At 49.9% G+C, this 99,206-nt stretch carries 82 protein-coding genes, 1 rRNA gene and 2 pseudogenes; 12 read left to right on the forward strand and 73 right to left on the reverse strand.

Annotation, left to right across the window (positions count from 1 at the left end):
- The first annotated feature begins 233 nt into the window (after positions 1 to 233).
- Positions 234 to 641, forward strand: coding sequence for a hypothetical protein (locus tag BM412_RS20755; protein WP_091222613.1), 408 nt, complete (start codon positions 234 to 236; stop codon positions 639 to 641).
- A 13-nt stretch (positions 642 to 654) separates the two neighbouring features.
- On the opposite strand, the gene BM412_RS20760 is transcribed toward BM412_RS20755, so the two are convergent.
- Complete coding sequence (locus BM412_RS20760; RefSeq protein ID WP_091222616.1) at positions 655 to 1,164, reverse strand: hypothetical protein; 510 nt, start codon at positions 1,162 to 1,164, stop codon at positions 655 to 657.
- A 47-nt stretch (positions 1,165 to 1,211) separates the two neighbouring features.
- Here BM412_RS20760 and BM412_RS20765 point away from each other — a divergent pair, with 47 nt between their 5' ends.
- A complete protein-coding gene (locus tag BM412_RS20765) occupies positions 1,212 to 1,685 on the forward strand; it encodes a hypothetical protein (RefSeq protein WP_091222619.1) in 474 nt (157 codons plus the stop codon).
- 152 nt (positions 1,686 to 1,837) lie between these two features.
- On the opposite strand, the gene BM412_RS20770 is transcribed toward BM412_RS20765, so the two are convergent.
- The 4 genes from BM412_RS20770 to BM412_RS20785 all read right to left on the reverse strand — a co-directional run bounded on the left by BM412_RS20770 (position 1,838) and on the right by BM412_RS20785 (position 4,496).
- Entirely contained in the window at positions 1,838 to 2,119 is a 282-nt protein-coding gene (locus tag BM412_RS20770; protein WP_091222622.1) for a hypothetical protein, read from the reverse strand.
- Between the two features lie 115 nt (positions 2,120 to 2,234).
- Complete coding sequence (locus tag BM412_RS20775) at positions 2,235 to 2,477, reverse strand: hypothetical protein (protein WP_091222625.1); 243 nt, start codon at positions 2,475 to 2,477, stop codon at positions 2,235 to 2,237.
- A 519-nt stretch (positions 2,478 to 2,996) separates the two neighbouring features.
- On the reverse strand, positions 2,997 to 3,491 hold the full coding sequence (locus BM412_RS20780; RefSeq protein WP_091222628.1) for a hypothetical protein: 495 nt from the start codon (positions 3,489 to 3,491) through the stop codon (positions 2,997 to 2,999).
- Between the two features lie 357 nt (positions 3,492 to 3,848).
- On the reverse strand, positions 3,849 to 4,496 hold the full coding sequence (locus BM412_RS20785; RefSeq protein ID WP_091222631.1) for a hypothetical protein: 648 nt from the start codon (positions 4,494 to 4,496) through the stop codon (positions 3,849 to 3,851).
- 141 nt (positions 4,497 to 4,637) lie between these two features.
- Between BM412_RS20785 and BM412_RS20790 the strand changes: the two genes are divergently transcribed.
- On the forward strand, positions 4,638 to 5,342 hold the full coding sequence (locus BM412_RS20790) for a protein-glutamine gamma-glutamyltransferase (RefSeq protein WP_091222635.1): 705 nt from the start codon (positions 4,638 to 4,640) through the stop codon (positions 5,340 to 5,342).
- Between the two features lie 43 nt (positions 5,343 to 5,385).
- Here BM412_RS20790 and BM412_RS20795 read toward each other — a convergent pair whose 3' ends face one another.
- From BM412_RS20795 to BM412_RS20830, 8 genes are all read right to left on the reverse strand, one after another.
- On the reverse strand, positions 5,386 to 6,168 hold the full coding sequence (locus tag BM412_RS20795) for a DUF817 domain-containing protein (RefSeq protein WP_091222638.1): 783 nt from the start codon (positions 6,166 to 6,168) through the stop codon (positions 5,386 to 5,388).
- Positions 6,168 to 6,377, reverse strand: coding sequence for a helix-turn-helix domain-containing protein (locus tag BM412_RS20800; RefSeq protein ID WP_091222640.1), 210 nt, complete (start codon positions 6,375 to 6,377; stop codon positions 6,168 to 6,170). The genes BM412_RS20795 and BM412_RS20800 overlap by 1 nt, the downstream gene beginning before the upstream one ends.
- A gap of 10 nt (positions 6,378 to 6,387) precedes the next feature.
- Complete coding sequence (locus BM412_RS20805; protein ID WP_091222643.1) at positions 6,388 to 6,870, reverse strand: DUF2975 domain-containing protein; 483 nt, start codon at positions 6,868 to 6,870, stop codon at positions 6,388 to 6,390.
- 167 nt (positions 6,871 to 7,037) lie between these two features.
- Complete coding sequence (locus BM412_RS20810; protein ID WP_091222645.1) at positions 7,038 to 7,565, reverse strand: GNAT family N-acetyltransferase; 528 nt, start codon at positions 7,563 to 7,565, stop codon at positions 7,038 to 7,040.
- Positions 7,566 to 7,592: 27 nt separating this feature from the next.
- Positions 7,593 to 8,420, reverse strand: a complete 828-nt coding sequence (locus BM412_RS20815) for a methyltransferase domain-containing protein (protein WP_091222648.1) — start codon at positions 8,418 to 8,420, stop codon at positions 7,593 to 7,595.
- Positions 8,421 to 9,123: 703 nt separating this feature from the next.
- Positions 9,124 to 10,629: a malate:quinone oxidoreductase gene (locus tag BM412_RS20820; protein WP_091222651.1), complete on the reverse strand. Its 1,506-nt coding sequence runs from the start codon at positions 10,627 to 10,629 to the stop codon at positions 9,124 to 9,126.
- 310 nt (positions 10,630 to 10,939) lie between these two features.
- Positions 10,940 to 11,593 (reverse strand): MBL fold metallo-hydrolase, encoded by a 654-nt coding sequence (locus BM412_RS20825; protein ID WP_091222653.1) that lies wholly within the window; start codon positions 11,591 to 11,593, stop codon positions 10,940 to 10,942.
- Positions 11,594 to 11,614: 21 nt separating this feature from the next.
- Positions 11,615 to 12,817, reverse strand: a complete 1,203-nt coding sequence (locus BM412_RS20830; RefSeq protein WP_091222656.1) for a multidrug efflux MFS transporter — start codon at positions 12,815 to 12,817, stop codon at positions 11,615 to 11,617.
- 119 nt (positions 12,818 to 12,936) lie between these two features.
- Here BM412_RS20830 and BM412_RS20835 point away from each other — a divergent pair, with 119 nt between their 5' ends.
- A complete protein-coding gene (locus tag BM412_RS20835; RefSeq protein WP_256256477.1) occupies positions 12,937 to 13,563 on the forward strand; it encodes a TetR/AcrR family transcriptional regulator in 627 nt (208 codons plus the stop codon).
- Between the two features lie 496 nt (positions 13,564 to 14,059).
- Here BM412_RS20835 and BM412_RS20840 read toward each other — a convergent pair whose 3' ends face one another.
- The 6 genes from BM412_RS20840 to BM412_RS20865 form a co-directional block, all read right to left on the reverse strand.
- Positions 14,060 to 14,614, reverse strand: a complete 555-nt coding sequence (locus tag BM412_RS20840; RefSeq protein WP_091222659.1) for a DJ-1/PfpI family protein — start codon at positions 14,612 to 14,614, stop codon at positions 14,060 to 14,062.
- Between the two features lie 116 nt (positions 14,615 to 14,730).
- The gene (locus BM412_RS20845; RefSeq protein WP_091222662.1) at positions 14,731 to 15,111 is read right to left on the reverse strand and encodes a MerR family transcriptional regulator; all 381 of its coding nucleotides are present in this window, start codon (positions 15,109 to 15,111) and stop codon (positions 14,731 to 14,733) included.
- Positions 15,112 to 15,177: 66 nt separating this feature from the next.
- Positions 15,178 to 16,158 (reverse strand): aldo/keto reductase, encoded by a 981-nt coding sequence (locus tag BM412_RS20850; protein WP_091222664.1) that lies wholly within the window; start codon positions 16,156 to 16,158, stop codon positions 15,178 to 15,180.
- Between the two features lie 126 nt (positions 16,159 to 16,284).
- A complete protein-coding gene (locus BM412_RS20855) occupies positions 16,285 to 16,815 on the reverse strand; it encodes a GNAT family N-acetyltransferase (RefSeq protein ID WP_177245968.1) in 531 nt (176 codons plus the stop codon).
- A gap of 78 nt (positions 16,816 to 16,893) precedes the next feature.
- Entirely contained in the window at positions 16,894 to 18,072 is a 1,179-nt protein-coding gene (locus BM412_RS20860) for a sugar efflux transporter (RefSeq protein ID WP_091222669.1), read from the reverse strand.
- 168 nt (positions 18,073 to 18,240) lie between these two features.
- Complete coding sequence (locus BM412_RS20865) at positions 18,241 to 19,134, reverse strand: AraC family transcriptional regulator (protein WP_091222671.1); 894 nt, start codon at positions 19,132 to 19,134, stop codon at positions 18,241 to 18,243.
- 167 nt (positions 19,135 to 19,301) lie between these two features.
- On the opposite strand from BM412_RS20865, the gene BM412_RS20870 reads away from it, so the two are divergent.
- The gene (locus tag BM412_RS20870; protein ID WP_091222673.1) at positions 19,302 to 20,153 is read left to right on the forward strand and encodes an aldo/keto reductase; all 852 of its coding nucleotides are present in this window, start codon (positions 19,302 to 19,304) and stop codon (positions 20,151 to 20,153) included.
- Between the two features lie 48 nt (positions 20,154 to 20,201).
- Here BM412_RS20870 and BM412_RS20875 read toward each other — a convergent pair.
- Positions 20,202 to 20,516, reverse strand: a pseudogene (locus BM412_RS20875) (GNAT family N-acetyltransferase); the annotation flags it as partial.
- A 176-nt stretch (positions 20,517 to 20,692) separates the two neighbouring features.
- Here BM412_RS20875 and BM412_RS20880 point away from each other — a divergent pair.
- A complete protein-coding gene (locus BM412_RS20880; protein ID WP_091222676.1) occupies positions 20,693 to 21,160 on the forward strand; it encodes a DinB family protein in 468 nt (155 codons plus the stop codon).
- A gap of 56 nt (positions 21,161 to 21,216) precedes the next feature.
- Here the strand turns inward: BM412_RS20880 and BM412_RS20885 are convergent, their stop codons facing one another.
- From BM412_RS20885 to BM412_RS20930, 10 genes are all read right to left on the reverse strand, one after another.
- Positions 21,217 to 21,417, reverse strand: coding sequence for a hypothetical protein (locus tag BM412_RS20885; protein ID WP_091222679.1), 201 nt, complete (start codon positions 21,415 to 21,417; stop codon positions 21,217 to 21,219).
- Entirely contained in the window at positions 21,414 to 22,517 is a 1,104-nt protein-coding gene (locus tag BM412_RS20890) for a GerAB/ArcD/ProY family transporter (RefSeq protein ID WP_177245969.1), read from the reverse strand. Before BM412_RS20890 ends, BM412_RS20885 begins: the two co-directional genes overlap by 4 nt.
- Positions 22,518 to 22,529: 12 nt before the next feature.
- Complete coding sequence (locus BM412_RS20895) at positions 22,530 to 23,648, reverse strand: Ger(x)C family spore germination protein (protein ID WP_091222686.1); 1,119 nt, start codon at positions 23,646 to 23,648, stop codon at positions 22,530 to 22,532.
- Positions 23,649 to 23,652: 4 nt separating this feature from the next.
- On the reverse strand, positions 23,653 to 25,104 hold the full coding sequence (locus BM412_RS20900; protein ID WP_091222688.1) for a spore germination protein: 1,452 nt from the start codon (positions 25,102 to 25,104) through the stop codon (positions 23,653 to 23,655).
- Positions 25,105 to 25,538: 434 nt separating this feature from the next.
- Positions 25,539 to 26,009: a GNAT family N-acetyltransferase gene (locus BM412_RS20905; RefSeq protein ID WP_091222690.1), complete on the reverse strand. Its 471-nt coding sequence runs from the start codon at positions 26,007 to 26,009 to the stop codon at positions 25,539 to 25,541.
- 37 nt (positions 26,010 to 26,046) lie between these two features.
- Complete coding sequence (locus BM412_RS20910; RefSeq protein ID WP_091222693.1) at positions 26,047 to 26,559, reverse strand: P-loop nucleotide/nucleoside kinase family protein; 513 nt, start codon at positions 26,557 to 26,559, stop codon at positions 26,047 to 26,049.
- 132 nt (positions 26,560 to 26,691) lie between these two features.
- Positions 26,692 to 27,513, reverse strand: a complete 822-nt coding sequence (locus tag BM412_RS20915; RefSeq protein ID WP_091222697.1) for a GNAT family N-acetyltransferase — start codon at positions 27,511 to 27,513, stop codon at positions 26,692 to 26,694.
- A gap of 36 nt (positions 27,514 to 27,549) precedes the next feature.
- Entirely contained in the window at positions 27,550 to 28,476 is a 927-nt protein-coding gene (locus BM412_RS20920; RefSeq protein WP_091222700.1) for a phosphotransferase family protein, read from the reverse strand.
- Positions 28,477 to 28,540: 64 nt separating this feature from the next.
- Entirely contained in the window at positions 28,541 to 33,511 is a 4,971-nt protein-coding gene (locus tag BM412_RS20925; protein WP_091222704.1) for a DUF4132 domain-containing protein, read from the reverse strand.
- A gap of 18 nt (positions 33,512 to 33,529) precedes the next feature.
- Positions 33,530 to 33,895, reverse strand: a complete 366-nt coding sequence (locus BM412_RS20930; protein ID WP_143111671.1) for a ubiquitin family protein — start codon at positions 33,893 to 33,895, stop codon at positions 33,530 to 33,532.
- A 348-nt stretch (positions 33,896 to 34,243) separates the two neighbouring features.
- Here BM412_RS20930 and BM412_RS20935 point away from each other — a divergent pair, with 348 nt between their 5' ends.
- Complete coding sequence (locus tag BM412_RS20935) at positions 34,244 to 35,254, forward strand: LysM peptidoglycan-binding domain-containing protein (RefSeq protein WP_091222709.1); 1,011 nt, start codon at positions 34,244 to 34,246, stop codon at positions 35,252 to 35,254.
- Positions 35,255 to 35,309: 55 nt separating this feature from the next.
- On the opposite strand, the gene BM412_RS20940 is transcribed toward BM412_RS20935, so the two are convergent.
- The 18 genes from BM412_RS20940 to BM412_RS21020 form a co-directional block, all read right to left on the reverse strand.
- Positions 35,310 to 36,047 (reverse strand): AAA family ATPase, encoded by a 738-nt coding sequence (locus tag BM412_RS20940; protein ID WP_091222712.1) that lies wholly within the window; start codon positions 36,045 to 36,047, stop codon positions 35,310 to 35,312.
- A gap of 37 nt (positions 36,048 to 36,084) precedes the next feature.
- A complete protein-coding gene (locus tag BM412_RS20945; RefSeq protein ID WP_091222714.1) occupies positions 36,085 to 36,615 on the reverse strand; it encodes a DNA topology modulation protein in 531 nt (176 codons plus the stop codon).
- A 30-nt stretch (positions 36,616 to 36,645) separates the two neighbouring features.
- On the reverse strand, positions 36,646 to 37,308 hold the full coding sequence (locus BM412_RS20950) for a hypothetical protein (RefSeq protein WP_091222717.1): 663 nt from the start codon (positions 37,306 to 37,308) through the stop codon (positions 36,646 to 36,648).
- Between the two features lie 33 nt (positions 37,309 to 37,341).
- Positions 37,342 to 37,611 (reverse strand): hypothetical protein, encoded by a 270-nt coding sequence (locus BM412_RS20955; protein ID WP_091222720.1) that lies wholly within the window; start codon positions 37,609 to 37,611, stop codon positions 37,342 to 37,344.
- Positions 37,612 to 37,648: 37 nt separating this feature from the next.
- Positions 37,649 to 38,482 (reverse strand): VanW family protein, encoded by an 834-nt coding sequence (locus tag BM412_RS20960; RefSeq protein WP_091222723.1) that lies wholly within the window; start codon positions 38,480 to 38,482, stop codon positions 37,649 to 37,651.
- A gap of 497 nt (positions 38,483 to 38,979) precedes the next feature.
- On the reverse strand, positions 38,980 to 40,584 hold the full coding sequence (locus BM412_RS20965) for a copper amine oxidase N-terminal domain-containing protein (RefSeq protein WP_091222725.1): 1,605 nt from the start codon (positions 40,582 to 40,584) through the stop codon (positions 38,980 to 38,982).
- 450 nt (positions 40,585 to 41,034) lie between these two features.
- Entirely contained in the window at positions 41,035 to 42,069 is a 1,035-nt protein-coding gene (locus tag BM412_RS20970) for a phosphotransferase enzyme family protein (protein WP_091222728.1), read from the reverse strand.
- Between the two features lie 49 nt (positions 42,070 to 42,118).
- Entirely contained in the window at positions 42,119 to 43,036 is a 918-nt protein-coding gene (locus BM412_RS20975; protein ID WP_091222731.1) for an aminoglycoside phosphotransferase family protein, read from the reverse strand.
- 30 nt (positions 43,037 to 43,066) lie between these two features.
- A complete protein-coding gene (locus tag BM412_RS20980) occupies positions 43,067 to 44,602 on the reverse strand; it encodes a stalk domain-containing protein (protein WP_177245970.1) in 1,536 nt (511 codons plus the stop codon).
- A 175-nt stretch (positions 44,603 to 44,777) separates the two neighbouring features.
- Positions 44,778 to 46,121, reverse strand: a complete 1,344-nt coding sequence (locus BM412_RS20985; protein ID WP_091222736.1) for a DUF4179 domain-containing protein — start codon at positions 46,119 to 46,121, stop codon at positions 44,778 to 44,780.
- Positions 46,114 to 46,653 carry a sigma-70 family RNA polymerase sigma factor gene (locus tag BM412_RS20990; protein WP_091222738.1) on the reverse strand — a complete coding sequence of 180 codons (540 nt, stop codon included), beginning with the start codon at positions 46,651 to 46,653 and terminating at the stop codon, positions 46,114 to 46,116. Before BM412_RS20990 ends, BM412_RS20985 begins: the two co-directional genes overlap by 8 nt.
- Positions 46,654 to 46,790: 137 nt before the next feature.
- The gene (locus tag BM412_RS20995) at positions 46,791 to 47,606 is read right to left on the reverse strand and encodes a class I SAM-dependent methyltransferase (protein ID WP_177245972.1); all 816 of its coding nucleotides are present in this window, start codon (positions 47,604 to 47,606) and stop codon (positions 46,791 to 46,793) included.
- Positions 47,599 to 48,516, reverse strand: a complete 918-nt coding sequence (locus tag BM412_RS21000) for an SPL family radical SAM protein (protein WP_218163167.1) — start codon at positions 48,514 to 48,516, stop codon at positions 47,599 to 47,601. The genes BM412_RS20995 and BM412_RS21000 overlap by 8 nt, the downstream gene beginning before the upstream one ends.
- Before the next feature lie 88 nt (positions 48,517 to 48,604).
- Positions 48,605 to 49,321 (reverse strand): hypothetical protein, encoded by a 717-nt coding sequence (locus BM412_RS21005; protein WP_091222746.1) that lies wholly within the window; start codon positions 49,319 to 49,321, stop codon positions 48,605 to 48,607.
- A gap of 13 nt (positions 49,322 to 49,334) precedes the next feature.
- A complete protein-coding gene (locus BM412_RS21010) occupies positions 49,335 to 49,805 on the reverse strand; it encodes a GNAT family N-acetyltransferase (protein ID WP_256256481.1) in 471 nt (156 codons plus the stop codon).
- 34 nt (positions 49,806 to 49,839) lie between these two features.
- The gene (locus BM412_RS32580) at positions 49,840 to 50,070 is read right to left on the reverse strand and encodes a hypothetical protein (RefSeq protein WP_256256482.1); all 231 of its coding nucleotides are present in this window, start codon (positions 50,068 to 50,070) and stop codon (positions 49,840 to 49,842) included.
- Positions 50,046 to 50,735, reverse strand: a complete 690-nt coding sequence (locus BM412_RS21015; RefSeq protein ID WP_256256483.1) for a phosphotransferase — start codon at positions 50,733 to 50,735, stop codon at positions 50,046 to 50,048. Before BM412_RS21015 ends, BM412_RS32580 begins: the two co-directional genes overlap by 25 nt.
- A 257-nt stretch (positions 50,736 to 50,992) precedes the next feature.
- A complete protein-coding gene (locus BM412_RS21020; RefSeq protein WP_177245992.1) occupies positions 50,993 to 51,646 on the reverse strand; it encodes a formylglycine-generating enzyme family protein in 654 nt (217 codons plus the stop codon).
- Between the two features lie 173 nt (positions 51,647 to 51,819).
- On the opposite strand from BM412_RS21020, the gene BM412_RS21025 reads away from it, so the two are divergent.
- Positions 51,820 to 53,331, forward strand: coding sequence for a peptidase G2 autoproteolytic cleavage domain-containing protein (locus tag BM412_RS21025; RefSeq protein ID WP_091222757.1), 1,512 nt, complete (start codon positions 51,820 to 51,822; stop codon positions 53,329 to 53,331).
- Positions 53,332 to 53,399: 68 nt separating this feature from the next.
- Here the strand turns inward: BM412_RS21025 and BM412_RS32585 are convergent, their stop codons facing one another.
- The 3 genes and pseudogenes from BM412_RS32585 to BM412_RS21035 all read right to left on the reverse strand — a co-directional run bounded on the left by BM412_RS32585 (position 53,400) and on the right by BM412_RS21035 (position 56,505).
- Positions 53,400 to 53,786 carry a nuclear transport factor 2 family protein gene (locus BM412_RS32585; protein WP_256256501.1) on the reverse strand — a complete coding sequence of 129 codons (387 nt, stop codon included), beginning with the start codon at positions 53,784 to 53,786 and terminating at the stop codon, positions 53,400 to 53,402.
- Between the two features lie 99 nt (positions 53,787 to 53,885).
- Positions 53,886 to 54,866 (reverse strand): annotated as a pseudogene (locus BM412_RS32590) (ROK family protein); the annotation flags it as partial.
- Positions 54,757 to 56,505, reverse strand: a complete 1,749-nt coding sequence (locus BM412_RS21035) for a class I mannose-6-phosphate isomerase (RefSeq protein ID WP_091222762.1) — start codon at positions 56,503 to 56,505, stop codon at positions 54,757 to 54,759. The gene BM412_RS21035 and the pseudogene BM412_RS32590, both read right to left, overlap by 110 nt.
- 206 nt (positions 56,506 to 56,711) lie before the next feature.
- On the opposite strand from BM412_RS21035, the gene BM412_RS21040 reads away from it, so the two are divergent.
- Positions 56,712 to 58,787, forward strand: a complete 2,076-nt coding sequence (locus tag BM412_RS21040; protein ID WP_091222765.1) for a copper amine oxidase N-terminal domain-containing protein — start codon at positions 56,712 to 56,714, stop codon at positions 58,785 to 58,787.
- A gap of 452 nt (positions 58,788 to 59,239) precedes the next feature.
- Here the strand turns inward: BM412_RS21040 and BM412_RS21045 are convergent, their stop codons facing one another.
- The 17 genes from BM412_RS21045 to BM412_RS21125 all read right to left on the reverse strand — a co-directional run bounded on the left by BM412_RS21045 (position 59,240) and on the right by BM412_RS21125 (position 90,969).
- Entirely contained in the window at positions 59,240 to 60,388 is a 1,149-nt protein-coding gene (locus tag BM412_RS21045) for an acyltransferase domain-containing protein (protein ID WP_091222766.1), read from the reverse strand.
- Between the two features lie 502 nt (positions 60,389 to 60,890).
- Positions 60,891 to 62,405, reverse strand: a complete 1,515-nt coding sequence (locus tag BM412_RS21050; protein WP_091222769.1) for an arylsulfatase — start codon at positions 62,403 to 62,405, stop codon at positions 60,891 to 60,893.
- Positions 62,406 to 62,420: 15 nt separating this feature from the next.
- The gene (locus BM412_RS21055) at positions 62,421 to 63,683 is read right to left on the reverse strand and encodes an alpha-L-fucosidase (protein ID WP_091222772.1); all 1,263 of its coding nucleotides are present in this window, start codon (positions 63,681 to 63,683) and stop codon (positions 62,421 to 62,423) included.
- An 85-nt stretch (positions 63,684 to 63,768) separates the two neighbouring features.
- Positions 63,769 to 64,641: a sugar phosphate isomerase/epimerase family protein gene (locus BM412_RS21060; protein ID WP_091222774.1), complete on the reverse strand. Its 873-nt coding sequence runs from the start codon at positions 64,639 to 64,641 to the stop codon at positions 63,769 to 63,771.
- A gap of 27 nt (positions 64,642 to 64,668) precedes the next feature.
- Complete coding sequence (locus BM412_RS21065; RefSeq protein WP_091222777.1) at positions 64,669 to 65,676, reverse strand: asparaginase; 1,008 nt, start codon at positions 65,674 to 65,676, stop codon at positions 64,669 to 64,671.
- 35 nt (positions 65,677 to 65,711) lie between these two features.
- The gene (locus BM412_RS21070) at positions 65,712 to 66,407 is read right to left on the reverse strand and encodes a copper homeostasis protein CutC (protein WP_218163168.1); all 696 of its coding nucleotides are present in this window, start codon (positions 66,405 to 66,407) and stop codon (positions 65,712 to 65,714) included.
- A 188-nt stretch (positions 66,408 to 66,595) separates the two neighbouring features.
- Positions 66,596 to 69,175, reverse strand: a complete 2,580-nt coding sequence (locus tag BM412_RS21075; protein WP_091222782.1) for a GH116 family glycosyl-hydrolase — start codon at positions 69,173 to 69,175, stop codon at positions 66,596 to 66,598.
- Positions 69,176 to 69,201: 26 nt separating this feature from the next.
- A complete protein-coding gene (locus BM412_RS21080) occupies positions 69,202 to 72,624 on the reverse strand; it encodes an endo-alpha-N-acetylgalactosaminidase family protein (protein ID WP_091222784.1) in 3,423 nt (1,140 codons plus the stop codon).
- Positions 72,621 to 74,981: a hypothetical protein gene (locus BM412_RS21085; RefSeq protein ID WP_091222786.1), complete on the reverse strand. Its 2,361-nt coding sequence runs from the start codon at positions 74,979 to 74,981 to the stop codon at positions 72,621 to 72,623. Before BM412_RS21085 ends, BM412_RS21080 begins: the two co-directional genes overlap by 4 nt.
- A 75-nt stretch (positions 74,982 to 75,056) precedes the next feature.
- Positions 75,057 to 76,709 carry an extracellular solute-binding protein gene (locus BM412_RS21090; RefSeq protein WP_143111672.1) on the reverse strand — a complete coding sequence of 551 codons (1,653 nt, stop codon included), beginning with the start codon at positions 76,707 to 76,709 and terminating at the stop codon, positions 75,057 to 75,059.
- Between the two features lie 70 nt (positions 76,710 to 76,779).
- Positions 76,780 to 77,676 carry a carbohydrate ABC transporter permease gene (locus tag BM412_RS21095; protein ID WP_091222792.1) on the reverse strand — a complete coding sequence of 299 codons (897 nt, stop codon included), beginning with the start codon at positions 77,674 to 77,676 and terminating at the stop codon, positions 76,780 to 76,782.
- A gap of 28 nt (positions 77,677 to 77,704) precedes the next feature.
- A complete protein-coding gene (locus BM412_RS21100; protein WP_091222794.1) occupies positions 77,705 to 78,646 on the reverse strand; it encodes an ABC transporter permease in 942 nt (313 codons plus the stop codon).
- 181 nt (positions 78,647 to 78,827) lie between these two features.
- On the reverse strand, positions 78,828 to 80,549 hold the full coding sequence (locus BM412_RS21105; RefSeq protein WP_091222797.1) for a sensor histidine kinase: 1,722 nt from the start codon (positions 80,547 to 80,549) through the stop codon (positions 78,828 to 78,830).
- Positions 80,546 to 82,093, reverse strand: coding sequence for a response regulator transcription factor (locus BM412_RS21110; protein ID WP_256256502.1), 1,548 nt, complete (start codon positions 82,091 to 82,093; stop codon positions 80,546 to 80,548). The genes BM412_RS21105 and BM412_RS21110 overlap by 4 nt, the downstream gene beginning before the upstream one ends.
- 672 nt (positions 82,094 to 82,765) lie before the next feature.
- Positions 82,766 to 83,329 carry a TetR/AcrR family transcriptional regulator gene (locus BM412_RS21115; RefSeq protein WP_091222802.1) on the reverse strand — a complete coding sequence of 188 codons (564 nt, stop codon included), beginning with the start codon at positions 83,327 to 83,329 and terminating at the stop codon, positions 82,766 to 82,768.
- An 89-nt stretch (positions 83,330 to 83,418) separates the two neighbouring features.
- A complete protein-coding gene (locus BM412_RS32790; RefSeq protein WP_177245976.1) occupies positions 83,419 to 87,594 on the reverse strand; it encodes a S8 family serine peptidase in 4,176 nt (1,391 codons plus the stop codon).
- A 45-nt stretch (positions 87,595 to 87,639) separates the two neighbouring features.
- Complete coding sequence (locus BM412_RS21125; protein ID WP_143111673.1) at positions 87,640 to 90,969, reverse strand: S8 family serine peptidase; 3,330 nt, start codon at positions 90,967 to 90,969, stop codon at positions 87,640 to 87,642.
- 645 nt (positions 90,970 to 91,614) lie between these two features.
- On the opposite strand from BM412_RS21125, the gene BM412_RS21130 reads away from it, so the two are divergent.
- Positions 91,615 to 92,613 (forward strand): GntR family transcriptional regulator, encoded by a 999-nt coding sequence (locus BM412_RS21130; protein ID WP_091222809.1) that lies wholly within the window; start codon positions 91,615 to 91,617, stop codon positions 92,611 to 92,613.
- Positions 92,614 to 92,671: 58 nt separating this feature from the next.
- On the opposite strand, the gene BM412_RS21135 is transcribed toward BM412_RS21130, so the two are convergent.
- Together BM412_RS21135 and BM412_RS21140 are read right to left on the reverse strand one after the other, a co-directional pair.
- Positions 92,672 to 93,178 (reverse strand): DUF1854 domain-containing protein, encoded by a 507-nt coding sequence (locus BM412_RS21135; protein WP_091222811.1) that lies wholly within the window; start codon positions 93,176 to 93,178, stop codon positions 92,672 to 92,674.
- A complete protein-coding gene (locus BM412_RS21140) occupies positions 93,178 to 95,370 on the reverse strand; it encodes an ABC transporter ATP-binding protein (protein WP_091222814.1) in 2,193 nt (730 codons plus the stop codon). The genes BM412_RS21135 and BM412_RS21140 overlap by 1 nt, the downstream gene beginning before the upstream one ends.
- Positions 95,371 to 95,658: 288 nt before the next feature.
- Between BM412_RS21140 and BM412_RS21145 the strand changes: the two genes are divergently transcribed.
- Positions 95,659 to 96,534 (forward strand): NAD-dependent epimerase/dehydratase family protein, encoded by an 876-nt coding sequence (locus tag BM412_RS21145; protein ID WP_091222817.1) that lies wholly within the window; start codon positions 95,659 to 95,661, stop codon positions 96,532 to 96,534.
- Positions 96,535 to 96,628: 94 nt separating this feature from the next.
- Positions 96,629 to 97,108, forward strand: a complete 480-nt coding sequence (locus tag BM412_RS21150; RefSeq protein ID WP_091222820.1) for an NUDIX domain-containing protein — start codon at positions 96,629 to 96,631, stop codon at positions 97,106 to 97,108.
- Between the two features lie 14 nt (positions 97,109 to 97,122).
- Here the strand turns inward: BM412_RS21150 and BM412_RS21155 are convergent, their stop codons facing one another.
- The 3 genes from BM412_RS21155 to BM412_RS21165 all read right to left on the reverse strand — a co-directional run.
- A complete protein-coding gene (locus tag BM412_RS21155; RefSeq protein ID WP_091222822.1) occupies positions 97,123 to 97,599 on the reverse strand; it encodes a DinB family protein in 477 nt (158 codons plus the stop codon).
- Positions 97,600 to 97,618: 19 nt separating this feature from the next.
- On the reverse strand, positions 97,619 to 98,875 hold the full coding sequence (locus BM412_RS21160; RefSeq protein WP_091222825.1) for a hypothetical protein: 1,257 nt from the start codon (positions 98,873 to 98,875) through the stop codon (positions 97,619 to 97,621).
- Positions 98,876 to 99,120: 245 nt separating this feature from the next.
- Positions 99,121 to 99,206 (reverse strand): 23S ribosomal RNA (locus BM412_RS21165); the annotation flags it as partial.

The following is a 99,206-nucleotide window of genomic DNA, read 5'->3' on the forward strand; positions in this document are numbered from 1 at the left end:
CCTAACTCGGAGTAGATTGTTTTTATCAGAAACCCAAAAATCGCTCCAAGAACCGCAATAAGCAAAATAATTCGAAGTAACTCCAGCACCACTCTACTAATAGTAACCACTTCCTTAACAGAAAATAGAGGCTCATCTCAGAAGTAATGTAACAAATAATTACAAAATTTTCTTGATTAGAAGGAAATTCCTCCCTTATCATAGAAGATATAGGACTAAAGGAGGAGTGCTAAATGACCACAAAAACCCAACGTAATTTTCAGCGGCAGATGAGGAAAGTTCAAAGGGATGCCTCAAAAGTTCAAACTGCTGCTTTTTACAGTTACATCGCAGATGATGTCATAAAGACTTACTATGATGAGAAGAAAATTAGGAATAGCTTTAATCTGTTCCGTATCATTAGAGTTGCTATGTTTATTCTCATTGCTGCTGCAGTTCTGTTTGGTGTTATAGGTTACCTTGCGTCGGAGAAGAAACTTATCTCGATTCCCATCACAACATTGTTTATCAGCATGATCTTATTGTTCTTCGGAATCCTACATCCGAAGTTGGTTTTCTTCGTTAAAACAAGACTTGAAGTAATCGGGCTATATGGCATTTCAATAATTGTTTCGATGTTTGCGGTCGGATTCTGCGCTTAGATAATTGGCCAAATTATTGTAATGGAACCTCTATCTTTTCTACTAATTCCGCTGCCTGAGATATGAAATTGTTGAATCCCACGCTAACTTGCATATTTAAACCTAAGCCAACTTCACGAAGCTTCTTTTGCAATTCTTCATAATTCACTTTATCCTCTTCGGTTAAATCGGCAAATTTATATAACTCATCATGAGGAAAATAACTCAATTTGTTATACAATTTACTAAGGATATTCTTATCTCGTTTGGATAGCGTCCCCAATTGACCCCCGGATGTGATACCAAGCCATATACCGTTCAATACGTCTCCCAGTTCAACAGTAACCAAGTTCGGTTCAGACCAATGATGGGCAACTTGGTTTGAAATTAATCCTTCCAATTCGACTAAATTCGTTTGTACCTCGGTAACGAGTATCTGTTCTTTAACAAAATTAATCCTCATATATCCCCATGCAACTAATGCGATTAAGGCGATATTCAACCCAACTGAAATCTTTACGATTACCTTTTGTTTTTTGCTCAATCGTACTACCCCTTTCTCTTTGAACATCACCGTAGTGGGAGGCTAAGATGAGACAGAAAACAACCACCCTCGTTATCTTACTTGCGCTAAGTGCATTGTTTTTCTATGGAGTAGATTTGTTCACTATGGATGGAACAAGGCATAGTTCGGGAAACGGAAATCCGGGGCTGATTGCAGTTGCATTAGCTGCCTCCGTCTATATCCCCTTGCTGCTGCTCACAGTCACTCTCACCTATACCTGGTTTCGCCAACGCAAAGCCGCCATACGATGGCTGATCGTATTATGTAGCTGTTGTATTGTTTCTGCTTCAATTTATGGGGAGATTCGTTTTATTAATCAACAACTGAATATACTAGGTGACTGGGATGACCCTGAATCCAAGCTGTATCGCTTCTCGTTCCTGAACCAGTATACAAATACTTTCTTTTTGAATGGATATACTTTCGTTGGCGGTTTGGCTTTTGCCGTATTGGTTGGCGTTTTGTTTAGTTTCCGCTTTGGAACAAAAAGGAGCGAATAATCTCCTGCTGTAATTTTTGTCTGTATGATTTTACCAAAAGAACATTGCCTGGCACAATGGTTAATTAAGTCTGTTTTGCCGGTTTAATAAAGGCGAGGCAACCGGTTAATGCCGGCTGCCTCGTCGTGTTTTTTCTAATTATCGTGTTCCGATTAGCTTAATGAACGGTATACATATAACGCGAACGCTTTTACCAGCACAATGATTATTACAGCAAACCACCCGAAAAAGAACAACCCCACACAAACACCGGCAAATTGTTTACCGAAGCTTCGATTCGCATCCGATACCCTGAGAGTAACTAACAGACTACTCAGTAATAGAAAAAATAAGAACCAAATCAAACTTTGCTGCAAGCTATGTAATATATAAATTGCCGCACCATATACAAACGCACCTAAACTAAAATAAAGCACAACTTCCTTCTTCTTCATTATTGCTCTCCACTTCTTTGCAGCCTTCTGTACCCTATATATTAAACACGAAAATAATTCCTTGGCATATTAGCAAATTGTTCCACTTCCTTTGCATTTAACCACTTACTCACCGTTAACGCCACTTCTTCCTCAACAGCTTAATCGTCGTACTTATAATCATGTATAAGATCAAAATACATACCACGGTAAATAAGTAAGATGTCACCGAGAAGCTTACCCAAGTGGCCGTTTGCGTAACGGAACCATCCGAATTTTCCACAACCGACGTCGAGTTGAACTTTAAGAATAGGAGCAGCAACATGGGCATCAACGCTGAAACGATTAAACCTACGATAATCTCTTTTAACTTGAACAATGCTGTATTTCCTCCTCGTTTGGCTAGTTTGAATATACCACGTACTGGATCTGTTCCGCCCGCCGAAAGCGAGTTCTCACTTGCGAAATCCCTGCGTATGGGAGCTGAGAGTTCCAAAAGACGACTCTCAACTCTGAATCCACCACCACTCGGGGTTCGAAGGCAGCTGAGAGTTCCAAAATGCGACTCTTAGCTATGAATCCACCATCGCTCGGATTTCGAAGGCAGGTGAGAGTTCCAAAATCAAACTCTCACCTGCGAAATCCCCGCGAAAAGAAACTGAGAGTTCCAAAATGTGACTCTCAGCTCCCAGCCCGCCTGGATCTGATGTATATTCCTCCAATCCTGTTTGGCTTAACCCGGGGCTAGCCGTTAGCCCAACGCCTACTTCTTGCTTTTTCGCACATGATAAACAACTGACGCAACACATAGGAAGCAAAAACTATGGTTGATAGGAGTAAGCGACGCTTCTTCAATTTAACTATCACTCCATATCCAAATTCACTTTACTCAATGAAGTTAATAGCAAGCCGAAATTGTTTCCCATGCATTATCATCATCGTACTCGCATTTAAGAATAAAATTCGATTGAGGTAAATAGGTTATCCTGAATTTGTGGTTACTTGGATTACTGGGGAGATAGGGGGATCCGAAAGTTGCGGTTACTCCTTGCAACTTAATGTCCGCGCCTCCTCTTCTTGAATATTCAACATCCAAAGGATACCCTTCAGAAATACGCCAATCACTAGAGTAGTAGGCCGGAACATCTCTTAAATACTTACTTCCCACAATCAGAAACAGTAGAGAGAAGATAATAAATAATACTCTCTGCCCTATTTTCAATCTCTTTCGCCCTTTTCTACTCATAACTAACCAAGAAAATGAAACAAATGATATAAAACAATTGATTAAGAAGTAGACATACAAACCATTCACTAAAAACAATACAGGACCAGCTACTAATGCAGCATAAAGCGCTAGCATACAAACTATTAGAATTGACTTCTGTAACAAGACCATACCTCCAACTACGCTTCAATCACTGTGGCAGTCCAATTTCTAATTGCATTCATGCCCAGCAAGAAATTAATATATTATTTCTCATGATTCTATTTAAATTCTTGAATAATCGTCATAACAACAGTAGTTAGTAACCAGATACATATTATAGTATAAGTGAAATATATATTTTTAATTAGGTATGCCAAAGGAAGAATAATATTGATAAATAGGATCGCGAAGACCCTTTCTTTCTTGGAACCTTCATGATATACCGCAGCTGTACCCAGAACCCAAAGTTACATGCTAAGTACAGACATAGACAAATTAAAATAAAAAAGATAAAGTTGCCTCCTCTTCCTTGCGCCTCACCTATTCAGCAAAGAATCGCGCAATATCCGCAGGCAGCTTGCTCTCGCGATGGGCCAACCCATACGCTCCGTCCTTCTCTGTAATCCCATAGTTATATCCCAGCGTGTTAGCTGTAATAAACAAGACGGTTAGCCTAGCCGCTGCATCGGTTCGAAATTCGTTATCCGGCCCCTTCTGGTCCAGGAGGCGTTGGATCGTGCGTACATCTTCCCCTTCATAGGTATGGAGCAACCTGGTCCCTCGATATATATTTACTTTCTCGACCGGCAAATCCAATAAATTCGGGTCATGACTGGGCTGATCTGCCCCCTCGAACAAAACATAAATGCTATACCCGGTTCTATTCTCGATAGTAGCAATAGCTGCACTGTCATCTTGAACAGCGACCACATCCCGATCAGGGTATCCCTCGATTTCATACACAGCATTGTTGCCGGAAATTCTCGAGCCACGTTCAACTACACCGATTTTATCGATCTTCGTGGATTCAAGTAAGGATAATTCCCAGGCGTTAAGATAACGCTTATCTCCAAAATCAATGTAATCCGCGACAGATTCATTGCTTGCATGTACGCCCGAATTCCCCCCATTCCCACATCCCGTAATCATCACCAATCCTATAGCCAGCAATAAGCGCCATCTAATCACTACAACACCTCCATTAATGACAAAAACATCCATACTCTTCAGACGAAAATAAACATCTATAGTTGCGCTTACGCACAAGCATTCTTCTTTGCCCATACAATGGAATAGGCATATGGAGATTGATAAGGAGGCAGAGCCGACATGCAGTTCGAACCGACCTTAAGGTCGAATATTATCGCGGCAGCCAGGGACTTGAACAGCAGCCCCGCGGGATTCGCTACGTTTAAGAAGTCGTTTTGCAATGAGAAGTACTGGACGTTGACGAGTGAAGGTGGATTTCAGCTCAGGGACAGCGTTATGCCGGCTGAAGCCATTCAGGATATTTTTTCGAATGGGAAAAAATACGGCTTCGAGTGCGCGACAGCCATCATCATCGTGTTGTACAAAGCCGTTCTCGATACGCTCGGAGAAACTCCGTTTAATCGGTTGTTTCAGAATCTGTACCTGCACTCCTGGCAAGCAGACAGTGACCTCGGACTAATTACGGAAGACGCGCCAAGCGAAAAATCGCAGCCCGGTGACGTGTTGTACTTCAAGAACCCGGATGTCAATCCAGATAAAATGGAGTGGCAAGGCGAAAATGTCGTTAAGCTGGGTGACGACCTTTATTTCGGGCATGGGATTGGCATCAAGAGCGGAGAAGGCATCATAGCCTCGCTAAACAAACGCCGCATTGAAGATGCAACAAAATCCGCCTACCTGGAGGATCGGTTCGTGTATCCGGATTTCTATCATTTGTCCCAATACGCTCCCGCCGATATCCGCCTGTACTACAATACGAAATGGCCGAACCCGTACGCGGCAGTAGGTGCGAGCATCGGCGTAAGAAGATATATCCGGCATTAACGCACAAAGGCCGGGAAGAGCAAATGCTCTTCCCGGCCTTCTTTTATTTGGTCCCACTAGGGACTTGCCGGTCCTTCACCAGCTTCAAAGTCGCTACAATCAGAAAACTAACAATGACGAGCAGCAGCCATGAGCTCACTTTTCCAAAATGTACGAACCGCCATGATTCGGCTTGATCCGGATATTCCCACGCGCCAAAGAACGTTGCGACGTTCTCTGCGATCCAGATAAAGAACCCTATTAACACGAACGATGGCGCGAGCGGCATCCGGTATCGTGTACCGCCAACCATATAGGTGACCCAAGTCCGCCAAAATACGAGTAGAACAAGTGCTGACAACCACCAGCGAGCATCGATCCAATAATGATGAGTGAAGAAGTTCAAATAAATCATAGCAGCAAGTGTAACCACCACCGGGAACGGCGGCCATCTTACCAATTCGACGTCCATCCGCCGCCAGGCTTGGCAGAGATAACTTGCAACACTCGCGTACATAAAGCCACTGTATAACGGAACGCCGAACACCTTCGTATACCCCTCCCCGGGGTACGACCATGAACCCATGTGCACCTTGAAGATTTCAAGTGCCAAGCCAATTAGGTGAAACAAAGTGATGACTTTAACTTCATCGCGCGATTCAAGACCGGAACGAACCATCCACCACTGCATCGTAAGGCAAATGAGCAGCAGCAAGTCGTACCTCGGGAGCCAAGGAATCTGAACAAGCTGCGTTAAAGCCAGCGAAGCGAAAATCACAACGGGGAACAGACAAGACCATGCCTGCTCCCAGCCGAAACGAACGAGCTGAAGCAATGCCCTTCTCATTATTCGTCCATTTTGTATTCTAAGACGTCTCCCGGCTGACAATCTAAAGCTTTACAAATGGCCTCTAAAGTGGAAATCCGAATCGCTTTAGCCTTCCCATTCTTCAATATGGACAGGTTCGCCATCGTAATTCCGACCCTCTCCGAAAGCTCCGTTACGCTCATTTTCCGTTTCGCCAACATCACATCAATATTAATTATGATCGCCATGTTATTCACCTCAGACCGTTAGGTCGTTTTCTGATTTGATATCTATGGCATTTTTCAACAGCTTCTGAAGAACAGCCGCGAAGACGGCAATGACCACCGAAGCAAATATAAACACCATCCCGATTACAATGACACCGGGGGAATCATCCCTCTCAGCAAAGAGGTAGAAGAGCGGCATTCCTAAGACAAACAAGGCACTGATTACGAGCGCGCAAGTTTTGATATGCTTCAAAGCAGTAACAGCTAAATCCGAGAAAGCTTGGTTCTTATCAATATAGCCTAACAGTTTGAAAGCATGATACAGAGCAATGTAGTAAGGAATCACCGTTGCGTAGAGATCAATACATACAAAATATTTCAGATACGTATGATCCGGATATAATTCTACAATATAATTCGCGATCTCGGGAATGACAAATATGCAAATCGCCAGAACCGGAATGCCGATCAGAAAAACAGTTACCTTTAAGAAGAGGGTTGAGCCTCGTTCCATGACATGCACCTCATTTCGTTGTTCCCACATTGAATTTACCATACAATTTATCGTTTTGCAATAAATTTAAATCGTTATATGATCTATTTATATTGTTTAAATCAAATACAAAGGCCGCCAAAATCCGGCAGCCTTTGTGAATCGGGATCCCCTCGCAATTAGGAGTGCTAAAGCTTCTTTACCATATGGATATCATGCGGTTCTTTTTCAAACAGTTCCTTATCCACCTCTAACGTATTCATCGAGCCGCAGCTGGAATAGAACTTGACCGCGGACTCCGTTTCCGTTGAGGAGATGTAGAGATATTCAGCCCCTCTTATGATGGCTTCATTGCTTAACTCCTCCAAGATACGTCGGCCAATTCCTTGTCTCCGGTAGTTTCGTGTAACATACATCAGATCGACTTGCAGCTGATTGTTCGCCTGGCCTCTGAACTGATGAGCCAAGACACCGAATCCAACGAGTTTATTCTGATCGTAAGCGCCAAATGCGGTCCCACCGTTTTGAAGTTCATATTCAAAGCGAGAAAGGATTGCTGCATAATCGTCTTCTCCCCAATTGGGACATTCATGCTCCGATTTGATCGCGTTTAGAACGCCGTCCCTGCATGTATAGACCAAATTGATGGTTTCCGAACGGTCAATATCGCGTATCGAAGCTGAATCTTCGAACTTCATTTGCTTGAACGTAATCATTGCAGCACTCCCCCTCCTAAGTTTGCATTAAGTACGTGGTTTCGTGCCGCAAGCCATGACAAAGTTCATCATCGCATAAGCCTCGGACGAATTGTTCAGCTTCTCCGATGCTTGCTTCATCTGATCCAGCTCCTCCTGAGTAATCACGCCTTTCTGGCATAACCCCATGAATCGTCTGATATCAAACTGGTATCGGAAACCTTCAATGCCAAGTAAATCGCTATGCTGCAGAATCGAATCCATATCGACATCGGTAAAACCCGCTTGCCTCAACAGCCTTGGCAGACTTCTGCCAATCAATCGGTTGCCACCATTCCAAGCTACATAATCTGCAACCTTTCGTAATACGGACGGCAGCACAGGTAAGTCCGGATGCAGCGCACCAAATATCCCATCATCGACATCAATGATAACCAGCTTCCCTCCCGGCTTTAACACACGAGAGAGTTCTCCGGCCGCTGCCAGCGGATCTTTCAAATGAAGGAAGAGCAGTCTTGCAATAACAAAATCATAGGAATGGTCCGGCAGCCCGCTATCATAGACAGAGGCATGGACAAACTCCAATTGCGACGCGAATCGTGGAACTAATCGATTACGGGCTTCGTTCAAGAGGGTGGAATCAACCTCCAGCGCGGTAATTGTACTCTGGGGTACCTGCCCAACCAGTTGTTCCGTGAAGAACCCGGGGCCACTGCCCACTTCCAGAATACGCATCCCGTCCTGTAATCCAAACCACTGCAGGTTACGGAACTCTTTCTCCCATCCCATCAACACCTGAACCTGCAAGCGCGCCATTTCACCTGTGTAACCCAATACGGCCTTCTCGATATCGTAAGTTGAATTCCGCTCGATCATATGTACCTCCGGGAGCACCATTGTGATAGTGGAAGGGAATGACCTTTCCTACCAGCCATCATACTTTACATGTATATCCTAAAAAAGAGAAAGTTGTTTGTTTATAATTTCCTATTTACATCTATCATCCACCGCCGGCTGCAGGTTCATATACGTATCGCGGCCGCCGAGTGTGCTGGCTGCAAGTTCATGTACTTATCACGGCCACCAATGTGCTAGCTGCAAGTTCATGTACTTATCGCGACCACCTAATGTGGCCACGTACAACTTGGATCTCACTTTCCCCGGAAAAGGCAAAGAATCGGAGTAGGAGTTGGTTAGAGTTGGGCGGAGTTGAGCTCAATGTTGAGTCTCTGAGATTCTAACGAATCGTAGAAGCCTTATTCGGCTGAATTTGGAGGTACAGAAAATCTAACGAATCGTAGGAGCCTTATTTCAGGAAAATCGGCCCTAAGATACATAAAAAACGTCCAATAAGACCTGTACGATTCGTTAAAATTTTTTCGAGGCTATTTGGAGGCAATAAGGCCTCCACGATTCGTTAGAGCATTCCACCTTTTCCAAGCACAACCGCACAACGAGATACCGCTCCCCCTTGTCCTAACCAACGCAAAAAAAGCAGCCGAACCCTCTCGGCTGCTTCTATATTGGGTGTTGTCCGATACTGGCAGCCGATCTATCTCGGCTGCTTCATTATAGGATCTTAGTGCGATGCCTGCAGCGATACTTTCTCGCTTAGACCAAGCGCCCGCGCGGTTGAAAGCTGATGTTGACGGATCAACTCAGGGTTCTTCAGCAGGGACACGCCGTAAGACGGAATCATTTCTTTGATCTTCGGCTCCCACTCTTTGATATGACCAGGGAAGCATTTCTTGATGACTTCAAGCATAACGGATACGGCAGTGGAAGCACCCGGAGATGCGCCAAGCAATGCTGCAATGGAGCCGTCAGCGGCACTGATAACTTCCGTACCGAATTGAAGCGTTCCTTTGCCGGCCGCGGTGTCCTTAATAATTTGAACACGCTGACCTGCTACTAGTAATTCCCAATCCTCGCTGTTTGCATTCGGAACGAATTCCCGCAACGCTTCCATGCGTTTTTCCTTGGATAACATGACTTGCTTAATTAGATAAGTGGTCAAGGAAACGTTCTTCACGCCAGCTGCCATCATCGTAACGAGGTTATGCCCTTTCACGGAAGACGACAAATCGAACATGGAACCGAATTTCAAGAACTTCGGCGAGAAACCGGCGAACGGTCCGAAGAACAGAGACTCTTTCTTGTCGATAACGCGTGTGTCCAGATGCGGAACGGACATTGGCGGCGCACCGACCGGAGCTTGTCCGTATACTTTGGCACGATGCTTCGCGACCACTTCCGGATTCTGACACACCATGAACAGACCGCTTACTGGGAAGCCGCCGATTCCTTTTCCTTCAGGAATGCCGGATTTCTGCAGCAAATGCAGGCTTCCGCCGCCGCCGCCGATGAAGACAAACTTCGCCGTTTGGCGTTCTACCGCGCCTGTCTCGACATTACGGACTTTCAATTCCCACGAACCGTCTCTTGCACGCTTAATATCATCAACGTTATGGTTGAATTTAACATCCACGTTCTCGCTCTTCAGGTGATCAAACAAGATGCGAGTTAGAGAGCCGAAGTTAACATCCGTACCCGATTCGATTCTCGTAGCTGCAATAGGTTGATCCAGCTTCCGATCCTTCATCATCAGCGGAATCCATTCCTTCAGCTTCGCCGGATCCTCGGAATACTCCATGCCGTCAAACAACGGATTGTGCTCCAATGCTTTATACCGTTTCCTCAAAAAGTTAACATCTTGTTCCCCTTGAACAAAACTCATATGAGGGACTGGAACGATAAAGTCCTGTGGATTGCGAATCAAGTTGCTGTTCACCAGATAAGACCAGAACTGCCTGGAAACCTGGTATTCTTCATTCACTTTAATAGCTTTGCTGATATCTATGGAACCGTCCGGTTTCTCAACCGTGTAGTTAAGCTCGCAAAGTGAAGAATGTCCTGTTCCTGCATTATTCCATTCGTTTGAGCTTTCCTCACCAGCGGTTGCACGCCGCTCGAGTACGGTAATGTTCCAGTCCGGCACTAATTCTTTAAGCAGCGAACCTAAGGTAGCACTCATGATTCCGGCACCAATTAAGATAACGTCTGTATTCGTTTGTCTGTTGCTCATGTTTACCGTCCTTCTACTCTACGATTTGCAGAAAGGATGTGAGCGTTCCTGCTAAAGCGCCACAGCAAGCCAGGGTAAAACCTTATCACACATCTTTTCCGGTCATTTTTCTCTCTCCTAGTGTATCACTATTATTTAGAGATTAAAATAATTGGGTTCAATAATCCTTTACAAATTCGTGTACCAATTACACCTAACATATCCTTAATTCCACTATGCTGGCCGATAGAGGTAAAAACTAACAGGCCCCATACCTTTATTAGTGTAACCACTTCTTCCTAGCAAATAACAAAGCCAAATCTTGCCGAATCTATTCGTACTGCATCGTGACCGTGCCGGCATAATCAGCAACATGTTGTGGCGTTACATGCAATGCTTTCACGTCCAATGTCGACCGCGTCCCAGCAGCCGTAAGGAATTTATCTGCCTTTGCAAATACGAGTCGCCCGAGGAAGCCCAATGCTTTCGTCCGATAATGCATCGGAATCGCAACAGTCGCCTGCAATTGACGCATCACATGGGCGGCTTCCGTCCCATCAAGCGTCATTCTTCCACCAACGGGAATCATAAGGACGTCCACTTTGCCGATTGCCTGAACTTGCTCCTCGCTAAGCAGATGTCCCAAATCCCCGCAATGACAGATCGTCAGACCATCCATTTCGAAGCGAAAAATAATATTGGGACCTCTTTTCTTCCCTTCAACCTTATCGTGGAATGTCTTGAACCCGGTTATACGCACATCCCCGCAGCTATATGACTTGGGTTCATTCACAAGCACATAGTTCCCTGAGGCTGCCTCAATTTTATTGTGATCACCATGATTATGGGTAACGACAACGATATCCGATTCAATCGGAACCGGCATGCGGTAGCCAAGAAATTTATAATAGGGATCGATGAGAGTTCTCGTGCCTACATCTGACGTCAGAAGAAAGGATGAATGACCGAACCATTTGATTTGCATAGGGGAGAGCTCCTTTTCTAACTAGGTTTGGATTGGTTTCAAATGAAGCTTCTTGTATACGTTAAAATAAACCCACACCGCATTCATCAACAACAGCGCGCTGGTAACAATAAATACGTAGCGGCTTCCGAACCAGGCTGCCACTTGGCCGCCAAGGACCGCGCCCCCAAATACGCCCAAATAGCCCGCTGACATCGTAAAACCAAACACTCTGCCCGTTATCGCCGCAGGTGTAATTTTTTTGATCAAAATATTCACTGTAGGCGTCAACCCGGCAGCGGTAAGCCCCAATAAGAATCGCAGAATCATTAACTCCCACGGATTACGGACGAAAGCTTGCGGGATGAAAATAACTCCGGCTGCAATCAGCGAAAACAACATTACTTTATGTGCTCCGATGCGATCAGATAACTTGCCCAGCCGCGGCGCCGCAAAAATATTGGCAAGTCCCGATGCGGAAAATGTAATCCCGGCAATCAATGCAACATGACTGAGATTGTAGGTTAACTGGGTAATATAAACGGTAAGAATCGGTTCCACCGAATATAGGGCAACCGTTAACACGAAGAAGGTCACGAACATCGTGATCGTCAAGCTTTTCTCCGGAATGAGAGCCCACACTTCTTTGGCCTTCTTTACCTGTTTATGCTCGCGTGTAAAGGTTTCTTTTACGAAAAATGCCGTTGTAAGAAAGGCGACAAACATCAGCGCACCTGTGATGAAGAATACATCCTGCATGCCGAAGTTTTCCACCAAGAAACCGCCAATCATAGGTCCAAGCAAAGAGCCGGCAATGTTGGCTGTCGACAGCGTGCCTAAGGCATACCCCGCATGATCTCGGTCGGTCTGCGTTGCAATCAACGTCGTACATGCAGTGCCGTATCCGGTAATAATTCCTTGCAATAATCGTAGTCCTATAAGTACATAAACGTTAGGCGCGAAGCCCATACAGAAGATCACAATCGCCATACCAAGACTCGCTCGCAGCAGCATCGGCTTTCGCCCGAATTTATCCGCAGCTGCTCCCCATATGGGAGAAAATATCGCGGAGATGATGAACGTAACGCCGAAAGCGAAGCCGGAGAATTGTGCGATTTCACTTGCATCATGGACGCCAAGATGCTTGATAAACAGCGGCAATACAGGTGCAATCTGACTCATGCCCACCCCTGTCACAAACATTCCGAACCAGCAGACAATGAGGTTTCTTTTCCATATCGGCATGGGAATTGAACACTTCCATTCTTTATGATAGCATGAAGCGGAGACCTCTCCATTTGATGTTAAACGGAGACCGCTCCGCTTGTCAAGACAGCCTATTTATACGCCGGGAAGTGAACATTATGATGCAAGATTCTCCTATACCAACGCCTCCACCGCGTTCCGAACGCCGCGATGCTGCCGAGAATCGTCAGCGCATCTTGGATGCGGCCATTCGCCTCTTCGACCAGCATGGCGTAGAACAAGTCAGTATGAACCAAATCGCCTCAGAAGCGCAGATCGGTCCGGGCACGCTGTATCGCCGTTATCGCAACAAAGGCGAGCTGTGCCACGATTTGATGAAAGAGAATATAATCCTTCTCTTCGAGAATATCGAAGCGCATTTACTGGATCATCGGACAGCACCGCCGAGCGAACGACTGCAAGGACTGCTGAGCTTATTTATCGGATTCAGGGAGAAGAAATCCCAATTGCTTAAAGGGGTCGAGGACTCCGCTTCCACCAACCGATTCAGATCGCGAACGCAAAGCCCCCTATATGTTGAACTGCATCAGCTGCTTGTCGAACTATTCGACGAAATGGCGGTAACCGATCCATCCCGGCAGCCGAACAGCGTGTTCAAAGCGGACATGCTCCTCATGGCGCTTAGCAGTGAATCGTACTCCTACCAGAAGGAAGAGCGAGGCTACTCGTCAGAGCAGTTTCTGGAACAGATTCGTTTGACCTTCTTACCTCAATCCCGAGCCTGAGCTCAAATTCAAAACGGCAGTCCCAGACGAATGATCGTCTCGGACTGCCGTTTGATGTAGAAAATCGGTTATCCCTGCTCAACCTTCTCGTGCCTCTCCTCGCATGATCGTTTCATCACGCCCCGGAAGCCGACTACCATACGTTCTCGACAGCCGTTTTTGTGTCCATGCTTCATAAACAAACTCTAACGGTTGTCAGCGTGGCTATTTGCTGAAAACAAGCTTGTTTGAAAGTCTAACGGTTGTAACAGACGTTAATTACAGCAGATTGGCTAATTCTCAGTGGAAACCGTTCAAATAAGCGCTGTGGCAACCGTTAGCCTATAAATAGGGTCTATTAAGGCCAAATAAGCACTGTCACAACCGTTAGAGTTGGAATGCGACAAAGCATGCGCTTATTGCGGCAGTACTGCACATTTTTGCTCTCGTGCCGCCGTGCCGAAGCTAATTTCTCGACAAACGAAAGGAGCCCGCTGGGGCTCCTTCTTAAAATGTGCTATTTCACTTGCTTCAAGAATTCCCGCATGAAGCCCGGCAGATCCGGCCAAGCGTGACCCGAAATGATATTGCCGTCTACACAAAGCGTTTCCTTCGCGTAGGTCGCGCCAAGCACCTCCACATCCGGACGACATGCGGAGTAAGCCGTCATGGAGCGGCCTTCGAAATGGCTGCGGTTGTTCACAACGGCCAGAATAAGCGCCGCATGGCAGATCGCCCCAACAGGCTTATTCGCTTCGAAGAAATGGCTCACGATACGAGGCACATTGTCGTCTAAGCGAATATATTCAGGAGCCCTGCCGCCTGGGATAATAAGGCCCGCATATTCAGAAGGATCGACCTCGGAGAATGCGATATGCGAATTCAGCTGATAACCCGGCTTTTCCGTATACGTATCCCAGCCTTCGAAATCGTGGACGACCGTCCGCAGCGTCTTCACGCTTGGAGCAGCGATAACCGCTTCAAACCCTTCCTCCAATACGCGGAAATAAGGATAATACACTTCCAACGACTCAGCGGCATCACCGGTAAGGATAAGAATCTTCTTCGACAACTCGATCACGCTCCATGGACATATTAGAACCCTTATTCATTGTCCATGAAGAGGAAATATCTGTAAAGGGACGTAAATTGCCCTATTTTGTCGAGAGAGGATAAGCATTGGTATGCTCATCCTCTGCTTAGCGTCTTTTCCTTTTCGACTATGGTCTGCTCATATCTCGCTATTTTATCATCCATGCGCTCCAGTACCCGCTTCATCTCTTCCATCTTGGCGCAGAGCTGCTCGCGCTGCTCCATTAGAATTTCTTTTCTGGCACCGACGGTTTCATCGCCTTGCTGAAACAGATTCACATACGCCGTCAAAACCTCAACAGGAAGACCTACCCCTCGCATACATTTGATGTAGTCAACCCACCTGCAGTCTTCCTCGGTATAATCTCGGATACCGCTTTTGTTTCGATTCACGCGCGGGATCAGACCAATGCGTTCGTAATAGCGCAGTGTATCCTGGGACAGAGCGAACTTCTCACTGACTTCTGCAATTAACAAGCTGCTGTCATCTCCTCTTTTAACCACAAAGAACGCCTCATTGAAGAAGAGAAGGCGTTCTTGTGATTAGATTGCGCCAACCACCCGATGAGGAACATAGGGTTCTTCCAGCGACGCAATTTCTTCGGCTGTTAATCGAATCGACAGCGCAGCTACCGGATCCTCAAGATGAGCTAATTTCGTTGCCCCGATAATCGGTGCCGCTACGGGCTGTTTCTGCAATAACCAGGCAAGCGCGATCTGAGCGCGAGGGACGCCGCTTTGTTCGGCGATTGCCGCAACCCGATCGACAATCAAACGGTCTGTGCTTGCAGTCGCATCGTATTTGGATCTCTGAACCTGATCGGTTTCAGAGCGTCGCGTCGTTTCCGACCAATCGCGCGTCAATCTTCCGGATGCAAGCGGACTATAGGGAATCACGCCGATTTTCTCTTCTCTGCAAAGCGGCAGCATCTCCCGCTCTTCTTCACGATACAGAAGGTTCAAATGGTTCTGCATCGATACAAACCGAGTCCACCGATTGGTTTCCGCTACATGTAACGCCTTAAGAAATTGCCAGGCATACATCGCAGAAGCGCCGATATATCTTGCTTTTCCCGCTTTCACAACGTCATGCAGAGCTTCCATCGTCTCTTCAATAGGCGTATTGTAATCCCAGCGGTGAATTTGATACAGGTCCACATAATCCGTTCCCAATCGTTTCAGACTCTTATCGATTTCACTCATAATGGCTTTACGTGAAAGTCCGGCACCATTTGGCCCCTCATGCATGCGAAAATGAACCTTCGTCGCCAGCACAATTTCATCTCGATTGGCATAATCCTTAAGTGCCCGTCCCACAATTTCCTCGCTTGTTCCGTCCGCATATACATTCGCCGTATCGAAAAAATTAATGCCAAGCTCGAGCGCTTTCTTTATAATGGGACGACTGTTCGCTTCATCCAGAATCCACGGATGCGTCCACCGCTCAGCCACCCCAAAGCTCATACAGCCAAGACAAAGCCTCGATATATCCAAACCCGTATGGCCAAGTTTCACATATTCCATTTGATCCACCACTCCCCTAAAATTTGGAGCTCATCGCATGTAGGTTACTCCAGTTGCGCTCCGCCTGTTTTCATCCGATATTATTACACTTGGAGTTAACTCCAAGTCAAGCGATATTTGGCTGTTCTATGTCAGATCGCTTTCAAGAACGGAATAAATCACTTCATTGCACCACTTCTCGTTACACAATCTGGTCTCCCTCAGTAAACCGTCCTTTATCATGCCGGCTCTAATCATGACTTGTTCGGAGAGCTCGTTCTCCGCGTTGGCATAGGCGACTACGCGATGAACATGCAGTTCGTCAAAAGCAAAACCAATGAGCGTTTTTGCCGCATCGGTTGCATAGCCTTTCTTCCAATGATCGGGATGCAGTGCCCACCCGATCTCCCATTCCTGTATTTCTGCCCAGTTTAAGCGAATTCTGACTCTGCCGATAGGACGCAAATCGAATTTATCGCAGAGCAGAAATGCATATACGACACGCGGACTGGCATCCATATCGGCCAAGATCGTTTGAAAATTAGTTTTGATTTGATCAAGCTCCAGACGGTTGCTTTCGTATTTATAAGTAAGACTGTGTTGTTCCAATTCACTGTAAAAAGCAAAATCGTCCGCCGTGTACTCTCTAAGCAACACTTTCTCACCTGTGATTTCCATGATCGTTCCTCCGGGTCCATTGCTGATATAAGGTATTCCACCCTTAAACTGTAACATTATTACAATTTATTGTCAGCGTTACACCAAACTTCTCCGGCTTCTCATTAAGATAAAGAGCGAGACAATCAATACGGCCAGGCAGACCAAATAAACATCGCGTAACCCCGCATACTGAGCAATGATCCCGCCGCCCAAATTGCCCAATAATCTTCCTAGTATGGACCCGTTGTAATACATCGTAGTAGACATGCCCGGTGAATTCGGAAGCAGTTCCGAGAAAAAACTTAGTCCATTGCCCATCACAATGGCCACGAATGACGCTTGTAAAAGCTGTGCCGCAAGGAGCTGCCAGGCATCGTTAGAAAGGCTCAATATGATGTAATACAGGATTGCAATAAAGCAGGCGCTTATCATTAATGAATGGTTCGAAATCTTAGCGCCTAATGCGCCAAGCACGAGCATGATGGGAATCTCCAAGCCGGCACAAATACTCACAACCAGTCCCACGTTTGCATGAGAGCCATGAAGCTCGTTTACAATAAACAAGGGCGTAACGATCCCGTTTATGGCATTAACCGCAAATAATAAAATGAATGCAAGGAGCGGAAGCCATAACTGTCTACGGTTGAGCGAAGCTGCGCCTATATTGGATTTCTTTTTTTGAAGGACGCTTCTGTTAGGCAGAAAGAACCCCACCAGAGAAGCGATTATAAGGAAAATAGCGGAAGTCCCCAGAAAAAGTCCTTTGTATCCGACAACTCCTAAAATTACGGTTCCCACTAACGGTCCGATCAGGAATCCGAGTGATACAAGCGAACGTAAAGTAGACATCGCAAACGTCTTGTCTTCGAAGCTGCTCTCATTCGCCGATTCTTGAGCGTAAGCATAAATTTGCGGCATGGCAGCGGCCCCTAAGCCGCTAAAGAAACTAACGATGATAAGTAAAAGAATGAAGTTATCCAACCATAAATAAGAGAGATACCCCAATGCGGAAGAAACCGCGGCTAGGATGATAATGCCTTTCCGGTCCAGCTTATGGTCCGAGTATTTACCAATGAACGAGTTTGCTGCAACGCCGCTTAACGAACTCACGCCCGTCAATACGCCGAAGAAACCTGCACTCATTCCCAATTCTTCTGTACAATACAGAGCTAAGTATGGCAGTGTAATCGATATTCCGATGCCGACCATCAGCACACAAATGACAAATAATCCATATCCCTTGATTGCATGTAAACTTTTAAGTCGCGTGTACAAGCCTTATCCTCCTTATCAATCCCTCTGACCTCTAAATTATTATGAAGCATTGAGATTCGGGCCGTTATCCCATTCATCTCGAATCATTGCCTATTCCTTTCACCATGGCGTCAACTCACCACAAAAAAACCTTCCATTATCACATGGAAGGTTTCGATTAATGCCCATTTATGTTTTCAAACGTTTTATATCTTGCCTTGGAGGAAAACCAAACATGCGGGAGTATTCGCGACTGAATTGCGAAGGGCTTTCATAACCTACTCGAAATGCCACATCCGTGGCATCAGCCGATTCCGTTAATAGCAGTCGCCTGGCTTCTTGAAGTCTCACATGTTTTTGAAATTGAATCGGGCTCATGGCCGTTACGTCTTTAAAATGCCGATGAAACGAAGACACACTCATATTCGCGATTTCGGCAAGCTCCTCAATTCGGAAGGCACGATCATATTGAACCATAATTTGATCAATCGCATCTTTGATTTGGACAGTCGAGCTTCCTTCCATGGCGATTTGCCCGAGGACAACTCCATTCTCACCTTGCAGAACTTTATAGATAATTTCCTTCGTAAATAATGGGGCCAGAACGGGAATATCTTTGGGTTGATCTAACAAACGAGCTAATCTGGTGATGGCATCCAACAGTGATGTTTCCATCTGACTGACAAACATAGCTCTCTTTGCATGCTCGATGGAGTTAACTTGAATATCGGATTCACGTAAAACCTCTAAGATTTGACTCGGCGTAAACTCAAGCTTGAAACCCAAATAGGGAGCATCCGGAGTGGCTTCTGTAACTTGCGTAGTAACCGGCAAGTGAACGGATACAACCAGATAATCGGATGGAGAATACCTATAGCGGTCTTGTCCAAGATATACTTCCTTCGCACCTTGTACCACCATGCATAAGGAGGGTTTATAAACGCCATGCTTCGACTCAAATGCATGCGAGAGACGCATGAAATACAATGAAGGAACAGCAGTCGGGTGAACACCATCCGTCACAGCGTAGCGTTCAATAATTTGGGTGAGTTCTTGCTGTTGTATAGTCATATGTTGAGACATTGAATCCCCCCGTTCGAACATTTCTATAGCTCGATTATAATCCATCTTCAATTGCTGCATAAGTGGTGGCGAGAGGATTAGGCAATGATTCGAGACGATTGGGATAACGGCTCCTTAACAACTGCTGCATAATAAGGGAAACGAGCTTTTAAACAGGAGGAGCATCCATGCAAAATGTTATTTTAAATAATGGCGTTAAGATGCCTATACTTGGTTTCGGCGTTTTTCAGATCGCAGATCCGAATGTGTGCGAACAAAGCGTTTATGACGCTATTATGGCAGGCTATCGGTTGATTGATACAGCTGCCTCTTACTTAAATGAAGAAGCGGTAGGCAGAGGGATTAGGCGGAGCGGCACGGCCAGAGAAGATTTATTCATCACTACGAAGCTTTGGGTTCAGGATACCGGTTACGAGCGCACGATCCAAGCCTTCGACAAATCGTTGAAACGATTGCAGCTAGAGTACTTGGATTTGTATTTAATTCATCAGCCGTACGGCGATGTGTATGGATCTTGGCGTGCAATGGAGCAACTCTATCGTGAAGGAAAAGTACGTGCGATCGGCGTCAGCAATTTCCACATGGACCGTCTGATCGATCTGATCCTTCATAATGAAGTCGTTCCTGCCGTAAACCAAGTCGAAACGCATCCATTCCATCAACAGCTGGACAGCGCGAAGTTCATGGCAGAGAACCATGTTCAGATTCAATCTTGGGCGCCTTTTGCCGAAGGAAAAAACAACTTGTTCCAGCATGCGGAACTGGCAGCCATAGCTGAGAAGTATGATAAATCCGTCGCTCAGGTGGTTTTACGTTGGCTGATTCAAAGAGAAGTCGTTGTCATTCCAAAGTCTGTTCGTCCAGATAGAATGGTCGAGAACATCAGCATCTTTGATTTTGAGTTAAGTCAGGAGGATATGGAGTCGATTGCTGCGCTAGATACGAAGCAGAGCCTGTTCTTCTCTCATCGCGATCCCGAAATGGTGAAATGGCTCGGTACGAGAAAACTCGATATCTAACCCGCTTTCGTCTCATGTTGCTTGACTTTGCTGCTTTCCAAAAAGTCCAAGTTCGGTAAGGAAGGCTTCCTTCGCTCGCTGGTTATACCCTTGTCCAAAATAAGGGGCTCCAATCCAAGTGGCTAAGAAGCCTGTTTGGTTAACAATATCATAGAGATCAATCGTGCCAATGGGATGCCCCACCTCATCAAGGATCGTTCTGGAGATACAAGTCCCCCGTTCTTCTTCACCGATCAATTGTTTGGTTACGAATAAATATTCTTCATAACATTGGCATTTATAGCGAACGTAAGGGAAAACGGCAGGGTCCATCATGAGGTTATACAGGGAATGGCATTCGTGCAAATCGCGTTTTTTTAACATCGTATCTCTACCACCCAGTCCTAGTTGTTCGCCATATCAGACAAACTAAGTATATATAAGGACTTCGGGGATTTTATTAAATCTACATTTTGTTTATGTGAAAATTATGCGCCGCGTTTGTTATACAATAGAAGCAGAATGAGGCACGATACCCAGGCACTACGGAGGTCGATTTCATGCAAACGATTCGAACGATGTTCGCGCATATGGATTGGGCGAACCGCCAGCTGCTCGAGGCGCTGCAAGCCGCGCCGAAGGATGAAGCTAGTAAAGCAACGCTTCTGTTTCTGCATGTGCTCCAAGCGGAGCGCATCTGGCTGACTCGGCTGCGAGGCGAGAGCAGCGAAGTTATCCGGCTGTGGGTAGACGATACGGATTCGCTCGACTGCGCAGCGTTGATCGAAGCGAACGGAAGTGGATTTCAGGCTTGGCTTAATGCCTTGCCCGAAGAGGAACTAGACCAACCGGTCGCTTACCGCAGCCAAGCCGGGGCACCGTTCGAGACGTCGACTCGGGATATTTTGATCCACGTCGCCTTGCACGGTCAGTACCACCGCGGCCAGATCAACACGCTGCTCCGCCAGAGCGGGGCTGAACCGAAGCCTCTGGATTACATCCTATACGCGCGACTTGGCGGGGGCTGATAGTCAGCTCCGGTTAGCATAAGAAGGGCTGCCGAATGGCAGCCCTTCTTAGTTGCTCAAAACATGAAATCGATGGCCATGCCGATCCATTTGTTCAAATCAAGAGGCCGATGCACAATCACGCTCCCCCATAAGATGCAGCCGATTGTCGTAATCGCGACGAACACCGTCTTTTCTTTCCGGCCGATATGCTCTGCTTTCATAATGATGAACCCGGCGATTAGGAACGCGATATACAGTAAAATCAGCCAGGTCATATGGCCGCCTCCTTCGTAATTGCGTTCCCTTTGCGAAGCCAAGCGGCGACGAGGAACAATAAGGGAAAACCGACTCCAAACGGAACGTAATAGACAAACAAATAGTTCTGGACCCATTCCGCATTCTCGACGATATTCGCGAAAAACAAAGCGTAGGCCGAGATGACCCATACGAGCGGGTAAGCGACAATAGCTCTGTTCTCTATTGTAAACAGCTGGCAGATCGCCGTAACGGCGAAATAGAATAACACGCTGAGCTTCAGAAACACGAGCAGAAGAGCATTCACGGATATGATCGCTTCGAGATGCTCGACGAAATTAGAGAATTGCATTTCGCGGAAGATGATATAGATGGGGTATGCCAAGTGTGACCCCCGGTAAACGCCGAGAATCCCGACGGTAAAGAAAATGCCAAGTGCAAGCTGGAAACCCATGAAGGCGATCCCTCCAAGAAAGGCGATATTGAGCCTTTTGCGTACCAACGGGAATGCCATCATAAACGCGACGGTCTCCATGAAAGGAAAGCCGAGCGCGTATTTCGTCTCTGCTAAGGTCGGCAAAAATTCAAAAGTGCCCGGATAGTCAAAGTTTCGCCAGTCCCACTCTCTAAGCATGACGGTAAATGGCGTCCAGTACGCGATCATTAGAATGGGGAGAATGACTACGCTCACCATAGAGATCGTATCGATTCCTTTGATCACCGCATAGGCACATACAAGCAGCGCCAGGATGTTAAACACACTGATCGGGGTTCTTGGCATCAGGTTAACCTGCATGTAGTCGCTCATATTTCGCGTCACCCAAGCCGCCATTTGAACGAAGAACACGATATAACATAGGGCTACGAAGCCTCCCACGTATTTACCGAGCGCCTTTTGGGAGATTTGGACAAGGGACAACCCGGGGTATCGGCTTGCCACATACAGCCAGAACGCTCCTGCGACAACGCCAAACAGCGTGCTCCACAGTTGAACGAGCCATCCGAGCTGCCGAGCTGCGGAAATAAGTCCGACGGGCAGCAAGATGAACGACGTCCCCGCGACGAACGCGGCAGTCATTGCGAATAGTTGCCACCCGCCCAGTTGTAGTGGTTTTTCCAATGCCATCTCTCCTTATTGGTAAGGGGTTCTCGTGTTGCCGAACACGGCTGCTTTGGAGCTCACCTCGAACGAAACGTCGAAATCGCGCCACTTACCGCGTCCTTGTTTCGTATCCCCGATGCCAAGCAGATCCCAGTCTTTTTCTCGCGCGAGCCGGACGAATTGGTCCGACTGCTCCTTTAAGGTCCTGTTGAAAGCCTGCTCGATTTCGTGCGTATTCTGAAGAGTGAGGGGGCTCATTTGCTGATTGTATAAGATCCGAAGGTTAACGTGGATGGTGATATGAAGCCTGGACGGTCCCCATTTTCGTTTGACTTGGATGTTCCTCGTCTCCAAATCTACATGGACGCCGTTTACTTTGATGCTTTCCAAGCACCTGCGGGCGTCGCCGTTCAGAACGTAATACATTTTTTTCGTGTGCTGATCGATTTCTCCCACCATTTTTGCTCGAACGAACACCGCGCCACCCAAGATTTGATAGCCTGTTTCCGTCGCCTTTATGGTCTCCACGCGATCCGATTCGGCGACCGGACTGCTTCCGTAGTAATGAAGGATCGGAATGATCGTCGGACGGCTCAACGGAATCCCCTTCACGATATCCTCCAATTGAGTCAGTTTCTTGGTCATCCCGAATGTACTCGCTTGCCAATCCATCAACAACCGGAGATTACGCCCAGGCACCCGGTCAAGAGGCGTGAAATTTTCCATCACATTCTGAATGGGCGCATCCGTTACGACGGCATATACATTGGTTCGACGCTCCGTATTCAGTTCCAAATAATTGATTAATTCGAGCAGCCCCTCCCTTGCGAACCGTTCGGTGAATACATAGCATTGCATGTGGGCGGTGAATAGCATCCGAGACATGATCGTGCCTGTCTTCTCGGTTAACAGGCCGGGGTTTTGTTCCGACACTACATAGGTATAGACGGACGCTTTGGCAGGCCCGGATTGCCGGGGGGAGATGCCGGTCGGATTGATGACTTGGTAATAAGCCGTAATCCGTTTGGTTTTGGGATCGATGTCCGCAGCGGTCATATCCACCAAGGCCAGATGATTGATCTCCCTCATATCCCAACAACCCGTGCACATTAGCAGCAGAGCGGCAACCTGTAAGCATTTGATTATCATAAGATCACCTTCTGGTCTTTCCCTGTTGAAACATTTTCGGACGACTCTTCAGAAGCGGCCGGGGAACCCGTACGAACGTATCCTTCCAATCGGGCAGGTACATAGGCGCGAATGGCGCGAAATACCGGACGCCGAACGAACGAAGGGAAGCAAGATGAACCAGCAGAAAAAATACGCCGCACATAAGCCCGAACAGCCCCATCGTACCGGCAAGGATCATGAATGCAAATTGAATGATCCGCTGCGTGATCCCAAAGCTGTACATGGGCGATACGAAATTGGATATCGCGGTGATCGAGACGACAATGACCATGGCCGCGGAGACAATACCCGCTTCCACTGCCGCTTGTCCAAGCACAAGCGCTCCGACAATGGAGATCGCCTGACCGGCAATCCGCGGCATCCTTAGCCCCGCCTCCCGCAACACTTCGAACGTGACCATCATCATGATCGCTTCGATGAAAGCCGGAAAAGGCACCCCTTCCCGTTGGGCGGCTAAGTTGACCAAGAGCGGGTCCGGTAACAATTCCTGATGATAGCTGACGACCGAAATATACAGTGCGGGAACGAAAATGGCGAGGAAAAAGGCCGCAAACCGAAGCCAGCGCAGCAGTGTCGCGATATCGGCGCGCTGATAATAGTCTTCCGGCGCGGAGAACAGCTGGAAGAAAGTCAAAGGTCCCGCCAGCACGATCGGCGTACCGTCGGTTAAGACCGCCACTTGACCCTCCAGCAATTTCGCGGAGATCGCATCCGGTCGTTCCGTTGCAATTAATTGCGGGAATGGTGTCAGCGCCTTGTCTTGGATCCACTCCTCGATATAGGCGCTCTCCAAAATGCTGTCTGTATGAATAGCCTGCAGCCGCGTGCGGAATTCATCCACTAATTTCACCGAGGCTATCCCTCTCATATAGGCCAGACAAACCATCGTTTTCGTTTCCGTTCCAATGACCATGGATTCGAATACGAGTTTATCGCTTTTCACCCTCTTACGGATAAGGGACAGATTGCGGATCAAATCCTCCACGAACCCTTCTCTCGGCCCGCGGATCGTCGATTCCGTGCTGGGTTCCTCAACGCTGCGTTGTTCCCGTTTGCAAACATCCATTGCAAGTGCTTGATTCTTCCCTGGGACAAGAATGAGGCAATGTCCGCCCAGTAGCGCTTCCACGCACTCTTCCAGTCCGTCCGTTTCCTTCATTTGACCATGGGAAATGCTCATCTTCAACCAGGCAACAGGCTCTATCTCGAGATGTTCGTTATCCATCGCCTGCGTAGCGTGAAGGAGCGGACGAATAATCGCTTCGTCTACCTGATTTTGATCAGCCAGCGAGGTAAGAAAAAGACAGGATACCTCGAACCCCGCCTTTGTCCGCAGATGGCGGCGCACAACGTCCGGAGAGATTCCCAGCCGTTCCGTTATCCGATCCGCAAGATCCTGATTTTGCTCCGTCATGGAAACGTTCCCCTCCTGCAATTGCTCCAGTCAGGTTGTCCAGAAAGCGGGATATTCATTCCTTATTTTGGAGAGTCGGCGTTTTGCCGGACAGCAGTCTTGGTCAATCATTGCACGCGATTAACCTTTTAGGAATGCAACAGGCCACCAATATGAATTGGTGGCCTGTTGCATGTTTCGAGAAACTTGGCATTCCACTCTAACGGTTGTGACAGTGGTTATTTTGCATAATTTCACCCATTTTATAGGCAAACGGTTGCCACAGCGCTTATTTGAACGATTCCCACTGGAATCGACCAATCTGCTGCAAATAACGTCTGTCACAACCGTTAGAATTTCAAAAAGACATATTGTCAACAAATAGCCACGCTGACAACCGTTAAAGTTCGGGCAGCCTATAAAGCCCACCAAAATTAATCGGTGGGCTTTTATTTCTATAGCTTTTTCTGAATCATAGTAATAAATGATGTTGAGCCTTTTATGAATTCGGATTCCCGGCAGAATCCGAATTTTTCATATAGATGTATGGCTCGTTTATTAAACGTTGCCACCGTCAGTCGTTTGGGGAGACTTCCGTAGGATTTCTCCATAGAGCTAAGAACAAAACTTAGAAACGAAGTTCCTTTTCCCTGCCCCGTATAATCAGGTCTCATTCCTATTCCTAAGTCTGTAAACGCAGGCGAATAAGTATAGCTATCATTTGGAACTTGTGCGGAGATTCCAACACAAAAGAATCCGATTAATCCTTGGTTACGATCACATACAGCAAAATAGGAACCGGATAGAAATTCATCCAGCGACTCAGAGCTCAGCTCATTATTGTAGAAATCATATGGAGGACCATACTTCCAATCTAATATATCTCTGGCGACATCCGCATTTATTTCGCCAATGTAAAGCAACATGATGCCCCCAGTCCATATTCATCTGCCTCTAACATAATCAATTCAATTCGCTACTCACTCGACTCAATCGTTCATATAAAGTCTTCAAGCTTTCGTCTACAGTCTGATGAGCCGTGTCAATCACGATGTGATCCCGATCCCAAACCTCGTACTGTCGATTCTTGACCTGCTCCCACTTCGGTTGAACAAAGCCGGGAATATCCACTGAACGCGTTTCGATTCGATGCTTGTGTTCACGTTCATCGGAGCAGATCACTTCAATGTCCAGAAACGGAGTTTCAATAGACTCCGCGACATTGCGCCAAGCATCGCGCGTGATTTGGATGGGATTAACTGTATCTGCGATCACGTCTAGGCCCAATCGGAGATTCTGCAACGCAATCGCATAACACACCATGTAACCCTCAGGTCCGTCTACCCTCATTCCAGTATCCCGCATAGCCTGCTCCACCACATCAACCCGGAGATACGTAGCCCGTAGTTCTCTAGCAAGCGCTGATGATAACGCGGATTTTCCGGTACCTGGCAACCCGCTAAATATATAAAGCATAAACTCAAACTCCTTCGAAATCATGAAATGCGTGCATACCTCGATATTAACTAATAGAACAGCTCCTGAATTGCGCAAGGAAATAAACGACCATTCCCCAAGTGACTACCTCCGAATCCATTCCCTAATTAGCTAACCGCCGTGGTAGCTATAGTAATCCTGTGCATGCACCGCTTGGAACCCGACCGATTCATACAGCCTTAGCGCATGGTCATTCTTCGTTTCGACTTCTAAGTGTATCGAGCAGCCGGCAGCGCTTTGCTCTTGAATGACTCGACGCAGCACTTTCCTGCCAATCCCTCTACCTTGGTGCTCAGGCAAAATGGCAAATCCATAAATCCACGCTTGCCCTTCTTCGCGACTCACCCGGATCTTTCCTACCGTCTCTTCGTTCACGTCAATCATGAACACATCGGTGTTCCCCGCATAAACGTGACTTGCCATCGCTCGGGCATCCGCTTCGTCATCTCCGAACGCCAGAACGGATATGCGTACGCGCATTTCGTAATCTTCCTGCGTTGCCGGCCTCAGCATGATGCCGTCCGTTTCGCCAAGGGGGCTTTCCTGCCACTCCATTTGATGCTCCGAGAATGCATACTCGGCGCCTTGTTTCCTCACGAAAGCTTTGGCCGCCTCTGATCCCGCAGGCGCATTCAACAAGATTCTCTTGAATCCATTCTGCCTGACTTTCTCCATCGCCTGCCGGAATAAGCGGCGGAAATGCCCTTTCCGTCGTTCACCGGGTTTCACCATGCCGCATACTTCGACCGTTGAGCCAAAAGCATACAAGCCTATAAAAGCTATAAGTTGTTCATTTTCATAATGAAACAAGCTGAGTTGGTCGGCATCGCGTTCTCTAAGCATTTCCCAGTTGAGCTTCAGCTGTACATGATCATGGGCTTCACACTCGATCTGCAATTGTTCGATAGCCAGTAATTGTCCGGTCGTTAACATGTTGTCTCCTTTATCTATCCGCAGGTTTGCTCGATATCACTTACTCAAGTTTAGAAGAAAGTCTCGCGTCGATTGATAGGCATCGTTCCATCCCATTTTTGCATAGAACCGAAGTCCATCCATGCCTTTAAAATAATACGCCCCCATCAATCTCTCCTTGAAATCCGGAATCAGGATCCCGGCTTGCTCTTGGTAAGCTTGATAAGCTTCTACCACTTCCAGACCCGACATGTGTCTGTCTAGAATTGCGAGATCTACCAGAAAATCGCCATATGCGCAGTTGCCGTCTATGATCCCGGTGATGCGCTTGCCGTCCGATAAAATATTCCACTGGTGAACATCCCCATGGATAAAATGCCGATGAGGCTCATTGTAGACCGAATACGTCATCAACCTGCTGTAGCATTCGTTGAACACATCTTTCTCCAAGCAGGTCGTTTGAAAGAGGTCATACCAGTTCTCCCAGAAGTTCCCCGTTTGATCCTCCGCGAACACATGGACCAGATAGTCCTTCCACGTGTTATAAGTACCATCTCCGGTCGGTTTGATCCACCCATAGCCGGTTGTTAAGCCTAGCTCGACATGGTTAATGCGAGTCAAAATCCGTGTCAGCTCCGGAAGCTGGAAGAGCTGTTGCTCTCTGGTGCAATCCGCGAGATTGCCGCCTTCGATCTGCTCAATGATCACGTATCCCAGATGCCTAACCTTCCCTTGCCCAAGAAACCTTGGGAAAGGGATTCCCTGGCTGGTTAGCAAGTTCGAAATATAGCGGTCCGTTTCATAAGCCCCTGCCATGTCGCTGAATTTAATGACATGTCCCTTTCCTTCATGAATGAAAGAGTATACACTGCTCAAGTTGCCGCCTGACATAGGCGTGATCTCCCTCACGCCTGATCCCATCTGCCCTCGCAATACTTCCTCTATCTCGGCGGTAGCCAGAGTTGGCTTTTCGTATGCAGTCACGTTACAACCCCCTCTAAAGTAAAGGTAGCAAATCCCTCCGATCTGCTGCCTCTTCTACCTCTCACTATCTCTTAATCTGCTCCAAAATAGTCGGATCCTTCAGCTTGCGGTCCTCGGCAAGCAGCAGCACCTTCGACATGATCTCCGCTGTCCTCGGATCCTCATCGACGAAGGGCAAGAAGATCCTGCCGCGATGCTGTGCATGCACCGGTAAGATATGCAAGCTTCCGCTCGCCATTTGATGCACCATGCCACTGCCCAGATGAACGGTATATTCGCCCAAGCTTCCTTTGATATGCGCATGGGAGCCCTTGATCTCGACATTGTCCAGCTTCAGAATCGGAATCAGCTCGCGTACCATAGCCGCCCGCATTTCCACGGTAGATAGGCTCGCTTCCGGATCCACGCCGCCGATGTGAGCCACACTCACAACCAGATCAACGTCGCGCATCACCTCAGAGAAAATGACCTTCGGAATTTCAGCCAGCTGCATGGGCTCGCCTGTTTTCCGCTTGTAGAACGCTACCGTTTCAATCGTCGGCGCTTCTACCTCGGCCGGTGAGAACCAATCTGCCATGGCATACAGGGTCACTACAATATTTTGCTTATGGTACACCTTCTGCAAGCCCTCTTCATAGCTCGCCGTCCATTGTCGGGATTTCAGCAGCGAAGCGGCTTTTCTTGGCTGGATTTGGTGCCCGTCATAACGTCTGGAACGAACCCCCTCCAGCAGCTCATCCTCATTCGGACGGTACAGCTCGCGAAACACTTGCTTGAAGGGCTGCACGATTTGCTGTTCAATCACAACCTTCTGATAAGCAGCCCATTCTCCGCTCTCGTGCAAATGAACCGGGTGCGCGATCAGTACTTCCTCCGCAGCATTCAATGAAATGACATGCCCGCTCATATCCCGCAGTTTCCCTTGCTCGAAGAATCCGATCGCATTCGCAGACTTAAACAAGAGATCCTTCAACAGCGGCTCTATCACTTTGTTGGTTTGGATGAGACTCAGCTCTTCCGCGGTGAACGCCTCTTCCAGCACCATCGCTCGCTCCAGCGCGGAACGGGCGCGTTTATGCTGATCCCTCAACGAGGTTTGCAATTCTTTCAACCCGGCAAGCGTCTCATCATTTTTGAGTTTCGACGGAATCGTCTTCACCGGCTTGCCGTCCTTCGTAATGGTTACCGAAGCTTTGCCCCTCTCATCCATCACAAGACAAGCTTCCCACTCTTGTATCGTAACCGGCTCGAAGCTGGCCGCAATTTGCTTGAATTTCTCCGCTTCCACGTTCCATGTCATGCGAATAACATCGGAATAACCGGCATTGCGCGCCAAATTATCCAGCGCAATACTTACGACCTTCGACTCGCTGTCTCGCCGCAGTGCGCCGAACTGCTTGCTCTCTTTGGCAAACCGCTGCAGCACCTCGTACCGGTGGATAAGCTCCGCCTTCCGATTATCTGTCATGAACGGAATCAAGCCGTAGCACAGCACATGGTTCTTATTTCGTTTGCTCGACAGCTCGCTCTCGATAACTCCCGCATCCAACCTGCCAAGAACAGCATCGCAAAATAACTGAGACCGCTTATGATTCGCCCCTTCGGCTATATATTTGGCGCTGTCATAGACAAGCTGGAAGCGCTGTTCCCCTAGGGTCTCGTACGCCTCGAAGAACCAATTGATATCGAAGGCTCCTTCATTAAAATCAATCGACGAGATCGGCGAATACCGCGCGACCATCGTTTCTTTGTCCGTGGAGAAATGCTGATTCACATGCGCGTGGAAATACCAGCAAGCAGCGGCCAATCCTTCCCAGCCTAAGTAGTCGGCGATAATTTCCACCCATTGAGGGGCATACATGGCCGCTTCTATCAGTCTGGTCTCTGAAATATCGCGTCCCTCCAGCAGCCCTCTCAAGGTATTGGCATCGTCGCCCTGCTTCGGATAGCAGCACTTCAGCAGATGGCTGATCATATCCTTCTTCGTTTGCCCGCTTCCCCAACTATAGAAATACCCGCGTGCCAGTTTCTCCTTGTTCCCTAAACTGAGCAGGCAGCCGACGAAATACTGCATGCCCTCGTATTTATTAATCCGCTGGGCCAGATAGCTGACTGCCGTGTCGCTGTCCCCGCGCTGCAGCTCGATTTCAACGATCCGCTCTACCGCCAATCTGCCGATTAGCTCCGCCCCGGGATATAGAAGCAGCTGTTCGCGATGATGTCGATGCTCGTTCGTAATGGTGTTGATATGATCGGGACTGCTCTTCCTACCCAGCAGCTCCTTATACAATTCATTGGCGGTAATGAATCCGGATTCATAGGCTTTTGCAAAAGGAACTAACCCCAACTGCTCCAACTGATCACCCAAGCGTGCATAACGGTACAGCAACGTAAATCCTGCCCTGAACATGTCTTCCTCTTCGTTATACACGCCGGCCATTGAGGAATACCAGAACGACACTTCCTCCGTCTTCATAATCTCAGCGAAACTCAAGACCTGCACCATGTAGGGCAGCTGAATCTCCAGACTTGGATGCTGCTTGACGAACTCGCTTTGTTGATCGATCAGAATGCCTTCATACAACGCAAGCGACGCATTGTACGTCAGCGCGAACCGTTCCCGCGAATCGCACTCATTGAACATCACTCTAAGAAGGCTGTGGATGAGGCGCCCATACGGCATTTCCTCCAGCCACTTGCCTACTTCACTCATGACGGATGGCGAGAGCATCTGAAGGACATGCGAGATTTGAAAATGGGACGAAAAGTCGTGCAAAGTCATCCGATATCTTCTGGAGCAGACATCGTAATAGAAGAGCAGCTCCAGGATGCGTTTCGTATCCAGCCCCTTGTCCCGTGCGAAGCTGCGCCAAACATCTGCGAGCGGATAATCATTTAATCCGGCAGGTCCCTGATTATGGGCGTTCACCAGAGCACGCATGCCCCACTGTTGCGTGCCGAGTACGATTTTGCCGCGGCTGCCATCATACTCCTCGATCTCATATTCATAATCCCGATGCTCATGAATGAGATCGCTCCAGCTCTGCAGCACGGATTGAATCTCTTCGGCGCTTGAAGTCAAGATATCCTGAAGTGAAGCCCCCTGCCAAGGCCTTAGCTCAGGCAGCTGCTGGTGCTGCTGCGGGTCATAAAGTCCAAAACCATTCTCCGGACTATATTCCACCTCAACCGTCCCCGTAATGCGCTCAATCAGAACAAGCTCCCTCGATGAACGCTTAATCGCATCGTTGTCTTTCAACAACGCGGCGCATTGCTCATAAACAGGCCGTCTCTGCTCATCTTCCTTCAAATTCAGAACCATATCGAGTCCGCCCAGGCGCTTATCCTCTTTCTTGTCCGACAGCAGACGCTCGATGGTATGCTTCAGCTGTTCCGGCTCCTGCTTGAGCAGCAATTGAATAGCCGCTTTTCGCAGGTCGCCAGCTTTGTACTGAAGTAATCCTTCTACCCAGACATATTCCTCGTCGCTCAGCCGCAAGTTCTCGACACCGCGCTGCGCGGTCTGACGAACTTCCGCTCCCTTATCGCCTAACGCCTCAATTAACGCTTGACGCTGCTTCTCGCTCCGCGGGTTCTCAAGGCAGATATGAACGAGCGTGGAACGCGTATCTACATTCATTTTGTCCCGGTAATCGAGCATGACATCGAACATCTCTTGATCGTTGTGAATATAAGCAACAATTAGCATAAGGCCGCATAGTTGATCGGCTGACACGGTCCGGCTGAAGGACAGAGCACTGTTTGAATAGCTGACTTCCTTCTTCGGCATCCGATCGAGGATATACTTCAATTGATCAAACAACGATCTGTCGGTAACGACATACATTGCGAAATCCTCGGGTTCGAGCTGACGATGGTTCAAGCTGTAGCTTGAGACCTCGCTGAATAAATTGGGCAGTACCCAAGCAACAACCTCCAAATCGGGAATTTCCAGAAAAGCTGCGGCGATTCGGTGTTGAAATGCAGCAAACTGAGTTTGCGCTACGAATTGCAGAGCCGTAATTTGCTTGTATTTGGAGCCGGATTGCTTCAGCGCCATGATTGTCGCTTCGGTATCCATCAATTCATCAACGGCTGTCGCCCACAAACCGATGTACAGCAGCTGGCTGTCTTCACTCTTCAGACATTCATGAAGAACTGCCTCGTTCGTCAAACAATCGTAAGCGGCCTTCAGACATTTCTTGATGACGGCCGGCTTTTGCGCTTCCAGTGCTAAACCTGTCCACACATCGAACGCGCGAATAATGGAGGAGAACCGGCTTAAATCATGCTCGATAATCAAACCCAGTATGTAGCTAAATCCTTCTCTGCTTGCCTCGTCCATACATTCCGTGATCGTCTGGCGCAAACCCTCTTGCAGCTTGGCGGCGAGCAGCAATTCACCTATGATGCCGTGCGCTTCCGGATTACGGCTCATGAGCAATCCTTTGATGATGTTGCGGGTAACGACAGCCGTATTGTTGTCGCTATATATGATTCCTTTCAGTTGCCGCAGCAGTGCGGCATTTCCTCCATCAATCTCCAGCGCAATATAGTTATGCAGATACGGATAGTCTGCCGTCTCCGAATCAACTACCGCCTCTTCCAGCTGAGAGGTAGAATAGCCCATCGCAACAAAACGCAGCGCATAACCTAACCGATCCAAATTCGACTCGAGATAGATGTCCCATGCGCGGTTCGTCCTGAATGATCGTCTGAGATAACCCATCGAGAACGGATACAGCGCGCAGCGGTCCCATGTTTTCTTAAAACTTGCTGCATTTGCATCACCTAGCAGAAAACGCAGTACTTCAAATTGATCGCCTGAGAACACATCCGCCATCTCGGTGTGCGACTCAGACAACAATACTTTTCTCAGCTTGGTGTACTTATCGAATGATACATACTCGCTTCTATAACAATCCATAATGACGGTTGCCATCTCACGTAGTGAAGCAGGCAGACTATTCAAGTCATCCCGCTTCTGAGCCACATAGTCCTTCACTTGCTCTATTCGATCTTTGGTCCATTGCATCGTTCCCGCTCCCCCTCACTACCACATTCGTCCAGCAAGCATCGTTAATCGGATAAACATTACTCGGTCATTGTCTTGCAGCTCAATACGTTCATCTAGATTCTCGATCTCACGATCATTAATAAATACTTTGTAGAGACCGTCCTCGTAGCTGAGACAAGCATTCTCTATGGCCCCCACTACGTCTTGCCGATTAGGGTTATACCTCGCACCGAATCCAACCTTGCCGGACTCCAGCTGATCCGCGATTTGGTCCTCCGTCAACGCCGTCAGTACCTTTGATTGAGCAGCATCGCCGCTGTTATACCGCTCTACCTCGAGCGTTACGATCAGCGTAATCAGCTCTTCCAGCGTTGACGGCGAATGAGGCAATGGCATGGCCATTTCACCAAGGATTGGTTTGCGTTTTCCGATTTGCTTTACCAGTATGAGTATTTGCATCACATTGCCCCAGTCTCATTTTTCGTAAAATAGGCCTTCTATTTATTTCGCAGCGTTCGGAGGTTTTCCTCTCCCATGAACGGTATGGACTACTTCAAATGCCTGATTGTCCGCCATTCTCCTTACGAGTATCGGCTTCAGAATCCTAGGTCCGTATTCCAATTAGGTGCTTTCTCCTGCCCCGCTCTAGTGCCAATCACCTGATTTCGCTAATGTTCCGTTTCGAGGCGGTTAAGTATAGTAAGATATAGGAAATGATAGAGATTCTGAACACGAAAGGAAGTATGCGCTTTGAACAAAGAATCGAAAAGAAGCGATTTGCAGCCCAGAGCCGCTCGTACGAAGAAGAAGAAAAGCACTCTGCTAATGGTCCAGGCAACAGCCGGCATCCTACTGATTAGCGGAATCCTGTATAGCATATATGCAGCACAATCCGGATCCGATCCGAAGCAAGCGGCGACAGGGAATGATCCCGTAGGCATGCAGGTGATCAAGACCGAATCTTCAACGAAGAACGACGGAGACAAGGTTGTTCATGAGTTAGCGCCTGCTCCGGGGAAATCTTCCGGCACTACCGCAACTGCAAAGCCGGAAACTTCGGTCAAGGATGATCAAGAAACTGCCGTGAAGCCTGTTGTCACGCCGGACAAACCATCCGTTTCGAAGCCGGAGATTAAGGTCGTGCAAGCCGGTAAACCGGTTAGTAAGCCTTCATCGAGCACAGCTTCTAAGCCTGCCGTAAAATACCCGATGACCTATGTTCTCAAAGAAGGAGACACGCTTTCCACGATATCGATGAAATTCTACCATTCCAAGCAGTACGTTGCCCGCCTGGCGGAGTACAACCATATTGTGTTTATCAATGATATGGTCGCAGGGGATGTCATCAAGATTCCGGCTCTATCATCTTCTGCCGGATCGTCGGCTGCCAAGCCGCAGAACATGGACTACTCCAAAGTCACACTACCGGCGACTTATCTGGTTCGCACAGGCGATACCTTGTCTACTATTTCTCTGCAATTCTACCAAACGAAGAAAAACGTAGCGTTGATCGTGAAGCAAAATAAGCTGGATCCTGACAAGAATTTGATTGCGGGAAGTTCGTTAATTATTCCGGCGGTTCCTGTCGTGAAGCCGATTGCCAATCATACGGTGAAGCAAGGCGAGACGCTCTCCAGCATTTCACGGAAACACTACGGATCCACCAAATACGCCGTAAACATCGCGCAGACCAATCATCTGAAGAACAACGACGATATTAAAGCCGGCGATGTGTTGAAAATTCCTTATCTTAAAGTTTAAACGTAAGAGCTGCCGCTATTATACGGGCAGCTCTTTCTTATGTTCAGAAACGCCATTACTCTTCGTCATCTTCATCATCATCCGCATCCGAGAACAACTCATCCAGAACCGTCCTTCTATTCTCAAGAAACCGCCTTGTGACGATGTAATGGAGCGTATCCTCATACCTGATTTCCTCAATGGGATGTACATCGAAGTTCACGATCTGCGCATCCGGGTAGCCGAGAAGGATCGGGGAGTGCGTCGCGATTATGAACTGCGCATCCTCTTCCAAATCCTTAATGACTCGCATTAGGGCCAGCTGCCTTGCAGGCGATAATGCTGCCTCGGGCTCATCGAGCAGATAGATCGCCTTCTTGCCAAACCGATGCCGGAACAGTGACAGGAACGCTTCGCCATGGGATTGCTTATGTAAAGAGCGGCCTCCGTAAGCACCTAAACCATCCGGCATCGTATCAATATGGGAGGCGAAGTGATAGAACGTTTCTGCTCGCAAGAAGAACCCATTCGTAATCTTCGGCATCCACGACAATCGAATATGCTCTCCAAGAATGGAATGCGCAGCATCCACATCATAGTTATTGTTCCGTCCACCACCGGCCGTGTTAAATCCACATTGAAACGCGATCGCTTCCAGAAGCGTCGATTTTCCCGAACCATTTTCCCCTACCAGAAAGGTCACGTTTGTCCGGAAAGACAATGACTTCAAATACTTCAAAGCCGGTATCGAGAACGGATAGCGTTTCGGATCTGTTTCTTCATTCCTTATCAGCTCGAGACTGCGCAGATACATCGAATTCAACTCCAATCATTACTTCGTTCACAGAAAGCTAGTGCTGCCGCCAGCTCGCCTCCCGCTCTATCCGCTCCAAGAACGTTCGTACTTCGCCTCGCGTCTTTAGCACAATAATGGTTTTTTCAGTCGACAATTCCATAAGCTGCTTCATAATCTTCGGCCTATGTTTGCTTGGATACGCCCAAACCCATCTCATAAAATCGAGGGTAATTCTCTCTTCACAGCCTTCTGCCATGTCTATCCGCTTCGTATGTCGGTGCCGGAATCTTCTTTTTAGTACCCGATAAAGACAGATCCACCTGGACAGGTCCACAAAAATGATAGTGTCTGCCGCCTTTATTCGCCTATCCAACGTGCCTCCATAATTCCCGTCGATAATCCACCTGTCGCGACTGATCAGCTCATCTTGAATCGTTATTTGCTCCGCTTTAGGGACAGCAACCCAGTCCGGTCTCCATAACCGTGCATCCAGATGATGAACCTCGATGGACAGAAGCTCCCCCAGCTTGCGAGCTAACGTGGATTTCCCGGAACCGCCGGAGCCGATTAATATCATTTTCTTCATGTTACCCTCCACCAAAACGTGCAGATCTTGCTAAGTCGTGCTCCCGATGAAATCCTCCGTCGAATATCCCTCCGGGGATGCGTTGCTGTAAACCTGCTCATATGCGTCCTGCTTCCAACGGTTCAACATCGAGGCTTCCACAACCGTTTGATCGATCAACTGCAGAAACTCCGGATGATGCTGTTCCACCCACTGACGCGCTTGTTTGATCGTTTCAGCATGGGGAATGACAATGTATTGCGGGACAAGGTCAGCCAAGTTATTGTAGTCCTCACGTTTCTCGTACAATCTGGTGAATACGGAAGTGTCTGCGTTTATTGTTTCAAGCGATTCGTCCACTAGACGGTAATAGAAACCATGGACTTGTGCGTTTTGTTTATCCGGAAAAGGTCTTTCAAAGCGAAGGATCTTCTCGATGTGCGGATTGTTGTTGAACCATCTATTCTGCTTATAAACGACGGAATACGTAATGTTTAAATAGGAATCGTCACTTATCGTGTTTAGCTGCTCATAGCTGCAAGGGATTGCCCGATCGCCGGAGAGCCCGACTAAAATGCTGTTCCCTTCAGGAGATGTACCGGAACCGTATACTCTGGCAACCGTGATTTCTGTCTGCTTTAATGAAATTATGATGCCCGTTGTAAGAGCAATAAGCGCACAGATGAATCCGATCGCATGTAACCATTTTTTCATGGATTGCTCTCCTCGCCTGCCTTTTTCACACCATCACCTGCCGCTGCTATTAGTCACATCTGCCGTATCTCGGAATGACCCGAACACCCCTGTAAGCAATCCGATTATACCAATCGTCACGCCATATCCGGTTGCCCCATCGAAAGCGAATAAGATTAAGATTCCGAACAACGTTAATTGAATCCCTAAGAGCTGTACTTGAAGAACGCTGGGCCTGATAAAATCCAACATGACCCCCGCACAAAACATCAGTGTAACAATGACCACGAATACCGTTATGATTATCAATCCGATGCTGCCCATTTTCCGTTCGGACCTCCTTTATATCCTGTATGTCCGGTCATACCTTTACTTCCGTCTTATCCCCGCGAGATGCAGGTTCTGTCAATAAAGGTGCGTACATCATGAGTGCATGGTTCTCGGTGATATACTCATCCTTTATCATTTCATGCGCTTGATTATAAACACGCCGATGAAGCAGGTTACGCCGAACGTAGCCGCCCCAATACTGCTGCTCAATGCGATGCTCCTTCTCATAGATTTCGTAGGCATGAAGCGGCTTATCGGTTGCGCGCCACTCCCCCGTCAGAACATGGTCTTTCAACTCAAGCACTAGTTGATAGGGAACTGTCGTCTGATTGTGAATCATCAGATCCAAGTAATTATAGGAACAAGTCGCTCCACTGCCGAAGGGCTGTGTACGGTTCGCGTCCGGGAACACATCATAGCTATGTCGATGTCGCTCCATGACAGTAAGCGGCGTGTGCAGCGTCATCCAATAAATTAAATTCGATAGCTGGCACAGCCCTCCGCCTAACCCTGACTTGAATTTGCCATAGTGTAAAACCATTCCCGCTACATAGCCTTTTCGCGCGGTTGTTCGCCCGATCAGCTTCCAGTAAGACATCGTCTCTCCCGGGGCAATGACGAGTCCATGAAGTTGCTTTATCGCAAGCGCCAGATTGATCTCTTTATTATGCTGCAGCCACATATCCACGTCTTTAAGCTTTCGCAGCGTCGGCGTTGCATGATGAAAAACAACATGTGCCAGCGGTTCGTCTGAGAACGTTCGAGCAAATGAAATACCCCCGAAGAGCCACCGAGCATATCTGCGCCATCTAAAATAAGCCGTCCCCACCAGAAGTCGCAGCCTAGATCTCTGAATCGGTTTCATCTACACTGCACCTTCCTTAAATGATCTCAACTTCTATTTTTTTACACTTAAAATAAGACGTCTGTCACAGGAAAAAGTTGCAACCGCAAATAAGACCACCGATCACTTTCCATCGGCGGTCTATCAATCGGGCGATACGTTTGGCTTCGTAAGAGTTCGATTTCGAGACTCTCGGTATCATTTCGGTGTATTGTCGGAGCTGAGAGTTCGGTTTTCGTTTTCTCAGTATCCCATGCAGGGGGATCATGGTTAGTTTGTTTGCTGAGAGTTCGATTTCGAGACTCTCCGCATCCATAGCAGGAGGATCATGGTTAGTTTACTTGTGAGAGTTCAATTTTGAGACTCTCAGTATCCATAGCAGGAGGATCATGGTTAGTTTGCTTGCTGAGAGTTCGATTTCGAGACTCTCAGCATCCATAGCAGGAGAATCATGGTTAGTTTGCTTGTGAGAGTTCAATTTCGAGACTCTCAGCATCCACAGCAGGGAATCATGGTAGTTAGCTACTCGGCGGAAGTACTTTCAAATTCTTGAAATCCTTATAAGCCTCCAGATCATCCAGCACTAGCTGTTTCCCGCGTCCCGTTGCTATGGACAGTCTATTCTGCCCCGCTTCTTGAACTTGCAAATAGCTCCCGTCAGCAAAGCTAATCGACATCCCATGGAAAAAGGTCTCGACTTCAGCAGTGGAAGCGGCTCCCTCGACGCCGCTCTTCACGAATTTCTTCAGCATGCGGCAGACCTTGTTTATTGATTCGTGGTCGGCTTTATTGGTACTGTTCAAGGGGATATAGACGAGATCCCCATCTTGTAGACTTACCGATGTCACGGTTTCCGGACTGCATACAGCCGCCAATTCGCTGAGTGATTTTGGCTTCGGCAGGTTGTTTCGCTCTTCCTCGTAGGAAGGCCTATCGTAGGTTAATCGAACAGAGCGATTCGTAGTAGCGGTGGGACTGTAGAAGAAGAAATCCAGCGACCCATGCCCCATATCGCCGGCATATTTCAACCCATCGACGCTATACGGAACCTTATTGTTCAAGGCGTAGGTCCGCTCTTCCCCGGCCAGCAGCTTATCCGCCAGTACAGCAGTGGTATGGTCTTTCAAATCGATTAACGTAAGCAGTCCGCTTTGATTCGGGCGAACAACCAAATAATCATCGCCGACTGCTAGCACGGAATATACCTCATCCTTGCCGACAAGGGCAGGGAGATCATAATTATTAATCGCTTTACCTTGTTCATCGAATACGGCCACGATTTTGCCATCTGTCATAACGGAACGTTGAAGCCAGCCTCCCGGTCTTTCCACTTGGAAGTAGGTCGTATTGGACTCATATCGCTGAACGTAGGTCGCTTTCTTCTGGCTCACAATCTTGCTGTTCTGGATAAACAGGCTATAGGCATCATACAGCACGTGACGTTCCTCATTGATGTGTTGGTCCACTATTGTAAGAATGCTGTTGGAACCGCCTATTCCCCCGCTGCTGACCGAAATATTACCCACAAGGCTGCCATCCAACGTACCAATGAGGACGACGGGATATTGCTCATTTCGGGCCATATAAATGTCGCTTGTTTCGCGGTTATACCAAATCGGACTTCCCACATTTAACTTGCGGTAGGTATCCTTGCGCGTTATTCGAACGGTTTTGCTCGCTGCATCCCACACAACCTCGGCTTTGGTAGCCTCTGAGAAGAAACGAAGCGGCGCATAGATTCGTCCCTGTAAATTGAGGAGCGGCGCTGTTAAGGCGATTTGATGATCATTAACGGTTGCGATCTTGGCGCCATAACCCAGTTTAACGGAGAGCTCCGGGTATTTCATGGACACCAGCTTAGCAGCGGCATTCCAAGATACAATCGTACCAAGCAGCTGGCCCATATCACGTACGGACAAGTAAACATTGCCTCTGGAAACGAGTGGTGCGGAGTTCAACTCATACCTATAGCCGTTCATCATGACCTTGATTCCGCTCGCTTTGGACGTATCGACGGCTCCGGAGCTGTCTTCCGCTGCAGCTGACATGGAGGTGCTCAACAGCATGGTTACAACTAACGCAACCATAGTAAGAACGGTGAGTAATCTTTTATAAAGTAGCAAGGGATCATCCTCCTGTTTAGTAGTTAAGCCGGATGACCATTAGACGATTCAAGCTGAGAAATGTTGCGGTAAATACCTAAATATGGATAAACAAGACGTAGGAGGTGTTACTAGTGCGAATCGTGGATGGTTACATGTTCTACCGCGAACAACCTGAGGGATGGACGTTGGTGGAGGCTAACGCGAGCAGGAGAATCTCAAGCTTGGGATTGTCAGCAAATGTTGCTGTTATTGCAGCATTTCCCTACCATACGAGGGTTTTTCAGTCATTTGTTGCATAGAATGCAGCATTTCTTCCGATTACGCTGAGAAAATGGCCAAGCTTAGCTCAATTGTTGCATTTCGAGCAACAATATCTAGTTTTGGACCTCATCTCCCCGAGAATGCTGCCTATTATGCAACATTTCCTTACTAGGAGCGGATCGCCTAAACCCGCCCCAAACCACACTTTTAAAATGATGAATCGCAAGACGACCAAATATCCACGATAGGCACGTTATTCTCCAACCTGATCCGACTCTCGGCAATCCAATCCTTAAACCACTGATTATCCGAGCTGCCGAACGTTTCATCCCCGTCATAATTGCGAAACGATCCGATGTACACGATCAACTCTCTTAGCATGAGGAATAATGGAATTTGCTTCAGATCTTGCTCGCTTAAGGTGTTCTCAAGGCTATAGCCTTTCATAAAAGAACGCATAAATCGGCGCGCCTGATCCTCTCTTAACGTCCTTCCATCATCGCCCCCATAGACATAAACCAGATAGTACAACTGGATCGCGATATCTTCAACAAACCAGCTGTACTGCGCTTCGTCAAAATCAAATAACGTAATCCGCCCAGCTCCGTCTATGACAAAATTACCGACGCCCATATCCCCATGAATAAGTCCGTAAGCATCCCGATCCGTTGGCAGCTGGTTTAGCTTCTCCACCATCATGCTGTAATTCTCTTTCACGCGTTGATGTGTCGGAGGAAGGATATCGATGTCTTTCAAGTAATCATTCTGACGCCATTCCAACCTACAGATGCTGCTGTCCTCAGGCTTATACTTCTTCGATAGAGCATGCATGTTACCCGTGATGCGTCCGAGAGCTTCATATAACGCGTCGTCATCCAGACACGCCGGATAATTTACCTTCTGCCCGGAAGCTTTCTCGAACGAAACCGCAGTAAAGAACATTTCTGCTGTCACAATGACTTCGGCCCATTCGCCGGCTGCGGACGGAATCGGCATCGAAGCGGATATACCGTGGCTCACCAGATACCGAATCCATTCCAGCTCTGCCTTTACCGCCCCGACCGTTCGACGGCTTCCCGGCGTTATGCGCAGAATACAAGCACGGCCATTACGCTCGTACTCGTATACAAAGTTTTGAAATCCTCCGATTAAAGTGACCTCGTCGCTGCTAATCCCATATCTCTCCACGGCGCTGGCAAGGACACCATGACGATGAAAGAGGTCCGTGATGGTATTTTCCATATTTAATTCCCCCTAACCTAAGAACCTGAACCTGCATCCAAGTAAGCCATCAACCATTCATGATCGATTCCGCAAAAGCAACCGGTTTGATCAGCTCCCAATATTCCTCAGCTGTCGCACCATCCTCCATGCTCCAGCATGAGCTCATGGCCGTCTCGACGAAGAGGCATTGCTTTAAGATGGTGCTCGGAATGCCCAGCTTCTTCTCAAATACGGCGATAATCTCACGGATTTTCGCATAACCTGCTTCCGAATAATCATCATCAAATTCATTTAAGATAAACCGCGGAACGTCAAACACAGGGTCGCCTATTACGCCCTTCGGATCAATAATGCGATAGATACCATCCTGTCCCAGCAAAATATTATCGTGGTGAAAGTCGCCATGCAGCAGCATTTGACCTGTATACGCCTCAGATACGGTTAAGCAGATCGCTTCCGCTTGCTTCATATAAGCTGCTAATTCACTGCAATCCTGACGTTTGCTCATATAGTCGGTTATTTTACGGACCCATTCTACGTAAGTTGGGTATTGCGCCGCGTTATCGACCGTTATGTGTAAGCCTTTGAACAACGAGCTGAATACATCCAATCTTGCCGCAAGCGAGGTCACTTCCCTAAGCGGATTTCCCGGTTTAACGCACGCTTCAAGCAGTACGCCCCTAACCACATCCGCATCAAAAACATGGCAGAATCGTTTGCCATCATACCGGAGCAAGGTGTTATATTCCGTGTTTATCTCTTCGGAAGAAATTCTTCCTATCTTCAGTACCGCGCTTCCGAATCTCGCAGATTCACATATAAATACCAGATTCGCAGAGTAGGAAGGGATGAGCTGAAGCTCGCTCAGCGACCATTGTTCGGCAAAGGTATCGAGATCCCTCAATACCTTCTCATAGAACGCTTGCCCAAACTGCTTCACGATTGGTTCGATTTCATTTTGACGGAACTGATAATGCTTGCTCATCGTTAGGCTTCTCCTCCACTTAGCTCCAATCTACTCCGTTACATAAATTGTATAACGCTCAGGTTCCCATACCGCACTCCAACCGAAGGCCGCGCCAAGCTCGCGCACAGGAGCCAGCAATTCCCCTCTTACATTGTATACTTCCTTGCCCACGATGATAGACTGCCCATTCTTATAAATTCCGCCCGTTTCTTCCGTATGGAAGGAGAATTCCTTGCCATCCTTTAGTGCAACCGCTATTTTGTCCTTTGGATTCCATGTCATTCGATAACCAAGCGACTCCATAATCCCTCTAACAGAGGCATATACGGTTCCATCGATCTGCATCGACCACATGGCAATTTGCTTCCCGTCCACCACCACGCGTGGGGCTTCCAATACGGGTTCATATTTTGTAACCGAGAATGTCCCCCATGAATACGGTTCATAGGAATAAGGCGGAACGCCGAAGCTTTCCTCTCCTCCCCATGCGCCTAACACTCCACGGCCAATCTGACCCTCTCCGTTTAACCCGGCCCCCCACACTGTACCATCCTTCTTAATGAGAAAAGAAGTCCGAACGCCGCTGACAACCTTCACGGCCTGCTGATGCGCCAGCTTCACGGGATGATCAAATCGATGCGGCTGCAAGCCGTCTCCAATTTGGCGGTACGAGTTATTACCCCATACCCATACGTGGTCAAGCTGATCGAGCGCCAAACATTGCAAATAACTGCAAGACAGCTCCTCTATCGATTGAAGCTCCGGGAGCTGCTCCAGATGGAGTGGCCCTTCCAACGGATCTTTGTTTCTACCCAGCACGCCGCCGTAATTATCGCCAAACGACCATACTGTACCGTCCGATCGCAGCAGCAGGGTAGCACTCCCTGAGCTTGTAATTGCTTTGATATGATCAAGCTTATCAAACAGTCTTGGTTTCGTAACGACAGCTTGTTTCCCGGTCTGGTAATAATACCAATACGGCGATCCCCAATACCAAAGCTTGCCATTCTTGTCGATTGCAAAAGCTGTAACGCCATCGCTATGTATGGCCGTAATTGGAGGCAAACCCGCCACAAGAGCCGGTGCGGCAAGGGTTTTCACTTGTCCATTCCCTAATTCTCCATACTCGTTGCTTCCCCATGACCAGACCGTCCCATCCTTCTTCAGGGCGAACGCAGCATTGGAACCGAATTGAATATCTTTCACGTCTTGCAATCCTTCAATTTGTTTGGGAACTCTCGTGAATAGCGTATTAGTGGACGAATAGGTTACCCCGTCGAAAGTGCCGTAACGCAAATACCCCAGCATCCATACCGTCCCGTCTTTCTTCACGGCAGCGGCCGTATCCGCATAGGCAGAAGAATACGTAATGGACTCCACATCCGATAATCCCGGAATTTGAACGGCGGTCGTTGTCAGGCGCGTCGTAAGGTTGCCTCCCCATGCCCAGACCGTACCGTCATTCTTCAGCGCAAGCGTGCTTGCGTATCCTGAAGCAACCTGTTTGACGTTCGTAATCCCTTTTCCTCCAAAAGCCATCGGCTGCTCCTGCATTTTTTCCGCCGATGCTCCTACCGGAATCATTATACCAGCCATACAAACAAGCACGATCAGCTTTAGTAAACGAGGAATGTCTCACTTCCACTCCACTCCAGTACCATGAATTAGGATATCTTCATAGATCTTAGACGTTTACGTTTCAAAAAGGTTACTGAACAAGTAAAAAGACCGCCATAACCGGCGGCCTATCAACAATGGATTACTTCATTCTCAACTTAATATCCCCTTCGATTCGTGTTGGATAATCGACAATGGTGAGCGTCAGCGGGCTCTGATATTTCGCCTTCTCGATGAAATATTGGAACTCATCGCCGGACGATCCGGTCATATTCGATTCAAACGATTTACCGGATGCATCCTTGAAACTCATGTCTAAGAGGTTGTATTGACGGTGCTCATCAAGCGGATTATCGTTTATCAGTTTAAAGACAAGTATGCGCTGACCCTCCTCCTTGCTGGTGCCGACATCTTTTAAAGTAAGATGGCCGTCCGGGCTTGAAAGCAGCTTCTTCTGATCCGGATCCACTTGAATCTCCAGCTTGTTTTTGTCCAATGCGCGAATGCTATTTGCCCGCAGATACAGCCGGTCCGGCTTGCGGAAATAGTTGCTTTGGAAATAAAGAATTTGCCTGTTCTCGTCAATGGTTGAACCGGATACGCCGTTATTGATAGTCCCGAACGTTTCGCCGTGTTCATCCTCGATCCGGATATCGTCAAAGTAGAACAGCTTCTTCGTGTTCGCCGGATCGTAAGCGACTTCCAGCCCAACCCGAGTAGGATAAACGGTCATAGTTCCAAAGGTAATACGCTGGCCTTCCACGGTAACGGTCTTGTTAATCGCGTAGGTTTCCTTCAAGCCTTCGAATTTGGTTTTATCTATAGGAATCGCAAACTGCCAAAACGGCAGGCCGGCGACCGCCTTCTCATCCTTACCGACCTTAAGCTCCAGCCGGAGAATATCCGGAACTTCAGCTCCATTATGGAAATTAAAATCGATCGTGCCTTGCTTGCTAACCCACTCTTCGCTGAAATCGGAAGAACCATGCGAGATGGACATCTGCTCTTTAGTCGCCAGGTCAACCTTCTGAAGATTCACGACTCGCTTCCTTCCGTCCATATTCGTCAGGGTGTAGAAAACGATCACCCTCGATTCATCTGCAAGCACGCCATCCACGGTCACTTTGATTCCATCCTGTTCTTCGGATAGGCCGACCGGTTGCATGAAATCATTTTCGATTGCAAGCTCCAGCCCCTTGTCATAATTAATCAGCTCAACAAGCGACCGAAGTCCGGGAAGATCACCTACATAGGCCGCAACAACCGGCGAGAAACGCACGGAAGCAACCATGATCAGAAGCAGCAGGCATGCCGTGTACGAAGCAAATCTAGTTACTGTGCGGCGCCTTCTGCGTTGCCGTCCAAGCCGCATGCCATTCCTAATCCGCTCCTCGACAGTCGAAGGAACGACAATCTGATTAATCTGTTCCTTCATCGCCTCCAATTGAGGCCAATCCTGCTCGTTCGAATCACGAAACTCATTCATGGGGCTCACCGTCCTTCTCCAGCCGCTGCCGCAGTCCGCCGAGTGCTTTGTGCAGCCAAGTTTTAATCGTACCTTCCGGTTTCCTTAACGTTCTGGCGATTTCGGTAATCGTCAGATCATGATAATATTTCAGCTCAATGACGGTTCGATAATTGGCATCCAGCCGTTCCACCGCGGATTCCAGCACGACTTTCTCCAGCAAAGCCGATTCGCCGCTCGCCACATGCTGCTCCCCAGCGCCTGTTGCCACCTGCTGTTTCTCATTCCGGCGCGCCTGTCTCTTGGTTTCGTCCACGCAATAGTTCATCAGAATGCGAATCAGCCAGCTGCCAAAATAACCGGGTTCCTTCAATTTGTGTATCTGCATGTACGCCCGGCAAGTCACCTCTTGCACCGCTTCAAGCGCATCGTTCTCATTCTTCAAATACGAATACGCAATCCGGTACATTTTATCCTTGTGTCGCGTAATGAGGCTGTAGAAGGCCGCATCGTCACCGCGTTTAGCTGCAAGGGCCAGCAATTCATCCTCCATGCGTTTCCCTCTCCTGCCATTTTGCTTCTTCTATACGTTAGACTCTGCAGAGCGGCAAACGGTTTTCGTCCATTTCAAATTTACGGATACGAATAATAAAAGGCCGCCTGATCGGCCGCCCTCCTCGTCATGATTCACTATTCGTTCTTTCTGCCCATGTACATGAAATGTTCAGCTAAGCTCAACAGTTCCTCGCGTTCGCATACCTGCTCCGCCAAGTCCAGCCAAGCCGACACCACTTCGGGCGGCTGCGTCAGAAGCTCCGGTTCGCGCAGATACAGGAAGCTTTCGCAGTTGATGATATGCAGCTTCTCTAGCTGGAACGCTTCAAAGAATGGCGCTACATCTCGGGGACGGATGTAATAGTTGTCCGTGAATCCATGTCCGGCAAAATTCGCGTCCTTAATCATCATATGAAGCTCAGCTCTGCGATCATCTGCCAGGATAAACGCCGGGTTCCGGATCAAGTAATCCCAGACGAAGGAGTAAGAAGAAACAAAGGAGACGAATAAGACACCGTTTGGCTTTAGCTTCTTGAGGCATTCCTGAATGGTCGCAGCTCGATCCTTCTCTTCTTTCAGATGATACATCGGCCCCATGCAAAGCACATGATCAAACTGCTCGTCCGCTATGCCCGATAAGTCGCGGCTGTCTACGCATACCCCCTCAAGCGGCAGTTCAAGCTCTTTTGCTTTATTTAGCGCAAAGTTCACATTGTTCGGCGACAGATCTGCCAGCGTCACCTCGCAGCCAAGCGCCGACAAATGAAGAGCATACCTGCCCGGGCCGCCACCGAGATCGAGTACTCTGTCACCCGGCTTGATATAGCGGTTCATAAAACGTTTGCTTAGCTCAAACTCGACCTTGTGCCGATCGAGCCGATTCCATTCGTACTGCACCGTATCATCGTAGAATTTGCGAACAATCTCAATATCATTGTCCTTGTCATCCATAGGAGCACTCCTCATCGTCGAACAAACTCAGTTGGAATGAATCCGCGGCAGGCGGCTGATAATAGGGCATTTCGGTGGATATCCCATGCAGAGAGCAGGCTTCCCGGAAGCGGAGCTCCAGTTCCTTCTCGTTCTTCGACTTACACTCATAGGCGAGGCCAAACGTGCGTCTGTAGCGATCGCTCAATCCCGGAAAGCCTTCATCCAGCTTTTGATAGAAATACGCCCGCTGCCGGTCTCGCAACGTAACGCCAAATGCCGCGATGATATGTTTGACACCCGCGGCGGCCGCCCGCTCGACAAGCTCATTGATGTTATCGAGATGATCCTCCAAGTAAGGAAGAATGGGCATCATCAGCATCGTCGTCATGACGCCGAGCTTCTCGAGTTCGGCAAGCGTTCTGAATCGCTCTGAAGAAGATGCCGCGTGCGGCTCCAGCTTGCGAGCCAACTCCTCGTTAGCGGTCGTAATCGTCACTGCAACGGAGGCATATTTGGTGCTTAGCTGCTGCAAGATATCGGAATCGCGAAGGATGAGATTGCTCTTCGTTGTAATATGTACCGGGAACCGGAACTCGGCAATCATCTGCAGCGCACGCCGCGTCATCAACAGCTTGCGCTCCATCAGCGTATACGGATCACTCATCGAGCCTGTGCCGATCGTCGACTCTTTGCTTCTTTTGGCAGCCAGCTCCTTGCGCAGCAGCTCCAGCGCGTTGGTTTTGACAGTGACATTGTGAAATTCGTCAATTCCGTACCGCTCGCTTCGCGAATCACAGTAGATACACTGGATGTCGCAGCCGCGATACAGATTCATGGTATATTTAGTCCCAAACCAACCGGCCGGGTACTTATTGGGAATTAGGATACTCTTGGCTTCGACAGCTTGCATATTACTTCGTACCTCCACCTTCAGACAGCGAAAAGGGAACATCTGTTCCTTTTTTTATAATAACATTTCTTCTTGTTTCTGGGAAGTGGATATCATTTCAACCTGATTATTTCACAAGCTTCCAAACCTTCTTGGAATAGACCAACCAAGCGTTATATTCGCTTATTCCATCTCGCAAGCCATAGACTGTGTCCATATCCGTGAAGTGACCAACCGCTGTAAGGGGAATCTTACATTCGGCTGCATCCTTGATCGTTTTGGACAAGTCGATGAATAATCCATCTCTGGTAGATTCCAATAGCGCTGTTGCGATTTCCTTCGGAATAGCGCCAAACTTTCCGCCGGTTAGCTTCCGAAGCTTCTCTACGATAACGTTGGCCAAAAGCATTTCATAATCGTGCAAGTCCGTTACATATAGCTTGTTAAACCACCCATCATCATGAGCGTAATATGCGAATCTCGCTTTTGGCACTTGTTGCAACGGTCTTGCCAGATGCCCGAAGAATAATAATTCCGCTATTTGATCGTTGCTTAATGCATCCAATTCCTCTTCTCGTGCTATATCCACCCAACAAAAATCTCCATACCCATAAACATCATCCCCGATCAACTCATCCAGCTCTTCCCGAGTCACATAATCGAATCGAGTGTGCGGATTCCATTGCGCATTCGAGAATTGATGCTGGAGCAGAATCAGGTTCTCCGGTCTGGGATTTATACCTATCATAAACTCATGAAACTCTATCCCATGCGAGTAGAAGCAATTATTCGAATGCATTTGGCTGACATAGATGATGTCTCTGCTTGTCTTCTTTTTCTTCATGCATGCTTTCCTCTCAGAGCAACTTCTTGAATACGACTCTATTACCGCCACGGCCATCATAGTTCATATAAACAGGAACCCCATCCAGCTCTTGTTCTTGCTGCTCGATGCTGAAACCCAGCCGAGTATGGAAGGCGATGGATTCTTTTTTCGTTGGCGCCGTAACACAGCGAACGATTTTTCTTCCGAGCGATTCCGCAACTTCGAAGAAGCCCTTATAAAGCGCCCTGCCGACGCCTCTCCCACGCCAATCGGGATGAACCATTACAATACGAATGTAAGCCTCATCTGGTTGGGATTGCGATAAGAAGCCCATTATAAATCCGACCATTTCTCCATCCTCTTCCGCTGCTAAGCAGGTGTCGCCGAAATGATGGATGTACCATTTGGAGAATAAATCACTCGAATAACTGCTTCCCCACCAATCGGACGCTACGTTCAGAATCCTCTCACAATCCGTATCAAACATGCTTCTTATCCGCAAACGCTCACCTCGCTAATAGCTTACTATAAAAACCTTAGAGAAATAATGCCCGCTGCGCAAGCCATAGATCCAGATCAACCGATCCTTGCACGCCTAACAGGCGATAGAAATAACGATAGACGGTGCGATAATCAGTTAGATCCGGCGGGGCGAGGACGGTGGCATAACCTTCGAGGAAAGGAATGGCAGCTCGCTCATCAAGTACATACTCCAACCCGACAAAATCAAGCTCGCGCGGGCCTACCGCATAAGCTTCAACATCCACGATCGCGGACAACATGCCCTCAGCATGAGGAACTGCGACGAATCCAGATCTATAAAAATAGGACAGAAATGAGCAGGTACCGGAAGCACGTCAAGTGCATGAAGCATCGCATCAAGCTGATCCTTTATCTTCGTATCATTCGTACAATCAAGCTCAACGAGCTGCTGCATAGTACGTGCTAAGTGAGTATGGAAGGATTCCAGCCGTCCAATTGGATCCCCGGCAAGGTTGCCATAATAGTCGTAACGCCGCTCATGCACGCGAGCCAACCAGGTGCCCAACTGATGCAGAAACGCGTCGGATTGCGTGGCGAACGACCCGAAAGTCTGCCCGTTCATTTTCTCGACGACGAGATATTCTCTGCCCTCGATGAGCTGATGCTTATGTATTCGCGGTGCCGGGATATCTGCAATCGTACCGAGCATTGCGGCGTTCGCCGCGAAGTGATGCATACTTCTGGGGTCAATCCCGAATAAATCGTAACACCCCCACCAAAACTCATGGGTCGGCGCATCCTTCAATCTGGATGAACGTACGACACATTCCCCCGCTGCGGTCTTCACCAGCCAAACATCGCTCGCATGCCCGGAATAACCGGGATCAAGAACCGTAATTTGTTCAATGGGTTCATCAAAAAGCTGCTGAAGCCGATGGTCTGTTGTCATAGCCGAACCTCCTGGGTAGATGGTTGTTTTGGTGTGCTGAGAGTTCCATTTTGGTACTCTCAGCTGGAACTTTAGGCGATTTCGCCGCCGAGAGTTCCAATTGCAAACTCTCAGCGGCAGCGGAGAGCGGAATAGCTATTTACTGCGGCCCGAATGGGCGAATTCACTCTGGTTTCGGCGATTGTGCCACATCTTAAGCGGTATATCCGCTTATGTGTCCCACTTCGACCTCTTTTTTGCTGGAGTAATCCGCCTATTCACCTTGTCGCAATAGATCGGGCCAGGCGAAATCCAAGGTCATCGATGCAAAAGGTCGGGTGGCTGCGGCGGCGGCAGGTGGCTCCGCAGCCTCTGGCCTCTTCGGCCCAGCTCCCGCCTCGAAAAATCCGATAAGGGCCGTACACTTCCTCATCATAGAGATCCCAGCACCATTCCCACACATTGCCCAACATATCGTACAATCCCCATGCGTTCGGCTCTTTTCCACCTGCCTCATGGACGTTACCGCCGGCATTATCCGCGTACCAAGCAATCCGATCAAGCTCGCCGTACCGATAACCGGCCGTCCCTGCTTTACACGCATACTGCCACTCCGCTTCCGTAGGAAGCCGATAACCGTCCGCGTCCCCATTCCATTCCACGTCACCCGAGGAACGCATAGCGTAACAAGGCTGCAGTCCTTCTCTCTCCGACAGCAGGTTGCAGAACTTCACGGTATCCAGCCAAGAGACGTTGACCACCGGCAGCCTCGAATCGCCATCCGGAGGAGCAGCTGCGTCCCCTGCAAGCTCACCGTACACCCCCACCGTTACCGGATATCGCGCAAGCAGAAAGGGCTTAACCTCTGCTTTCCATTTCTTTTTCACCCGGTCGTCCCTTAGCTCGATTTCTCCCGCAGGAATCTCCACCATCGCAATCTCGATACTTCTCCGTCTATCGGCTGACACACTGCGTTCCTCCCACGGTGACTCATTTCTATATACGCTCAGAAAAAGAACTCTAGCATCCAATCATATTTTCGTTCATGTAATAATATGGAAATAGATTCACCCTCATTATGTCTTACCAAAGGAGATGTTGCAACATGGCGCCATGTAATGCACAAGCAACGGGGACATGCTCCGAAGCTGAAGGTTCAGATACGTTAGCAAGCGGAGACGCCTCGCACGCGGAAGGATTCCAATCAACGGCGAGTGCTTTTGCCTCTCACGCTGAAGGATATGCCAATACGGCTCAAGGACCTGCCTCCCATGCGGAAGGCGGAAGTACACTCGCTGATGGAATCTATTCGCATGCCGAAGGCAGAGAAACGGCTACCACCAATGAGGCTTCGCACGCGGAAGGGTTTCTCTCCGTTGCAAGCGGTTTTGCCGCGCACGCGGAGGGCTACTTTAATCTTGCAATCGGTCCCGCTTCACATGCGGAAGGCGGCGGCTCGACTTCGACCGGCATCTATTCGCATGCAGAAGGTGAAGTGACACAGGCGATCGGTGACCGCTCGCATGCGGAGGGCATGAATACAATAGCTAACGGGATGAATGCGCATGCCGAAGGGGAGTTGACCCAAGCTTCCGGCTTGGATTCTCATGCCGAAGGAATGGAGACGTTCGCTACCGGACAATGCGCGCATGCCGAAGGAGAAAGCAACACCGCCAGCGGGAGAGCATCGCATGTGGAAGGAAACCTGAACCTTGCAGCCGGCATGTTCGCACATGCAGAAGGGCAGAGCACAGTTGCAAGCGGCGATGTCTCCCATGCCGAGGGCAACCAAAGCGTTGCAAGCGGACAATCCTCGCACGCGGAAGGCGCTGTAACGACCGCAAGCGGATTTTCCTCGCATGCTCAAGGGGTTAATACGGTGGCTGACGGCATGTTTTCGCATGCCGAAGGGCTGAACACTTCCACCAACCTGCTGGAAGGGGTTCACATTATGGGGAAATTCGGCTCAGCCAATGAGCTGACTTACTCGTGGTATTTGGCTAATGGATTAAGTGAGCAAGCACCCGGTCTGGCAGCGAAAATATTAAGCAATGGCGATGTGAAAATCGACGGAACGGTGAGCAGTCCTGCTGCCGACTATGCGGAGATGTTTGAAACCTCTGACGGAAAGCCGATCGAACCGGGTTATTTCCTAGCCTTAGAAGGAGATAAGGTTCGCATCGCAGCTTCTGCGGACCCCTATATCGTAGGCATTACCAGCAGCAAGCCCGCTTTTCTATCCGGAAATGCCGAACTCGGCTGGCATCGCAAATATATGACCGATGAGTGGGGACGGACCCTCTATCAGAATGTACGAATTCCGGTACGGCCGGATGCATCCGGCCAATTGCTCTCGCCCGGACGCACAGAACGTCAGCCTATATTAAATCCTGATTGGGATCCGCTTCAAGACTACGTGCCTCGGTCAAGCCGTCCGGAATGGGTAGCTGTCGGCATGATTGGCAAGCTGCTGGTGCGCGATGACGGTTCCTGCCAGCCCGGCGGATTATGCGCGCCGAACGATAATGGCATCGCCACTCATGCAGACAAAGGGTACTATGTGCTGAGAAGAACGCGCCCGAATCAGATATTGGTGCTGCTGGGCAACCGCTATTAGAGGCGCATTTGTGGACATAGCAAAAAACCGCCTATCCATTGGCGGTTTTTCTTTACCCGGTAATCCAGCTAGAACATGCCGTTCTCATTAACCGAATGCTCCGGTATCGCCTGACCTAAATCCCACAGCTCGATGATGCGGCCGTTCACGAAACGAAAAATATGGACCACGGCAGCTCCCAGGTCTTCAGGCTTTTGTTTCACATGGGAGTGAACCATCACGCTATCGCCTTCCTCGATGGTGCGTTTGACTTCAAGGGTTTTGCGAGGATTCAGAGCGGCATTCTCTTCCATTGCCAGCATGAGCGATTCCGCATCGCCACGGAAGTAGGCATTGTGATGACGGAAGTCCGGCCCTACATAACGCTCGTAGGCCTCGCGCACCTTCCCCGAGGCTACCAGGCTCAAAAACATCGCAGCCTTCTCTTTAAGCGGTTCCTTATTCAACGCAATCATCCCCTTTATAAATTCATTGATGCCTCTAAACGTACTCGCGAATGTATCTCGGCTGATACGCACCTGCGCCTTCAGCCGCTGGGCTGCGAGCCCCGCTTGGAAGGCCTCGAGAAACAAGCTGCCGCTCTTCGAGATTTGCCCGCCAAGGACGACGACATCCGGGTCAAACTGCCGCAGCGCCGGCGACAGGATCTCAGCCATCCGCGCGCCAAACGCCTCGAACAGCTCGATTTCCGGCTTACTTCCGCGAAGCGCGGCTTCCGCCAGCTCCCGCACACCGCTGCCACCTTCGGTGTCCGCCAATACGCCCAGCTCCCTCGCAAGTCGCAGCACGCCGTTCTTCGAGATATACTGATCGGCTATTCCGTCGCGATAAGGCGTCTGATACAGCCAGCCGTTAGCCGGCACATCTGCGCGATGCTTCACAAGACGGCCGTTCTCCAAGAAACAGGAGCCGAGTCCCGTCCCGATTGTGAGACACACCGCCCGCTCTCGCCCCTGCTTCCCTTGACCACCCTCCGAGGAGCCGGCCATCTCGCCAAGTCCAAACAACGCGGCATCGTTCTCGAAAGCAATGCGGAACTTCGGCGCCAGCCGCCTCCGCAGTCCTTCGTTCGCACGCAGCTTATCCTCGAGCAGCTTTCCGACGGAAAGGCCATACAGAGACTCGAATTTGCCTAACCCGCGGATCAGGCAGATCCCCTTCTCGTAATCGAAAGGGCCGGGGAATGCAAGCCCGAAGCCGATAATCGGTTCCTCAACCTCGTCCAGCCCGCCCCGCTTCAGCATATCCTGCACAATCGCAATGAAATGCGCCAGGATCGCATCCGCCCCCAAGTCCGATTTTGCCTCATACTGCCCAATCGTCTGTTCGATGATGGAACCGTCCCGCATGACGGCTGCCTTAATCTGCGTACCGCCAACATCAAATGCCAGAATGACGCCACCCGGGTTCATAACGACCGCCTCCCTATGCTCTGACAAATGCTTTAATCGTGCCGATTGTCCGGCCAACGCTTGGACCGCTTGGACGAATCGTATAGGCCGCAACAGAAGCCGGAACGATGAACGTTTCCGCATAACGGATGACGAATGGCTCGAACGCGCCGTCCGGACTTTCCACCGTCGCCTCTTCCCCTTCGATCAAATTCAGCATATGCACGCTGCCGTTTGCTTCATGGCGAACCGGTGCGGAGAACCAGTGCCGCCGCGTCTCGATAAATTCCAGATCATGCAGCCCCGTCCGCTCTTCCTTCCAGCCTTCGCCTTCCGCCACCAGTTCAATTCGGCCGACACAGCTCTTCGCCCACTCCGTCGTCCGCTCCCACTGAATGACCTTCTCCCCATGGTCCACATGGACAGGACGCGGTTTGCCATCCAGTCCGAGACGATCCCAATCCCACAGCTTAAAGGTGAAAATATAAGGCGTCGCGCTAATTTCAAGCACCATGCAGCCCTCACCCGAGCAATGAACCGTCCCCGCCGGAATGAGAAAATGATCATGCTTGGCAGCCGGATACACATTCACGTACTTCTCGGCCGGGAACGTAAAGTCACCTTGCTGTGCCTTGCGCAAATCCGTCATCATTTGCTCCGAATCCACGTTGTCTTGCAGCCCCAAGTACACTTCCGCGCCGGGAACCGCCTCCAGAATGTAATAACTCTCATCCTGCGTGTACGGCATACCGAACTGCTCACGAATGTATTCCGTCGTCGGATGCACCTGCAAGCTTAATTTCTGACCGCCGATCGTATCGAGGAAGTCGAATCGGATCGGAAATTCAGCCCCGAAACGCGAGTACACCTTATCGCCCAGCAGCTTAATGGATTCGAAGAAGACCAAATTAATCGAAGGCAGCTCCAGCCGAAGCGCACCATATTGAAAATATAAGCTGTTCTCCTCAGGCACCCCATCGAACCCCCATGCATACGGGTGATTCCGTTTCGGCAGGTCGATGTTGGCCTCCAGCCAAGTTCCGCCCCATACGCCGGGATCGAAATACGGCACAAGCCGAAACGGCTGACTGACCGTCTGGGCAAGACCGGCAAACAAAGCTTCCCGGGAAACCATCTTGGGAGCATCCGCCGCATTCGTATCCAGATAGTAATCGATCCCGCCGAGCAGCGTTTTCTTCAGTCGATCCGCCATCCGCCATTCGAAGAAGAATCCGCGTTTGTACAACCGGAGAATATCCGTTTCCACAATGTTCGTTCTCCAGTTACTATACGTCTTCGCGCGATAACGCTGCTGAATTTCCCAGCGCGCCAAGTCGGCGTACAGCAGCACATCGCCGCTTGTCACAAGCGTTGCGCCGAAGCCGATTACGACAACGACCCCTGACGCTGCAGCATCGATGTCGTCGCGAAGCTGCTGCAGCTTGTCCGCATCATAGCATTCTTCCATACGAAAAGGTGTCATATACCCAAACACACGGTCATCCGTCATATAGCGCTCGACCTTGCGGTCAATCTCGCCGGGCTCCAGCGCCGCATCTTCTGCTTTTATGATAAGTGCAGGTGTCCATGCCGCAGACAGCCCTGCCAGAATTTCCTCCTGTCTTACGCCGGGGTAGCATTCCACGACGACAACGGTTTTCGATTTGCTTTTGCCCGAGATGGCTTCCCGTACTGTATTTCCGATTGCTTCATAACCCGACCATGCCTCATGCTCCCAGCCCTGAATCGTCACAATCGGTTCCTTGTTGTATCCCGACTTCATGATTAACTCCCTCTCTTCTTGCGTCTACAGCCCACCGGATTTTTTCACCTATTTTAACACAAATAAGCAGTAAGCCGAACCGGCTCCCGAAGATTCCGTTTCGAATTTCTATTTTTCTTTTCCAAGCATCGCAACTTTCTGGTAAATATAGTCGTTTAAACAGTGGTCATCTAAATTATCGATTCAAAATAGAGAAGGAGTCGCGTATGAAACCACTTAAGCACTATGTTGTCTGTACTTTGGCACTACTAACTTTATTTCAAACTGCGCCGCTATCCGCGGAAGGAACGGTCGATGCACCTGTATCTACGACCGATGCACCAACAACTACTACGACGACGGGCGACTCAACGACCGCTAATCCGATTGTGATTGCCGTACCGATCAGCAGCACGCTCACGCCGGACAACGAGCTTGTGCTGAAGAAGAACAGCACCGCGATGCTGTTCAACAAGAAGCCGCTGAAAGCCGCTCAGCCGTTAACGATCAAGAACGGCTCATCTTATGCCGCGCTGAACGGAATTGCCGGGCCATTCGGCTACAAGCTGTCCTATGACGCGAAGACAAAAGAATCCATCGCAAAGGCCGGAGACATCGAGCTTCGATTCAAGCCGGGCAGCGACATTATTAAACGCAACGGCGAATCGATCAAGGGACCGGGTCCAACCTTCATCTTGAAAGGTTCGCTCATGGTACCGCTTCGCATGTGGTCGAATTTGACCGGAAGCCGCATTATACCGCGCGGTATCGACACCGTCATTAGCTGGGCAGCGCCGCCATCTGCGGAATTCACCGTGCAGCCTACTGAAATTTTCGCACAGCAAACGGTTGTGGATTATTTGGTGAACGGCGTCCCGACCGCAGTGGATGAAACGAACACCCATGAGCGCTGGGAAGGACGAGAGTCCATCTTCCAGGAAGCCGGCATGCATGTCGTAACCCACTGGATCCAAGGCGAGAACGGCGTATGGAGCGAGCCATTCAGCGTTACGGTTAACGTGCAGATGCCGAACCAGCCGCCGGTAGCTGATTTTACAACGGATAAAACGACGTATCGCATCGGAGAGCCTGTCACGTATACCGATCTGAGCACCGATGACCGCAATGACATCATTTCCGCTAAATTCACGGGAAATTCCCCTGCATTCTTCAGTGAAGGCCAGTTCCCGGTCACGCTTGAAGTCAAAGATGGCGAGCAATTGATCGGCACCGTAACGAAGATGATTACGGTCATCCCGGAAATCTTGTATACGGAAGATGAGTTTAACCTGCTCTTCACTCCGGTGGGACGCAAATATACGATGGATGGAACGGCTGTGCGCAACTACCCGACCCTTTCCTATACTTACACGAATGAACCGGCAAGACTTGTACACAGCAACAGTCCTGAACGTTGGATGACGACTGGTCTCGTTTACGACACGGAGCTTTCCGGCGCAACCCGCTTCCTCTTCTATAACGAGAACGGAGCAGGCTACCCGCTGAAAATGTACCTAGTCGCGACTAACACAAGCAGCACCGGCCAAGCATCCGTCGGCGTCGGCGCATGGGGCAAGGGTGGACCGGACAAATCCACCATTATGGCCGGCAAAATGGCCACGATCCGCTACATGGATGCACTCACAAAAAATGTACCGGCTTCCTACGTGACACTTGCTCCGGGCGAATCCAAGATACTGCTCCCAGAGATGTCGAATGTGCCGGTTAAGCCGGGGGATGTGTTCTCTGCTTATGCAGACGTCGTTTCGACGACAAACATTCGCTACCGGATCGTTGTCGTCCAAGACAAACAAGATCCGCTGCCGATTATCGATTCCCTAACGGTTATGCCACGCGACAATAAGCATGTCCGCGGCACGTTCGATTACGCCGACCGTGTGATCGATCTGAGCACCTCCGAGCCGGTCGGCGCGAAGCCGCAGAGTATCTTGCTCGGAGACAGCAAGATCGACAAGCTCGTGGATGGCATTGACGAGATGACCGGCCTGCTCGAATACGATTTCGGCAACTTCGGCGTCTTGTACAAAATGAAGGTGCAAGTCGCGCCGAACACGATTGTCGGCATCAATGCCAGAGGCGGCCACTATGCAGGGGCTTTCATCGTCAACGGAAAACTCGTGCCGGTTACGACCGACAGCGCGCTCCTGACGCAAAATGAAACGGCCGTGCTCTACCGCACCGGTGCCGCAGCGGAAACGCTCGACATTGTCTTCACGCTCGCATCCGGCAGCTACTTGCCGATTAACATGACGTTCCTGCCAATGCCGCAGCTTCGTCAATAGCAGCCGACGGCCTACAGCAGGCAGCACATAAAAAATGCCCACCACGAAGTAACTTCGTGGTGCGGCATTTTTATTTTGCCACTTTATCAGGCGGACACCTCTTATCTTACATTGGAATGTTGACATTTACGCAACATTTCAGACGAATAGGGAGGCTGGCGAAGGAAATGTTGCCTTGATATCAACATTTTCGGCCAAACAAGCCTCCTAGCATCTGTTCTAATCCCAAATGTTGCCTTTCTAGCAACATTTAGCTGTCTTGCCCACTCTGCGGGGGAGAATGTTGCATTTCATGCAGCATTTTGCTTGATTGCTCCCCTACTTCTGTGGAACAGCTTCCCCAGAATCTCGCCACGCGTCGATAGTTCTCTCATGGTTCCGCAAACTCCCGAGTCAAACCAAAAAGCTGCCCCAAAGTCTTGCTTTCGGGACAGCTTCTCTATAAACCTAGTTTATTCAGCCGCCTGATCGTCCATCAAAATAAACCCGCCCATATCCCGCAGCGCGCCGCCTTTCGCGAGATGCCCCAGGACGGCGCGGCGAAGCGACGTGTCGGTCGGTGCTTGCGTCCAATCGTCGTACAAAGTGCCGAAGATTCGGCGCAGCCCTTCTTTGCCGTCGCCGCCTACCGGATAGAGCCGGAACTCGCGCTGGAAACGGACGATGTTCGCGGAATCGCTCAGCAGCTGCTCGAACTGCGGATCCAGCAGCCACGATGTGCAGACGAATGCAAGACGAGTTTCCTCCGGAAAATACCGCTTGAAGAACACTGCCGCATCTTGTAGGGATTCCAAGCATTGTGCGTGATCCATCTTGCCATCGGCAGCAATATGGACATCCAGAACAGGATCGCCGGCGCGCAGCACGATCTCCCACTCGTCGGTGCGGAACGTCTCCGGCTGACGAACGGCGAAGCCGCCATCCGTAATGCGGTGTCCGCGAATGCTTCCCTCGCCGACTTCGAGCACGGCTTCCCATGCTCCCGCTTCATCGAAGCGGTCATTCGTGCCGTCGATTAGACCATCGCTGCGGAAGCGGATGCCGCTCTCTGCCAAGACGACCACCTCGCTGGTGCCGAGGTGGCGAAGCACTTGCCTGCCGCTGCCGAAGCGGCCGCGCTCAAACTGCAGCCTTCCGACCCGGAACAGTCGGAAGGACATGTGGTTTACGAGCCACTCGTTGCCAAGTCCCCAGCGACTGTGCCGGCCGTAGTAATCGCGCATCCACAGCGCCATGTCGCTGAGGGTATGCTTCAGAATCTCCTGCGGAATTCCTCGCTCCGCGTAGAGTCTTTGAAGCCGATTCAGTCCGCTAAGCAGGATAAGCGGCTGATACAGCTCCGCTCCTTCACCCATCTCGGCAAGAATGCCGGAGAACGTCTCTCCGTCGGCGGCCTCGCCGGCCTCATCCGAAAACAGCAGTCGAAGCCCACGCACGGCCAGCGCACTCAGTCTCTCATCCTGCCTTACATTAACCGCTGCCTGCTGCAAAGCCTTCCATGCCTCATCCGGAAGCTCAGCAACAAGATTCGCCTCCCGAAGCGCTTCATCTTGCAGAAACCACAATTCATTCTGAATCATTTGTCGCCCTTGCCCGTTCATTCCTGCTTCTCCCCCTATAGCGCGGCGCTGCTTCGGCATCCCGCACATGCTGCACTTGGATTGCGTTGTTTTGTCGATTATAGCACATGTCTCTTGCTACTAATTTACCTCATGCGAGATTCGCCTGACTAGAAGACGATTGACGGTTGGTTGGCGTCCGGTAACTGGCAGCTGAATTACGCTAATTTCTCTATGTACGGTAACTGCTACCTCTCTTGCGCTAAATTATGCTAACTTCTCTCCATGTACGGTAACTGCTACCTCTCTAGCCCTGATTCGCTAACTTCTCTCCATGTGCGGTAACTGCTACCTCTCTAGCCCTGATTCGCTAACTTCTCTCCATGTGCGGTAACTGCTACCTCTCTTGCGCTAATGTGCGCTAACTGCTACCTCTCTTGCGCTAATGTGCGCTAACTTTTCTCCATGTGCGGTAGTCAGTGACTACGCGCACAAAAAAGCGGGAGCTCAGCAGCCCCCGCCTTTCGCCATCCAGTCCTTCCGGTTACGCCTCCATATCTGGAAACACGCTCGTTAACAGCTGACGCGGTGGTCGACCCGCAACAAGGCGACCCTCTTCCACATATCCTTCTTCACGTCCGTCCAATTCCGCTGCCAAGCGACTCCTCCACTCGGCTAATCGTCCTTGCCAGTGTGCGGAAGCACCCGCCGCCAGATTCACCAGCTCCTGCGGGTCGTTGACTAAGTCGAACAGCTGCTCTTCGCCAGACTGCGAGAACCACAGATATTTCTCCCGGCCATCCGTGACAAAATGGTTCGACAGCGCCCCATACGAATGCTCGCCATGCAGATACGGCCGCCAATCGGCCTGCTCACCTCGGCATAGCGGCAACACGCTGCTGCCATCTACCGTACCGGGAATCGTTGCCCCGGCGATATCGAGGAGCGTCGGCATAATGTCGCGCAGCTCAATCACTTCCGCGGATTCGCCGCCTCGGCGCAATCCCAGCTTGCCGCCGGGATCGCTGACGATGAACGGGATCTTCGCGCTTCCTTCATACGGAAGCGCCTTGCGGTAATAATGATGATCGCCGAGCAGCTCGCCATGGTCGGACGCGAACAGGATGATCGTATTTTGCGATACACCATATTCCTGTAAAGCATTCACCAAACGGCCAATCTGATCATCAAGATGCGTAATTAGCGCGTAATAGGCTGCTCGTGCCCGGTCTAGCCTGCGCCTAGGCACAATGCCAAAATGCGTAGTCGGATCAGAGCCATTCGCCTTCGCCGCTTCTACATCCACCCAATCCCCGATCGGGAGGTCAGGCAGCTCTAGATCCTTATACATATCCATGTAGACCTGCGGCGGATCAAGCGGTGAATGCGGCCGGACAAACGACGTGTATAAGAAAAACGGTTTGCTTGGATCCCGCCGACGCAGAAAATCGATCGACTGCGTGACCGTCCAATTCGTCGGATGGAGCTCCTCCGCCAGATGCCAAGGGCGCGCAGCCGCCGACGCATTGCAGTCGAGGCCATTATCCGTGATATCGTACTGCGCACCGGCGTTCTGACGCAGCCAGATCAAGTAATCATCCACTTGGTCAAAATGTCCATCGACCGTGTTATTATGCTTGGTGCGGTTATGATGCAGATAGCCGTCATGCAGCACGATATTATGAAACCCGCATAGATTGCGCGCGGGATAGACATGCATTTTGCCGACGCACTGCGTATGGTAGCCGGCATCGGCAAGCTCGCCTGCCAGCATATGCTCATACTCCCATGGCACGCAGTCCTGGTACCCGACGCGTCCGTGCGAGCGCTGGCTCATGCCGGTGAGGAGCGCCGCTCTTGCCGGCACGCAGGTCGGCGTAGCCGAATAGGCATTGCGGAACAGCACGCCGGATCGCGCCAGGCGATCCAGGTTCGGCGTCTCCACAATTGGATGGCCGATCGCGCTTAAGCAATCGCCTCGCATCTGATCCACCGTAATCAGTAGAATATTGGGCCTTGCCTCTTGCTGAGTCTTAGACCGGGATCCGCCGCCGTTCATGAGGCACCGCCCTCCTTATTCACCGGAATAATGAACAGATAGTTCGCGAATAATTGGCTCTCCGTCACTTTCCGTAATTTCAACGACAACCCCCGCAGCCTTGATCGCCGGAATGCGGATAATCGCTTTATGACCGATATTTCTACCTTCATGTACCGTAATCAGGCCGTGGGACTTGGACGTGATCACCGAGACCTTGAACTGCAGGACGTTTTCGCCGCGCGTAAGATCCTCTTGGATAATAATATGATCTACCAGATGAGACTCTTGCGCTTTATACGTCCACTTCGAGCCTTCCTGTGTGCAAGCAGACAACGTAGCGATCGGACGCTGGAAACGGCGGCGAATTTCTTCGCCGAATTGCGTCAGATGCTGCGTATCCTTGCTCGGAAGAAGGCCTTCGCGGTTCGGTCCAATATTGAGCAGCAGGTTCGTGCCGCGTCCCACGGACAAGTAGTACAAGCCCATCAGCTCATCCACGCTTTTGACCATATGCTCGTCCTCATCGCTGTAAAACCAGCTGATCCGGTTATACCGCAATTGCACGTCGCATTCGGCAGGCAGCCACATTTGCGCGCCAAGCTTCTCTTTCTCGTCCGTCAAAATCGAGAAGTCCGTCGAGTCCACCACGTTCCAGGTTGGCGTCGATGCTACGCCATCCTCGTTTCCGATCCAGCGGAAATCCGGATCGCCCATATTGAAGATCAGAATGCCCGGCTGCAAGCGGCGGATCTCGCCGATGATCCGATTCCAATCGTACGTATGGCCTTCAGAACCGCAGCCATCGAACCACAAGATATCGATTTCTCCATAATTGCCGAGCAGCTCCGTAATTTGATTCACGAAATAATCGTCGTAGGCTTTGGCATCCTGGGTGTAGAAATTCGCCGAACCATCATAGGGGGAATAGTAGAGTCCCGGTTTCACATCATACTTCCGGCAGGCATCCACGTACTCGCGAATGACATCGCCTTTCCCATCCTTCCACGGAGAAGCTTCCACCGAGAACGAGCTGTATTTGGACGGCCAGTTGGAGAATCCGTCGTGATGCTTCGCGGTCAGAACCGCATATTGCATGCCCGCTTCCTTCGCGGTGCGGATCCACTGCTCGCAGTCCAAGTTTACGGGATTAAAGTCCGCCGGCGACATCGGGCGCTCGTCGAAATCCGCATACCCTTCATAGAACGTCCGCAGTCCGAAATGTAGAAACAAGCCAAATTCCATATCCTGATAAGCCAGCTGCTTCGCTGAAGGTACCGGCTTCTGAATCGTTTGCATCTCTACTACCGCCTCTCAATAGGTCGATCTTATGATTGTTAATCTTATAAATGTTGATCCTAATGATTCTCGTATCCCGCAGTTACTACGCCTCTTGCCACAGCGTGCGCAGATTATCCATCGCGATTCGCGACGCTTCTTTGCACTCTTCCATACCTTCGAACTCCACCGTAATATAACCGTCATAGCCGGATTGCTTGATCAGCTTCGTAATTTTGCGAATTGGGATTTCACCGTGGCCTACTATGGCACCGCGCAAGTAATTGTCATGGCTCGTGCGGAACCAATTGCCGCCGCCCGGCGGCTCGTCGAACGGACGGAAGTAGAAGTCCTTGAAATGAACGAGCGATGCATAAGGAAGATTCTTCATAACGCCGATAACCGGATTTTCGTCTACGCACATGAAATTGCCGACATCCAGCGTGGTTTTGAAATTCGGACGATTTACTGCATGCAGGATCCGTTGCACGCGATCGCTTGCTTGCGCGCTGAAGCCGTGATTCTCGATGGTCGTCGTAATGCCGTACTGCGCCGCATAATCGGCAATGATTTGGCTGCCTTTGACCATGAGGTGCAGGTTCTCCTCGAACCAAGCAATCGTCATTTGCTCCTTCGCAATCGTAAAAGCCGTCACGTCATGGCGCATATGCTTCATGCCAAGACGGTGAACCAAATCGACATGCTCCTTCACGCGTGCCATCTCTGCGTCGAAAGACTCTAAATCCGGCTGTACGAAGTTTGCAGGCATTGAATAGTTGGATAGTGCAATGCCAACCTCCGCTGCTTTATTGCGAACCGCATCTGCCAATTCCGGATTATCGACGAGAGTAAAGCCATACGGAACGATCTCCATATGCTCCCCGCCGTTATCCGCTATCCATTGAATCGCATCCAGTACCGTCATTTCGCCCGACTTTAACGCGTTTAACAAGCTATATGTGCTTAATCCGATTTGCATCCTCTTAACTCCCTCGTTTGCGTTCTATTATGATTCGTAGCGCTCCAGCTTGAAGACCGCTTCGTTGCGGCCTGCGACGATGCCGTTGTCATTGAGCATATCGGCAGGTGCCAAGGCGCGCAGCCGGTCAATCGTCTCCTGACGGGAATAGCCGATCTGCTCCAAGATCGATGCGATAATGAGCGGCCATTCTTCCTGCGAGCCGTCAAGCACCTTCAAAGCAAAACCAAGCCCTTCCTCGCGCAAACCGAAGCAATAGACGCCCTTCGCCCCGCCTTTGGCAACGATATTATCGTCCAACAGCAGAATCGAGCAGATTTGTCCGGATCCGGACACCATCTCGGGATGGCGGTTCATGAGCCCCGCAATCTTAATCGCTGCGCTGCGCACCGCTAGGTCGTCAATTAGCTCCGGCAGAGCCAGCTTCAGATAAGCCGTTGCCAGACGGTCGAGCGGAATCGCAAACACGGGGCAGCCGCAGCCGTCCACGCCTGTCACGACTTCTTCCACCGGCATAGCAGCCAGATAAGCAAGCGTTGCCGCAATCTCCAGCTGAGCAGGATGATCGGTATCCGTGTAGCCTTGCAGATCATAGCCTTTATGCTTACATAACGACAGAATGCCAAGATGCTTGCCGGAGCAATTGTGATAAATTCTCCGTTTCGGCGAGCCGCTGACGAACAGTTCATCTCTGGCCGCTCCGTTTAGCGGATAAGTAGGCGAGCAGACCAGCTGCTCCTCTTCTACGCCGATTTTCACCATCATCGATTCCAGCTCCGACACATGGAACGTTTCCGCCCAGTGGGAGCCGGACATGATCGCGGTTTCCTTCTCCGACAACCCGAATGCTTCATCTGCGCCATGTATAAGTGCAGGAAGCGCCTGAATCGGCTTCCCGGAAGAGCGTAGAAACGTCAAGTGACGGACATTCCCCGTACCGTATCGGATACCGTTGGCATCTACGCCGCAAATATGGCCGTAGTGCACATTTTCCACATATCCCCCGCGATACTCGTTAACCAATACCTCAGACATCTGTTTGCTCCTCCTACCCTAGTGCGTTGTTGTGGTTATTGCGGTTTAAGAACAGCCAGAAGTGCTGCCAGCCGCGCAGGATCAATCGGAGCTTGAGACCGTCCGTTCTGCCTCACGCCTGAGCCGAAATGAACAGCGCTTACGGCGGTTTGCTTCACGAAATCAGCCGCTGATTCCAGCGTCAGCCCGCTTCCCGCCATAATCTCCGGTCCCGACGAACCGTTCCTGCTTTGCCGTACGAGCTCCTTAATGGGATCAACCGCATCCAATACGCTCGGCTTCCCGCCAGAAGTCAGAATCGTTCGGACCTGCGGATAGCGGGCTAATACTTCGTAGGCTTCTTCCAGATTGCGCGCCTCATCGAATGCCCGATGAAACGTAACCGGAACGCCGTCTGCCGCATCCAGCAGCCGCTTCAGCTTCTCTTCGTCGACCTTCTGCTCCGCGGTCAATACGCCAAGCACGTAAGCGCCGATGCAAGGGAATCGCAGCGTCTTCATCTCGCGAACCATCTGCTCCATATCCTCTTCCGAATATCGGAAATCTCTGCTGTGCGGACGAATCATCACATGGACCGGAATCGCAGCTTCCTCGGCGATTGCTTCCAGAACAGCCATTGCAGGCGTGAGCCCGCCTTCCTCGATGGCCGAGACCAGCTCTATACGATCAGCGCCGCCCCTAGCGGCAAGCTTGGCATCTTCCGGTGATAGAGCAATAACTTCCAGTAGCATAGACAATCTCCTTCAATTCGATCTGCGCCGGAAGTGTTGGCATGCCCAGCATCTCCGGTGCTTGTACTATAACTTCTAGCAGCTTTGGCAATCTCCTCCCAAGAGGCTGTTTTGCTCATTTACCATTTTTCGCTCTACAATTTTCTCTTCGCATTTGTATGCTTCGTCCATAAACGAGAGGTTCTCTTCTAGCCATTTCGAAGTTCAATCTCCAATCGGTTTCCTTGCGAAATGGTTCGTTGCTGCGAGAATACGATATTCCCTTTCTCCCATTTCCAATCTACCTTATAGCCATCGACTCTGATCTCTGCGATATCGTGCTCGGACAAGAAAGGCAGACCAAACGATAACAGGGACAGCTCGCCGTATTGGACATGCAGTTCTGCTTTCCCGGTCTCTAGCTTAAAGATCCCCCAGCCTGCCTCCAGCGACCAGAAGGTTTCATAACTTTCGCGACGATCGATGGGATTAAATCCGACATGTCCGTTTACCATGTCATAGTCAAAGCCGCTGAAAGTGAGCAAGAGTGCATAACTGGCCATCGACCTGGCATAATGGCTGCCGCACTCCATTTCGTTCCACGGATTGCGTTTCTCGCCATCATATCGTTCACGTACCGCTCGCACGACGGACATGCCTTCCTCGACCATACCTTCTTGAATCATGTGAATCGCGGCTTGATATTCAAATCCGTTCATCGTCTCCGAATTGTACGTGATTGGAATTGCAGGCTTTCGCGAGCCTTCGGGCCATGAGCAGATGATGAGTCCGGATTCATCGTCCAAACTATATAATCGCCATAGATTCGTGAAATCGGACATCTGTTTAAAGTTATGCTCGTAAATAGACTGAAGCGCTTGCCGTGTCTGCGTGGGATCAAAAATTTCGCCCAGACCGCATAAATTAGCGTGCCATTGCGCCACGACTTGGTCGATCGAGCATCCATCTAGAATCTGGTAGTTAATCTCATTCCATCTATCATTCCAATAGTATTCGAGTGCTTCGTCATCGCATGTCTCTAACAGCGACTTGTCGGACAAGTCGATCTTCTGGATGTAGTGCTTCCCGTTGAATAAGTGCTGATCGGTCCAAGACTTCCCTCTCTCGTACAGTGCGCGATAGTCCTCTGCTTTCTCCGGGTAACCCAAATAAGCCGCCATCTCCGCTCCGGCTTTAAGCGCTGCCAAGTAAAACCCATTCAACCAGGCGTTGGGCCCAAACAGCTCCACATCCAATGTATTATGCTGCCTGCCCTCCAGCACGCCGTCTCGGTCCGCATCCCAGCGATGCTCGTTCGTCTCGGCCCAAGCGTACTCCAGCGATTGTTGAACGGAAGGCCATAGCGAACGCAGCCAATCGGAATCGCCTGATATTTTCCACTCTCTGTACACTTTGATTATGCCGCCGAATTGACCGTCCGCGCAGGCATACAAATCGTTGGCCCGACCAAGCGGCAGCTGAATGCGGAACGACATCCGTCCATCCGCGCGCATATTGTATTTATAGTCCAAGTTCCGCATGGATCGCTCCAGCTTAGGAAACAGAAACGGCGCTGCGTAGGCATAGTTCCACACATGTGTACATGAACCTTCACAGCAGCCTTCCGTATCGATACAGCCTTCGAATCCATATAAGGAGCCATCCTCCAGACGCAGAACCGTAGGCGATTTCAGTGTCGAGAGATTTGCCGCTACTGCCTCCAGCGCCTCTTTGGGGAGATCAGAAGCATATAAGGACCGTTTAAACAGAAGCGTATCCCGGTATAGACGTTCCCAATGTTCGAACGCATATAAAGCGCTGGCAAAGGAATCGTCAAATAATGTGGCATAGTAGTTCTTCCATATCGCAGGCTGATTCGAATCCTGTGCATGGCCCGAAGCGCCGGAGCCGCTGTTTGTCTCGGGATTCCAATAGTTATGGCAGTTTGGAAAATGCCAGGTGATCAAGAAACGGATGCGCTGCGTTTCTCCGGGCTTTAGCTCCGCATGAGCGGATAGCTGCCCCAAATCTCTGGTAGAAGTCGGTTCGCTCAAGCTGCTCCCGAATCTGCCCGGGGAGCTAAATGTTCGCCAATACATTTCTCTGCCTTCATACCATTGGCAGTTCACTTCCTCTGCGTCCGTCGCGACGGTCAATTCACCGAATTCCGGCCTATTCGGGCTATAAGCGTCCGAACCCATGCGGATGCCGTGAACGGATCCGATTCGTTCGAACCGATTCCAGAGCGGACGTTCATGGTGCGGGTTGGCAACGGACAAACATGCCGTATACGTAATGCTGCTATCGGTGGGATTGTGAAACTCGACTTCGAAGAATGCGCCCGGGATGCTGGAATCCTGATCGTTCAGCGGTATGAACGGATTGTAAGCCGTCAGCTTCACGTCACCGGGGAAGCGCTTGTCGCGAAAATGAAGATCAGCGATCGGAAATTCGCCAACAAAGGTGCAGTCCTCAAAATGAGGAAAACCGCCCATTGTAGCCTCGCTCGGTCCGAATCCGTACCCGCTATGATTTTTAATTCGTTTATTTCCCATATAAGGCGGCGGCAGCTTGCCATTCAGAACTCTGGCGTCCAGTACTTTGCCCTCCGACTCCGCTTTAACTGCGAAGTGGCTCATGCCGTTCATGCTCTGCTTGTTCGGTCGATTTTTAATTTCCCAATCCACTAGCCGGCCATTGCCGGCTAGTCCGATCGATCCGCTGCCAATCCCTCCAAGAGGAAAGATGATCTCTTTAAGTTTGGCGTCTTTATAGCTAAAGCGTTCCATATATACACCTTCTACTAAATAATTAATTATTCCGCTAGCTCATCGACGATAACGTTATCGATCACTAATGAACCTTTACTGGCGTCATTGCGCACGATGGCCAAATAGTAATCGGTGAAAGGTCCGGTGGCCAGCTCGGCCGTCAATTGGTGCAATCCCTTCCGGAGCGGCTCCGTGTAGACTTCATTCGATGGGCCCCCATCCGTTGTGCGTAAGCAAATCGAATATTGAGCTTCATTGTCCGAAAGGTAATCGAATGTCACCTTATAGGTATGATTCGGCATGAACTGCAGTCTGGATGGCAGCGTTCGTAGCAGCTCTCCGGAGATTTCGTCCATCGTTTTGAGCGACCATTCTCCTGCAAGGGTATCATCCGTATAGCCCTCGTGAATTTGGGCGAGATGCGTCTTGCCTATTTTGGGATTGGCGCTGACAAACGGCCCCCAGCCTTCGTCGACATGCTCGAAATCTTCGTAGAAGTAATGATCCGTCTGATTAAGCGATTCTACTTCTCTTACTCGCACATCGTCGAAATGAACGAAGGAATCCGGCTCTCCTTGTTCTGCCAGAAGCGATAGCACCGGCACATGCTCATCTGCGGAATGCGGCACTTCAAATCGAAGCTGCAGCCGCTGATAGTGCGTGCCCCGCTTGTCGGAATCCACGTCGCAGTTGACGACCGCGGTCCGACTAATGCTGCGTGTTAGTTCCACTCCCCCATAGCCCTCGATGCGAATGCCCGCTTTTCTTCCCGCCGACACTTCTACCCAAACCGAAGCGGAATAACGTCTGCCCTTCTTCAGTCCGGAGAGCAATTGGTAAACTCGTCCATCTGCACCGTTATTCCCGCTAATTCGCAGGTAAGATTGACCGTAGCTCGTTTCGGCAATCTTGATATGATCCGTATTATCCGCCTGCGATGATTTCGACCACCATTCGAACCCGTGACTGTCGAAGCCCATATCCTTCACCGGACTGCCCTCGCTCCATGCCATCTTAGGAACCGGAGGCGCTTCCGTCTTGTATAGAACATAAGGCGTACAAGCCTCGGCTTCCACTGCGACGGAACCGGAAACCACCTGTACATCACGAACAAATACCCGTCCTAAATTCGTTAATTGATAAAGCTTCACTTCCCCGTCGATAGGCCAGCTATTCGGAAGCTGCCAAACGGTTTCCCCGCCGGAGGCATTCCAGTGGTAAATTTTCGTTTCGCCGATCGGATCCCAAGGAATAAAGACGGTATCGCCGACCGCGAGGACTCGATCGTTTTTGCGCAGGACCGCAACGCCTTCCTCCAGCCTCGACGAAACGCCGCCTTCCAAACTAACCTCTTCCGAGTTCTTCCAATTCAGGATCGCGAAATGCATCAAGTAGCGATAGGGCAGCTGCTTCGTGAAGAAGGAACGGATGACCGCCTTTAAATCCCGCTCCCGCTGCCACCCCATAAAGCCGTTATCCCCGTACCTGGCATAGCCGCCTTTTAACAAAATATCCTCCGCATAAGCGTCTTTGTCCGTATGACGGATAAACCGGGAAATGCGGCTATCGCCGGTGGAATCATGTGTCCATACGGCATCCGAATCCAGCGCATCCGCTTCCTCCGTCCAGATCGTCCACCCGTTTCCGTGCAGCTTCTTCACCAGCCGCCAAGCAGCCCAATGTTCATCCCGATAAGTATCCACATAAACGAAACCAAGATGAGGCGCATGTTCTTTCAGCTCATCCAAACGCCGATCGAAGTCGCCGGATCGAATATCTTGTTCCCTGTCGATATAGTAGGATTGGTCCAGCCACTTCCACCCCGGCGTGCTCGTCACGAGCGAAGACGAGTAGGAGCGCGCCTCCGGATAAGCTTCGCTATGATTGATATGCACGCCAATAATCGCGCCGAAATCGCGAGCCCGTTCGGCCAGGAAATTCAAATCCTGCGCTCCCCCGGCCCGTTCATTGAAGTTGTTGCCGTAATCGGGATGCCCGCTGTCATGCCCTTCGCTTTGATAGCCTTTCAGTTCGATGAGTTGTCCGAATCCATCCGTGTATAAGTAAAGCTTCTTAATATTGTCCAAGATTCGGAGAAACGGAAATTGGGCCATGCTGGCAAAATTCATAACAATATGCGCGTAACTGCTTCTCATCCATTCGGCCCCTGGGATTGGCGACAGCATTTCCCTAGTTGCAATCGCGCCGTCCTGCCAATCGACGATGCCATCGCTGTTCCGGTCATCCGTTAGGATGACCTTGGACCAAGGCTCGCCTATCACTTCCATATCCGGTCCCCGATAAGTCCAATAGGCGTTCCAGACAGCGGTCCGTTTGTAACCGTTGCGCTGCACGGTTTGCACGCACAATCGCCTGCGGTTGTGCAGCATGTTTCCGACTACGCTCGCCGCCAATTGATTCGTGTTCACTATCGCGACTGCGCGATAAGCAGGCGCATCCGACACGCTCCATTCGGATGCGTCTGCAAAATGGTCGCCTTTGATTCCTTCGGAGGCTGCGACATGCGCGCATGCTTGCGTATCGCGAACCGAAACGAGCCCGTGATTAGGGATGGCGATTGTGCGAATGCGGAACAAGCTCTTTTCTTGGATATCCGTCATTTTCATCTCAAGCGCTGCGCCGGCTAATGCAAAAGATACGGTCATTTCGACTTCAATGGATGCGAAAACGAGTCGATACGAAGCAGCGGTCTCGGACTTCGAATCCAAATAAACGGCTGGGGCATACCGCTCTCCGTTCAGATCCACATAGAGTAACCGATCCTCTTGCCCGAACAGTACGGCGCCGTTTGACGTCCAACGATAGCGCAGCACGCGCGGGAAGGCGGTATCCAATTCCACTTCCAGCTGATCGGATACCAACGTGTGGGATGGCGCAGCCTCTTCATCTTCCGCTTCTACAATGTTGTCTGAACGGTACTTGTCGTCAAGGGCAATCGCGTTCACTTCATGAAGACGAGCATGCCCTTCTTCTCCTTCTTCGTCCGCCCAAGCACGAAAGCCGATCGCTCCCGCTTCGGTATGCAAATCCGGAATATCGCCATGATATTCCGGATAACCATTCAATGAAATCGTCAGAACCGTACCGGCAAACCGGATCTCCACCCGATAGGATTTCCCCTCGTATAACGGATCCGTTTTAAACAGCACGCCTTGCTGGCCGCAAGGCTTCGCCCATATCCAAGTGCTTTTGCCGAATGGGTCCATCGGTTTGTCGCAGCCGATGAAGATCCAACTATCCGGTGCCGTATAGCGAATAACTGCCCCAACCTTGCCTGCGGGATTCAGTGGGGTCAACGTAAACGCAAGCTCCCCGTCGCCCAAGATCGGGCTATCTTGTACCAGCGCCACTGTATCGGAACCATTCGCCTCCAAGGTGCAGGCATCCTGTTGCTGAGACACGCTACCGTTGCCAATCACAATTTGAGTTAAGGTGTCAGTCTTCATTGCGTATGTCCTCTCCGCACGGATTCCGGCTCACCCCATGTAACCACTTTGACGCTTACGACCGGCTTCGGATCCCCTTCGAACTTGCAGCTGAACGATACCGTCTGTCCGCCTTTTCGAACAAGCGGCGCCTCTGCGGAAGCTTCCACCGTCTTCACTAGATTCCAGTTCATATCGTAAATGTTCCCGATCCGATTCCCTTCGCAGACGAGATACTGATTCGCGCGCACCTCGGTGTCGAAGGTCATGTACTCTCCGCCTGTATAGAAGGTTGGCCGTTTTACCGATGCGTCCACGTTGCCATAGGATGGCGATACGCGCAGGCAGAACCGCAGCGGCTGCTCCGAAAACTTATTGTAAAACGCCCAATCGGAGCCGCCAGGCTGACCGGGCTGCAGCTCTTCCGTACTGCAGACGAGTGGATTTGAAATATGGACAGGGTACAGCTGCCAGCTGCCATCCCCTAAGGCTTCCAAATGCCAATCGCTCTTCGGATCGCGCATCCGCTCTTGCTGCGCAGGCGTAAACGCACCGGCATGCCGGGCCGTTTCCCATTGCTTAACCGCATCCAGAAGGACGTCAATATTTCCGTTGCGTCCCAGCACCGCCTGGTCAGCCGAGAGCGCGAAGCCCGCATTGAAGCCTGCCGCCTTCGACAGCACCCACTCGATTTCGTCCGGCGTTGTCGCCTCAAACCGATCCGAAGCCGAACGCACGAGAAACCAACCGAGCATGGACGGGATAAAATTACGAGCGAAATAACGCTGATTGCTAAGCCGCCATTCCAGCTGTCCTTCGCGAGTCGACACGCCCCATGGCTCGCCCCAATTGAAACGCGTGAAAATATGCCATAAATAATTCGGAACGACGATACTTGCATCGTTGATGATCTCATCACTCCAGCCATCATAAATACGCTTGACGAAGCGGTTCACGCCGTAATCGTCATGGCCGGTCGCATAGCAGCCCTCAAGTCCGTCGAATGAGATTTGCCGTAGTCCCGTCTTCTGGAACAGCTCGGAAATTCTCAAGCTGTATTCTTCCTGAAGCTCCATATTGGGGAAAAACACGTCATAAGGATGATCCCACAACCGGCCGATCTCGGAGCCGCTCTCATGTGCATGAGCTGAAGTACCGTTTGCGCCTCGCTTAACGCCCAGCAATTTCCACGGCGCCGACGGCGAAACGCTCTCGTATTCGATCAACTCATTGCCAATGATGACGGTTTGCCGAAACAAACCAATTCGGAATGGCTCCGGGTTGTCGATCGTCAATTCCGTCATTGAAGCATCGATCGGCTCGACTAATCGCGCAGTACCGACCGTCTGAAGCCGTTGATCCGGTAGCGGAGTCACATAAGAGTCATTAAGCGTCGTAAAGTTGGAGAGCGTATGAACGCCGACCTTAACCCCTTCGCCTGCAGCTAGTTCAACGCAAGTTCTCATGCTCTCGTCGCCATTCGGGAAGCTTCCCGGTTTCAGTACAAAGTGTCCCCACTGCGTAAATGGATCCGGGTGATACACATAATTCAAACCCGCTCGTTTCGTAGCATTCACCGCTTGTTCCATGGAGGACTCAGAGAAGTCCGTAATCAAATAAGACTGCGTTGCCGCCGGCGACTTCTTGCCCCAGACGCCTTCAATCATCGGATGCGGCAGCCCTTCGCCAAGCTCGATCGCCTCGATTGTATCCAGCACTTCACTTGCCGCACAGCCGAACAACGCGATTTTGGACCCGCAAATTAGCGCTTCATCTCCACGTAGTGCAGGCACTTCGACTTCTTTCAAGTTCCACGCCGGACGACGCGCTGCCTTCGTGCGGTTTCGCGTAAATGCCTGTAAGAGGCTTCCTCCGTTTATCGGCCACGCGGTGCTTTTATCGTATTCGAACTTGCTATCTTCATACGGTTGATTGGCAAATTCGAGGTTCTCTAATTCCACAGGCCAACCGCCAATTGTTTTCCAGTTAAGGGCTTGGATGCCGATAGCAAACTCACCGTCGCGGACAACGCCGACAGACTCGCCGATCGATTCAGACAGTGTCGTTAAGAATGGACCCCAAATGACGGCATCCACTTCATCGCCGGATAGTTGTTTCAATTCGAATGTGACGTATTTCTCTTTGTTTACGACCTCTACCTCGGCCTTCACGCCTGAGTTTCCGAAATGGAATATCGCCGTAGCGTCCTCATATTGAACGGCAGCAGGATGTTCAACCTGACCGTTGATCGAAATTCGAATGAGCGGAGACGCGTAACTCTCGTTCATATATGTCTTGCTTGATGCAGCTGAGGTCAAGCCGGAAACTTCTCCTCTTTCATTCAGTACAACTGTGCATGCGCCTGCGTTAATTTTCATCATCCATTCCCCTTCCAACAAATAGAGAACGGGCACCGGAACCCCGATGCCCGTTCATACTTCATGAACCCATTGTTATTTGTTTTGATCATAAACTTGCTGTGCTTCTGCCATCACTTTGTCTCCGCCCATTTTGTTCCAATCTTCGACAAATTTATCGAAATCGTCGATTGGCTTTTTGCCCGTAATGAAATCGATATAGGATTGCAAAGTGAACTGGGTAAGCTGGTCTTTGTTTTCGTTATAAAGCGGTTTTTGGTAAGCGTTCAGAATGTCATATACTTTTACGCCTTTCGCTCTTGCTTCTTGTGCAATTGGGCGAAGGTCTTTATCTGCGGTATACGAGGTTTGGAAGTCATAATCGTTAAACGATCCGGCCATGGAATATCCGCCCGCGATTCCGAGTTTTTTGCGCTCATCTTCATTATCATAAGGAGCAATATACTCGACGACGCCATGCTCGTTCAGCTGCCAATGCGTGCCTTTAACCCCAAAGTTGAGAAGCTCATAGAATTCCGGTTCAAACTGAGTCGCTTCGAAAATTTGCAGATATTTACCCAATTTCTCCGGGTCATCCGCAAGCTGTTTGCCGAACATGAGGCCGGATGCATTGTTCGGCGAAGATTGGGAAATACCGAATTTGCCCTCCGGTCCTTTAATGCCGCCTTCTGTCAGCCATTTGAAGTTTGGATCTACTTTGTGAAGCTTGTCATACCAAGTTTCGCCTCCGAGGAATGCATTGCCCGGATAATAAACCCACCAGTAGTAGTCCGCTGCGCCGGCTTTTCCGGTTAACATTTTATCCTCGAAATTGTTGCCCTTATTCACGACGAACTCAGGATCAATCAGTCCGTTTGCGTACCAACGGTTAAGCGTAGTCAAAGCTTGTTTAGCGCCAGGCTCGATTTCGCCGCGAACGATCTTTCCGTCCTTCTCGCGGAAGATACCCGGATAAGCGTCATAGGCACCGAATACGGAACTAAACATCATGTCCAGCGATTCCGCGGTAGCAGTCAGGCCGTAAGTATCCTTCTTGCCGTTTCCGTCCGGATCATCATTACGGAACTTCGTCAAAGCTGCTTCCTCTTCTTCGATCGTTTCCGGAATTTTGTTAATACCTACCTTCTTGAGCCAATCTTCACGGAAGCCCAGCTGTTGCCCGTCAATACCGATATCCCAAATTCCAGGCAGGCCATAAATTTTACCGTTTACCCGAACGTACTTGAACGGATCGTCTTTGTCGATGAATCGCTTGATCCATTCCACGTATTTCGGCATATATTTCTCGATCATCTCTTGCGGAATTTCCGCCACGACACCTTGATCGACAAACTTCATATAGTCGGTTGGAGCCGGCTCTTTAATCCAGTCCGGAATGTTGCCGGAAGCGATTTTCAAGTTTACATCTTCTTTGTACGTGTCGCCGCTTGTCGGAACGAGTTCGATTTCGGCATTGAATTTTTTAGCAAGTGCGGTTACCCCGGGTGAATCCACCTTGTTTTGATCCGGATAATACGCCCAGAAGGTCAGATGATCCGTTTTATCTTCCGTTGTTGCCGAGTTCGACGCCGCCGCATTGTTCGACGAGGAATCCGAGGCCTGGCCGTTGTTGCTGCTATTGATGTTGCTGCTGCCGTTGTTGTTGCTCGTACCGCAACCTGCCAGCAAACTCGCCAGCAAAGAAATACTTGCGCCTCCGTAAACCAGCACTTTAAATTTCTTGTTCATCTTCACAATCAACCCTTCCCATGATATGTATCTATCTATCTATTAACGGCTTCATCCGCATGATGCGGGATTACCCTTTAACAGCACCGACCATGACGCCTGTTACGAAATACTTCTGTACGAACGGATAGATAACCAGCATCGGAATAATCGAGAACATAATCATTGTCGCTTGAAGCTGCCTGCCGGAGAATTCCGAATGATGGGTTAAATTTTGCTGGGCCAGCATCAAGCCTGACGTATTGTTATCAATAATGATTTTGCGCAAGATGACTTGAAGCACTTGGTGATTCGGATCCGAAATGTAGATCAAACTATCGAACCATGCGTTCCAATGGCCCACTGCAACCCACAAGGCAATCGTCGCGAGCACCGGCTTGGATAGCGGAATCACGATCTGCAAGAATATCCTCAAATAGCCGGCTCCGTCGACCCGAGCGGATTCCTCGAGCTCTTCCGGCAGGGAGCGGAAGAAATTGCGGATGATGAGCACGTTAAACGCGCTGATCATTCCCGGCACGACAAGCGCCCAGATCGTGTTATACATGCCGAGCCCTTTGATCAATAGATAGGAAGGGATAAGTCCGCCGCCAAATAACATGGTGAACAAGATGATCCCGGTAAAAATGCGATTCATCGGCAGGTCCTTCTTCGCCAGCGGAAACGCGGTTATGGAAGTGAACACCACCGCCAAGGCTACGCCAAGCACGGTACGCACAACGGTATTTTTATACCCGTACCATAAGGCGTCGTAATGAAAAGCCAGCTTATAGCTCTCAAGCGTGAACTTGGCAGGATATAACACGAGTCCTGACGCATATGCTGTGCTCTTCGCCCCTCCTCCATCCATCGAAATGATTACTTGCGTCCAGAATGGATAAAGCGTAAGCACCAATAATACCAACATGAACAGATATAGGATGACGTCAAAGCTTTTTTCGCCCGGCGTCTTCTTCACGGCAATCACAACGAAGCACCTCCAACCAAACGTACATTTACCATATCGCGCTGTCTTTCTGACCGATCATTTTTACAATCCGATTCACGACGAAGATGAGGATGAGCGCAATTACGGATTTGAACAATCCGACCGCCGTAGCATAGCTGTAACTCATATCCACCAATCCTTTTCGGTAAACGTACGTATCGATGATGTCGGACACATTATAAACTTTCACATTGTACATATTGAAAATCTGGTCGAATCCGGCGTCTAAAATACCTGACATGGACAAAATCAGCATAATCGCTACGACAGGAGCGATCATCGGTATCGAAATGTACCACATCCGTTTAAATCGACCGGCTCCATCCAGAACAGCCGCTTCATACATTTGCGTGTCGATGCCGGATAACGCCGCGAAATAGATAATCGAGCCCCAGCCAAAGCTTTGGAAGATATGAGTGACGACGAGCACCGTTCGGAAATATCGGGCATCGGCCAGATACAAGTTTGGGGTGCCTCCGAACAGGGTGATGAGCGTATTGATTGGCCCTTCCCAAGAAAGAATGGAGAAGAAAATACCGCCGAGTATAACCCATGAGATGAAGTGCGGTAAGTACGACACGGTCTGCACGACTTTTTTGAATCTCACATTGGAAATTTCGTTTAGTAACAACGCGAAAATAATCGGAACCGGAAAGCCGAACAACAGCTTGTAAAAACTAATGATGAGGGTGTTTTTAAGCACCGTGTAAAAATAAGGATCGGCGAATAATTTATCGAAATGCTTAAGGCCAACCCAGGGACTTCCCAGAATCCCATCCATAAATCTGTAGTCTTTAAAAGCAAGAACGACACCATACATCGGAATATAATTGAATACTACATAATAAATCATTCCAGGTATCATCATCAGAAGCAGAACGCGATACTTTCTCCAATTGCTCCATTTCTGATTCTTAACGGCCGTTTTCCTCGAAGCGGCGATATCCATTGCGGGCTTAACCTCCTTGCACCAGTTGTCATGACAACGCTTTTATTTACTTGTACTTATCATAACAGCGGGCCCAGGGGCCGTAATTATCACATATCTTCGATCCTTATCAGTTTTCTACGTACTTTTATAAAAAAACTCCGTACCTCAGAAAAGGTACGGAGTCAGCAAGCTTTAACCTTTATGCCTCGATCGACAGAGGTATGGTTACTTTCATAATCGTACCTTTACCGATTGTGCTGCTTATCGTGATGCCATAATCGTCACCGAACTTTAACTGAAGCCGTTCGTTTACATTTTTCAAGCCATAGCCGGAAGACTGCGCCGTAAGCAGATTGCCGATCATGTCCTCCGAGATCCCCGATCCGTTATCCTCTACCGTAAATACGACCGTGTCTGCCTCTATCCCAGCAATCAATTTGATTTGGCCTCGGCCTTCGTCCTTCTTATCAATGCCATGCTGGATCGCATTTTCTACGAGCGGCTGCAAGACGAGATTGATCATCTTATGCGCATAAACCTGCTCATCGATCTCATACACGACATCAAAGCTGTAATTTTTCATAATGAGCACAATTTCCAGATAGGACCTGATGTTCTCAAGCTCTTCCCGGACCGTAATAATCTGCCCGCCCTTGTTCAGAGCCGTTCGATAAAATTTCGACAAGGAAACGACGATGTGACTGATGTCATGCTCCTCGCTTCGCAGCGCCTTCCAATTGACAAACGACAACGTATTGTACAGAAAATGCGGATTGATTTGCGCTTGCAACGCGCGCAGCTCGGCATCCTTCTGGATGATTTTGCTCGCATACGACTCTTGGATGACCTCATTGAGTCTTTTGAGCATATGCCCGAACCGGATCATTAACTCGCCGATTTCATCCTTTGCTCCCGTGTGTACCTGTAGGTCCAACTCCCCGGTTTCTACCCGCTTCATCCAGGATACGAGCGTATGAATCCGCTTCATGAGGTTGTTGGACATCGCCGTTATGAGGATCAGGAGAAGAAGAATGCAAGATCCGGCGACGATGGACGTTGCGGTCAAAATTTTATCGGCGTTTAACGAAACGTTCTTCACCGGAACATAGGTGTAGATCAACCAGCCCGACTCCGGAATTTGTTTCTTGAGCACAAGTAATTTCTGATCGCCGATTTCAACCGTTCCGCTTTCCGCATGGATAATATCCATATCGTTCAAGTTGTTTAAGCGGAATGCTTTAACGGATTCCGTGGAATTCGAATAAAGGATGCCGCCTTTGGCATTGGTCACGATGACCCCGTTCCCCGGCATCAGTTCGGCTACCCGTCCGAATAAATCTTTCATATCGATCTGCATGACGAGGATGTCGTTCTGACCATTCACGAGCAGTCGCGGAAACGTACTGATGAAGTACAGCTCGGATGAGTGTCGGATCCATACCGGCCTTACTTCGCCTTGTCCAAGCTCCTTATACCAAGCAAACGAGGGCAATCGCCGAGCAGACATAATGGCGTATCCTGACTCGGGCATGTCGTTCTCCGTATATACGGTCAATTGGTTGATTTCTTTGTTACCGATCCGTATTTGGTTGAAATTCGGATAGAAGTATCGATTCAGGTCGTAGTACAGATTCACATAGTCCATATAGGGGGTACTAATGATCTGCTGGATCTTGCTGTTGTTTAGAATGATGTTTGCCGTATGATTGTACAATTCCGCCTTGTAATTAAAATAGCCGGCCATCGTATCCACGTTGCGGTCTAATGCTTGCTCGGCTTGCGTGTTCAATAACTGCTTGGACTGCCAGTAGGAATAGATGCCGAGTACCAGGATCGGAATGATGATGACCGACAAATAAGACAGAAACAGCTTCGGTTTCAGACGCAGACCATTCCATTTATGAACGATTCTGCCGATCATATGCCAAGCTCTTCCCGAAATTGCGTCGGCGTCATTCCAAAATGGGACTTAAACAACGAACAGAAGTAGGCCATATTGGAGTATCCCGTTTCCTCGCTGATGTCGGCCACTTTTTTGTTGGTTTCGGCAAGCAGCTCCTTGGCTTTCTTCATTCGCGTAGTCGTGATGTATTTGATAATGCTGACGCCTACTTGCTTCTTGAACAAATGGCTTAAATAGTTGGGAGACAAATAAACGCTCTCCGCCAGCTCTTCGACGGATAAATCCCGCTTGTACTCCATATGGATCGTTCTCAGGATGGAATCCGTCACCTTGCGGTTGTTCGAATCGGCCGTCTGCCCGTCCGTCGTTTCGCAGCTTTCCAGCGTGGATATCATCAGCATGCAAAGCTCGCTCAGCTTGTTCGATTTATAGATCTGTTCGAGGTTTTTTTTGAACTGCTCCGTGTTTTTCTTCGGCGCGTAGTCGAACATCATTTTCAAAATTTCCATGCAGCTGTACTTCAAATAGATCGAGGAGATCTGCTTTCCGGCCTTGAGCAGCTCATGTAATTTCTCGAATTGCATGCGCGCGGATCGGAAATCTTTGCGCTCCACATCTCTTGCGATTTCCGACATCTTCTCTTCCACGCTGTCGGACGAATGCCCGTCTATCCACGCGCTTTCCGCAATTAGTACGGCGCCTTTATCATAGAAAAACTTGCTCTCCAACATCGATTCGATCTCGTTATAGACGGCCCGAAGGCTGCCAACGTTGTCGATCGGTCCGCTAAAAGCCGCAAACAGATCCGTATCGTACTTCTCTTTGAATTGTTGGATGATACGGTTGCCTATTGCCTCTATGTCGGCTGTCGTATCCCCTTCCAGTACTTCTATGAACAGCATGCTCTGATACTCATTTAAATTGAACCCCTCATGCTGCCGTTGTACGCATTCGCTGATCATGCTTTCGAGATCGAGATCGGACAAATCGAATACACGGCTCCGGGCATCCAAAATAACCATGCGCAGCGGCTTGGAACCGTTAAACATCGGAATCGGAGCATGGACTTCGAATGATTCGTGCCGGTCGTTACTCTCCCCGTGGATCAACTGCGAAACCAGTCTCTGTTTCTCGTGACGGATGATGCCTTGCCCATAGGCTTCCTCGAGCTGCTTCTGCCGCTCCTCTTCCTGCTTTTCCTTCTCGCACATGTGGATGACTTGCGAAATGACCTTCAGAAACTCGTTGACTTGCACCGGCTTCAGAATATATCGGATCGCATTCACGTCAATTGCTTTCTGCGCGTATTCGAAATCGCCGTAGGCGCTCATGAAAATCACTTTAACCGGGATAGCCAGTTCCCGAACGGCGGCCGCCAGTTGAAGACCGTCCATGCCTTTCATTCGGATATCCGTAAATAAAATATCCACATGGTTCTGCTTCATGAACGCAAGCGCGCTCTCTCCGCTGTCCGCTTCATGAATTTCAAGCTGCAAGCCATATTTGTCGATCAGGAATTTCACGCCTTCTCTTTCGAACTGTTCGTCGTCAACGATGAGCATCTTGAACACGGGCACTGCCCCCCTGGTGAGGATAGACTTTATTGGCAAATTTCTGTCTGACTGGCTGAGTTGAATCGCTGCGCTGAATGGCCGTGCTGGTCGCGCCAAAACTTATTTCATCATTGTAACTGAATCGCGTGTTTGCGCCAATATGAATCGTTTCCAATTGAGTGGTCCCAACTACATCCCATGTATACCGCGCATTCCACTTTCCTGCTCTCCAACTACATACTGCGCATTCCACTTTCCCGATCCCCAACTATACCGCTTTCCACCTTCCGCGCGTGCCGCGAGAATTCTAACGAATCGTACAGGTCTTATTTGGCCGGATTTGCAGGTTCCGAGAATCTAACGAATCGTAGAAGTCTTATTGTGGGGAAAATGGCTCCCAAACCCTCCAAAACGGTCAAATAACGCTTCTACGATTCGTTAGCTTTTTTTTGGAGGTGTTTTAAGCGAAATAAGCGCTGTACGATTCGTTAGAGCTTTTTCCCCACGATCCTGCCCCTTCCATCCCGAGCTGAACCGAGCTTGCCTGCACTTTCAGCGCAATAGCTGCCCCCTTCCCCCCTCGCGGGGGAGAATGGGCAATAAAAAACCTCCCTTCAGCCCTGAAAAATCCAGGTTGCTAAATGGGAGGTTATATAGACATTCATTGGGAGGATCGTCGATCTAATGATTGATTAATAAACGGCTGAGCCCCTTCCATGTATCCGTCAAGGAATCTCCGCCTCTTACGCGGCGATATTGAATGGAGCCCTTAATTGCAGACAACATGGCCATTGCGATCGGACAAAAACCGGATTTATCGTGAGATTCGGCCACATTGGAATTAATCACGTCATGCATAACTGAAAGCTCAAATTGGCTGAGCTCCTGCGTTTTCTGTCTCATCGTTTCCGGCAGCAGCTCGAAATCCGCTTGCAGCGCTGAAATCGGGCAAATCTCATTATCGGCTAACTGTTCGGATTGCAGATTGCAGAATTGAACGAACTTTGCTTCGACCGAATCCTCCGACTGTTGCAGCTTAGAAGAGAAATCGGCTAGTCTTTGATAGATCTGCTCTTGCACGGCAAGACCCAAGTCTTCCTTCTTCACAAAATGATAATGAATGCTCGCTTTCGATATGCCGAGATGCTTAGAGAGGTCGTCGTAACTGAAAGCCGTATACCCTTTTTGTCGAATCAACGATTCGGCCAAATGTAGAAGCTGCTCTTTGCGTTTTGCGGTTTCCATGTTGCGCACCTCGCTATCCGTAAAAGTAGACAAAATGGGAATGGAACTGCCGAACCATCTCGGCAGTTCCTTCCGTTATACAGGTAAACCTAGATACGACCGGATGCTAGCAGCAGCTCGTACAATACTTTCGCCGCAGCTTCGCGCGTAGTAGCGCCGGCTGGTTGGAAGTAGAACTTGCCTTTCGATTCGACGCCTTTCATCAGTCCGGCATCCGTTACCATTTGAATGCTTTCTTGAGCATAGCCGCTGAACAACGCAGCATCCGCGTAAGCTTGATTGCCAGGCTGGCTAGACTGCTGAAGCCCGACAAGCTTGATCGCTCTGGCCAGCATGACCGTCAAATCTTGACGGGTGATGGCTGCGTTCGGGTTGAACCGGCCATCCGAACCCGTTACAAGTCCGGCCTCGTAAGCACTCGTCACATCGGAAGCAAACCAGTCGCTGCCACGTACATCGCTGAACGGATTAACCGCTGCTTTGGATTGCAGCCCCAATGTTCTTGCGAGCATCGACGCGAATTGTGCGCGAGTCACATTAGCCTTCGGCGAGTAGGCATGCTCGGAAGTGCCGTTCAACAAGAATTTATCCGCAAGCGTTTGGATTTGATCGCGTGCCCATGACTTATCGATATCGCCGAACGTCACATGCCTCGACGCGGCGGCATAGGTCGAGAAGCCCGGTCGACGAATCGTTACGATGGACTTGCCTTCGCCGGCAGCGGTAATTTTAGCTGGTACAGGATAGACATGGCCGCCATCAAGGTACAACGCGCCTGCCGTGCTTGCACCGTTCTCGACAAGGAATGATCTGGTAACGGTTTGGTCGGCTTTCAGCTTAACCGGAACGGCAGTGCCGTTCTTTAAGCTGCTTGCTTCAAACACATAAGGTGTTCCCAGGATCGTGGCATCTTTCACTTGCTTCGTAAATTCGGATTTGCTGCCTTCATCCTTCTTGATCGTAAGAACGATATCCGAGCCATCGGATCCTTGACTCAAGGCAGGGATTGGCAAAGCGACGGATGCATCGTTCCAAGTAAAGACGATCGTTCCTTTCAGACCGGATTCGGTCACCAGCTTCGCTTGCGCAGCCGTTAATTTCAGCTGTGCGGAAGAAGCGTCCTTGGAAGCTGTTCCGATGGTAAGCGCGACAGATGGCTTCGCTTCGGCAATCGCTTTCTGCAGATCGGCGTCCGTGACGGACACGGACAATTGCGTGCCTTCCAGCTTCGACTGCGGCGCAATCGTAATGCCGGTTTGCCCCTTCTCGATTACGGAAGCAGCAACATCCTTGTTGTACGCCTCATCGTTAGGAGCAGTAATCGGTCCCCCTGTATATGGCGGATTTGTCGGCGGGTTAGGTTCGTCAACGGCAGCTTCACTCGTCACGTAGAACGATTTGAATGCAACGGACTCGTCGAGGACATTGTAGTTTTTATCATAGACCGTGCCTACGACCGCCAGCTTGTACCTTCCTTCCGGAAGATCTTCATTTAATTTATTGCCATCTTGCACAAGGATACCTAAATTATAAGAGCCATCGAATTCAGGAATGATGATGTTGGACGGAATCGGCTTTAGGAAGTCTTTCGATTCATCCCGATCGTAGATTTCGGCCAATAAGCCCAAGACTTCGTTATCTAAGTCGACGATCACTGCATAGAAGTGATTAATTGTTCCTGTCGGAAGCGACGCCGTAATGTCGATCGGCGCGTCTTTGGACACCGTCGTATTGCTGAGTGTCAGATTCTGAATCAGGAAGTCGTTGTCATCGGACTCATCGCCAATATGAATAACGAACGGCAGATGCAGCGAAGGCAGTCCATTGCTCTCCAGCAAGACTTCACCCTCGTATACGCCGACCTTTGCGCGCGGGATAGACTTCGCGGTCAGGTTGAACTTGAACTCGTCGCCTGCTCCTACCGTGATTTGGTTGGATGTGAGTCCTTCCAGTCCCATAATGATCTCGCTCGGATTCGGCGTAGGGATCGGATGATGCGGATCGGACGTTACCGAAGGATGCATCACGATTTTCGCTTTATACGTAACGGATACATTCGATAAATTCTTGACGCGAAGCGGCTTTTTGACGGCCTCGCTGGCACCCGGGTTCATCATGCCAAAGCTCACGCTGCTGCCTTCGCTAGGCATAACGATCGGGTTCATCTTATCGTCGTGAAGCGTAATTTCGTCCATTGATTCAATAATGGCACGCGTATCAATGGCGTTCATGACATTGACGCGCCCTGCGCCTTGCGAGTAGACATCATACATCGTGCCATTCTCGTCCTGGATCTCCTCCGCCGTATTCGCCAGAGCTGCGCGAATGTCGGTCGGTGTCCAATCCGGATGCGCTTGCTTAATCAACAGAGCAAGTCCGGCCACATGAGGAGTAGCCATGCTCGTGCCGCTTAGCTTGGCATAGGCTTTGTCATAGTTAGCGTCAGGATTCGCTTGTCCATAAGCAGGAATCGAAGAGAAGATTGAAACGCCGGGTGCACTAAGGTCCGGCTTAATGCCGTAGTTGCCATCCGAGTTCGGCCCTCTGGAGCTGAAATCAGCCATTCGGTCACCGGCTACCACAACCGTCTTAAAGTCGTTCTTCATCGTGAACTGCAACTTTTGATCCGGATGCGCCTTCAGCTGGCGAGCTAATGCACGCCCCATCTTGCCCGGCATGTCGAATGTCGGAATATAATCGTAGCCGTCGCCAAGGAAAGCAAGCGGACCGATCGCGCCGTCACGAGACAGTATTTCTTCCGATAAGTCAGGGACATTCGGATCGCTGGCAGAGTAATTGCCATTAAAGATGACAGCCGCCTTCGCGCCGTGCTTGGCAGCCAATTTCACTTTCTCGTCGAAGCTGGAAAGCCCTCGGGAGATGAATACGATTTTGTCGGCCAGGAACTCCGGTTTAAGGCCTTTATAATCATCTTCCCTGCCTAAACCGACGTAAACGCCTTGAATCGCATTGGTGCCGAACATGGTGTTAAAGCTCTCTTTATCCGTCGTCCAGCTCATCAAACTCATATTCGTGTCATAGACCTCTGACCCGACTGCGCTGTGAATCGTCCCCTGGACGCGGTTGCTATCGCTTGTCACCGCACCAACGGAGATCGCCATTTGCGAAGCGGCCGGTGATCCCATGGAGTAGTAGTACTGATTGCCGCCGCCGGCATTGCCGTTCGCGACCACGGCTACAACGCCTGCTAAGACGGCATTGTTCACCGCGATGGAGTCAGGCGAGTCCGGATCTTTCTCCAGATCGCTCCCTAAGGAAAGGTTAATGACGTCCATGTGGTCGTCGACGGCGTGTTCGATCCCGTCGATAACTTGGGAGGATGTGCCGCCTTCCGGGCCGAGCACTTTATAGGCATACAGATCCGCCTCATAGGCGACACCCTTCTGCACATGCACGGACGTCGGGTTGGAAGCCGTTCCGGCGATCGTGCCGGATACATGCGTACCATGGATAGAGCCTGTTGAGTCTTCATAGCCTTCTTCCGGCAAATCTTCATATGGATCGTCGTCCTGATTAATGGCATCGTAGCCGCCTTCGACATAATTGCCTTTGAGGTCCGGATGCAGGTAATCGATGCCGGTATCAATAACGCCGACCTTCAACCCTTTGCCCGTTAATCCGCGATCCCAAGCCTTCAGAACGCCGATTTGCTCGAGCGGAACCGGATCGAAATCCGATGGGCCGGCAGCCATTTGATAGCCGTCGGGCTCGTCAATCGGGTAATAGATGACATTCTTATGAATGGCTTTCACGCCCGGAAGCTTCGCCAACTGCGGAATAAGATCAGCCCGGATGGTAATCTCCATTCCGTTGAGCACCGTATTAAAGCTGCGGTTGATCTTAAACGGAATGCTGCTAGCTTGAGCACTGCGAACGAATGCCTGCTGCTCCGACTGCACGGTAACTTCACTTGCTTCCGCTGCCAGTGCTTTATAGCCGAGCTTCACGGCATATATACCAACGGCCGCGGGCTGGCCGCTTAGTTGGAGGATGACATTCATTTCCTTCGCGGAAGCAGTATCGATGTCATCGGCAATGTAAGCTTCGCCAGGGACCGCATTGATCCCGGCTTCCGGCTTAGCTTGCTGCAGCAGCCGCGTTACGGCTTCCAGCCCTTCTTTTGTTATGAATGCCTTGTCCAGCGGAGCGGCATGCGCGGCTGGCAAGCCGGTCGTGACCAGACTTCCGGCCAGCACCGAGACCGTTGCGAGCGAAAGTGATTTTTTGAGAAGTGATCGTTTCACGTTCAGGTACCCCATTTCGGTTCAGAATAGTAGCTGCTTTGCGAGCTAGTTTAGGTTCAGGACGTCCAGACCGTCGATGGTAACGATGCTGTTGCTCGATTTGGGATTCGCTTCGCCGGCATGCACGATTTTGATATGATGCACGCCGCTTGCGAGCTCGCCTGACGTAAAGACAGGTACCTGATAGCGCATCTTATCGCTGTACAGATCAAGAGGTGCCGCCGTCACTAATTTACCATCGATGTAGATGTTCGTTTTGCCGCGGTTGCTGCCGGTCGAGGACCAGACGGTCACCTTCGTGCCTGTGAATGTAAAGTCGGCGGAACTGCCCGGAGTCGTGGTATAGGTTTGTACACCGTCAGCATATTTCTTGCCGTATCGAATAGCCCAAGGCCCCTCGTAATCGGCGGCAGGATGAGTCGGCGAAATTAAACCGGAGAACACGAACGCATCCACGTTTATTGCCAATTTCTGATTTACGCCTTTTACGGATCGAATCTCTACGTCGTGATGCCCATTAGTCAGTAGCATTTTGAACAACGATTGCTTCGATTGTTGCGTCACGCTGGACAAATCGGCATAACCCATAGCCAATCCGTCGATTCGGATCTCTGCGGTTCCTTGCATATCGTTCTTTGTACCGATCCATTCGAACAGATTCCCTCTAAACCCAAACTTGACGGAGCCCTCTCCGGTAAGCTGCTTCAAGGTTCCACCCGAATAGGAAGAGCCCGTTAGAGTGGTCCAGTTACCGTCGTAGATCAGCGATGCGTCGCTGTCCTCGACCCGGCTCGACGAGTTACCGTACTGCACGTTCAAGGTGTAGGCACCGGCGCTTTTTACGGCATAGATGTTCACGTAATACGTACCCGCCTTGGTTGCGCGGTACGTGATTGATTCGGATGACGTGTCCGCCGTTTCGGAGAAGGCTACCGCGCCTTCCTTGCTTTGCACGGTCGTAGCGGAATCATCGTATAGAATCAGATCGAAATCCGTCCCCTCTTCACCCGTAAGCGTAAAGGTCGCCGTTTCGCCGGCGTTCAGTTCGACGGAATAGACATGATTCGGATCGCTCGCCTGATCGAGTTTGCCTGTGACAGACGTATCAATCAACGACATCCCCGGGATGTCCTTATTCCACAGTGCACGATAGGCACTGATTAGCTTACCGCTTACTGTCGTTGTTTTTAAGGTAGGAATCGACTTGCCGCTTGTTACAACGCGCTGCTTGATTTCCAGTGCATTCATATCCGGATTCTGGCTTCCAACCAGTGCAGCCACGCCTGCAGCGTAGGCAGCAGCGTATAGCGTACCTTGGGAATAGGAGTATCTGCCTTTGCTGTTCTTGATATTGACCGTAGTCATCTCGGGCTTATTGCTAATGACGGTGTCGTAAAATAACGAGAAATCCATTAGCCTATATTCTTGATCCTCATAAATCGTGCCGGGAACACCCCAACCTTTGAAAATGTAGCCGCCTTCCTTGACGAGCTTAAGGCCAAGGACATCTCTTACAAAAGCGGATTTCGGGCTTTGGTCAATAGCATCTTGTCCCGTGAGCATCAAGTGGCCGCCGGCGTTAAGATAACCGGTCAAATTCGCTTGATCATGATCTGTGATCAGTTTGTTATCACCGGTAACTGCTGCCGTTCCCGTGAACCAAACCACGATATCGTACTGCTGCAGCCCTTGCGGTCCGGTGAGTGCCGGGCCATCAAAGGTCTCGTCCTCTGTCGTGTATGTTTCATAGGTATAACCGGCTTTCTGAAGCAGCCCTTCATAGACAGCCATAGGATCGCTTTCGTACATTGGACCTACGCCTCCATCGCCGTTATTGAAGGAGCGCTTACTGTCATTAACGAGTAGGATCTTCGGTTCGGCTACATCCGCCGGCTTGAGATAATCCATCGCGCGATCGAACATCTCCTGCCGTTGACCGGCATATTGCGGATCCTCAATCGGAATTTCTTCAAACCCAATTCCGTTGTAGTACGCTTTATAGATCCCATTATCGATTTGCGCCGCATACCCGGCATCAACGTCAGGCGTTGTCGAGATGACCAGTTCGGACGGTGCAGCGACATCGACGGACATCTGCCCGATCGCAGCGCCCAAAGCCGGATCACCCAGAATATTGACACCGGTAACCGAAAGCATGTTCAAGCTTGGATAGGCTGCAGGATACACCGGCAGAACATCCGTATTTAAGGTACCGGTCAAGCCTGAGCTTTCGCCGGCCGGAGAAACGAACAACATGTCGGAGGCATTGATCGCATCTTCGACCAGTTTGCTTCTGTATTGATACACGATCCCGAGCGTAGCGATCTTGGCGCCGTGCTCATCGGCATAGTGGATGGCATCCACGACATCCGAGAAGTATCCGAGCTCTTCGGAAGCCACCTTAAGCGGCATGACCTTTACATTAGGCGCCACGCCGGCAATGCCTTCGTTATTGTTCATAACAGCGGCGATTTGTCCGGTAATTGTCGTGCCGTAAGTATCATTGAGACCATCGCTCGTATCGAAAAGTGTGTTGTCATCGTGGGCGAAATCCCAGCCGTTCACGTCATCAATGAGCCCGTTGCCATCATCATCGATTTCGTTGCCAGCAATTTCTTTATCGTTGGTCCAGAACTGACCGACCAGATCGGGAGCATCCATCTTCACGCCGGTACCGATAACGGCAACGGTCACGTCCTTGCTGCCCGTCGTGATTTCCCAAGCTTCAGGCAAATCCATATCGATATCTTCCAAGCCGCCGGGTACCGAGCCTTCATTGAGATCCTGGCCGGTGTTGTTCAGCCCCCATTGTTCATGGAAAAGAGGATCATTAGGCAATGCGGCTGATTGTCCCGCGTCCGCTGCCGAAACGGCCGCCTCGTTCGACAAGTCGACCGGGCGGATCATTTGCGGAACCAATGCAGAATTTATCTTGTAATCAGGCTCCGCATAGAGAACGTTCGGATCCTTAAGCAGCTCTTCTATGACACTATGTACATCAGCGCCAGCCGCAAGCTTCAACAGCTCCGCATTGGGTACCGAGAGCGGGCTGGACCCCGTTATTTGATTGCTCAGTGATATGGCAAATACGGACTTCTGCTCCGTGCGATATCTGACAATGACACGATCAGCGGCATATTCCGGTTTTTCAGGCAGCGTGCTGCCGAACGCAGGGAGCTGCATGGAAGCTTGCCGTGCGGCATTCGCGGTTGGATTTTCGATAGAGGGGTCAAGGGAAATCTCTCCTTCAGTCCATTGGCTTTTTCGTATCGGATCGTTTTCGTGTGATTGCTTGGCCAATACAGGTGTTACAACTCCAAATACCAGCATCGTCGACAGGAGTGCGGAAGCCATTCGCTTACTTTTTCTGATCAAGCCTTATCACGTCCTCACTAAAATAATAAACCTTTACTAAAAAAACATAGGAAACGCTTACATTCATTCTCATTTTCTTATCTACCTACTAGTAGATAGATGACTAACGCAAACTATCATGCCAATCTCCTTTTGGTCAATAACACCGTATTTATTGGCATATGCCCCCTTTCACTTCTGCCATTAATACGCTCCTGCGACCTGATTGGAGCACCGGATCGTATGTAATGGATACGAAGGATTATGTCACTTATTCTAACATTGGTGTTACAACAAATTCTGAGATGATTATATATTTACTCAAATGAAACAGTCAATTGATTTATTTTTTTAAATTTTAATAAATTTCTATAACTTTTTAAAGAAAGTTTACGTCAGTATACTGAGGATTCGATTCGGAGGTGGCATCGACCTAACGTAGAGTAGTCAAACCCGTATAGGAAGAAATGCATACTTGCCTATACATTTAAACTCCCTTCTTTCTCGTAATTCTTCTTACGTTCCTGGTCGTATTGATAGAAATATGTAGGCTATAAGACCAAAGACATGAGAAGTTGATTGCTAACTCCCCGTCTTACATCTTTACATTTTCAGAAAATGAGATATGCAACATGCATAGACATATAGGTAAATGAGGGTGTTCATATGATTTCAAATCGCTTCTGTTTAACTGTGGATCATCAAGTCAATTTTGGGGTTCATACCCAAATCAAAGAACAACTGAAATGGCTGATAGGTACCGGGCAATTAAAGCCCGGCGATCCTTTGCCTGCCGCAAGCCAGCTGGCCGATTTGCTCGGGCTTAACCGAAATACCGTGAACGGGGTATATAGCCAGCTGAAAGTCGAAGGTCTTGTCTCCATGCAGAAAGGCAAAGGGACGCAAGTGCTTGGCGGCACGGCGACGGAACGGCTGCGCAGAAAAGGCATCCCCATGAAAAGGCTGCTGGATGGTGTAATCAAAGGAGCACGTGCGGAAAAGCTTGATCTGCAGGAGCTCTTCATGGCCGGCTTAGGGTATAGTCTGCTGCAAAGTGGACTTCCGACCGTTCCGGCGCGCATTCTGCTCGTGGAAAGCAAGGACCATGATCTATATTTCTATCAAGAAGAAATCGAGCGGGTGACGGAACTTGAGGTTTGTACGATTTTCCTCGAAGACTTGCTGGAAGGAACTCGCACGGTCAAGGAAGCACGTCCGAACGATATTTGGGTGACCAGCTTGAATCAGGCGAATCGCGCCAAAGCGATACTGGCTCCTCTGGATAAAAAGGTTCATGTGGTCGGAGTCACGGTCGATTCTTCCATCGTGCTTGAATTAGCCACCCTTCAACGAGATTCGCAAGTATCCTTCGTCTGCCAAGGTCTGGCCGGAGGCGAGTGGATGCTCCAGCGTATTCGCGAGGATGGCATTACCCACTTATGCCCGGAGGTTCTCGGCATTGATGAGCATGAGAATCTGGAGAAAGCCCTCGACCGCTCAGCGAAAATCTATACGTCCAAAGCGGTATACGCGGAGCTTAAACAATTGGCTCCGAACAAAGTCGAACTGTTCAAGCTGCGACTGGAGCGAAGCAGCGAGAACATGCTGCGAGAGCTCGTTGCCGCGGACTTGCACTACCGGTACGGTACGGGATTTGCTCCATAAAAAAAGAGCCGGGCAGAGGTTATCTGCCCGACTCTTCCTGCTATGCCTTCCACTATGCTTACAATACTTCTTCCAACAGCTTACGGCTGTGTGCATCCAGCTCACGCCAATCGGTAATCTCACAACGTTTGCCGCTCATGTCGGTCAGAATGACTCGGCCGCCACCGGGATATTGCATATGCTCATGCAGATTCCGCATGACCATCCGAGTCGCACCCAGATGAGTTTGCAGCTCCCACATCCAGAGGTCGGACTTGAACTTTACGCTGTCCACACGCGTCACGCGCGGCATGAAATAACGAAACTGAAGCTCCTTCTCGAGCTCACGCGCACTCTCTTCATACAGCTCTTTAATGTCCGGAACGATTCCAAGCTCTTCGCCTTTGGCATTTCGAATTGAAATATATTGCGTGGTGTAGAGGAATGGAAACGCGCGGTACACCTCCAGCTCTTCATACGTTACACCTGCTACGATTCCTTGGAACACGCCGCCATCACCGCGGCTGAAATAGACATCATCCGGCGTAAATAAGCGAATGTCATACTTGTCGACTTCCGTAGTCATCAGCCCTCAACCCCCTTGATCTTGGACAGCTCCGTCTGCGCGTCAACGAGCTTCCGATAGGCGCCGTCCTCTTTCTCGAGCAATTGCTCATGCGTGCCGACTTCCACGATTTTGCCTCGATCCAGTACAACAAGCCGATTGGCATTGCGAAGCGTCGATAGACGATGCGCAATTGCGAATGTCGTACGGCCTTTAACCAGCCGCGAAATCGCTTCTTGAATTTGGCGTTCTGTCTCGGTATCCACCGATGCCGTCGCTTCATCCAGAATCAGGATACGCGGATCATGGATAATGGCGCGAGCGATGGCAACCCGCTGCTTCTCACCGCCGGAGAGCTTATGACCTCGCTCACCGACGCGAGTATCGTAGCCGTCCGGCAATCGAACGATAAAGTCGTGTGCATTGGCAATCTTCGCTGCGCGCATGATCTCGATAGGTGTTGCGTCTGGTTTGGAATAAGCAATATTCTCGGCAATCGTGCCGTCGAACAGGAATGTCTCCTGCAAGACGACGCCGATCTGCTTACGCAGATCAACCTGGCTAATATCGCGGAGATCCGTACCGTCAATCAGAATGGCACCTTCATCGGTGTCGTAGAATCGGCAAATCATGTTAATGAACGTCGATTTCCCCGCGCCGGAATGACCGACCAGACCGATCATTTCGCCTGCTTCCACTTGCAAATTAACGTCCTTGAGCACCGGATGATGCTTCTCATAACCGTAAGTAACTTTCTCGAAGATGACGTCGCCTTTGATGACGCCGACAGCTGCCGGATTACGCACATCTGGCACATCAGGCGGCGTATCCATAATCTCGAACACGCGGTGTGCAGCCGCCATGGCATTGCTCGCCCAACTGATCATTTGGCTGATCCATTGCAGCGGGCCGAATAACATGCCGAGGTAAGCGATAAGAGCCATAAGTACACCGAGCTGCATGTTGTCTTGCAGTACTTTGCTACCGCCGTTATACCAAATGAGCAGCGTGCCCATTCCGGCAATGAAGGCAAAGGCCGGGAACATGAATGACCAGAGCCCTTCCATGCGGATATTTCGTCGTACAACTTCAACGTTCGCGTCCGCATAACGGGATAGCTCATCATGTTCTCTGCCGAAAGCTTTGACTACCCGAATCCCCTGAAGAGAATCACCGACCAATGTGTTCAGTCGGAAAATCGAACGCCACTGCTGGTACCAGCGTCGTCCAATCTTCGGCCAGATCGTCATCGATACGGCAACCATGACCGGTACCGGTAAAATGGCGTACAGCGTAAGCTGCCAATCGAGCCCGAACATAATGATGAAGATCGCAATGATCCGAAGGCCCTCCGCGGTCATAAACACGACCCCGTCCGTCATAAACTGCCGCATCGCTTCTGAATCGTTATTGACCCTGCCGATAAATTGCGACGTTTGACGGCGGTCGAAGAAGGCTAGCGAGAGCCGCATGAGTGAGCTGTAGACATCTTTACGCAAGTCCCCCATCAGCTTCGATCCAACCCATACGCCGATTAAACCGCGAACCGTTTGCATAAGCGACATGAGAAGCATTGTTGCGCCGAGCCCCAGTACAACATAGAGCAGTGTCGATCCAACATCCTTCGGGCCAAGGACGTCATCGATGATGACCTTCGTTAAGTAAGGCGGCACCAATTCTACGAGTGTTGTTGTAATGAGCAGACATGCGGCAGCTATCATCTGCAGCTTGTAGGGCTTGGTATAGCTCAGCATCCGAGCAGCTACCTTGCCGTTGTGTGTGCATATCTGGCAGATCTGCGTTCCTTCCGATAACGGATTGCCGCAGCTATGGCAGCTGCGAGGTAGCTCGCGTTCCGATAATACCGGCCGCTCCTCGTTCTTCGCTATTGCGCTGAGCAGCTTAGCCGCAAAGCCGAACACCGGCGATTGCGCAGCTGTATAACGCGCGATTACGACCGGACCTTTACCGGTGTCAGCCAGCAGCGTTCCTCCACCGACTGCGCTGACAGCCCGAGCGTCTTTCAGCTCCTCTAATGGCTGCTTGAGCAGCAGTGTCTTATCTTGCTGCCATACCACGATGTCTTGTTCCGTGACAGCCAGCCATTGCACGCCGAATCGGCCATCCTGCAGCAGATCGGTCTTAGCGCTGAACAGCAGTTCAGACGTTAGTTGCTTCCTCAGCGCCTCGGGAAGCTGGTCTTGTATAGACATGGTACCCTCCTGTGTCTCCAAACAAGTATTGGGCTGACCTCGAATCGGACCCGACAATCCAATGACGAGTCGGCCACTACGAATATATGTTCTACATTTGGCTTATAATTCCTTCTTTCTTTGTAAACTTTACCCAGAATTATGCAAGGCGCAAAAATAATCCCACTTTTCGCACAATACCACACAACCAACTTTTTTCTCCCCACTTCGGAACTAAAGTTCCAGGTAAAAAAAGTAACTCTCATGCTATAATGCTAGAATCAAACCATAAAGCGAGGGATTCCCAATATGAAAGTTTTAGTTACCGGCGCTTCGGGCAACGGCGGACAAGCGATTAGCAGAGCGCTTATCCAAGAGGGATACACGGTTCGGATGGCAGATGTGGCACCTCCGGCGGGTGCAGATTTCGCCGATGTGGAATTTGTACGCTGCGACAGCAGAACAGCCGGCGACGTTCGCCGCGCGGTGGAAGGAATGGATGCCGTCGTTCATCTGGCAGCATGGCATTGCGCGCATAATCCGCCGGTAAGCGATGAGACAATCTTTGCCGTTAATGTGGACGGTACGTTCAACGTTCTGGAAGCTTGCAAGCAAGCAGGCATCCAATCCATCGTATATGCTTCATCCATGGCCTATGGCTGGGGATCCGTATACAGTGTTTCGAAAGTAATCGGAGAAGACTTGTGCAGGTCTTACCATGAAATGACCGGCGCATCCATCGCCATGCTCCGCTATCATGAATTCATTCCGCGGCCTTACTTGGAATTCGGTTCACGTTTGCTCCGCAACGGCGTCGATCGCAGAGATGTGGCTGCCGCTACCGTAGCCTCAGTGAAAGCCGCCCTTAACCGGGATATCGGACTTTTCTGTACCATCGTACATACCAATCAGGGAATGCCGGAGGAAGTCGTGAACAACTTCCGCGAACTTGGTCCGGCTTGGTGCGAGGAACAAGTTCCCGGAGCACGTCGCCTAATTGAGAAATATGCCATTAGCCTGCCGAGCTCAGTCGAGCAGCATGACCTTTCCAAAGCGGAGCAGGCGCTAGGCTGGAAACCGGCAACAGGATTTATTGAGTTCCTTCGTGATCTCAAGATCCGCGATGAACGCGGCATCGATGTAACCAGCCTCAGGGTACCATCCGAATTGCCGGCAGATCTTTAACCATGACAAGGGCCGCCTCCAAAAGTATGCGTCGCAACTTTTGAGGCGGCCCTTTATCAAATATGAAGAGATGAATTAAGGAGGAGAACAGAAAATGAAAATCACCGTTGGCGTACAAGCCGTCATCATTCAAAACGACGCTATACTTACCATCCATAAAAGGGATACCGACACATTAGAAGACTCTTACATCCTCCCCGGCGGCAAACAAGAGTTTGGCGAAACCTTGGAGCAGGCGATCCAACGTGAAGTATTCGAGGAGGTCGGAGTTGCGGTAGACGTTGGAGAGCTGCTATTCCTCCGTGAATTTATTGGAGGCAATCACGGTAATGCCCAAACGAATGGCAGCCTGCATATCGTCAGCCCTATTTTTCGCTGCAAGTTCAAAGACGGAGACGATATCGCCATCCCTGCAACTTCCCCTAATCCAGACCCTGACCAAATCGGAGTCGCCTGGATTCCCCTTCATGAATTAGCTAACGTCCCATTTTATCCAAATACATTGATTCCCCAGCTGATCGACATTGCGAACGGCACTAAACCAAAGCTTTGTTATGTTGGCGATGCGAACTAGAATTTAGAACCCATTCATAGGTTATGGATCCTCCGAGTCTCATAGATTTGCTCAATATGATGTGAGGCGTGCCGGATATCATGTTTCAGGGCATCGCTAACCGTAGCCTTACCATGCTCATGCACAAGAACTCGGTCTAATGCATCCGGCAAAGTACCGCATAGGTAGGAGATATAGTCTCGCATCATGGTAAACAGTTTCATCTCCATGTCAATGGACCGATTGCTATAGCTCATCTTGGCGCTCCAAACATCCCCATTAAAATCATTAAACAAATAGGTTGCCCCCGTGTTCGCCAGAGCGTATCGGTTAATTTGAAAATAATTCATATCACAGTCAATGATATGATGGACGATTTCCCTGATTGTCCATTCACCGTCTGCTCTGGCCTGATCCAGATCAGAATCGCTTAATCCTGCAATGGCTTGCGCAAGCTCCAACGGCGCTCGTTGGTAGGCGTTAATAAGCTCTTGACCTACTGCTGAAATCATCGCGATCCCCCCTATACGATCAACGAACCCGCAGCTTAATTTCACGCAGCTGCTCCAATTGATCCGGATCGATTTTACCAAACCGGTTCACCTTCGCATCGAGGCAAACGACACCTTTCCGATCCGTTACTCCCTTGACCCAATCCGCAAGCTCAGAGGTCGGCCGCGATAATCCTTTATTGCCCCAGCCCGCCCACTTAGGATCATTCTCACCCAAGAAGGTAAAGGTGAAATATTGAATGCCATTCGCCTCGTCAACCCATCTTCCGTTCCCCGGAAGTCCGCCGATTTCATTCGTCTCTCCTGCGGTAAAGTCCTCATAAGGGGAGTTTATTGCTATGCCCCCAATGCCGGAATTCAAGCACATGATGCGATGCGCGTTTCCCGACTTCGCTACATTGGCAATACTGCTCCAGTTATAGGGCAGCTGCATATTATCGTAAGACCCTGCCATAGCCGGAAATACCCCGTCAAACCACCAACCTGCGAGCAGCTCTCCATAACGATCAGACCATTCCTTGATGACGGACTGCCACAGTCGCATCGTCTCTTGGGTAGGTGCCGAGTCCGTCCCCTCCGAGAATCCAAAGGCGCGGGTAATCGCGTAGTCGCCATCCACCATATGCGCGGAATGAGGCGGGTTAGCCGGCACATACAGCATCAGCTTAATGCCGTATGTATCCAGAGCATGCGCGATTTCCATTGGAAGATCTCTTGTCGCGCAACGTTCGCCGGGTCTCACACCTGCAATCTCCTCATACACCGCATTTGGCGCCAAAAAACGGCCGCAGTTCTGTCCGAGCGTCAGCAGCACAAAGCCAGCCCCACTGCCAGCAACCTGCTCCGCATAAGCATTCACATCAAAGCTGTTAATCACGTCATTCCAGTCTTCATGCTGCTTCCACTGTTCCTCGGGGGAGGCCGCGACTCTATTCAAATAGTTAGCAATAAAATGATGCGAGATTCCATATTGCGCCGCGCATAGCCAATCCGTTCTCGGATTGCCGTTCACCGCGCGTACCGGTCCCACCGGCTCGCTTTCCACTGCTCCGGCCGTTCCACTATAAACTTGTACTTTCAAATATCCTCCGCTATAGGAAGCCAGCAGGACGATCGTTTTCGTGAGTATTCCCGGCAGCTCCACATAAGAGCCATCGATTGTTTCGGAGATCAGCCAACGATAACCAGTAACAACAGCATTTGACGAGCCATCATCCGTGACGGCCGCCTCCAGCATCCCTTTCACACTCGGTTCACCGACAACTCGCACCTGCATATAACGGTTCCGCCTTTCCCTAAGTCCGTCCTAATTATAGAGATGTACGCCGTAGGACATAAGAAAACACTAACAGTAAATCGTATTTTCTTAAAGTGCGAATTTTATAGCTGAGATATAAAAAAAAGCACCCGCATGGGTGCTTTCAGATCTATAGGGTTACACATTGAAAACTGGATACGAACCTTTGCGAAGGTTTTGTTTAGCTGATCTTGTCCGAAGTTGAACATCCGAGCGAATGTTCGTAGGATAAGCCCTCGACCGATTAGTATTCGTCAGCTGCATGCATTGCTGCACTTCCACCTCGAACCTATCAACCTGATCGTCTTTC

The sequence above is a fragment of the Paenibacillus sp. BC26 genome, from assembly GCF_900116125.1.
GTDB classification, from domain to species: domain Bacteria; phylum Bacillota; class Bacilli; order Paenibacillales; family Paenibacillaceae; genus Paenibacillus_Z; species Paenibacillus_Z lignilyticus.

Excerpts from the sequence above, each read along its gene's own strand:
- BM412_RS20755 (WP_091222613.1), top strand. The coding sequence starts at position 234 with ATGACCACAAAAACCCAACGTAATTTTCAGCGGCAGATGAGGAAAGTT.
- BM412_RS20765 (WP_091222619.1), top strand. The coding sequence starts at position 1,212 with ATGAGACAGAAAACAACCACCCTCGTTATCTTACTTGCGCTAAGTGCA.
- BM412_RS20770 (WP_091222622.1), bottom strand. The coding sequence starts at position 2,119 with ATGAAGAAGAAGGAAGTTGTGCTTTATTTTAGTTTAGGTGCGTTTGTA.
- BM412_RS20790 (WP_091222635.1), top strand. The coding sequence starts at position 4,638 with ATGCAGTTCGAACCGACCTTAAGGTCGAATATTATCGCGGCAGCCAGG.
- BM412_RS20795 (WP_091222638.1), bottom strand. The coding sequence starts at position 6,168 with ATGAGAAGGGCATTGCTTCAGCTCGTTCGTTTCGGCTGGGAGCAGGCA.
- BM412_RS20800 (WP_091222640.1), bottom strand. The coding sequence starts at position 6,377 with ATGGCGATCATAATTAATATTGATGTGATGTTGGCGAAACGGAAAATG.
- BM412_RS20805 (WP_091222643.1), bottom strand. The coding sequence starts at position 6,870 with ATGGAACGAGGCTCAACCCTCTTCTTAAAGGTAACTGTTTTTCTGATC.
- BM412_RS20810 (WP_091222645.1), bottom strand. The coding sequence starts at position 7,565 with ATGATTACGTTCAAGCAAATGAAGTTCGAAGATTCAGCTTCGATACGC.
- BM412_RS20815 (WP_091222648.1), bottom strand. The coding sequence starts at position 8,420 with ATGATCGAGCGGAATTCAACTTACGATATCGAGAAGGCCGTATTGGGT.
- BM412_RS20820 (WP_091222651.1), bottom strand. The coding sequence starts at position 10,629 with ATGAGCAACAGACAAACGAATACAGACGTTATCTTAATTGGTGCCGGA.
- BM412_RS20825 (WP_091222653.1), bottom strand. The coding sequence starts at position 11,593 with ATGCAAATCAAATGGTTCGGTCATTCATCCTTTCTTCTGACGTCAGAT.
- BM412_RS20830 (WP_091222656.1), bottom strand. The coding sequence starts at position 12,817 with ATGCCGATATGGAAAAGAAACCTCATTGTCTGCTGGTTCGGAATGTTT.
- BM412_RS20835 (WP_256256477.1), top strand. The coding sequence starts at position 12,937 with ATGATGCAAGATTCTCCTATACCAACGCCTCCACCGCGTTCCGAACGC.
- BM412_RS20850 (WP_091222664.1), bottom strand. The coding sequence starts at position 16,158 with ATGGAATATGTGAAACTTGGCCATACGGGTTTGGATATATCGAGGCTT.
- BM412_RS20855 (WP_177245968.1), bottom strand. The coding sequence starts at position 16,815 with ATGGAAATCACAGGTGAGAAAGTGTTGCTTAGAGAGTACACGGCGGAC.
- BM412_RS20865 (WP_091222671.1), bottom strand. The coding sequence starts at position 19,134 with ATGTCTCAACATATGACTATACAACAGCAAGAACTCACCCAAATTATT.
- BM412_RS20870 (WP_091222673.1), top strand. The coding sequence starts at position 19,302 with ATGCAAAATGTTATTTTAAATAATGGCGTTAAGATGCCTATACTTGGT.
- BM412_RS20880 (WP_091222676.1), top strand. The coding sequence starts at position 20,693 with ATGCAAACGATTCGAACGATGTTCGCGCATATGGATTGGGCGAACCGC.
- BM412_RS20885 (WP_091222679.1), bottom strand. The coding sequence starts at position 21,417 with ATGACCTGGCTGATTTTACTGTATATCGCGTTCCTAATCGCCGGGTTC.
- BM412_RS20895 (WP_091222686.1), bottom strand. The coding sequence starts at position 23,648 with ATGATAATCAAATGCTTACAGGTTGCCGCTCTGCTGCTAATGTGCACG.
- BM412_RS20900 (WP_091222688.1), bottom strand. The coding sequence starts at position 25,104 with ATGACGGAGCAAAATCAGGATCTTGCGGATCGGATAACGGAACGGCTG.
- BM412_RS20905 (WP_091222690.1), bottom strand. The coding sequence starts at position 26,009 with ATGTTGCTTTACATTGGCGAAATAAATGCGGATGTCGCCAGAGATATA.
- BM412_RS20910 (WP_091222693.1), bottom strand. The coding sequence starts at position 26,559 with ATGCTTTATATATTTAGCGGGTTGCCAGGTACCGGAAAATCCGCGTTA.
- BM412_RS20915 (WP_091222697.1), bottom strand. The coding sequence starts at position 27,513 with ATGTTAACGACCGGACAATTACTGGCTATCGAACAATTGCAGATCGAG.
- BM412_RS20925 (WP_091222704.1), bottom strand. The coding sequence starts at position 33,511 with ATGCAATGGACCAAAGATCGAATAGAGCAAGTGAAGGACTATGTGGCT.
- BM412_RS20930 (WP_143111671.1), bottom strand. The coding sequence starts at position 33,895 with ATGGCCATGCCATTGCCTCATTCGCCGTCAACGCTGGAAGAGCTGATT.
- BM412_RS20940 (WP_091222712.1), bottom strand. The coding sequence starts at position 36,047 with ATGTATCTGCGCAGTCTCGAGCTGATAAGGAATGAAGAAACAGATCCG.
- BM412_RS20945 (WP_091222714.1), bottom strand. The coding sequence starts at position 36,615 with ATGAAGAAAATGATATTAATCGGCTCCGGCGGTTCCGGGAAATCCACG.
- BM412_RS20950 (WP_091222717.1), bottom strand. The coding sequence starts at position 37,308 with ATGAAAAAATGGTTACATGCGATCGGATTCATCTGTGCGCTTATTGCT.
- BM412_RS20955 (WP_091222720.1), bottom strand. The coding sequence starts at position 37,611 with ATGGGCAGCATCGGATTGATAATCATAACGGTATTCGTGGTCATTGTT.
- BM412_RS20960 (WP_091222723.1), bottom strand. The coding sequence starts at position 38,482 with ATGAAACCGATTCAGAGATCTAGGCTGCGACTTCTGGTGGGGACGGCT.
- BM412_RS20970 (WP_091222728.1), bottom strand. The coding sequence starts at position 42,069 with ATGGAAAATACCATCACGGACCTCTTTCATCGTCATGGTGTCCTTGCC.
- BM412_RS20975 (WP_091222731.1), bottom strand. The coding sequence starts at position 43,036 with ATGAGCAAGCATTATCAGTTCCGTCAAAATGAAATCGAACCAATCGTG.
- BM412_RS20980 (WP_177245970.1), bottom strand. The coding sequence starts at position 44,602 with ATGATTCCGGTAGGAGCATCGGCGGAAAAAATGCAGGAGCAGCCGATG.
- BM412_RS20985 (WP_091222736.1), bottom strand. The coding sequence starts at position 46,121 with ATGAATGAGTTTCGTGATTCGAACGAGCAGGATTGGCCTCAATTGGAG.
- BM412_RS20990 (WP_091222738.1), bottom strand. The coding sequence starts at position 46,653 with ATGGAGGATGAATTGCTGGCCCTTGCAGCTAAACGCGGTGACGATGCG.
- BM412_RS20995 (WP_177245972.1), bottom strand. The coding sequence starts at position 47,606 with ATGGATGACAAGGACAATGATATTGAGATTGTTCGCAAATTCTACGAT.
- BM412_RS21005 (WP_091222746.1), bottom strand. The coding sequence starts at position 49,321 with ATGAAGAAAAAGAAGACAAGCAGAGACATCATCTATGTCAGCCAAATG.
- BM412_RS21015 (WP_256256483.1), bottom strand. The coding sequence starts at position 50,735 with ATGACAACAGACCATCGGCTTCAGCAGCTTTTTGATGAACCCATTGAA.
- BM412_RS21020 (WP_177245992.1), bottom strand. The coding sequence starts at position 51,646 with ATGGTGGAGATTCCTGCGGGAGAAATCGAGCTAAGGGACGACCGGGTG.
- BM412_RS21025 (WP_091222757.1), top strand. The coding sequence starts at position 51,820 with ATGGCGCCATGTAATGCACAAGCAACGGGGACATGCTCCGAAGCTGAA.
- BM412_RS32585 (WP_256256501.1), bottom strand. The coding sequence starts at position 53,786 with ATGATTGCGTTGAATAAGGAACCGCTTAAAGAGAAGGCTGCGATGTTT.
- BM412_RS21035 (WP_091222762.1), bottom strand. The coding sequence starts at position 56,505 with ATGAAGTCGGGATACAACAAGGAACCGATTGTGACGATTCAGGGCTGG.
- BM412_RS21040 (WP_091222765.1), top strand. The coding sequence starts at position 56,712 with ATGAAACCACTTAAGCACTATGTTGTCTGTACTTTGGCACTACTAACT.
- BM412_RS21045 (WP_091222766.1), bottom strand. The coding sequence starts at position 60,388 with ATGAACGGGCAAGGGCGACAAATGATTCAGAATGAATTGTGGTTTCTG.
- BM412_RS21050 (WP_091222769.1), bottom strand. The coding sequence starts at position 62,405 with ATGAACGGCGGCGGATCCCGGTCTAAGACTCAGCAAGAGGCAAGGCCC.
- BM412_RS21055 (WP_091222772.1), bottom strand. The coding sequence starts at position 63,683 with ATGCAAACGATTCAGAAGCCGGTACCTTCAGCGAAGCAGCTGGCTTAT.
- BM412_RS21060 (WP_091222774.1), bottom strand. The coding sequence starts at position 64,641 with ATGCAAATCGGATTAAGCACATATAGCTTGTTAAACGCGTTAAAGTCG.
- BM412_RS21065 (WP_091222777.1), bottom strand. The coding sequence starts at position 65,676 with ATGTCTGAGGTATTGGTTAACGAGTATCGCGGGGGATATGTGGAAAAT.
- BM412_RS21070 (WP_218163168.1), bottom strand. The coding sequence starts at position 66,407 with ATGCTACTGGAAGTTATTGCTCTATCACCGGAAGATGCCAAGCTTGCC.
- BM412_RS21075 (WP_091222782.1), bottom strand. The coding sequence starts at position 69,175 with ATGGAACGCTTTAGCTATAAAGACGCCAAACTTAAAGAGATCATCTTT.
- BM412_RS21080 (WP_091222784.1), bottom strand. The coding sequence starts at position 72,624 with ATGAAGACTGACACCTTAACTCAAATTGTGATTGGCAACGGTAGCGTG.
- BM412_RS21085 (WP_091222786.1), bottom strand. The coding sequence starts at position 74,981 with ATGAAAATTAACGCAGGCGCATGCACAGTTGTACTGAATGAAAGAGGA.
- BM412_RS21090 (WP_143111672.1), bottom strand. The coding sequence starts at position 76,709 with ATGAACAAGAAATTTAAAGTGCTGGTTTACGGAGGCGCAAGTATTTCT.
- BM412_RS21100 (WP_091222794.1), bottom strand. The coding sequence starts at position 78,646 with ATGGATATCGCCGCTTCGAGGAAAACGGCCGTTAAGAATCAGAAATGG.
- BM412_RS21105 (WP_091222797.1), bottom strand. The coding sequence starts at position 80,549 with ATGATCGGCAGAATCGTTCATAAATGGAATGGTCTGCGTCTGAAACCG.
- BM412_RS21110 (WP_256256502.1), bottom strand. The coding sequence starts at position 82,093 with ATGCTCATCGTTGACGACGAACAGTTCGAAAGAGAAGGCGTGAAATTC.
- BM412_RS21115 (WP_091222802.1), bottom strand. The coding sequence starts at position 83,329 with ATGGAAACCGCAAAACGCAAAGAGCAGCTTCTACATTTGGCCGAATCG.
- BM412_RS21130 (WP_091222809.1), top strand. The coding sequence starts at position 91,615 with ATGATTTCAAATCGCTTCTGTTTAACTGTGGATCATCAAGTCAATTTT.
- BM412_RS21135 (WP_091222811.1), bottom strand. The coding sequence starts at position 93,178 with ATGACTACGGAAGTCGACAAGTATGACATTCGCTTATTTACGCCGGAT.
- BM412_RS21140 (WP_091222814.1), bottom strand. The coding sequence starts at position 95,370 with ATGTCTATACAAGACCAGCTTCCCGAGGCGCTGAGGAAGCAACTAACG.
- BM412_RS21145 (WP_091222817.1), top strand. The coding sequence starts at position 95,659 with ATGAAAGTTTTAGTTACCGGCGCTTCGGGCAACGGCGGACAAGCGATT.
- BM412_RS21150 (WP_091222820.1), top strand. The coding sequence starts at position 96,629 with ATGAAAATCACCGTTGGCGTACAAGCCGTCATCATTCAAAACGACGCT.
- BM412_RS21155 (WP_091222822.1), bottom strand. The coding sequence starts at position 97,599 with ATGATTTCAGCAGTAGGTCAAGAGCTTATTAACGCCTACCAACGAGCG.
- BM412_RS21160 (WP_091222825.1), bottom strand. The coding sequence starts at position 98,875 with ATGCAGGTGCGAGTTGTCGGTGAACCGAGTGTGAAAGGGATGCTGGAG.